Annotated in this window: 97 protein-coding genes (2 of these 97 cut by a window edge); 48 read left to right on the top strand and 49 right to left on the bottom strand. The window is 39.9% G+C overall.

Going from position 1 to position 115343, the window contains the following annotated elements:
• Window positions 1-1197 carry the 3' portion of a putative porin gene (locus tag J1N10_RS08755; RefSeq protein WP_262326319.1) on the top strand. Its footprint begins 828 nt before the window's first position, so the window shows 1197 of its 2025 coding nt (coding positions 829-2025); its start codon lies off the left edge, out of view; the stop codon is at window positions 1195-1197.
• A 68-nt stretch (window positions 1198-1265) separates the two neighbouring features.
• The gene (locus J1N10_RS08760) at window positions 1266-2678 is read left to right on the top strand and encodes an MltF family protein (protein WP_262326320.1); all 1413 of its coding nucleotides are present in this window, start codon (window positions 1266-1268) and stop codon (window positions 2676-2678) included.
• Here J1N10_RS08760 and J1N10_RS08765 read toward each other — a convergent pair.
• The 3 genes from J1N10_RS08765 to J1N10_RS08775 form a co-directional block, all read right to left on the bottom strand.
• On the bottom strand, window positions 2626-3306 hold the full coding sequence (locus tag J1N10_RS08765) for an NUDIX hydrolase (RefSeq protein WP_262326321.1): 681 nt from the start codon (window positions 3304-3306) through the stop codon (window positions 2626-2628). The genes J1N10_RS08760 and J1N10_RS08765 overlap by 53 nt on opposite strands.
• A gap of 379 nt (window positions 3307-3685) precedes the next feature.
• A complete protein-coding gene (locus tag J1N10_RS08770; protein ID WP_262326322.1) occupies window positions 3686-4930 on the bottom strand; it encodes an ABC transporter permease in 1245 nt (414 codons plus the stop codon).
• A gap of 131 nt (window positions 4931-5061) precedes the next feature.
• Window positions 5062-6261, bottom strand: coding sequence for a pyridoxal phosphate-dependent aminotransferase (locus J1N10_RS08775; RefSeq protein WP_262326323.1), 1200 nt, complete (start codon window positions 6259-6261; stop codon window positions 5062-5064).
• 173 nt (window positions 6262-6434) lie between these two features.
• Between J1N10_RS08775 and J1N10_RS08780 the strand changes: the two genes are divergently transcribed.
• The 5 genes from J1N10_RS08780 (at window position 6435) to J1N10_RS08800 (ending at window position 13673) form a co-directional block, all read left to right on the top strand.
• Window positions 6435-7196 carry a DUF481 domain-containing protein gene (locus tag J1N10_RS08780; RefSeq protein ID WP_262326324.1) on the top strand — a complete coding sequence of 254 codons (762 nt, stop codon included), beginning with the start codon at window positions 6435-6437 and terminating at the stop codon, window positions 7194-7196.
• 173 nt (window positions 7197-7369) lie between these two features.
• Entirely contained in the window at window positions 7370-10015 is a 2646-nt protein-coding gene (locus tag J1N10_RS08785) for a DUF5686 and carboxypeptidase regulatory-like domain-containing protein (protein ID WP_262326325.1), read from the top strand.
• 561 nt (window positions 10016-10576) lie between these two features.
• A complete protein-coding gene (gene zwf, locus J1N10_RS08790) occupies window positions 10577-12106 on the top strand; it encodes a glucose-6-phosphate dehydrogenase (protein WP_262326326.1) in 1530 nt (509 codons plus the stop codon).
• A 24-nt stretch (window positions 12107-12130) separates the two neighbouring features.
• Window positions 12131-12841: a 6-phosphogluconolactonase gene (pgl, locus tag J1N10_RS08795; RefSeq protein ID WP_262326327.1), complete on the top strand. Its 711-nt coding sequence runs from the start codon at window positions 12131-12133 to the stop codon at window positions 12839-12841.
• A gap of 1 nt (window position 12842) precedes the next feature.
• Window positions 12843-13673: an alpha/beta hydrolase gene (locus J1N10_RS08800; RefSeq protein ID WP_262326328.1), complete on the top strand. Its 831-nt coding sequence runs from the start codon at window positions 12843-12845 to the stop codon at window positions 13671-13673.
• Between the two features lie 13 nt (window positions 13674-13686).
• On the opposite strand, the gene J1N10_RS08805 is transcribed toward J1N10_RS08800, so the two are convergent.
• On the bottom strand, window positions 13687-14619 hold the full coding sequence (locus J1N10_RS08805; RefSeq protein ID WP_262326329.1) for a ketopantoate reductase family protein: 933 nt from the start codon (window positions 14617-14619) through the stop codon (window positions 13687-13689).
• A gap of 61 nt (window positions 14620-14680) precedes the next feature.
• Window positions 14681-15865, bottom strand: a complete 1185-nt coding sequence (locus J1N10_RS08810) for a DcaP family trimeric outer membrane transporter (RefSeq protein WP_262326330.1) — start codon at window positions 15863-15865, stop codon at window positions 14681-14683.
• Window positions 15866-16133: 268 nt separating this feature from the next.
• Between J1N10_RS08810 and J1N10_RS08815 the strand changes: the two genes are divergently transcribed.
• From J1N10_RS08815 to rsxA, 9 genes are all read left to right on the top strand, one after another.
• On the top strand, window positions 16134-17531 hold the full coding sequence (locus J1N10_RS08815; protein ID WP_262326331.1) for a PQQ-dependent sugar dehydrogenase: 1398 nt from the start codon (window positions 16134-16136) through the stop codon (window positions 17529-17531).
• Window positions 17532-17538: 7 nt separating this feature from the next.
• Entirely contained in the window at window positions 17539-19572 is a 2034-nt protein-coding gene (locus tag J1N10_RS08820) for a TonB-dependent receptor (protein ID WP_262326332.1), read from the top strand.
• A 231-nt stretch (window positions 19573-19803) separates the two neighbouring features.
• The gene (locus J1N10_RS08825; protein WP_262326333.1) at window positions 19804-20229 is read left to right on the top strand and encodes a SoxR reducing system RseC family protein; all 426 of its coding nucleotides are present in this window, start codon (window positions 19804-19806) and stop codon (window positions 20227-20229) included.
• A gap of 2 nt (window positions 20230-20231) precedes the next feature.
• On the top strand, window positions 20232-21092 hold the full coding sequence (locus tag J1N10_RS08830; RefSeq protein ID WP_262326334.1) for a Fe-S cluster domain-containing protein: 861 nt from the start codon (window positions 20232-20234) through the stop codon (window positions 21090-21092).
• 86 nt (window positions 21093-21178) lie between these two features.
• Window positions 21179-22510, top strand: coding sequence for an electron transport complex subunit RsxC (rsxC, locus tag J1N10_RS08835; protein ID WP_262326335.1), 1332 nt, complete (start codon window positions 21179-21181; stop codon window positions 22508-22510).
• Window positions 22511-22577: 67 nt separating this feature from the next.
• Window positions 22578-23582, top strand: a complete 1005-nt coding sequence (locus J1N10_RS08840; protein WP_262326336.1) for an RnfABCDGE type electron transport complex subunit D — start codon at window positions 22578-22580, stop codon at window positions 23580-23582.
• Between the two features lie 19 nt (window positions 23583-23601).
• Window positions 23602-24234, top strand: a complete 633-nt coding sequence (locus J1N10_RS08845) for an RnfABCDGE type electron transport complex subunit G (protein WP_262326337.1) — start codon at window positions 23602-23604, stop codon at window positions 24232-24234.
• On the top strand, window positions 24231-24818 hold the full coding sequence (locus J1N10_RS08850; protein ID WP_262326338.1) for an RnfABCDGE type electron transport complex subunit E: 588 nt from the start codon (window positions 24231-24233) through the stop codon (window positions 24816-24818). The genes J1N10_RS08845 and J1N10_RS08850 overlap by 4 nt, the downstream gene beginning before the upstream one ends.
• Window positions 24819-24821: 3 nt before the next feature.
• Window positions 24822-25394 (top strand): electron transport complex subunit RsxA, encoded by a 573-nt coding sequence (gene rsxA / locus J1N10_RS08855; protein ID WP_262326339.1) that lies wholly within the window; start codon window positions 24822-24824, stop codon window positions 25392-25394.
• Window positions 25395-25447: 53 nt separating this feature from the next.
• On the opposite strand, the gene J1N10_RS08860 is transcribed toward rsxA, so the two are convergent.
• Window positions 25448-28075 (bottom strand): PocR ligand-binding domain-containing protein, encoded by a 2628-nt coding sequence (locus J1N10_RS08860; protein ID WP_262326340.1) that lies wholly within the window; start codon window positions 28073-28075, stop codon window positions 25448-25450.
• A 198-nt stretch (window positions 28076-28273) separates the two neighbouring features.
• On the opposite strand from J1N10_RS08860, the gene J1N10_RS08865 reads away from it, so the two are divergent.
• The 9 genes from J1N10_RS08865 to J1N10_RS08905 all read left to right on the top strand — a co-directional run bounded on the left by J1N10_RS08865 (window position 28274) and on the right by J1N10_RS08905 (window position 39505).
• On the top strand, window positions 28274-28648 hold the full coding sequence (locus tag J1N10_RS08865; protein WP_262326341.1) for a BlaI/MecI/CopY family transcriptional regulator: 375 nt from the start codon (window positions 28274-28276) through the stop codon (window positions 28646-28648).
• Window positions 28645-30126, top strand: coding sequence for a peptidoglycan DD-metalloendopeptidase family protein (locus J1N10_RS08870; RefSeq protein WP_262326342.1), 1482 nt, complete (start codon window positions 28645-28647; stop codon window positions 30124-30126). Before J1N10_RS08865 ends, J1N10_RS08870 begins: the two co-directional genes overlap by 4 nt.
• Before the next feature lie 199 nt (window positions 30127-30325).
• A complete protein-coding gene (locus J1N10_RS08875; RefSeq protein ID WP_262326343.1) occupies window positions 30326-31297 on the top strand; it encodes a lytic transglycosylase domain-containing protein in 972 nt (323 codons plus the stop codon).
• Between the two features lie 218 nt (window positions 31298-31515).
• A complete protein-coding gene (uvrA, locus tag J1N10_RS08880) occupies window positions 31516-34374 on the top strand; it encodes an excinuclease ABC subunit UvrA (protein ID WP_262326344.1) in 2859 nt (952 codons plus the stop codon).
• Window positions 34375-34554: 180 nt separating this feature from the next.
• Complete coding sequence (locus J1N10_RS08885; RefSeq protein ID WP_262326345.1) at window positions 34555-35136, top strand: TetR/AcrR family transcriptional regulator; 582 nt, start codon at window positions 34555-34557, stop codon at window positions 35134-35136.
• Between the two features lie 178 nt (window positions 35137-35314).
• Window positions 35315-36667, top strand: a complete 1353-nt coding sequence (locus J1N10_RS08890) for a DUF1254 domain-containing protein (RefSeq protein WP_262326346.1) — start codon at window positions 35315-35317, stop codon at window positions 36665-36667.
• 16 nt (window positions 36668-36683) lie between these two features.
• Complete coding sequence (locus J1N10_RS08895; protein WP_262326347.1) at window positions 36684-38243, top strand: DUF1254 domain-containing protein; 1560 nt, start codon at window positions 36684-36686, stop codon at window positions 38241-38243.
• Window positions 38244-38278: 35 nt separating this feature from the next.
• Entirely contained in the window at window positions 38279-38968 is a 690-nt protein-coding gene (locus J1N10_RS08900) for a hypothetical protein (protein ID WP_262326348.1), read from the top strand.
• Window positions 38969-39040: 72 nt separating this feature from the next.
• On the top strand, window positions 39041-39505 hold the full coding sequence (locus J1N10_RS08905; protein ID WP_262326349.1) for a hypothetical protein: 465 nt from the start codon (window positions 39041-39043) through the stop codon (window positions 39503-39505).
• Window positions 39506-39619: 114 nt separating this feature from the next.
• On the opposite strand, the gene J1N10_RS08910 is transcribed toward J1N10_RS08905, so the two are convergent.
• A complete protein-coding gene (locus J1N10_RS08910; RefSeq protein WP_262326350.1) occupies window positions 39620-41812 on the bottom strand; it encodes a S9 family peptidase in 2193 nt (730 codons plus the stop codon).
• 195 nt (window positions 41813-42007) lie between these two features.
• Here J1N10_RS08910 and thrS point away from each other — a divergent pair, with 195 nt between their 5' ends.
• The 5 genes from thrS (at window position 42008) to cdd (ending at window position 45834) form a co-directional block, all read left to right on the top strand.
• On the top strand, window positions 42008-43954 hold the full coding sequence (gene thrS / locus J1N10_RS08915) for a threonine--tRNA ligase (RefSeq protein ID WP_262326351.1): 1947 nt from the start codon (window positions 42008-42010) through the stop codon (window positions 43952-43954).
• 53 nt (window positions 43955-44007) lie between these two features.
• A complete protein-coding gene (gene infC, locus J1N10_RS08920) occupies window positions 44008-44547 on the top strand; it encodes a translation initiation factor IF-3 (protein WP_262326352.1) in 540 nt (179 codons plus the stop codon).
• Between the two features lie 40 nt (window positions 44548-44587).
• A complete protein-coding gene (gene rpmI, locus J1N10_RS08925) occupies window positions 44588-44776 on the top strand; it encodes a 50S ribosomal protein L35 (RefSeq protein WP_425305778.1) in 189 nt (62 codons plus the stop codon).
• A gap of 101 nt (window positions 44777-44877) precedes the next feature.
• Window positions 44878-45228, top strand: a complete 351-nt coding sequence (gene rplT, locus J1N10_RS08930) for a 50S ribosomal protein L20 (RefSeq protein ID WP_200464278.1) — start codon at window positions 44878-44880, stop codon at window positions 45226-45228.
• Window positions 45229-45336: 108 nt separating this feature from the next.
• Complete coding sequence (gene cdd, locus J1N10_RS08935) at window positions 45337-45834, top strand: cytidine deaminase (RefSeq protein ID WP_262326353.1); 498 nt, start codon at window positions 45337-45339, stop codon at window positions 45832-45834.
• A 17-nt stretch (window positions 45835-45851) separates the two neighbouring features.
• On the opposite strand, the gene J1N10_RS08940 is transcribed toward cdd, so the two are convergent.
• Window positions 45852-46541 carry an RluA family pseudouridine synthase gene (locus J1N10_RS08940; protein ID WP_262326354.1) on the bottom strand — a complete coding sequence of 230 codons (690 nt, stop codon included), beginning with the start codon at window positions 46539-46541 and terminating at the stop codon, window positions 45852-45854.
• Window positions 46542-46667: 126 nt separating this feature from the next.
• The gene (gene panB / locus J1N10_RS08945; protein WP_262326355.1) at window positions 46668-47486 is read right to left on the bottom strand and encodes a 3-methyl-2-oxobutanoate hydroxymethyltransferase; all 819 of its coding nucleotides are present in this window, start codon (window positions 47484-47486) and stop codon (window positions 46668-46670) included.
• Window positions 47487-47852: 366 nt separating this feature from the next.
• On the opposite strand from panB, the gene J1N10_RS21435 reads away from it, so the two are divergent.
• The gene (locus J1N10_RS21435) at window positions 47853-50135 is read left to right on the top strand and encodes an NADP-dependent malic enzyme (RefSeq protein WP_316044923.1); all 2283 of its coding nucleotides are present in this window, start codon (window positions 47853-47855) and stop codon (window positions 50133-50135) included.
• 145 nt (window positions 50136-50280) lie between these two features.
• Here the strand turns inward: J1N10_RS21435 and J1N10_RS08960 are convergent, their stop codons facing one another.
• Window positions 50281-51450, bottom strand: coding sequence for an adenylate kinase (locus J1N10_RS08960; protein WP_262326356.1), 1170 nt, complete (start codon window positions 51448-51450; stop codon window positions 50281-50283).
• A gap of 231 nt (window positions 51451-51681) precedes the next feature.
• A complete protein-coding gene (locus J1N10_RS08965; protein WP_262326357.1) occupies window positions 51682-52305 on the bottom strand; it encodes a hypothetical protein in 624 nt (207 codons plus the stop codon).
• Window positions 52306-52590: 285 nt separating this feature from the next.
• On the opposite strand from J1N10_RS08965, the gene J1N10_RS08970 reads away from it, so the two are divergent.
• Complete coding sequence (locus J1N10_RS08970; protein WP_262326358.1) at window positions 52591-54087, top strand: glutamine synthetase family protein; 1497 nt, start codon at window positions 52591-52593, stop codon at window positions 54085-54087.
• Window positions 54088-54407: 320 nt separating this feature from the next.
• Window positions 54408-54881 (top strand): YhcH/YjgK/YiaL family protein, encoded by a 474-nt coding sequence (locus J1N10_RS08975; RefSeq protein WP_262326359.1) that lies wholly within the window; start codon window positions 54408-54410, stop codon window positions 54879-54881.
• A gap of 63 nt (window positions 54882-54944) precedes the next feature.
• Here J1N10_RS08975 and J1N10_RS08980 read toward each other — a convergent pair whose 3' ends face one another.
• From J1N10_RS08980 to J1N10_RS09000, 5 genes are all read right to left on the bottom strand, one after another.
• Window positions 54945-56264 (bottom strand): DUF3570 domain-containing protein, encoded by a 1320-nt coding sequence (locus J1N10_RS08980; protein ID WP_262326360.1) that lies wholly within the window; start codon window positions 56262-56264, stop codon window positions 54945-54947.
• A gap of 21 nt (window positions 56265-56285) precedes the next feature.
• The gene (locus J1N10_RS08985) at window positions 56286-56504 is read right to left on the bottom strand and encodes a DUF4266 domain-containing protein (RefSeq protein WP_262326361.1); all 219 of its coding nucleotides are present in this window, start codon (window positions 56502-56504) and stop codon (window positions 56286-56288) included.
• 16 nt (window positions 56505-56520) lie between these two features.
• Entirely contained in the window at window positions 56521-57426 is a 906-nt protein-coding gene (locus J1N10_RS08990; protein ID WP_262326362.1) for an FAD:protein FMN transferase, read from the bottom strand.
• Window positions 57427-57509: 83 nt separating this feature from the next.
• On the bottom strand, window positions 57510-57947 hold the full coding sequence (locus J1N10_RS08995; protein ID WP_262326363.1) for a thioredoxin family protein: 438 nt from the start codon (window positions 57945-57947) through the stop codon (window positions 57510-57512).
• Window positions 57948-58419: 472 nt separating this feature from the next.
• On the bottom strand, window positions 58420-59055 hold the full coding sequence (locus J1N10_RS09000) for a flavodoxin family protein (RefSeq protein ID WP_262326364.1): 636 nt from the start codon (window positions 59053-59055) through the stop codon (window positions 58420-58422).
• 136 nt (window positions 59056-59191) lie between these two features.
• Here J1N10_RS09000 and J1N10_RS09005 point away from each other — a divergent pair, with 136 nt between their 5' ends.
• From J1N10_RS09005 to J1N10_RS09065, 13 genes are all read left to right on the top strand, one after another.
• Window positions 59192-59587, top strand: coding sequence for a DUF2391 family protein (locus J1N10_RS09005; protein ID WP_262326365.1), 396 nt, complete (start codon window positions 59192-59194; stop codon window positions 59585-59587).
• Between the two features lie 24 nt (window positions 59588-59611).
• A complete protein-coding gene (locus tag J1N10_RS09010; protein WP_262326366.1) occupies window positions 59612-60115 on the top strand; it encodes a MarR family winged helix-turn-helix transcriptional regulator in 504 nt (167 codons plus the stop codon).
• A 112-nt stretch (window positions 60116-60227) separates the two neighbouring features.
• Window positions 60228-61541 (top strand): lysine 2,3-aminomutase, encoded by a 1314-nt coding sequence (gene kamA / locus J1N10_RS09015; RefSeq protein WP_262326367.1) that lies wholly within the window; start codon window positions 60228-60230, stop codon window positions 61539-61541.
• A complete protein-coding gene (gene ablB, locus J1N10_RS09020; RefSeq protein WP_262326368.1) occupies window positions 61507-62364 on the top strand; it encodes a putative beta-lysine N-acetyltransferase in 858 nt (285 codons plus the stop codon). The genes kamA and ablB overlap by 35 nt, the downstream gene beginning before the upstream one ends.
• A gap of 193 nt (window positions 62365-62557) precedes the next feature.
• Window positions 62558-62785, top strand: coding sequence for a hypothetical protein (locus tag J1N10_RS09025; RefSeq protein WP_262326369.1), 228 nt, complete (start codon window positions 62558-62560; stop codon window positions 62783-62785).
• A 250-nt stretch (window positions 62786-63035) separates the two neighbouring features.
• A complete protein-coding gene (locus tag J1N10_RS09030; protein WP_262326370.1) occupies window positions 63036-64463 on the top strand; it encodes a sodium:solute symporter family protein in 1428 nt (475 codons plus the stop codon).
• Window positions 64464-64492: 29 nt separating this feature from the next.
• Complete coding sequence (locus J1N10_RS09035; RefSeq protein ID WP_262326371.1) at window positions 64493-65041, top strand: GNAT family N-acetyltransferase; 549 nt, start codon at window positions 64493-64495, stop codon at window positions 65039-65041.
• Between the two features lie 8 nt (window positions 65042-65049).
• Window positions 65050-66123 carry an alanine/ornithine racemase family PLP-dependent enzyme gene (locus J1N10_RS09040; protein ID WP_262326372.1) on the top strand — a complete coding sequence of 358 codons (1074 nt, stop codon included), beginning with the start codon at window positions 65050-65052 and terminating at the stop codon, window positions 66121-66123.
• Window positions 66124-66128: 5 nt separating this feature from the next.
• Entirely contained in the window at window positions 66129-66740 is a 612-nt protein-coding gene (locus J1N10_RS09045; RefSeq protein WP_262326373.1) for a MarC family protein, read from the top strand.
• A gap of 189 nt (window positions 66741-66929) precedes the next feature.
• Window positions 66930-68063 (top strand): hypothetical protein, encoded by a 1134-nt coding sequence (locus tag J1N10_RS09050; protein WP_262326374.1) that lies wholly within the window; start codon window positions 66930-66932, stop codon window positions 68061-68063.
• Window positions 68064-68072: 9 nt separating this feature from the next.
• A complete protein-coding gene (locus J1N10_RS09055) occupies window positions 68073-69629 on the top strand; it encodes a BCCT family transporter (RefSeq protein WP_262326375.1) in 1557 nt (518 codons plus the stop codon).
• A gap of 550 nt (window positions 69630-70179) precedes the next feature.
• Window positions 70180-70701, top strand: coding sequence for a DUF4833 domain-containing protein (locus J1N10_RS09060; RefSeq protein ID WP_262326376.1), 522 nt, complete (start codon window positions 70180-70182; stop codon window positions 70699-70701).
• 534 nt (window positions 70702-71235) lie between these two features.
• Complete coding sequence (locus J1N10_RS09065; RefSeq protein ID WP_262326377.1) at window positions 71236-71706, top strand: hypothetical protein; 471 nt, start codon at window positions 71236-71238, stop codon at window positions 71704-71706.
• A gap of 732 nt (window positions 71707-72438) precedes the next feature.
• Here J1N10_RS09065 and J1N10_RS09070 read toward each other — a convergent pair.
• From J1N10_RS09070 to J1N10_RS09090, 5 genes are all read right to left on the bottom strand, one after another.
• Complete coding sequence (locus J1N10_RS09070) at window positions 72439-73611, bottom strand: TolC family protein (RefSeq protein ID WP_262326378.1); 1173 nt, start codon at window positions 73609-73611, stop codon at window positions 72439-72441.
• Window positions 73611-76694 (bottom strand): efflux RND transporter permease subunit, encoded by a 3084-nt coding sequence (locus J1N10_RS09075; RefSeq protein WP_262326379.1) that lies wholly within the window; start codon window positions 76692-76694, stop codon window positions 73611-73613. Before J1N10_RS09075 ends, J1N10_RS09070 begins: the two co-directional genes overlap by 1 nt.
• Window positions 76695-76805: 111 nt before the next feature.
• Window positions 76806-78326 carry an efflux RND transporter periplasmic adaptor subunit gene (locus tag J1N10_RS09080; RefSeq protein WP_262326380.1) on the bottom strand — a complete coding sequence of 507 codons (1521 nt, stop codon included), beginning with the start codon at window positions 78324-78326 and terminating at the stop codon, window positions 76806-76808.
• A gap of 68 nt (window positions 78327-78394) precedes the next feature.
• Window positions 78395-78661 carry a hypothetical protein gene (locus J1N10_RS09085; protein WP_262326381.1) on the bottom strand — a complete coding sequence of 89 codons (267 nt, stop codon included), beginning with the start codon at window positions 78659-78661 and terminating at the stop codon, window positions 78395-78397.
• A gap of 75 nt (window positions 78662-78736) precedes the next feature.
• Window positions 78737-79120 (bottom strand): hypothetical protein, encoded by a 384-nt coding sequence (locus J1N10_RS09090; RefSeq protein ID WP_262326382.1) that lies wholly within the window; start codon window positions 79118-79120, stop codon window positions 78737-78739.
• 360 nt (window positions 79121-79480) lie between these two features.
• On the opposite strand from J1N10_RS09090, the gene J1N10_RS09095 reads away from it, so the two are divergent.
• Window positions 79481-79996 (top strand): tetratricopeptide repeat protein, encoded by a 516-nt coding sequence (locus J1N10_RS09095; protein ID WP_262326383.1) that lies wholly within the window; start codon window positions 79481-79483, stop codon window positions 79994-79996.
• A 147-nt stretch (window positions 79997-80143) separates the two neighbouring features.
• Here the strand turns inward: J1N10_RS09095 and J1N10_RS09100 are convergent, their stop codons facing one another.
• The 25 genes from J1N10_RS09100 to J1N10_RS09220 form a co-directional block, all read right to left on the bottom strand.
• Window positions 80144-81226, bottom strand: coding sequence for a nuclear transport factor 2 family protein (locus tag J1N10_RS09100; protein WP_262326384.1), 1083 nt, complete (start codon window positions 81224-81226; stop codon window positions 80144-80146).
• A 272-nt stretch (window positions 81227-81498) separates the two neighbouring features.
• Window positions 81499-82314: a glycerophosphodiester phosphodiesterase gene (locus J1N10_RS09105; protein ID WP_262326385.1), complete on the bottom strand. Its 816-nt coding sequence runs from the start codon at window positions 82312-82314 to the stop codon at window positions 81499-81501.
• A gap of 6 nt (window positions 82315-82320) precedes the next feature.
• Window positions 82321-85875: a toll/interleukin-1 receptor domain-containing protein gene (locus J1N10_RS09110; RefSeq protein ID WP_262326386.1), complete on the bottom strand. Its 3555-nt coding sequence runs from the start codon at window positions 85873-85875 to the stop codon at window positions 82321-82323.
• A gap of 23 nt (window positions 85876-85898) precedes the next feature.
• Window positions 85899-88559: a SiaC family regulatory phosphoprotein gene (locus J1N10_RS09115; protein WP_262326387.1), complete on the bottom strand. Its 2661-nt coding sequence runs from the start codon at window positions 88557-88559 to the stop codon at window positions 85899-85901.
• A gap of 117 nt (window positions 88560-88676) precedes the next feature.
• Window positions 88677-88919 carry a RyR domain-containing protein gene (locus tag J1N10_RS09120; RefSeq protein WP_262326388.1) on the bottom strand — a complete coding sequence of 81 codons (243 nt, stop codon included), beginning with the start codon at window positions 88917-88919 and terminating at the stop codon, window positions 88677-88679.
• Between the two features lie 14 nt (window positions 88920-88933).
• Window positions 88934-90613, bottom strand: coding sequence for a RyR domain-containing protein (locus tag J1N10_RS09125; RefSeq protein ID WP_262326389.1), 1680 nt, complete (start codon window positions 90611-90613; stop codon window positions 88934-88936).
• Window positions 90614-90789: 176 nt separating this feature from the next.
• Window positions 90790-92994, bottom strand: coding sequence for a KamA family radical SAM protein (locus tag J1N10_RS09130; protein ID WP_262326390.1), 2205 nt, complete (start codon window positions 92992-92994; stop codon window positions 90790-90792).
• Window positions 92995-93165: 171 nt separating this feature from the next.
• On the bottom strand, window positions 93166-93963 hold the full coding sequence (locus J1N10_RS09135) for a 4Fe-4S binding protein (protein ID WP_262326391.1): 798 nt from the start codon (window positions 93961-93963) through the stop codon (window positions 93166-93168).
• A 239-nt stretch (window positions 93964-94202) separates the two neighbouring features.
• A complete protein-coding gene (locus J1N10_RS09140) occupies window positions 94203-94592 on the bottom strand; it encodes an SRPBCC domain-containing protein (RefSeq protein ID WP_262326392.1) in 390 nt (129 codons plus the stop codon).
• A gap of 374 nt (window positions 94593-94966) precedes the next feature.
• Window positions 94967-95338 (bottom strand): hypothetical protein, encoded by a 372-nt coding sequence (locus J1N10_RS09145; RefSeq protein WP_262326393.1) that lies wholly within the window; start codon window positions 95336-95338, stop codon window positions 94967-94969.
• Window positions 95339-95502: 164 nt separating this feature from the next.
• The gene (gene bioD, locus J1N10_RS09150) at window positions 95503-96186 is read right to left on the bottom strand and encodes a dethiobiotin synthase (protein ID WP_262326394.1); all 684 of its coding nucleotides are present in this window, start codon (window positions 96184-96186) and stop codon (window positions 95503-95505) included.
• A complete protein-coding gene (bioC, locus tag J1N10_RS09155; RefSeq protein WP_262326395.1) occupies window positions 96186-96974 on the bottom strand; it encodes a malonyl-ACP O-methyltransferase BioC in 789 nt (262 codons plus the stop codon). The genes bioD and bioC overlap by 1 nt, the downstream gene beginning before the upstream one ends.
• Window positions 96975-96979: 5 nt before the next feature.
• Entirely contained in the window at window positions 96980-97648 is a 669-nt protein-coding gene (locus J1N10_RS09160) for a DUF452 family protein (protein ID WP_262326396.1), read from the bottom strand.
• Window positions 97638-98810 carry an aminotransferase class I/II-fold pyridoxal phosphate-dependent enzyme gene (locus tag J1N10_RS09165; RefSeq protein ID WP_262326397.1) on the bottom strand — a complete coding sequence of 391 codons (1173 nt, stop codon included), beginning with the start codon at window positions 98808-98810 and terminating at the stop codon, window positions 97638-97640. Before J1N10_RS09165 ends, J1N10_RS09160 begins: the two co-directional genes overlap by 11 nt.
• Window positions 98807-100096 carry an adenosylmethionine--8-amino-7-oxononanoate transaminase gene (gene bioA / locus J1N10_RS09170; protein ID WP_262326398.1) on the bottom strand — a complete coding sequence of 430 codons (1290 nt, stop codon included), beginning with the start codon at window positions 100094-100096 and terminating at the stop codon, window positions 98807-98809. The genes J1N10_RS09165 and bioA overlap by 4 nt, the downstream gene beginning before the upstream one ends.
• Before the next feature lie 4 nt (window positions 100097-100100).
• Window positions 100101-101066: a biotin synthase BioB gene (gene bioB, locus J1N10_RS09175; protein ID WP_262326399.1), complete on the bottom strand. Its 966-nt coding sequence runs from the start codon at window positions 101064-101066 to the stop codon at window positions 100101-100103.
• A 54-nt stretch (window positions 101067-101120) separates the two neighbouring features.
• Window positions 101121-101417, bottom strand: a complete 297-nt coding sequence (locus J1N10_RS09180) for a hypothetical protein (protein ID WP_262326400.1) — start codon at window positions 101415-101417, stop codon at window positions 101121-101123.
• Between the two features lie 447 nt (window positions 101418-101864).
• Window positions 101865-102419 (bottom strand): 2-oxoacid:acceptor oxidoreductase family protein, encoded by a 555-nt coding sequence (locus J1N10_RS09185; protein ID WP_262326401.1) that lies wholly within the window; start codon window positions 102417-102419, stop codon window positions 101865-101867.
• Between the two features lie 30 nt (window positions 102420-102449).
• On the bottom strand, window positions 102450-103214 hold the full coding sequence (locus J1N10_RS09190; protein ID WP_262326402.1) for a thiamine pyrophosphate-dependent enzyme: 765 nt from the start codon (window positions 103212-103214) through the stop codon (window positions 102450-102452).
• A gap of 3 nt (window positions 103215-103217) precedes the next feature.
• A complete protein-coding gene (locus J1N10_RS09195; protein WP_262326403.1) occupies window positions 103218-104300 on the bottom strand; it encodes a 3-methyl-2-oxobutanoate dehydrogenase subunit VorB in 1083 nt (360 codons plus the stop codon).
• A gap of 31 nt (window positions 104301-104331) precedes the next feature.
• Window positions 104332-104568 carry a 4Fe-4S dicluster domain-containing protein gene (locus J1N10_RS09200; RefSeq protein WP_262326404.1) on the bottom strand — a complete coding sequence of 79 codons (237 nt, stop codon included), beginning with the start codon at window positions 104566-104568 and terminating at the stop codon, window positions 104332-104334.
• A gap of 127 nt (window positions 104569-104695) precedes the next feature.
• On the bottom strand, window positions 104696-106015 hold the full coding sequence (locus J1N10_RS09205; protein WP_262326405.1) for a pyridoxal phosphate-dependent aminotransferase: 1320 nt from the start codon (window positions 106013-106015) through the stop codon (window positions 104696-104698).
• Between the two features lie 89 nt (window positions 106016-106104).
• Window positions 106105-106629 (bottom strand): flavodoxin, encoded by a 525-nt coding sequence (locus J1N10_RS09210; protein WP_262326406.1) that lies wholly within the window; start codon window positions 106627-106629, stop codon window positions 106105-106107.
• Window positions 106630-106705: 76 nt separating this feature from the next.
• A complete protein-coding gene (locus tag J1N10_RS09215) occupies window positions 106706-107404 on the bottom strand; it encodes a hypothetical protein (RefSeq protein ID WP_262326407.1) in 699 nt (232 codons plus the stop codon).
• Window positions 107405-107754: 350 nt separating this feature from the next.
• The gene (locus tag J1N10_RS09220) at window positions 107755-109815 is read right to left on the bottom strand and encodes an acetate--CoA ligase family protein (RefSeq protein WP_262326408.1); all 2061 of its coding nucleotides are present in this window, start codon (window positions 109813-109815) and stop codon (window positions 107755-107757) included.
• Window positions 109816-110062: 247 nt separating this feature from the next.
• Between J1N10_RS09220 and hydE the strand changes: the two genes are divergently transcribed.
• The gene (gene hydE, locus J1N10_RS09225; protein ID WP_262326409.1) at window positions 110063-111157 is read left to right on the top strand and encodes a [FeFe] hydrogenase H-cluster radical SAM maturase HydE; all 1095 of its coding nucleotides are present in this window, start codon (window positions 110063-110065) and stop codon (window positions 111155-111157) included.
• Between the two features lie 220 nt (window positions 111158-111377).
• Here hydE and J1N10_RS09230 read toward each other — a convergent pair whose 3' ends face one another.
• The 3 genes in view from J1N10_RS09230 to J1N10_RS09240 are tightly spaced (at most 25 nt apart) and all read right to left on the bottom strand, a layout consistent with a single transcriptional unit that may run on beyond the window.
• Window positions 111378-112463 carry an SGNH/GDSL hydrolase family protein gene (locus J1N10_RS09230; protein ID WP_262326410.1) on the bottom strand — a complete coding sequence of 362 codons (1086 nt, stop codon included), beginning with the start codon at window positions 112461-112463 and terminating at the stop codon, window positions 111378-111380.
• A gap of 25 nt (window positions 112464-112488) precedes the next feature.
• Window positions 112489-114348 (bottom strand): outer membrane protein assembly factor BamB family protein, encoded by a 1860-nt coding sequence (locus J1N10_RS09235; RefSeq protein ID WP_262326411.1) that lies wholly within the window; start codon window positions 114346-114348, stop codon window positions 112489-112491.
• A 13-nt stretch (window positions 114349-114361) separates the two neighbouring features.
• Window positions 114362-115343, bottom strand: the 3' portion of a protein-coding gene (locus tag J1N10_RS09240; protein ID WP_262326412.1) for a mandelate racemase/muconate lactonizing enzyme family protein. 125 nt of this gene lie beyond the right edge of the window; only the last 982 of its 1107 coding nucleotides appear in the window; the start codon falls outside the window, past its right edge — the gene reads right to left on this strand; the stop codon is at window positions 114362-114364.

Here is a 115343-nt window from a genome sequence, read left to right on the forward strand (position 1 = left end):
GTTCAAGACAAAGACTCGACGATTAACGAATTACCGGTCAGCACCATATTCCACACGCTAAAATTTGATCAAGGAAAACGCGAGTACCAAATTGATGATTTAGAATCATACTACATCACTGATTCTCCCTATTATCCAAATATTTACCGCGACTCACTACAAACACGAGATAGTACTCTTTACAACAACCTGGTTAATACATTCCAGATTAAATTTAACGAAGAAGCTAACTCTCTTTTACGTTTTGGACTTAGAGCCTATATTACAAACGACATCATGTACTATAAATTTCCCGGGCAGACGACCTACGGATTGGATGATGAGAATAAAGGCATTATTAATTACCAAACACGAGACACAACGCTGGTTAACTCTGCAATTGGCGGTCAGATATTTAAAAACCTGGGTAAGAACTTCTGGTGGAATGCCGGTCTTAAGTTTTATTTTCAGGGCTATCGGGCTGGAGATTCTGAAATTACTGGTAATTTAAATTCTCAATTCCGCATCCATAAAGACACGGCTGGGTTCTTTGCCAATGGAGGCATCTACTTGCGTCAACCTGAGTTATTTGAAAACCAATACTTCTCCAACCACTTACAATGGAAAGAAGATTTTAACCAGGTGAAAAGTGTGCGTATCCGAGGTGGAATTCGAATCCCAACCCGACGTATTGAAATAAGCGGTGGTGCTAACATAGTCACTGAACACATCTACTGGAATGCATCGGGCTTACCTATTCAAACAAGCACTGTGGTTCAGGTTCTGAGCGCACGTTTAAAAAAGCATTTTAAATTGGGTCGTATTCATAGTGTGAATGATATTATCGCCCAATATACCAGCCATGATGAATATATACCTGTTCCTAAATTGGCGTTATACAACTCTACGTATTATCAAAATACACTATTCAAGGTATTACATTTCCAGATTGGTTTTGATGCCAGATACAATAGTAAGTACTATGCTCCAATGTATATGCCGGCAACAGGACAGTTTGTGAATCAACGCACTGAAAAAGTGGGCGACTATCCTTTTATTGATGTATTTGCCAACTTTCAGCTGAAACGAGCCCGCATCTACGTTAAATTCGACCATGTTAATGAAGGTTATCCAAACGAACCATATTACACCTCGTATCAATATCCCGGCAATCCACGCAGCCTTAAATTTGGCGTATCGTGGAATTTTTATGACTAACGAAGTAACCTAAATAACTTTTTATGGGTACAAGTCATTAACTTTGTACCTGTTTTTAAGAAGTTGTTATGATGAAATTTATCGCCTTATTAACTGTCGTTTTATTCGCTGCCAGTTGTCAATTAAAAAATGAGCAAGTAGCAGAGAAACAGCCTATCGAGTCATCGACGATAGACTTGGACGACATTGTGAAGCGTGGTAAAATACGGGTAGTTACCGACTATAACTCTACTAACTATTTCGTTTACAAAGGGCGTCCGCTGGGTTACCAGCTTGAGCTTCTACAGGCACTTAGCAACACTCTGGGATTAAAATTAGAAATCGTTGTATCAAACAATGTTGAAAAGAACTTTGACAGCCTATTAAAAGGTGATGTGGACCTAATTGCCACCAACCTGACCATAACGCGAGACAGAACACAACAGGTAACATTTACCGAACCTCACTGTGTTACTCACCAGGTATTGGTACAACAAAAACCATCAGATGAAAAATCAAATACTGCCAATTCTATTATTCGAAATCAGCTCGAACTGGCAGGTAAAACAATTTACGTCCAGGAAAACTCAGCCTATGTCGCTCGCTTAAAAAATCTGGCGAATGAAATAGGTGATAGCATTCATATTGTTGAAATACCTGATTACGAAGTGGAACAACTGATTGCTTTGGTTGCCAATGGTGAAATTCCCTATACCGTGTGTGACGACAACCTGGCTCGTATCAACCTCAACTTTTATGATAATATTGACATTGCAACAGCCGTTAGTTTTCCACAGAAAATTGCCTGGGCAGTGCGCCCCACATCTTCTGACTTAAAAGACGTGGTGGATAACTGGCTGATTAACTTCAAAAAAACCAATCAATATAAACGTATTTACAGAAAGTACTTCATCAATAAACGTTCAACCCACCTGGTTAACTCGAGCTTCCACTCTATCAAAGGAGGCCGTGTGTCGGCTTATGACGCCATTATTAAAGAAGAGAGCTTAAAACATAACTTAGACTGGCGATTGGTAGCCGCATTAATCTACCAGGAATCACGCTTTTTACCTGAAGTAGAAAGCTGGGCTGGTGCGATTGGTCTAATGCAATTGATGCCAAAAACTGCTGAAACATTTGGCGTTGAAAAAATTACGTCACCACAAGATAATATTCAAGGGGGATTGAAATTCTTAATCTGGCTAGATAAACGTTTTCAGGATATCATTACGGATCCTGATGAACGACTGAAGTTTGTTTTAGCCTCGTACAATGTAGGCCCAGGCCATGTTGAAGATGCCATGCGATTGGCAGAGAAGAATAATAAAAATCCACATATTTGGGATGATAATGTAGACTACTATCTGCTTAATAAATCGAAACCATCATTTTATAACGATCCGGTTGTTAAATTTGGTTATTGTCGTGGCGAAGAACCATACCACTATGTTAACGACATTCTGGAGCGTTACACGCATTATAAGAATGTGATAAACGATTAGTAAAAACTTCCGATAGCTTAATTTGTTGCAAAAATTCGCTGAGCATCATGGCTGTTGCTCCCCAAATTACGTAATCGTCAATTTTGTAAAAAGGAGCATCAACACGAACACCATTAATATTGCGTGTAAAACGGTGAACAGTTTCAGGCATTAGCAGCTGACGAACCGGCGCTTCAATGACTTCTTCCACCTCTCGTAGGTCCGGAATAAAAACCGGCTCTATTTCTGTAATGCAAACTTGCGGATAAACAATAAAATTGGAATTGGGGATGTACAAAGAACTTAATTCTGTGATAAAACTAACCTCATCGCGATTAATGCCTATCTCTTCTTCAGCCTCGCGCAAAGCAGTGTCCAAATACGAACAATCACCCTGTTCAAATTTCCCTCCAGGAAAACTGACTTGTCCACTGTGCGCTCCATCATACGTAGGTCGTTGAATCAATGGAATCATCCACTCATTATCCTTTTTATATAGCAAGATTAAAACACTACTTACTCTTGCTGTTTCTGGATTGTATTTAATATTCCCGGTAAATCGAACCGAGGGCGACATTAGCTTCTGTGCATCTTTTCCGGGCAGCGGTCTGGTAAGATCCCGGACAAGCAACTTAATCTCCTTCTTCATACACTTTTCTTTACAATGTAACTTAGAAATCCAACAGTTTGTTCTCTTTTAAGTTAACAAATTGTCATGATTATTCCTAGTTTACCAGACGCTAAAATTAAGGCATAAAAAAAGCCGGGCGTTCCCGGCTATTTGTCCCATTTATTAACTTAAACCTTAATTAAGTATTTGTTCATCTCAAATCAACAACCGTACCAATAATTGTAAAACCTGATTTTTTTTGAAAAATAATTGCAATAAAAATACAAGATGCTGAATAACAAATATTTACAATTCATACGCCAAATCACAAAAAAATTCTATGTGAATTTTTTCTCTAAACATCTTTTTAATACTGCACGATATCGCACACCAGATGTCAGTTAACGGACAATTATTTTTAGTTAAAACGAATGGCCTTCACAGGAAGAATTCTTGACACAAGATAAGTAGGTCCCAACATCATGGTCATGGTCACCACTAGCACACCAAGATTTAGCAAAACCAATTCCAACGGAGAAATATGTATTGGCACTGTAGAAAGATAGTAGTTAGCCGGATCTAGTTTGATGACCTTCGTGTATTTTTGAATGACACAGATAGCAATTCCAATGACATTACCCCAAATCATTCCCCGACCAATAATAAATCCTGATAAATACACGAAAACCTTTCTCAAATTCCAATCTTCAGCACCTAGTGCTTTTAAGATGCCAATCATATTCGTTCGCTCGAGTATAAGGATGAGCAAGCCCGATATCATATTAAAACTGGCAACCAAAATAATCAGGAGCAAAATAACATAGACGTTGGTATCAAGAATATCCAGCCAGCCAAATATTTGCGGTTGCAACTGTTTAATTGTTCGGTTACGGAGCATCGTACCATCGGCCTCTACTTTAGCACTGGTCAGGTAATAAATTTCCTCATTCACCTGCTCCATCTTATTAAATGATGATACACCAATTTCGTAACCCGATATTTGTGTTTCGTCCCAGTCATTTAGCTTTTGTACATGCCTTAAATCAACAAAAGCAAAACGCTTATCGTACTCAGGAAAATGCGAATTATAAATGCCAACAATATCAAAACGTCGTGCCAACGCCCTGTCTTGAATAAAGTACATGCGTATTTTATCGCCTACTTTAAAATCGAGCATTCGAGCAATATCTTCTGAAACTAAAATCTCATTGGATCGAACAGAATCATTAAAAGACGGTAATCTTCCTTCTACTAAAATAGACTTTATAAAGTCCCAGTTGTAAGATTGATCAACCCCCTTGAGTACAACCCCCTGAATTGCCTCATCGGCTTTGATAATACCCGGCTTAGTAGCAAAACGCTGAATATAACTAACACCTTCAACAGCCATTACTTCAGCTTCTAAACCTTTATCGATGGATATGGGATTAGTTTCAGGCGAATAGTTATAGTCGTAACTCATGATTTGAATGTGAGATGCAAAGCCACTTATTTTCTCACGAATCTCGCCTTTAAACCCAAAGCCAACTGCTATTGAAACAATCATCACTATAACACCTAAGATAATACCCAATGTGGCCACCTTAATAACTGGACCGGCCAGTTTCTTTCCAACTAAGCCTCCTGAGGCAATTTTACGCGCTATAAAAAGTTCAATATTCAATGTGCTCGGTTTTGTACAAAGTTAGAAAAAGCGATGATAATTTAGGTTCTTTGCAAAACAAAGCCGGAGTGTGACTATCAAATTAATCAATAGTCGCACCCCGGCTATATTTTTTTTTAAACGTCAGCTTCTTAAAGCGTACGTCCAGGATAGGCTTTCAATGCCGCTTCTAATGTCTCAAGCGCATTGCCTAAATCTTCTTTATTCAACACATAAGCAATTCGCACTTCGTCTTTCCCTGCACCTGGCGTGCTGTAGAAACCTGAAGCCGGTGCCATCATCACAGTTTGTCCTTTGTACTCAAATTCACTTAAAATCCACTGGCAAAATTTATCAGAATCATCAATAGGTAATTTAGCAACCGTATAGAACGCTCCTTTGGGTGTTGGCGTATAAACTCCTTCAATCTTATTCAAACCTTCAACTAAGAAATTGCGACGAGCAATATATTCAGCATATACTTCGTCGAAGTATTCTTTAGGCGTATCCAGAGATGCCTCAGCTGCAATCTGACCAAAACCAGGAGGGCTCAAACGCGCCTGACCAAATTTAAGCGCCGTTTCTAAAATAGATTTATTTTTAGTTACCAATGCGCCAATACGCACCCCACACTCACTGTAACGCTTCGATACCGAATCAAACATCACCACATTGTTTTCAATACCTTTTAGGTGCATGGCTGAAATGTGCTGCTCACCATCGTAACAGAACTCACGATATACCTCATCTGAAAATAGATACAAATCGTGCTTCAACACAATTTGCTTCAACTGATCCATTTCCTCTTGCGAGTATAAATAACCTGTTGGGTTGTTGGGATTACAGATGACAATGGCCTTTGTATTTGGCGTAATCATTTTCTCAAACTCTTCAATAGCCGGCAATGCAAAACCATCTTCAATGCTTGAACGAATTGGCTTTACTTCAACACCTGCTGATACAGCAAATCCATTGTAGTTAGCATAGAACGGCTCGGGAATAATAACCTCATCACCAGGATTCAAACATGTTAAAAACGCAAAGGTGATAGCTTCAGAACCTCCGGCAGTGACTAAAATCTCATTCTCATCAACATTAATATCAATGCTTTGATACATTTTAGCCAACTTCTGACGATAACTTACAATACCTGCCGAATGGCTGTATTCAACCACCTTCAGGTCAATGTTACGAATAGCGTCAAGCGCTACTTCCGGCGTTTTAATATCGGGCTGTCCAATATTCAAATGGAATACTTTTGTTCCCTTTGCTTTTGCCGCCTCGGCAAATGGCACCAGCTTACGAATTGGAGATGCCGGCATCTGTTGTCCTCTATCAGAAATATTAGGCATTGTATTACTTTTTAAAGCGTTTCAACATGTTATAATATCATCGCAAATTTAGATTATAAATCGATATAAAAATCATGCTTTTTAACAGTTTTTTTGCCTGATTTTTCTCATCTTTTCAGCTATTTTTTCACAACTCGGCAGAATGTTTATTTTTGTCACAAAACAATTTGACTATGCACAGAGGGATAACAACAATCATATTGCTGACTGCCATTAGCATTTCTACTATTGCTCAAATTGTTAGCATTGACAAACGACGAACTAAAGACCCCAATAAAGGATTTCAGGGCAATGTAAATCTGGGGCTAAACCTTGTGCATACCACAACTGACATGACCCAAATTATGTCAAGACTTAAATTACAGTATAACGATAACGATAATACTTACCTTTTTTCATCTGATATTGGTTTCAGTAAAGTTGACGATGAGCGAAATGTCAACAACGGTGGTATTATGTTTAAGTACAACCACTGGGTCCCTGATAAAATTATTATTGCAGAGGCATTCTACCAGTACCAATATAACCGTGTGAAGCAATTGAAACACCGCCATGTAGTTGGTGGAGGCCCTCGTTTTAACATTGCCGACAAAGAAAAATTCTCGTTATTTCTGGTTGCTTATACTATTTACCTCAATGAGTTGTTTGAAACAGATACTTACGAACGTCGTAAAAGCCTGGTTAAATTCAGTTCCATGTTAGCAACTGACTGGCAAATGTCGGATAATGCATCGCTTTCGCACAGTACTTATTACGAACCAGACTACTCCGATCCTGCTGATTTTCGTATCTGGAGTGAAACACGCTTTAATGTAAAAATAACCAAGAAGTTTACCTTTGCACTTTACCTTCGCTTTGACTACGATAACCTTGTGCCACCTGATGTTGATAGTTTATTTTACACTATCAACAATTCATTTAGTTTAAAATTTTAGAAATCCCCCACCCTGTAACCTTTATTGATGCCTGTTCGCCTTACATTGAAATTATTGTCAATTTGGTGAGCTCGTGCTAATTTATATAATAAAATATATACATTAGCATCTGTTTTTGATTGTGCTTAAAACATTCAACCCAACGACTTAAACCATAATCTAACACTAAACCTATGCACAAAATTTGTTTTCTACTCTTATTATTTCTGCTTCCCAAAGTAGCTCTTTCACAAGGAGTAAAAGGAACCGTAACCGACGAATCAGGCAATACCATCCCGTTTGCCACCATCTATTTGAAAGAAACTACCTCCGGAACCACCACCAACGATCTAGGCGAATATGAAATTCAATTGCCTGCCGGAAAGTATACCATAGTCTTTCAAGGCCTTGGTTTTCAAAAGACAGAAGTAACGGTTAATATCAACGATACATACATCACCAACAACATTGTTCTCAAAAAACAAGAATATCGAATCAAAGAAGTTCGGGTCTATTCTGGTGGTGAAGATCCTGCATACCCTATTATGCGAAAAGCAATTAGTCTGGCCCCCTATTACCAACGCCAAACTGAACAATACAATGCCGAAGTATACCTGAAAGGCAGCTTGCTTATGAAGAAAATTCCAAAGCTGATTCAGAAAATGATGAAAGCTGAGGTAGATGATAACGAACTCATTATTGAAGAAGGCAAGACCTACACCATGGAATCGATAAATGAGATTGCGTTTGCCGCACCTGACAACTACGACCACACTGTTCTTTCTTCTCGTTCCACATTTCCTGGTTCTGAAGAAGACAATGTGATGGGTTACATCACCTACAGCTTTTACGAACCTCATCAGGACATGGCTATTTCGCCTTTGGCTCCCAATGCATTTTCTCATTATAAGTATGTATATGAAGGCTTTTTTTACGAGGGCGATGTGGCGGTGAACAAAATTAAAATAGTGCCTAAACGAAAAAGCCAGCAAACCTATAGTGGTTACATCTATATTGTTGATAATTTGTGGAACATCCATTCAATTGATGTAACTAACAATGCCTTTTTTGGCACCATTAATATTAAACAAGTCTATGCGCCGGTCAAAGAGCGTTCATGGTTACCAATCAGTCACCGCTTTAAAGTGGAAGCCTCAATAATGGGCGTTAAGGCCGATTTTCGATATGCTGGATCGGTCAAATACTCCGATATAAAGCTGAATGCTGACTTACCGGTTCCGGCTACTCTTATGAAGCAATATGCTGCTGAAGAAGCGGCTAAACAAGCAGCCGAACAACAAGCGAAGAAAGAAGAAGAGATGACTCGACAGCAGAAAAAAATGGAAGAACTGCTGGCTAAAGAAGAGCTATCGAACCGGGATATGATCAAACTTTCGCGTCTGATTGAAAAAGAATCGCGAAAAGAAGAAGAATTAAAAGAGGAATCGCTGGAAATTAAAAACACTTACAAGATAACACATAAGAAGGATACCACCAGGCGCGACTCAAGCTACTGGGAAAGCATGCGCCCAATCCCACTCACCAGTGATGAATTGCGTAGCTTTGAAATAAAAGACTCGATTAAACTGGCAAAAATTGAAGCTGATACGGTTAAAACAGAGAAAAAGAAAAAATCGATGTTCAATAAAATATCGGGTGGTTTCCTTGGCGGACATACATTTTATGCCAACGACTCAGCCACCCGCATAACCTATCATGGCTTAATTGGTTTGAAGCAAGTTGATTTTAATGCCGTTGACGGCTGGAGTTATGAACAAGGCTTTACACTGCGACATAAAGTGGACTCTCTTCGTTCCTTCGGACTTTCGCCAACAGTGTCGTATGCCTTTGCCCGTGAAAAAGTATTGTGGGATGCCAATGCCTGGTATAGCTTTGGTAAGAAAAGCCGCGCTAATATTACACTTTCGGGCGGACAGCAAAGCATGGATTTCAATAGCAAGTATGGGATTGATCGTACTTTAAACATGTTCTCGTCTTTATTTTTTAAAGATCATTACATGAAATTGTACCAGAAAGATTATGCAGCCATCAATGGTTCTTTTGAGCCACTACATGGTATGCGCGTTCGTCTGGCAGCTTCCTATAGCTCCTACAAGCAACTTGCAAACAACACCAATTGGTCGATAATTGATAAAGATGAAGAGTATGCGCCTAATATTCCACCTAACGATCAGCTGACTCCCGAGCACCTGATGGATCAGTCAGACATGTTTACCTCTGTTGAAATCACGTACACGCCGCGCATGCATTATCGTGTGTACAAAGGGCGGAAATACAATGTTGGCTCAAGGTATCCGACATTTAAGTTTAATTATCAACGAGGCCTGAACAACATATTTGACAGTGAAGCTGATTATGAGCAATTTAGCGGGGAAATTTCTCAAAAAAAGGAATGGGGTATCTTTAACGCCTTCAACTGGCAAGTAGGTGCCGGCTATTTTTCGCGTAACGACCATATGCATTTTTCACGTTTCCAGCACTTTAACACATCCGAAATACCGGTTAATTTCAAATCGTGGGAAAATGCGTTTATGCTACTCGACGATTACCGCTACAGCACCAATGAATGGTATGCAAAAGCACACGTATCATACACAACTCCATACCTATTGCTTAAGTTTTTACCCGTGCTAAGCAACCGCCTATGGACTGAAAACTTATACGCCAATTACCTGACACAGCCTAATTACAAAAACTATGTTGAGGTAGGCTATAGTATGAACCAAATCTTCCTGATTGGAAGTGCCGGCGTATTTGCAGGCTTTGAAGATGGCAGCTATGCACGCTGGGGATTCAGAGTAGGCATCAACATTGATTAAGCTATTACCCCATCTGGCAGCTAGAAGCAAAAATCACCTGATGAGTTGTTTTATTGCTAGTTTGTTAATCGACTTATTTATTATTTGAAGAGTACATTAAAAAACATTTTCAGTTTGAACTAATAACCTGAGTTCGATTTATATTTCAGAATTCATATTATCATAAAGAGCTGATATACAAGGTAAATTTTGCAGGGCTAGCGAGCTAGCTCGAAAAATTTAAAGCAGTAGATTAGTTTTTTATGATAAATCATAGATGTTTCACTTATAAACAGCAATTTTCCTCCCGAAATTTAATCAAAATAGCCCGCTATTCTTTCATAATTTTCGATTGAAACTGACTTTTTATAAGCGATCTGAATCAGAAATTTTACGTCGAACTCAGGTTAATAATAGCACCTCATTGGAAATACCAATAAAGGATCATGTCATTCCATTCTTGAACAGATGAATAACATGATCCTTTTCATTTGCGCAAACAATACTACTTCCGGACTTGTTAAAATGATTGCCGGTTCGCTATCTTGCGAGCTATTTCTATCGATAACAATAGTGTAAAATATGATTCAACCTAAAAACCACATACTTGTCATTTTCGGTGCCTCTGGCGATTTAACCTATCGAAAATTGGTGCCCGCTGTTTTTGATTTATTCGACCAGGGCTTGCTGCCCGAAAAATTTGCCATCCTTGGATTGGGCAGGACCGATTTAAGCAATACTGATTTTCGTCAAAAGATGAAAAAAGGCATTGAACAATTTGCACTTAACACACCTGAAAGTGAAGAAAAGCTGAACAGCTACCTTGAAAAACTTCACTACTTTTCGTTTGACACTAAAGAGCCCGATGAATACTGCCTTTTAAAAGGTAAGTTGCGCGAACTGGATGAGGAGTGTGAAACCGACAACAACTTTATCTACTATCTGGCCACACCGCCAAACATGTACGAAATAATCCCTGAGCAACTTTCACTGCAAGGGCTAAGCGATGAAACTAGTGGTTTTAAACGTCTCATTGTTGAAAAACCTTTTGGTTACGACCTTCAAACAGCCCAAAAGCTCAACAATGAATTGCTGAAATTCTTTAAAGAAGAGCAGATATATCGCATCGACCATTACCTGGGTAAAGAAACCGTGCAAAACCTGTTGGTCACGCGTTTCTCTAACGGGATTTTCGAACCATTGTGGAATCGCAATTACATTCATCATGTAGAGATTACAGGTGCCGAAAACATTGGTGTTGGTAATCGTGGTGGCTATTACGAAGGCTCGGGTGCCATGCGCGATATGATTCAAAACCATTTGCTACTGCTCGCTGGCTTAGTAGCCATGGAACCACCCACCTTAATCGATTCCAACAATATCCGTAATGAAATTGCCAAAGTCTTTCATTCTCTGCGCCCCATAAAGGAGGAAGAGGTTGCCCAATATGCCATACGTGGACAATATATAGCATCTACAATTAAAGGGGAGCAAGTAAAAGGTTACCGCGACGAAGAAGGTGTTGCCCCCGATTCGCGCACCGAAACATTTGCTGCGATTAAATTATTTATTGACAATTGGCGATGGGCTGATGTGCCGTTTTACATTCGAAGTGGTAAAATGATGCCGACGCGTGTAACTGAGATAGTTATTCATTTTAAAGCAACACCCCATCACCTTTTTGCCGATGACGAATCAATTACCAAAAACCACAACCAACTGGTTATACGCATCCAGCCAGACGAAGGTGTGTTGATGAAGTTTGGAATGAAAGTTCCAGGAGCCGGTTTTAAGGTGCAAAACGTGAATATGGATTTTCATTATAGCGACTTATCAGACACCTATTTACCAAGTGCTTACGAGCGACTATTGCTCGATTGTATGTTGGGCGACAGCACCCTCTATCACCGAGGTGATGCAGTTGAAGCTGCCTGGAAGTTTGTTGACCCGATATTGAATGCCTGGAAAAATGATGACAGCATTCCAGTGCATGGTTATCCCGCCGGCACCTGGGGGCCTGACATATCAGATGAATTAATTGAAGAACAAGATATTACATGGCGCTATCCTTGTAAGAACCTAGCCAATGATGGTAATTATTGCGAATTGTAGGTCTAATCTCCTTAATTAAAAACCATGAAGAAGATATTTAACAGCAAAGAAGAATTGGCGTATTACTTTGGCGACTTACTTTTAAAAGCAAGTCAGGAAAAACCTGAACTTTATATTGCACTATCTGGAGGAAGTACTCCTAAGGCTATCTTTGAAGTTTTGGCCAAAGACTATGCTAAATCAATAGATTGGACGAAGATTCGCTTTTTTTGGGGTGATGAACGCTGCGTTGCTCCAGATGATACAGAAAGTAACTTCGGGATGACGCGCGAGTATTTGTTCGATCATGTAAAAACCCGTGGCGTTAATATTTTCAGAGTAAAAGGAGAGCTCGAACCAAAGAAAGCTTTAGAGGACTATATTGAACAAGTTGATGATAATGTGCCCAAAGCTAATGGGTTGCCACAATTCGATATTATGCTGCTGGGCATGGGCGATGACGGACATACGGCTTCTATCTTTCCACACCAAATTAAGCTGTGGAACAGTTCGGCAACTTGCGAGTTGGCCCAACATCCCGTAAGTGGACAAAACAGAGTAACCCTAACAGGAAGCGTCATCAACAACAGCCAGCGTATCTTCTTTTTGGTAACTGGCAGTAGCAAAGCTGAGAAAGTAGATAAAATCATCAATCAAAAAGGTAATTACACCCAATATCCGGCAGCGTTGGTTGACACCAACAAAACAGTTTGGTTATTGGATAATGATGCTGCCCGTGAATTATCAAACAAGTAAGATGATTCGGGACACTTTTACCATTTCATCTGTATCAGGCAAAACCTTATTTGGACAAAGCTGGTTTTGTTCAGAGAAGCCCCGGGCTGTGATTGTTTTAATTCACGGTTTTGGTGAGCACTGTTCGCGCTACACGCCCTACATCAAGCTTTTTAAAGCTGAAAACATCGCGTTTATCAGTATGGATCAGATTGGCCATGGCCGTTCTGAAGGCAAGCGTGGTGTCATTCAATCTTTTCAACAACTATTGGATGACATTGACCTGCTAATTGAAAAGACTGAATCTATTTTTCCGGATATTCCAAAATTTCTTTATGGCCATAGCATGGGAGGGAATATTGCATTAAACTACCTACTGCAGCGCAATTACCCATTTAAGGGCGCTATTATTTCGTCTCCCTGGTTAAAACTAAGTCATGATTTGTCGGGTTTTACAAAAATACTTGTCCGGCTATTCAGTATCATCATACCCAATGTTACAACTAAAAGTAGATTAAACACTGATTACATAAGCAGCAAACAACAAGAAGTACACGCTTATAACATAGATGAGCTAAACCATAGACGGATTTCGTTTCGCTTATTATACAACGTTACCAGGCAAGGTTTGTGGGCTATGAACAACATCCATTTGTTAAAAGTGCCAACCTTGCTTTTACATGGCAATAAAGACCAAATTACGTCTCATTGGGCCAGTCGGGAAATGGCCCTGAAACACCCTGAACTGATTCAATATAGAGAGTTTGAAAACATGTATCATGAAGTGCATAATGATAGACAACGGGAGTTTATCGCCAAACAATGCATCGAATGGGTTAATAACTTGCTTTAGAAATACATTTTTTTTATCCCCCAAACTTCCCTCTCGCCTTCAACTCCATTGGCAAAATACAATTACAGATAAATCGATTAACTGGCACATCAACACCGTATTGTTCGGCTAATTTCACAACAGTTCCATTCTGATAATCAATTTCCGATGGCTTGCCTTCCCACACATCACGGGTTAGAGACGAAGTAGAATCATAGGCTACAGAATCTATAACTTCGATAGTTTTATCAATAAAATTTGGCTTTATATTCACACCTTTCTTCTGCGAAACAGCATAAATCTCATTCAGCAAAGCAATCATCATCTGGCGTGTTTCGTTGAGCTCGCGCAGTTCGCCATAAGTTGTTTTGGTAACCGCCAACAAAGCACTGGTGCAGATAAAGATAAATTTCTTCCACACATCGGCTTCAATATCTCGTGATGCCTTATGAGCAACGCCTGCGTGTTCAAATAATTGGGTCAGTTTGCCCATCCGTGTTGAAAGAGAGCCGTTACGTTCGCCAAAAACGATCTCCGGCTTAAAACCAACATGATTTACCACTCCAGGCGCTTCAATCAGGCTAAAAATACGACACAAGCCTCCCATGATATGCTTGGCTGGTATCACCTCAGCTAACTCATCAGCAGCCAATACTCCATTTTGTAGAGGCAATACGATACTGTTACTGTGTAAAATATGATTTATTTCCTCTCTAATTTCTTTTATCTGCCATGCTTTAACAGCTACTAAAACCAAATCAGCCTTGTTAATATCCGTGATTTTATCCGTGGCATTGACATTAGTGATGTGCATATCACCATAAACACTTTTAACCAACAATCCATTTTCTCTTATGGCTTCCAGATGTGCACCCCTGGCGATGAATGTCACCTCATTATCCGCCTGTGCCAGTTTTGCGCCAAAATACCCGCCTACTCCACCTGTTCCAATAACTGCTATCTTCATTGAATTTTGTTTTATCAACACTATAAAGTGCAAATATAATGACTGGATCTGGAATTTCTGTTTACAACATTTTATTAAACGTATAACGTAAAGAAAACTGGATTTTAGTAGCTGAGGCATCCCAACCATCTCTGAAGTTATCACGTCGAATCCATAGCAACTCTATCCCCCCCATTATTCGAGGTGCTGGATGATATAACAAGTTGGCACTTGCGTACTGTCCTTTTCGAAACGCATCATCTCTTTGACCATCAGTATTATCGATGAAAATAGCCGAATATCCAACTGCACTGGTGAATTTCTTATTCCAAACATGGTTCAGATACAAAGTAAATGATTTCAATGGAATCACCACCCCATCTACCGGATGGTTCGGGTCATCGTAACTTCGCTCCAACCCTATATCAGTTGGAGCATCATTCATATAGTTTTGTATACCTTCACCAACAATACCTTGCGCAATAAGCATATTGTTTTCATTCAGCTTAATATTGGAGCTCAAATGCACCCCCCAGCCAATAGCTTTACCGCTCACATCATAGGGCTGCTCTCCGATATCAATCCATTTAATTTGCCTTACCAATCCAGACAATTCCGCATAGCCCCAATTACGTGTCATTCTAAACTCAGCCGATAAATCGGGTAAATCAAATTTTGCTTTGGCATCATCCAGTTCAATACGTCCATCATACACACCTTCATCAGCTGTCCCACCAGGGCGTTCAAGCGCAACAGCTAATTGATTACGCCCTTGAATAGGGATATATCGAAATTGGACATTCTTGCACAATGACAAGCCTACTGGCCCCCAATATTCTATCATATTGGGAAAACACCCAATATCGCAAAATAAGCTCCAGTTATGGCCCACACCAATCTTTCCCAATTCAGCATAGGCATATAAAATATGAAAAGCCGTTTGCCCGGTATTACTCCCAACGCCAAATAAATCCATAACAAATAAGATATTTAAATCGCCTAATGGAGTTGGCGTAACACTCTCCATTCCTAACATGGATTGGCGAACGCTGTAAAATACATTTCCATCACTTCCATATTGGTTTTTGTAAGCAGGCAGTTGTGTCGGACGCATCACATCCGAAAAATCAGGATTGACCTGATCAAAATTATAACCTGCATCTGTCATCACATGACCAAATATTTCGAAAGTTCCTGTAGGCTCATCTTGTGCCCATGCACAGGTCATAATGGTCAACATCGTTGCAGATAAGAAGAATTGTTTCATGGTTTAGGTTCCTTGGGAGATATTTAATGACTATTTAACGCCTTATTAAGTAAAGATTTGAATTCTTATTCTTAAAAATAGACTATTAAAATTATTTGTTCAACAAAAACACTTTTTAGATGAGTTCGAAATAAGAACTTTAATGGAAAATGTTTGACCCCTTCCATTTTCCAAGCTAGACGATGATGAAGGCGCTATTTGAAAACTGATTCCCAAAACAATACCTGAGTCTCATTGTTATAACACCGACTCACCCAATATCGCTATTATGAAAAGGTTATTATTTCTGGCAATTTTCAGCAGCGGCCTACTACTTATTAGTGGCTGTAACTCAAAGAAAACAGTTCAAACGTCCAAGGACGCAGAAAAGCTTTATAATGATTATTGCATTGGTTGTCACAATCAGAATAAATCGCCATTTACAAATCGGCAATGGTTATTTGGAAATAGCAAAGATGAGATTATCAACAGTATAAAATTGGGGCGTATATCCTTTGGAATGCCCTCTTTTGAGAAAGGATTAACGGATAATGAAATTGAACAGCTAGCCGAATATATTTTAGCCCTAGCACAGCAAAAACAAACCGAAAAAACTTCATCTAGCAAGAGAACAGGAATCCACGAAAGTGAAGTTCAAAACTTCAGGGTAGACACAATAGTGAGTGGTTTAGATGTTCCCTGGGGGTTAGAGTTTCTGCCTGATAGTTCCTTGCTGATTTCTGAACGAAGTGGTACATTATTGCTTTATACTAGTGATGAAGAGCTAATACTTGTCGCCAATTCACCTGAAGTATTTGAAAAAGGGCAAGGAGGATTGCTTGATTTGGAACTTCACCCTCAATATGAGCAAAATGGTTGGATTTATATCGCTTATTCATCGCCTAATAAAAGTGACAATACCATAGCCAATACAGCTATTATGAGAGCCCGATTACAAGGCCATCAACTGGTTGATAAGCAAGTTATTTTTAAAGCAGCACCAGAAACCGACCGACGCCACCATTTTGGTTGTAAGCTTGAATTTGACAAAGAAGGTTACCTGTACTTTTCGGTTGGCGACCGCGGGAACCGTGACCGCAACCCACAATCACTGGATAACGATTGTGGAAAAATACACCGGATATATGATGATGGCCGTATTCCTGAAGATAACCCTTTCGTGGATGTAAAAGATGCACGGGCAAGTATATTCTCTTATGGTCATCGTAATCCGCAAGGCGTATGTATGCATCCTGAAACGGGGTATATCTGGACCGATGAGCATGGTCCCAAAGGCGGCGACGAAATCAATATTATCAAACCTGGCAAAAACTATGGCTGGCCGCTTATCTCATTTGGCATTAATTACAACGGCACTACCTTCACTAACGATACAGCCAAAGCAGGCATGGAACAACCTTTGCATTATTGGACGCCCAGCATTGCTCCGTGCGGTATGACCTTTGTAAAAGGAGACCGTTACCCCAATTGGAAGAACAATATTCTGACCGGTTCGCTTCGTTTTGAATACCTGCAACGGGTTGTCGTAAGTGACGAAAAAGTTATACACGAAGAAAAATTACTGGAAGGCATAGGTCGAGTTCGAAATGTTGAGATGAGTCCGGATGGATATATTTATGTCGCCATTGAGAAACCTGGAAAGATCTTAAAGCTTATACCATTGTAAACAACTCATGCGCATATCAGCATTAACCAACTGTCTGTGTTTTTTACTTAGCTGTTTTTGGCAACCAACTACTGCCCAAATAGACACAACCAACCTTAAACAACGGCAACTTAATGAGGTGACGGTTAGTGCACCGGTCACAATTCTATCGGTAAAACAATGGCCGGGTAGTTTGGTTAGTATTGATTCATTGACTATTCAATCGGGTAATTCATACTTGTTATCACAACAGCTAAATAACTTGCCAGGTGTACTAATGCAACAAGGTACACTTAGCACCAGCCGTATAACCATTCGTGGCATTGGTTCGCGTACACCATACAACAGTAACCGCATTAAAGCTTATTGGGGCGACATCCCCTTGACCGATGGCGATGGTGTTAGCTCCATTGAAGACATAGGCTTTAATGACATCAATAATATTCAAATACTGAAAGGTCCGTCCTCTGCCCTATATGGTGCTGGACTTGGTGGTGTTGTACTGATAAATCCATGGTATCCAGCCTCCAAAACAAGCATAGCAGCAGGCTTTGAAGCTGGCAGTTACGGCACATACTCCAGTCAGTTGTCAGCCGTATTAAAACAGGAAAAAGGCACTACCTGGTTAACGGCCAATCAACTTATCTCTGATGGCTACCGGAATAACAGTGAATACAAGCGTTATAACATTACACTGAAAGGCAAATACAAGCTAGGCACCCATCTATTACATTATTTATACAACCACCGCCATTTAAATGCTCACATTCCAAGTTCACTTGACAGCGTTGACTTTTATAATCAACCGGAAAAAGCCGCTGACTCATGGGCCGCCATTGAAGGCTACGAAAAATCAAATCGTCAAATTATATCAATTGGATTAAGCTCTGGTTTGAATAACCTCCTTTCCAACTCTCTCCATCTTTTTGGCATCATCTCTACATTAGATGAACTCAGGCCCTTTAACCAACTTGATGAATCTAAACTGACAATTGGCATTCGAAATAAATTGAGCTATCGGAAACAATCCATTCGGTTAGCGCTAGGCTTTGAGGCCATAAATGAAATGAATACCGTCAAGTTATATGGTGTTAGACCCAACAATTTAGGGCAACTCCTTAACAAAAATGATATTGAACGAAGCTATATTAATATTTTTGGCTTGCTCGATATTGATATATCTGATAAACTCATTATGCAAGCGGGCTTAAACTACAACATCACTAGTTATAAGAATAAGGATAAAGTCAATGGAATAAAGTCAGACCATCAATATCCAGCAACGCTTTCTCCACGATTAGGCATAAATTATCAACTCACGAATTCTTCCAACCTTTTTGCGGCTGCCGGACATGGTTTTTCAACACCTTCAGTTGAAGAGGCTCAAATGCCCGATGGCAGCTTTAATGCCTCCATTAAACCCGAAGAAGGTTATCATGTAGATATTGGTTACCACTATCAATCAGTCAATAACAAAACAAATGCTGATTTTACTCTTTATTGGATAAAGTTGAATAACCTATTAGTTACTAAACGAGAAAGCGAAGAACTTTTCTATGGTATCAATGCCGGAGAAACAAGCCATAAGGGAGTCGAATTATCTGTTCAACACCAGTTGGATTTCAATAATCTCAGTCACATTAAGTTATCGGGAACTTTCTCTCATTCAATTAATAAGTTTGAACGGTTTACAGATGAAGGCATTGACTACAGTCACAAACACTTGCCAGGAATACCGGAGTATACAGCACATCTGTCAGCTACCTACATATTAAGAAAAACTCAACTGTATATTAATAACCAGTTCTTCGGCCAGCAATATTTAACCGACAGCAACAGTAAGCGATATGATGATTTCAGTGTGCTAAACTGTAAATTAAGTCATAATACCACGATTGGTAAAATAGCCACTACTTTTTATTTGGGCATAAATAACATCAACGACAAGCAATATGCCTCTATGTTATTAATTAATGCTCCTTCCTTTGGCAACAATCTTCCCAGATATTATTACCCGGCACTACCTCGAAACTGGTATGGTGGTATTATCATTAGGATATAGTGTGATATAACAGCCTGCTTAAAATCGCGATAATTTTCTTTAATATATTACGGATTTTTTTCTTTATAAATCTTTTACAACCAATAATTTACAGCCCATCATGAGCAATACTACTAAATCATAGCTAATTAACTGTAAGAATACACTCTTATTTTTATTAATTCTAAATACAAATACCCAATGTAGTTTACAACAATTCCATTACTTCGTTACATTTGTGACCCTACGTATATGGCAGACATAGATTACATAGAACACGAAGGCTTTGTAGCAGAGGTGAATCCACAGCATATTAAAGTGAGAATTGTTAATGAATCGGCATGTGCTTCATGCCATGCAAAAGGTTCATGTACTGCTGCTGATTTACAGGATAAACTGGTTGATGTCTATCAAAATGAAAGCAGTTTTGAGATAGGTCAAAAAGTAATGTTACTAGGCAAGAAGTCACTGGCACCCAAGGCTGTATTATTAGCCTACATTTATCCAATTATCCTGATGCTGGCTGCATTAATTGTTTCTTTCTACCTTACTAATAATGAATTATTAGCAGGCGGTTTAGCACTAGCTATTCTTGTTCCTTATTACACTATCATATACGCAAATAAAAATAAGCTTAAAAGAACTTTTTCATTTACTATAAAACATCAAATCAACTAAATATGAATGTTGTTCTGATAACTATAATTTCGTTAGGTGTGTTAGGGGCTTTAGCCGCTATCATACTTTATTTTGTAGCACAGAAATTCAAAGTTTTTGAAGATCCTCGAATTGATCAGGTCGAAGAAGCACTGCCTGCAGCTAATTGCGGTGGATGTGGATTTCCGGGATGTCGAGCTTTTGCTGAGGCCATGGTTAAATCTGATGATATTTCAGGTTTAAACTGCCCCGTTGGAGGTGCTGAAACAATGAGTGCAGCAGCAGCTATTCTAGGTAAAGAAGTAGCCGCAGCAGCTCCAATGGTCGCCGTTGTCCGTTGTAACGGAACGTGCGAAAATCGTCCTCGAATAACCGAATATGACGGTGCCACTTCATGTTCAATCGCCTCATCGTTGTATGGCGGCGACACTGGTTGTTCGAATGGTTGCCTCGGATTAGGCGAATGTGTTGACGCTTGTGCCTTCGACGCCATGTACATGGATGAAAAAACAGGTCTTCCGATAATTAAAGAAGATAACTGTGTATCGTGCGGTGCTTGTGTGGATGCGTGTCCTAAAAACATTATCGAGCTGCGCAAGAAAGGACCTAAAAACCGTCGTATTTTTGTATCGTGTATTAATACCGACAAAGGAGCAGCTGCTAAAAAAGCTTGCTCGGCTGCATGTATTGGCTGTAAAAAGTGTCAGAAAATCTGTCCTTTCGATGCCATCACAGTTGAAAACAATTTGGCCTACATCGACTACGACAAATGTAAGTTGTGTCGTAAGTGTGTAGCCGAATGTCCAACCAATGCGATTCATATGGTCAACTTCCCTCCTCCAAAACCAAAGGTGGAAAAACCAGTTGAAGAGAAAGCAGAGTAAAAAAAAGCTATCAGCTGTTAGCCACCAGCTATCAGCCCTGAGTGAATTAAAATAAGTAAAAACATTATAAAATAGGAGGACCAATCGTGTTAAAAACATTCTCACTAGGAGGGGTTCACCCGGCAGAAAACAAATTCTCAGCCGGCCAAAAGATTGAGGTCTTGCCCGTTCCCGAGCAAGTTTCGGTTCCTATTGCCCAACATATTGGAGCACCTTCAGAGCCTGTTGTTGCAAAAGGCGACGAAGTAAAAGTGGGTCAATTAATTGCCAAATCAACCGGTTTTGTATCGGCCAATATCCATTCACCTGTTTCAGGTAAAGTCTTTAAAATAGACGATGTATTGGATGCCAGCGGCTACAAACGCAAAGCCATCATCATTAAAGTTGAAGGCGACGAATGGGACGAAAGCATCGACCGTTCAGAAGATTTAGTTAAAGACATTACAGCCTCACCAGAAGATATTATTAAGAAAGTAGGCGAAGCTGGTATTGTAGGACTTGGTGGTGCTACGTTCCCGGCACATGTTAAGCTTTCTGTTCCTCCCGGAAAAACCTGTGATGTTCTGATATTGAACGGTGTTGAGTGTGAACCTTATTTGACTGCCGACCATCAGTTAATGATGGAAAAAGGCGATGAAATAATGGTTGGCACACAGATATTAATGAAAGCCCTTAAAGTTGACAAGGCCATCATTGGTATTGAAAACAACAAGCCGGATGCCATTAAGCACATGAGCGAATTGGCAAAAAAATATCCTGGTATCACCATTCAATCCTTAAAAGTACAATATCCGCAAGGAGGTGAAAAACAGCTTATCGACGCCTGTATTGGCCGTCAGATTCCATCGGGAAAATTACCAATTGAGGTAGGAGCTGTTGTTCAAAATGTTGGTACCACATTGGCTGTTTATGAAGCTGTTCAAAAGAACAAACCTCTTTTTGAGCGCGTGGTAACAGTAACCGGTAAATCCGTTACAAAACCATCTAACTTCTTAACGCGCGTTGGTACGCCACTTAACCAGCTGATTGATGCCGCCGGTGGCCTACCTGAAGATACCGGTAAAGTTATTGGCGGTGGCCCCATGATGGGTAAAGCTTTATCTTCTATTGAAGTGCCAATTACAAAAGGAAGCTCTGGTGTATTGATTATGCCAAATGAGATTGCGAAACGACCTAAATTGGAAGCCTGCATTCGCTGCTCAAAGTGTGTATCTGTTTGTCCAATGGGCTTGTCTCCATATTTATTAAGCACTGTATCCGACAAAGCCATCTGGGACAGAGCCGAAGAGGAAAAAATCATGGACTGTATCGAATGTGGTTCATGCAGCTATACGTGCCCTGCAGGGCGTCCATTGCTTGACTACATCCGTTTGGGGAAAGGCAAGGTTGGACAAATCATGCGAAGCAGAACGAAATAGCCAGTAGCTGACGGCCATTAGCTATCAGCTTTTTGTAACAAGAAGTAAAAAAAGAAAATTATTAAATATGAATAGGTTAACCGTATCACCATCCCCGCATGTGCACAGTGGCGACTCTGTGAAAAAGAACATGTATGGGGTGATTATAGCCCTTGTTCCGGCACTGGCAGCCTCTTTGTACTATTTTGGTCTGGGTGCTGCAATAGTTACAATCACAGCTGTATTGTCGTGCGTATTTTTTGAGTGGGCCATCCAAAAGTTCCTGTTAAAAAATGAATCAACCATTATGGATGGTTCAGCCGCTTTAACCGGACTGCTATTAGCTTTTAACATGCCAACCAATCTGCCTCTCTGGATAATTATTATTGGTAGCTTGGTGGCCATCGGTATCGGAAAAATGTCATTCGGAGGATTGGGTAACAACCCGTTTAACCCGGCATTGGTAGGACGTGTATTCTTGCTTATCTCCTTCCCGGTTCAGATGACTTTATGGCCAAAACCAATCGAATCACAGGCAAGTTATCTGGATGCCAGCACCGGCGCCACTCCCCTTTCTATTATGAAAGAAGGTTTAGCCAATGGTGAATCAGTAAGTGCACTGATGGCTAAAATACCTTCATACACTGAATTGTTTTTTGGTAACTCGGGAGGTTCTGGTGGCGAGGTTGCCGCGATTGCTTTATTAGTGGGTTTATTGTTTATGTTGATTCGCAAAATCATCACCTGGCACATTCCTGTTGCAGTCATCGGCTCAGTTGCAGTCTTTACAGGTATTTTGCATTTAGTGAACCCCGAAGCATATGCCGGTCCATTATTCCACTTGTTAACAGGTGGTGTGATGTTAGGCGCTATTTTTATGGCAACGGACTATGTAAGTTCTCCTATGGCGAATAAAGGAATGATAATTTATGGTATTGGCATTGGTGTCATCACGGTAGTAATTCGCGTATTCGGTGCTTATCCGGAAGGCGTATCGTTTGCTATCTTAATCATGAATGGCTTTGTTCCTCTAATTGACAAATATGTGAAACCTAAACGCTTTGGCGAAGTTGTAAAACCAGCTAAAGCTTAATGCAGGAAAAATAAAAATCATGGCAAAAACAGAATCGACGCTTAAAAATATGGTTTTAACCCTGCTGGTAATCACATGTGTGGCAGGAGCTTCATTGGGCGGCATGTACGAGCTCACAAAAGAACCTATTGCGGCTGCTAAAGCTGCCAAGCAGCAAGCAGCAATTAAAGAAGTTGTGCCTGGATTTAATAATAATCCGGGTGATGAAATGTATGAATTAAAGTCTAAAGAAGGATTTGACCTAAAGTTGTTTCCGGCGAAGAAAGATGGCAACCTGATTGGTGTAGCCATTGAAAGTATGACCAATACAGGCTTTGGTGGAAATATTAAAATCATGGTTGGTTTGAAACCTGATGGCTCCATCATTAATTACCAGGTTTTGGAACATAAGGAGACACCAGGGTTAGGTACTAAAATGGACGTTTGGTTTAAAACCGACAAAGGCAACCAGAGCATATTAGGTAAAAACCCTAAAAACAACAACCTGACCGTTAGTAAAGATGGTGGTGAAGTAGATGCTATAACAGCCGCTACAATTAGTTCACGTGCCTTTTTACATGCCATACAGGTTGCTTATGAAACTTATACAACAAACCAAGGCGACCAGCCGGTTGCTTCAAATACCTCATCTGAGGAAGGAGGTGCAGAATGAATCAGTGGAATAATTTTTCAAAAGGATTTTTTAAGGAGAATGCCGTTTTCACGCTTCTTCTGGGAATGTGTCCTACTTTAGGTGTTACGTCGTCGGCTATTGATGGCTTGGGCATGGGCTTAGCTACTACTTTTGTATTGGTGATGTCAAACCTTGTTGTGGCGTTAATTAAAAATCTAATTCCGGATAAAGTGCGTATTCCGGCCTTTATCGTAGTAATCGCCACTTTTGTAACCATAGTGGAAATGACCATGCAAGCCTACGTACCAGCTTTATTTGATTCGCTAGGATTATTTATTCCGCTTATCGTTGTAAACTGCTTGGTATTAGGACGTGCAGAAGCGTTCGCTTCTAAAAACAATATTGGCTCATCCATTATTGACGGATTAGGAATGGGACTTGGTTTTGCCATGGCGCTAACCATTTTAGGTTCTATCCGTGAGTTATTAGGAAGCGGTAAACTATTTGGTTCTGTTATCTTCCCTGAAGATTATGGTATGTTAGTATTCGTTTTGGCACCAGGTGCATTTATCGCCTTAGGATACTTAATTGCATTTATTAACCAGGTTAAAAAGGAGGCTTAAGCTATGGAATATGTATTAATTGTAATATCGGCCATCTTTGTTAACAACATTGTATTAAGCCAGTTCTTAGGTATTTGTCCGTTTTTAGGTGTTTCTAAAAAGATTTCGACAGGTATTGGGATGACTGGTGCCGTTACTTTCGTTATGGTCATTGCTACCATCGTAACGTTCTTTCTTCAAAAAACAGTTCTGGAACCATTTGGAGTAGGTTATCTTCAGACCATCTCATTTATTCTGGTTATTGCATCATTAGTGCAGCTGGTAGAGATTATTTTAAAGAAAGTTAGCCCGCCATTATATCAGGCATTAGGTGTATTCTTACCATTGATTACCACCAACTGTGCAATTTTAGGTGTGGCCATTATGACGATTCAGAAAGATTTTAACATTGTTGAGTCGGTTGTATTTGCCATTGCTAATGCCATTGGTTTTGGATTAGCATTAATCACTTTTGCTGGTATTCGTGAGCAACTGGATTTAATGGATATTCCGAAAGGCATGAAAGGCACTCCAATTGCCTTAGTTGTTGCAGGTCTTTTAGCTTTGGCTTTTATGGGATTTGCAGGTATTGTGTAAAGAAAATTTACAAACCATATAGAAAGAGAAGTTCATAACGTGCTTCTCTTTTTTTATTTGAGTTCTTTGGGAATCACAAAACTAAAACGTGTTCCAACATCGCGCTGTGACTCCACATTAATATGCCCGCCAAGCAGCTCAACATACGCTTTGGTAATGGCTAAGCCCAATCCGGTCCCTCCTTTTTTAACGTCCGAATCTTTGGCCTGCCAAAATCGATCGAAGATAAACTCCACGTCATTAGTATCAATGCCAATACCCGAATCCTGAACAAAGAGCTCAATCTCGGAACTCTTCAATACTTCATAGCCAAAAACAACGTGTCCATTGGCTGTAAATTTTATCGCATTTGAAATTAGGTTAGTCAAAACCTGCCGTAATTTCACTTCATCTGAATATATTTCAAATTCACTTAATTCGTTTGACTCAAATTTTAATTCAATACCTTTATCTGCGGCCAGATCATCGAAGAAAGCCTGCAGATCAGCGCCTAAGCTAACCAAATCGAGATACCCTGCATGCACATCTATTTGACCGGATTCAATCTTGGAAATATCGATAATGTCGTTGATAATATTTAATAACTGACTGGAGCTTTGATGAATCAATCGCACGTATTCCCGACGATCATCAGGTGTTAACCCATCGTATTGCAGGAGTTCTGAAAACCCAACAATACCATTCATTGGCGTTCGAATCTCGTGAGATAGGTTGGCCAAAAAAGCTGATTTAAGTCGGTCACTTTCTTCTGCTTCTTGCTTCGATTGTCGCAACTCCTTTTCCATGTCTAGATGCTCGCTAACCGCTTTGGCCAACTTCAGGTTTTTATAACCTAAAGCCGACAACTCAATCGTAAGCACATTCAATAGATTTAGTATTTTTTTAAAATTATCGGGTGCTACCTGCACCATCTCTTTAAAATCATCAATAATACCTTCATCATCCAGGTTTAAACTGCGCGTATATTCAAGCAAATGTTTTACATCCAAATCGTTTGGTCGCACTTGTCCAATTAACCAATTCCCAATATGTTTGCCATCCACAATTATTGGCGATGCAGCATCTATAAAACCACACGATTGGCATGGGCTAGAAACGGGTCGTAACACTTTTTTGGCTCGCTCACCTAGCTCCCTTCCACTTTTCATACACATCTGTTGCCCTGTTTCTGTTGAACGTACTTTTTCACAAATACGATTTGAAAAGGACATCTGGGTAATCGGCTCTCCATTGATATCGGTTATCAGAGATGAGATTCCTGTAGCGAAAGAGAAAGCATCCTGCATTTTTTGCAATTGCTCCACATCAAAAACATCGAGCAAAGTTATTTCATTGGCATCTACCAGTGGATGTACAATATTGTCAATCTCTTTTCGCAACAAACGTTGATTATCAATCAAATTACTAACTGTGCGTTTGTGCTCACTGACATCTCTGAAAATAACGATTACCAACACATTATCACCTTGCTGAAAACTATTTAAGCCCAACTCGGCCTCAAACTCGGTTGTATCAAATCGCTTAATGCGCCACTCTACATTCTGAGGACTTCCTCTTTCGGCTTCTGTTAGGTAAACATTCGCATATGCTGGTGACTTTTCGTTTGCCTGACTAGTGGCCGACAACTCAACAAGACTTTTGCCAAGCAGTTGTTTTAATGAGCAATGCAACTCATCCAAAGCTTTGTTATTGGCATCAATACACACATTATTTTTAAAAATCAGAATTCCTTCATTAGCTGCTTCAAATAGGGTCTGATACATATTTTTATTGTCTACAATCTGCCGTTCGTTACGAACACGAACCAATAAATTAGCAAAAGTACGTGCTAATAACTTCAAATTAGACACCTCACTTTCAGACCATTGCTTCTGCATGTGCACATAATCCAATCCAATAAAACCAATTGGTTTTTCTCCTTCACTAAAGGGAATCAGTAAAATCGATTGAATACCTTCTTTGGCAAACTCTTCTCGCTCTTCAATAGCTTCTTCGGGCAAAGCATTGATTTCATCAACACAAACCAATTCCATTTTCAGCAGCTTTTTTTTCAGATAAGGAAATGAGTTAATAGGAATATTCTGTAAATCTTCAATGTATGGCTCAATGCCCGGCGCACACCATTCATTAATATTGCTTTTAAACTTTAAGTCTTCGCTGTATTCGAACACATAACTTCTGTCGCACAAAAAATAATTGCCGACCATTTTTAACGACTGGTCGATAATTGCCGGTATTTCTTCAACATTAACATTAGTATTATAGGCCAGAAGTTGATCAAGCATTTCCCGATATACTACCATATTATCGAGCTTTAGCAAACTCTCTTTCGCTAAAGTGTTATTGCGAAAAACAACCACTACATAATCATTCCCACTGCTTTGAATCAATTCAATATAGGCAGATAACCACCGTACCTTACCTAAACGCACCGGCCAATCAATCAATATTGAATCATTATACTTGAGGTCATTAAAAACAGCTGTAGCAGCTTTCATATTAAATAAATCGGCACGAGTGCAAAAATGACGTAAAGTATACCCCGCATCCTCTGACAAACTAAAAAACTCTATCGCTTTATCGTTTATCAGAACCGCATCATAGCCTTGATTTTCAAACACAACAGTAGGTTCAATTGCAGCTTTGACAATTAATTCGATATCGTACTGATGATTGGTCATTGATTGATTATTAAGAGGCATTAATGTATTAAATATATTAACGATTAACAAATAGAAGCACCAACATAGGATATCAACACATAAAGGCTTATTTATAATGCTATTATGTTTTATGACTATAAATATAGTAATAAAACTAGTAAAATAATTTGGTGACTACTTTTATAGTTATATATTTGCAGCAAACATTTTGGGAAAATGATAGAATTAACGAAAGCAGAAGAACAGGTAATGCAGTACCTGTGGCATATTGAAAAAGGGTTTTTAAAAGATATTGTTGAACAATATCCGGAGCCGCGCCCAGCTTACACAACCGTATCAACTGTTGTACGGGTATTGGTTAAGAAAAAAGCCATTGGTTTTAACACATACGGAAAAGTAAATGAGTACTATCCACTTATTAAGAAAACGGATTACTCAAAGAAGTATATGAAAAACCTGGTTCAAAACTTTTTTAATAATTCGCAGCAGCAATTTGCCTCTTTCTTTACTAAAGAAAGCGACCTATCTGTTTCTGAACTGGAAGAGCTAAAAGCTCTGATTGATCAACAAATAACTGAAAAGAAAAAATGATGGAAACACTTGTTTTATACCTGCTAAAAAGCACTGTAGCTTCAGGCATTTTCTATCTGCTGTTCTTGTGGCTATTTCGCAAAGAATCGTTCTTTACGTTTAACCGTTTCTATTTGTTAATTAGCCTTCTGTTTAGTTATCTCTTCCCACTAATAAAGATAAATATCAACACCAATGGCAGTGAGCAAGCCACCATTTTTACAACTGTACAATCAACCGTCAATCAGTTTATTTTTACCGAAGAGTCAGCAATTATTCCACTGATTGAAAGCACTAAAAACTCTTTGATGGATTACTGGTGGTTGTTACCTGCAGCTGTTTCATTGATTGTTCTGTTCAGATTTATAAAGCATATTACACAACTTTGGAAAACCATTGATGCCAATGAAAAAATAACACATCAAAATTTTACGCTGGTGCTTTTTAACCAGCACTATACCTTTTCTTTCTTTCGTTATATCTTCATTTCCCAAGCTGTTTGGCGTTCGCCCAATGGCAACAGTATTGTTAACCACGAATTAAGTCACCTGAAGCACAAACATTCGCTCGATCGGCTTTTGATGGAACTAATGCTTATTGTCTTTTGGATGAACCCGTTTATTTATTTGTATCGAAAGGCATTAGAAGAGGTTCATGAATTTCAGGCAGATAATGATGCAACAAAAAACATCTCGGTAAAAGATTATTTTAACTTAGTAATTCAACAATCTGCCTCCCAACACTTTTCGCCTCTGATGAGTCCTTTCTCATATCAACTCATCAAAAAACGAATAAAAATGGCAAATTATAAATCAAATCCGATTAAACGCTTATTAGTAACTCTACCATTTGTAGTGGCCTTATTAATTGTATTTGCTTCAGCTACAATAAGCCAAACAACTACAACATTTTCTGAAGAAGAAATACATAATTGGCCAAATGACGACAGGGTCTACAATCCTGTAACAGTTGACGCCTTTAAAACTCCTGATGCCAAAGCATCAACAACAATAAAGGAACTTGAAAATGCTTATCCCCGTCAAATAATTATCGCACCTTCAAAAGGTATCAATATTTCTAAAGATGAGGAGATATCGTTTTCTTCTCCGATTAAAAAAGATCAACTGACCAAAATATCATCTGGCTTTGGCATGCGTAAACATCCGATTACAAAAAAGATGAAGCAGCACAACGGCGTTGATTATGTCGCCCCATTTAATACAAACATTTTGGCCATTGGCGATGGTACCGTTCGGACTGTCAAGCTCGATTTTGTGGAAGGCAAAGGCTATGGACGCTATGTTATTATCGACCATGAAGACGGCTACTCGTCGCTTTACTCACAATTAAATGCCTACAAAGTAAAAGAAGGCCAGAAAGTGAAAGAAGGAGACATAATTGGTTTACTAGGCAGCAGCGGTATCTCAACTGGTCCACATCTCCATCTTGAAATAAAAAAAGACGGTCAATTTATTGACCCTGAATCAGTAATCAACTAAAACACAAGAAGAGAGTCGTTGAGGCTCTCTTTTTTTTGCTTTTTAAGCAAACATTTTTAGGTCGCCGGCGTACTACTTATAACCTACCACCATTAAGAAAAATTCATAGTGTTAATAACTAATGCGGCACGCTTTTTGGTTTGTTTAACCGAAAAATTATTTTTGGTGTCCATTGACAATTTTGAGAACGAGAGAGGTTATGAAAGCGAATTTTTTCACAAAAGTATTATCTGTTTCCACAGCAATTATTGCTATAGTTTTAGTATCTCAACTGTTTATTCACTCATCAGAGCCGACAGTAAAAGTTGAGACCGAAGCCAACATAAACAGCTATGCCATTTCATCGCTTGACATACCTGCCGCCGTCAATTTTGCCGGGGAAGAAGTACCTATCCAACGCTACGATGTAAAAGAAAGTTTCGACCGTGAATTACTTGTTAACACTTACTGGCAATCGCAAACCATCTTATTTATCAAGCGTGCCAATCGGTATTTCCCAATTATTGAACCTATTTTAAAAGAACAGGGCGTTCCTGATGACTTTAAATACCTTTCACTAATAGAAAGCAGCTTTATGCCGCGCGCCAAATCACCGGCCGGAGCTGTTGGTCTCTGGCAATTTATGCGTGCCACAGCACGTGAATATGGACTGGAAGTTACCAAAGAAGTTGACGAACGCTATCATATTGAAAAGTCGACACAAGCAGCCTGCAAGTACTTAAAGAAAATGCATGACCACTATGGCAGCTGGACACTGGCTGCTGCCGCCTATAATGCTGGTCGTTCAGGCATTAATCGCCAGTTAGAGCGCCAAAAAACAAAAAGTTACTACGACTTACTTTTAGGCGAGGAAACAGGCCGTTACGTCTATCGCATATTAGCCATCAAAGAAATCCTTAACAATGCTGAGCAATACGGTTTCCATGTCAAGCATGAGGATTTATATTCAGAAATTCAAATAACTAATTTTGAAATAAAAACAGGTGTTAAAAACTTTGCTGATTTTGCCATTGAACACGGCACTACCTACAAAGAACTAAAGGATTTAAACCCCTGGTTGCGTGAAGCTTATCTGACCAATTCGAGCAAAAAAACATATAGCATTGCTTTGCCTCTAAGCTCAAAGCAGTTTATGGAGCAAAAAGCTATTGCAAAAAAAGACAGCATATAAAAATTTTATATCACCAATTGAAAAGCAATCTAAATCCAGGTTGCTTTTTTTTTGCAAGTCTCTAATCCGCTAAGCGCTTTAAAGGCGCATTTTGATTAGTAAACAGTATTATTCCGCAAGTATTACTCCGAATAAACCCTTTCGCCCCATCAGAACTATTCATTATCTTTGGATGTTTTTTCTGAAAAAACCTTGAACCATTTTCAATAATCTGGCGGATGAAGGAAGAAGTAACACAAGCGATTGAGCAAGTTGATGAAACCGAGCAAATTGATGTATTAGGCGCACGCGTGCACAATCTTCAAAATATTGATGTATCTATTCCGCGCAACAAACTCGTTGTTGTAACCGGCTTGAGTGGTAGCGGAAAATCATCCCTCGCATTTGATACTATTTATGCCGAAGGCCAACGCCGCTATATCGAAACATTCTCGGCCTATGCCCGTCAGTTTCTGGGGAACATGGAGCGCCCCGATGTGGACAAAATTACCGGATTGAGTCCTGTTATCTCCATTGAGCAAAAAACAACCGGTAAGAATCCTCGCTCAACAGTAGGTACCATCACCGAGATTTATGATTTCCTTCGATTATTTTATGCCCGAGCCGGGGAAGCCTTCTCATACAATACAGGTGAAAAAATGGTCAAATACACCGACGACCAGATTCTACATTTGATTCTTGAGCAATTTAAAGGCCGAAAGGTATACATTGCTGCGCCATTGGTAAAAGGCCGAAAGGGACATTACAAAGAGCTGTTTGAACAAATCCGCAAAAAAGGCTTTATTCATGTGCGCATCGATGGTGAAATACAAGAAGTGGTGCACGGCATGAAAGTGGATCGATATAAAACTCATTTTATAGAGATGGTGGTCGATCGCGTGGCTGTTTCCGATAAAGACACTAAACGATTGAAAGAAAGCATCAAACTGGCTATGCAACACGGTAAAGGCATTATGATGCTGATTGATAAGGACACCGATGAGCAACGCTTTTTCAGTCGGCAGTTGATGTGCCCCACATCTGGCATTTCATACAACGAACCGGCTCCTCACTCCTTCTCATTTAACTCGCCACAAGGGGCCTGCCCCAAGTGCAAAGGTCTTGGCACGGTTGACGAAGTAGATTTTGATAAGATTGTACCCGATGCGAATTCAACCATCAAAAAAGGCGGCATTGCACCATTAGGCAAATACAAAAACAACCTGATATTCTGGCAAATTGAAGCCATCGGTGAAAAATACGGTTTTACACTAAACACGGCGATCAAAAACATCCCGGAAGAGGCAATGGATACCATTTTGCATGGCTCAAGCGAACCATTGACCTTGAAAAATACACCATTAGGTTCCTCATCGAATTATTATTTGAGCTTTGAGGGCGTTATCAAGTACATCCTCGAACAACAGGATAACGACACATCGATGAAAGCCCGCAAATGGGCCAACCAATTCATCAAGAACAATACTTGTACCGAATGCGGAGGACAACGCCTGAACAAAGAAGCTCTTCATTTTAAAATTGACAATAAGAACATTGCCGAATTAGCCGAAATGGATTTGGGCTTGCTGCATGAATGGTTTCAGGGACTGGAAGACCGCATGAGCGATAAACAAAAAACCATCGGCTTTGAAGTTCTAAAAGAAATACGCAATCGCCTGGGCTTTCTGATTAATGTAGGATTAGAGTACCTGTCGCTCAACCGCAGCGCCATGACGCTTTCGGGAGGCGAAAGTCAGCGAATAAGGCTGGCCACACAGATTGGCTCTCAATTACTTAATGTATTATACATACTCGACGAGCCAAGCATTGGACTGCATCAGCGTGACAATCATCGCCTCATCGATTCGCTTTGTCAACTGCGCGACACAGGCAACAGTGTGTTAGTAGTTGAACACGACCACGACATGATGATGGCAGCCGACTACGTAGTTGATATGGGGCCGCATGCCGGGCGCCATGGCGGTGAAGTTGTGGCACATGGTACACCCATGCAAATATTGCAAAGCAACTCGCTAACGGCCGATTACCTCACGGGTAAGAAAAAAATTGAAACGCCTAAGCAACGACGGGAAGGAAATGGTAAATCAATTATAATAAAAGGAGCTACAGGTCATAACCTGCAAGGTATTAATGTTGAATTCCCACTGGGAAAACTTATATGTGTTACAGGCGTTTCGGGTAGTGGAAAATCAACTTTGATTAACGAAACACTCTACCCTATTCTCAACCAACATTTTTACAATTCGGTGAAAGACCCGCTTCCTTACAAGTCGGTTGAAGGACTGGAGCACCTGGATAAGGTGGTTGATGTTGACCAAAAACCTTTGGGACGCACGCCTCGCTCCAACCCGGCGACCTATACCAAGATATTTGATGAAATAAGAAAACTGTTTGCCGAACTGCCGGAATCAAAGATACGCGCTTACAAACCAGGTCGATTCTCGTTTAACGTAGCTGGCGGACGCTGCGAAACCTGTAAAGGTGGCGGTGTGCAAGTGATTGAAATGAACTTTTTACCCGATGTGATGGTCGAATGCCCCGATTGCGGAGGCCGACGTTACAACCGCGAGACCTGCGAAGTTAGGTATAAAGGCAAGTCCATCAGCGATGTGCTGGACATGACAATCAACCAGGCTGTTGAATTCTTCCAGCATATTCCCAAGCTTTCGAAAATATTAAAAACATTGCAGGATGTAGGCCTGGGCTACATCACCTTGGGACAGCCTTCTACAACACTTTCAGGTGGCGAAAGTCAACGTGTAAAACTGGCCGCCGAACTGGCCAAACGTGATACGGGTAAAACCATCTATATACTGGATGAGCCAACCACCGGCTTGCATTTTGAAGATATCCGCGTATTATTGGACGTATTGCAGCGCCTGGTAGCCAAAGGCAACACAGTATTGGTTATTGAGCACAACCTGGATGTTATAAAGGTAGCCGACCACATTATCGACATAGGCCCTGATGGCGGTCGTTTTGGTGGTCAATTAATGGCAGCCGGGACACCAGAAGAGGTAGCACACAAGAAAAAGAGCTATACAGCTAAATATTTGAAAGAAGAGCTGAAGAAGTAGTAAAAGTCCAGAATGCAAAATCTGAAATCCATGTCGGAGGTGCAAGGAGATGCACTCATAAACATGACCAGATATATAAATAAACATCAGCGTTTCTTTCTTCATCTCAACTAAAGTTATTGGAATAACAGCTTTTTTATGGTAATTCTGTTTATATTAGGCTTAACCAACAGAACCATAATGAAAAGTAGAGATACATACAACAAGTGGCTTGAAGCAGCCTATATCGAATTCGCTCACAGCGGACCCGATTTTAGCCTGAAGGCACTGGCTGAAAAAGCACAGTTCCCCCGCGCCACTTTCTATTACCACTTTGACGACAAAGACTATCTCGTTTCTGAACTCTTAAAATTCCATCAACATAAGTGCCAACAATGCCAATGCGATCTGCAAAAGACTGTTAAAACGCTGATTCCAGATCTTTACACCGTTTTATTCAAATACAAAAACAACGTACTTTTTCACCAACAGTTATTTCTACATGGCGATGTGGAGCCGTTTTACAAATTATACCGGGAAAGCAATGAAGCCACCATACGCCTGCTCTTGCCTTTTATAAAAGCGCATTTTAAAACCAATAAGTCTGATCAGGAAATTATTCAATTCTACCACATCTTAACAGATACCTGGTACATCCGGTTAAACACCCATCAACTCACTGAAGATTCCATGATTAACCTGGCCATTGAAATAATGGAAAACACGCTGGGCCTGTGCAGCGCCTCACTTACGCTTGAATCAACCCTGGCCATTAAAAAATAAGGCGATACCACGCTTTTATCACCCTATCGTGCCAAAACCTGACACCCCTGTCTAAGTTTCTCTTGTGCCCGTTGGGTATATTTGTTAATACGAAGTGATTCATAACTTTTTAATTAACAAATAACCCCATTAATGTCCTATGAAAAAGCTCTTATTATTTAGTGCCGGCATTCTAATCGTGATCGCCGGATGTAACTCAAAACAAGCAAACCTTAGCCCGGAACAAGTCCAACAAATAGCCAAAGAAGCCTATACCTATGCCAACCCGATGGTGGATCACTATCGCGGCCTTTACAATTACTTCATCGATGAAAGCAGCCCGGACTACAAAGGTCCCTGGAATAAAGTGATCAATATGGCCAGGGTATATACCCATGAAGACCGTACGATACAGACTGCAAATTCTGATACGCCGTATAGCTTTGCTGCCTTGGATCTGCGTTCAGAACCCATGGTTCTTACCCTTCCTGAAATTGAAGAAGGACGCTATTTCAGTGTGCAGCTTATTGATATGTACACCCATAATTTTGACTTTATCGGTACGCGAACCGTGGGTAATGGTGGTGGACATTTTCTAATTGCCGGCCCGGAATGGATAGGCGAAATACCCGATGGTATCGAAAAGCTGATTCCTGCCGAAACCGAATGGGTGTTGGCAGTGTACAGAACTCAACTTTTCAATCCGAATGATCTTGAGAATGTGAAGCAAATTCAATCGGGGTATAAACTTCAACCACTGTCTTCTTTTCTTGATATACCCGCACCACAAGCAGCTCCGGATATTCAATTCATTAAACCGTTGACGCAGGATGAAATAAAAGCGTCTCCAAAGGTATTTGAGCAATTGAACTATCTCCTGCAATTCTGTCCTACCCATCCTTCAGAAAAAGAATTAATGAAACGCTTTGCCAAGCTTGGTATCGGCGCCGGTCAGGAATTCAACTGGGATGATTTTTCACCAGAGATCCAAAAAGCCATCAAACAAGGGATTGCAGATGCCTGGGCAGACTTTGCAGTAATAAAATCTCAAGGAGAAGCTGGAGAAATAGGATCGGCAGAAATATTTGGCACCAGACAACATCTTAACAACAACTACAGCTACAGGATGGCAGCTGCTGTGATGGGAATATGGGGAGCGAGTGCCCAGGAAGCGATTTACCCGGGCTATTATGTCGATTCGGAAAATGCCCCCCTTAACGGTACCAACAAGTACACCCTTCGTTTTGAACCGGGGCAATTGCCCCCTGTAAATGCTTTTTGGTCATTAACCATGTATGAGCTTCCGGCGAGCCTTCTCGTGGAGAACCCGCTTAACCGTTACCTGCTCAATTCACCTATGATGGACGATTTCGTTTTTGACGAAGACGGAGGACTTACCCTTTATTTTCAAAGTGAATCACCGGGCAAAGAAAAAGAACCCAATTGGCTACCTGCACCCAAAGGACCATTTTCAGTTATAATGCGATTGTATTTGCCGAAACCTGAGACCTTATCAGGAGATTGGGTAAAACCACAAATGATTAAAAAGTAAATAAAAAATCATAGCTATGTATAAAAAGATTTTAGCCATAACACTTGTTGGTTCTATTATTCTTTGGTCGTGTACCGAGAAACAGGCAACACAGCAAGATATCCCAACCTATCAGCAAACTACAGATATCCCTGAGGGGATAACCACTCCGGATCATGTATCAACCTCTATCGGTGAATTAAAGTTTTTGGATGGGGCACCACTACCTGAAACAGCCGAACTGGTGTATGACAATCTGGATCGAATGAGAGGCGTGGATGTGTTTTTAAAAGGAATTCCTGCAGCATCGGTTCACCAACTTATGGTAGGACCTGAAGCGTTAGGCGTGAATGCCATTAATAAAGTCATCATGACAGAAAATTTAATGGATTCAAAACCCTTATTTCTGACGGCTAATACTTCAACACTCTACGTAACGCCTTATCTCAATCTAAAAGAGACAGGACCAGTCGTACTGGAGATTCCACCCGGCATGCTTGGGGCTTTTAACGATGCTTGGTTCAGGTATTTATGCGACATCGGCCCGATGGGTCCTGATAAAGGCCGGGGAGGCCAGTATTTAATGGTACCTCCGGATTATGAAGGAGAGCTGCCTGACGATTATTTCATTGTAAATTCTCCATCATACAGAGTGTGGACATTTATGAGAGCTTCCATTGCCAATGGCCTTGACGTAGCAGTAAAAAATATCAAGGATAATATGAAGGTTTATCCTTTGAGTCAGAAAGACAATCCCCCCGCCATGGAGTTTATTAATGGGAGTGGAAAAACATTCAACACCATTCACGACAATGATTTTAATTTCTATGTTCACTTAAATGATGTTATTCAGGAAGAGCCTTTAGATCTAATTGATGCAGAGACCCGTGGTTTACTGGCTTCAATTGGAATTGAAAAAGGAAAACCTTTTAATCCGGATGAAAGAATGAAGCGCATACTAACTGATGCAGTAGCTATCGGCAATGCAACAGCCAGAAGCATCGTTTGGTATCCAAGAACCAGTGGCAGCGTGGATAATATGAGTGGCATTAAAGTATTCCCAGATTCCAACAGCGCCTGGATAATGGGCTTTTTAGACAAGAACGTGTTCTTTAACGGCAAAGATGGTAAAACCATGAACTCCGATGCCCGGGTGATGTTCCATTACTCCTATACGGCGGTCACACCCGCTATGGCTGTAACAATTCCGGGTGTTGGTTCTGATTATGCCATCGCCTATGTTGATGAGAATAAGCTGCCGATGGACGGATCAAAAACTTATAAAATCCATATCCCTAAAAACCCGCCGGCAAAAGATTTTTGGGCATTAACCATCTATGATACACAAACCCGCTCAATGCTGCAAACCGATCAGGTGCTTCCTTCGGTAGGCAGCCAGGATGAAGGCCTGCTTCAAAATGAAGATGGCTCCTACGATATCTTTTTTGGACCAAAGGCTCCCGATGGCTACGACAACAACTGGCTACAAACCATACCCGGAAAAAGCTGGTTTGTTGCACTTCGTTTATATGGCCCGCTGAAACCCTGGATCGAGAAAACCTGGCGACCAAGTGAAATTTTAGAAGTTAAAGAATAACAAACACCTGCACCATATTCGTTAAACTTATAATTATGAAAAAACTATTTTATGGCCTATTACTGCTTATTTCGGTAAGCATAACGGCCCAGGAAAATGAAGTGGATAGCAAACTGAAAGATTATGATTTATCCATTGAACAGCTTGCTAATAGTATTTTAGTATCTCATAGCCAATATGCATTTAATATTACAATCACTTCCGATTGGGATTCGGAAATCAATGTGGAGAAAGCCAGGTTTGATCCGACAATGAAAGTTCGCGAACGTTGGATTTTGCTAAAATATAATGGTAATGAACCATCGAAAAAAGAGCTTAGGGACTTTAATAAACGGTTCAATATAAAAGAGAAGGGTATTAATAAAACAATTGATAAATCGTCTTTGAATATCGAACTCGACGATAAGGATTATTTGGTTATTAGCTTTAAGTACATTAAATCTGGCTTACCCGAGCGATATGTTTTTTTGGCTAATTGTAAAGGCAAAGCCTTCATTAATAAATCGACCAAACAGCTTGAAAAAGCAGAATTTGTAAATGAAAAGCCATTAAAAGACTGGCCGCTAAAGGCTGAAAAATTTTCATTGCTTGTGAACTATACCTACAATGAGGCCGAGCAGATTTACCAATTGAAGAAGGAAACATTTAAAATGGATGTAAAAGGATTTGGTCAGATGGTTCCATTAAAGGATGTATACGAGTATTCTGATTACAAAAAGCTATAAGAAACGTTAGAGTACCGAAGATAAATGCCTTCTTAATTAAGTATCGTGTAAAACATCAATAAACGATAATCTATGAAAAACACCATAATAATGTTTGTGCTGCTGCTGTGTTTAAGCAGTGTATCGGCCCAGTCGGCCAAAGAGGAAATCGATTACTTTCAGTCAATTTTTGGTATGGAGAAAAAAGCCCTGATGGCCGAAGTGGTGCAACCCGATGAAACGACAAAAAGCGCCTTTTGGACGTTATACGACAGCTATGAAACCAAGCGAAAAGAATTAGGACAACAACGCTTAGCCGTACTGATGGATTATGGCGAAAAATATGACGATCTGACCAACGAACAAGCGGCTCAGTTTTTAAAGCAAACCATGACCATAAAAAAGCAACACGATAAGTTGCTTAATACCTTCGTTAAGAAAGTGAATAAAGTCAATGGTCCGGTAACAGCCATGCGCTTTCAGCAGGTTGAAATATACATTTTGAGCGAAATACGACTGGCTATTGCAGGCGGTCTGCCGTTTCCTGAGACACATTAATGTGTATTAAAACAAACGGGAAGAGAAAGTGTAAAAAAGGGCCGCATCTTTAAATGCAATACTGCAAATAAAGGTGCGGCCCTTTTCTTTATAATTTAAAAGCTATTACATCTTTTATAAATTTCTAAAAATATAATCCGCTTTCATGCGATACAAGTGATTGCGCACATTACCTCCATAAATACTGTGATTACGGTTAGGATAGGCAAACATATCGAACTGCTTACCAGCCTGCACCAAACGGTCAACATATTCCATCACATTCTGGAAATGCACATTATCATCGGCCGTGCCATGAATTAAAAACAAACGTCCACTTAAGTTATCTACATGGTTAATTGGGCTATTATCGTCGTAACCGTTGGCATTTTCCTGAGGCTTGCGCATATATCGCTCGGTATAAACCGAATCGTAGTAGCGCCAGTTCGTTACCGGAGCAACAGCGATACCAATTTTAAATACATCCGATTTGCTCAAACACAACGACGACATAAAACCACCGAAGCTCCAGCCCCATATACCAATTCGCTTGGCATCCACATAATCCAATGAACCTAAATATTTAGCCGCTTCAATCTGGTCATCCGACTCATATTTACCCAGTTTGCGATAGGTACACTTACGAAACTCTTCGCCTCTGGCACCAGTACCACGTGGATCGACACACGCCACCATATAACCTTCGGCTGCTAAATACTGCTCCCAGCCGATACGCCAGTTATCCAATACCTGCTGTGAATTTGGTCCACTATACTGCACCATCAACACAGGGTATTGCTTAGAAGCATCGAAGTTCAATGGTTTCACCATCCACCCGTTTAACTCAACACCTTCGCTTGTTTTAAACGTAAAGAATTCTTTCGGGCTTATCTCAAACTGGGCCACACGCTCTTTTAGGGCTTTATTATCTTCCAACACGCGAATCTGCTTGCCTTTACCATCGTGCAAAGTCACTAAAGTAGGCGTTGTAGTATTGGATAAATAGTTGATGTAATATTTAAAGCCTTTGCTAAATACGGCTTTGTTCGTTCCTTCAACCGTTGAGAACGCCATGCTCTTTTTTCCGTCATTGCGAACGGCATATACTTCGCGCTGCATTGGCGACTTTGCTGCTGCCTGGTAATAGAACATGCGTGTTTTTGAATCGTAACCCAGATAATCGGTTACATCCCACTCTCCTTTGGTTATCTGACGAACTTTACGTCCAGCCATGGTAAACAAATGAATATGGTTATAGCCATCTAACTCCCCTACATACACAAAGTGTTTTCTGTCTTCCAAAAACTGAAGGTTATCCAACACATCCTGCTCGATATAACGCTCGTTTCTATCAGTAAACACCGTATTACAAACCCCGGAGTTGGTGTTGGCAATCATCAGCTCCAAATAGTTTTGATGACGATTTAATTTGATGATACCCAATTTACCTTCTTCTTGCGTAAAGCGAACACGTGGAATATAAATATCGGTTTCTGTACCAATATCCATTGTTTTAGTAGTGCGATTTTTAATGTTAAAAACATGCACACTAACAATTGAATTATCTTCTCCTGCTTTAGGATATTTATATTGATACAAACCCGGATATAAGCTATTTTCTTCATTATCAGGATAAGAAGCCTGGTACACGGGAAATGCAAACTCCTTCACGTTAGACTCGTCAAATCGCACAAACGCAATCTCTTTGCTATCGGGCGACCATTCGTAAGCTTTGTTGTAACCAAACTCTTCTTCATACACCCAGTCAGGCATACCATTAATAATTTTATTGAACTCACCATCCTCGGTAATGGCACTTTCAGTTCCAAACTTTAGCTTGGCCAAAAACAAATCGTTATCGCGCACGTAGGCCACCATTTCGCCGTTTGGTGAAAAGGAAGCTATTTGCTGTTTACCGTCTTCCGACAAAGGCTTTATTTCATTATACTGAATATCGTATACATAGTAATTCGCTCTGAACGAATGACGGTAAATATGCTCACTATTGGTGTATATCAGAATTTTCGTTTCATTGCCATTGAACTCATACCCTTCGATGCGCTCAATATCAAATTCGCCTTTCATCTCTTTTTCAAGGTCAAAAACATCTGCTACCTTCTTACCGGTTGCATACTGATACTTCACAATGCGCTTGCCCTCTTCAAGAGTCGTGTAATGAATCCCATCTGCCATTGAGCGTACACCGCGCACCGAACGTGCGTTAAATGTACCTTTCGCAGTAATATCTTCCAGTGAAACGGTCGGCTTTTGCGCAAATACCATTCCCGACATCAATACCAATGTCAATAAAATGCTTAAGTACTTCATCTATAAATTATTTATTTTTAAACAGTTTCCAATGAACGAAGTTCAAATCTAACAAATTCAATGCCGATAAAACAATGGTATTTGACAGCATTTTAAAATTAGCCTTAATTATCGCGAAAAAAAGCGCTATCCAATCAATGCTTTCAGGCGTTTTACTTATCTTTGCATGTTTTTTAAAATCTAAGCAATAGGAGCATGATAAAAATTACCTTTCCAGACCAAAGTGTCAGAGAGTTTGAAGCAGGCGTAACGGGTTTAGAAATTGCGCAGAGTATTAGCCCCCGATTGGCTAAAGAAGTTTTATCAATTACGGTTAACGACACCTTAATGGATTTAACGCGCCCTATCACCACGGATGCAAGCATCAAATTGCACAAATGGGAAGATGAGGAAGGGAAGCATGCATTCTGGCATTCATCAGCTCACTTGATGGCTGAAGCCATAGAAGCGCTTTATCCGGGTACCAAATTTGGTATTGGTCCAACCATCGAAAATGGTTTTTACTACGATATAGATACTGGCGATACGGTTATTAAAGATTCTGACCTGCCTAAAATTGAAAAGAAATTCAAGGAGCTGGCCAGTCAGAAAAATGCCTACGTACGCAGTGAGGTATCAAAAGCGGAAGCTTTAGATTACTTTACTAAAAAGAACGATGAGTACAAGTTGGAATTGATCAATGAATTAGAAGACGGTACTATTTCGTTCTACGAACAAGGTAACTTTACCGATTTATGTCGCGGACCGCACTTACCATCAACTTCGCCAATTAAAGCGGTTAAGTTATTAAACGTGGCAGGTGCCTACTGGCGTGGTGATGAAACGCGCAAGCAGTTAACGCGTATCTATGCCATCTCTTTCCCTAAAGCTAAAATGCTTGAGGAATACCTGGTTATGTTGGAAGAAGCCCAAAAACGCGACCACCGTAAAATCGGTAAAGAGTTGGAGCTATTTGCCTTCTCACAAAAAGTTGGTCAGGGTTTACCATTATGGTTGCCTAAAGGAGCCAAACTACGTGAGCGCTTAGAAAATTTCTTAAAGCGCGTACAGGTAAAATATGGTTACGAACCTGTTATCACACCTCATATTGGAAACAAGGAATTATATGTGACATCTGGTCACTATGCCAAATATGGTAAGGACTCGTTCCAGCCGATTAACACACCGGCCGAAGGCGAAGAGTTTTTGCTAAAACCGATGAACTGCCCTCACCACTGTGAGATTTTCAAAACCAAGCCTCGTTCTTACAAAGATCTGCCGATTCGTTTTGCTGAATTCGGAACCGTTTATCGCTATGAGCAGAGCGGTGAGTTACATGGGTTAACAAGGGTACGTGGTTTCACTCAGGATGATGCTCACTTATTCTGCCGCCCGGATCAATTGAAGGACGAGTTTAAAAAGGTAATCGACATTATACTATACATCTTTAAGGCATTAGACTTTAAAGAGTTTATTACTCAAATTTCTTTGCGCGACCAGAACGATCACTCTAAGTACATTGGTAGTGAAGAAAACTGGAACAAAGCTGAACAAGCTATTATAGAAGCTTGTGAAGAAAGAGACATGAATGCGGTAGTTGAATATGGCGAAGCTGCTTTCTACGGTCCAAAGCTTGACTTTATGGTAAAAGATGCCTTAGGCCGTAAATGGCAGTTGGGAACCATTCAGGTGGACTACAACTTACCTGAGCGCTTCGAATTAGAATACATTGGTAGCGATAATCAGAAGCACCGACCAGTGATGATTCACCGCGCACCGTTTGGAAGTATGGAACGTTTCGTAGCGGTATTGATTGAGCACACAGCCGGTAAATTTCCATTATGGTTAACACCTGAGCAAGTGGTCATTTTGCCTATCAGCGAAAAATATAATGATTACGCAGAAAAAGTTTTAAATTTCCTAAATAATTCCGATATTCGTGCCGTTCTTGACGACCGTAATGAGAAAATCGGTAAGAAGATAAGGGACAATGAGTTAAAGCGAATTCCATACCTTCTGATCGTAGGAGAAAAGGAAGCAGCGGAAGGCAAAATTGCCGTTCGCAAGCAGGGAGAAGGAGATAAAGGAGCGATGACTCAACAAGATTTTGTTGATTTTATCAATCAGGAAGTAGAGAAAATGCTTTCTGAGATCGAACAATAAGTATTAATTAATCAAAGGAGGGTTTAACAATAGCTAGACCAAACAGAAGGCATGTGCGTCCGGTAAAACAGGAGCCTGCTCACAGAATTAACAGAAATATCAGGGTACCACAAGTACGATTGGTTGGAGATAACATCGAGAATCCAGGCGTATACCCTACAATGGAAGCCATTAAGATTGCTGACGAGTTGGACTTGGATTTGGTAGAAATTTCGCCAAATGCTGATCCACCTGTATGTAAGATAACGGATTACCAAAAATTCCTTTATCAACAAAAACGCAAGCAAAAAGAGCTGAAAGCAAAAGCTGTTAAAGTTGTTGTTAAGGAAATTCGTTTCGGTCCAAATACTGACGATCACGATTATCAGTTTAAGTTAAAACATGCTGAGAAATTCCTTGGCGAAGGTGCAAAAGTAAAAGCCTATGTATTCTTTAAAGGACGTTCAATTCTTTTTAAAGATAAAGGTGAGATTCTTTTATTACGTTTTGCACAGGATCTTGAGGAAATTGGCAAAGTGGAGCAATTGCCTAAGTTAGAAGGTAAACGTATGACGATGTTTATCTCGCCAAAGGTAAGCGCTAAGAAAAAATAGCTTATTTTTTATAACTAAATATATAGGAATAATGCCAAAAATGAAGACAAATTCCGGTGCTAAAAAGCGTTTTACGATTACCGGAAGCGGAAAAATCAAGAGGAAGCATGCTTTCAAAAGTCACATCTTAACTAAGAAGACAACGAAGCAGAAGAGAAATTTGACCTATGCTGGCACTGTTCACAAAGCTGATGAAACAAACATCAAGCTATTATTGAACATGAAGTAATTCGAATTTCAACGAGAAGAAGAAAAGATTTTTTTTAACCAGAGTGAATTAGCTAAGAAGATTCCCAAAGGGGGCGCTAACCATTCGAAAATGATTTTAAAATGCCAAGATCAGTAAATCATGTAGCGTCAAGAGAACGACGCAGAAAGCTTTTAAAGCAAACCAAAGGTTACTTTGGACGTAGAAAAAACGTATGGACAGTTGCTAAAAACGCATACGAAAAAGGTCTTTCATACGCTTACCGCGACAGAAAGAAGAAAAAGAGCACATTCCGTGCATTATGGATTCAGCGTATTAACGCAGCAGCTCGTTTGGAAGGTGTATCATACAGCAAATTAATGGGTATGTTGCACGCTCAAAACATCGAAATCAACCGTAAAGTTCTTGCTGACCTGGCAATGAACCACCCGGAAGCTTTCAAAGCTATTGTTAAGAAAGCTACAAACGCTTAATTTTTTTAAGCAAAGGATATTAAAGGAGACCAATTGGTCTCCTTTTTCATTATCTATACTTCGCTGTTCGCCCATAATCACTATATTGTGTGCCCATTTTCAAAACATATGAAGAAATTAAACTTAACCACCAGCATTGACGTATTTGAGTCGTCGGAAGAATTAAGCCAACAAGAGCAAATTTTACTTCAAAAGGCTGAAGAAGCTTGCAATAAAGCCTACGCGCCCTACTCCGAATTTTATGTTGGCGCTGCCGTTCTGCTCGAAAATGGAGAAATCATAACTGGTAGTAATCAAGAAAATGCCGCCTACCCATCGGGCTTATGTGCTGAGCGAACCGCTATTTTCTATGCTAATGCTCAATATCCTGACAGCCCGGTTGTTTCAATAGCCATCATCGCCAGAAACAAAAATGGAGTATTAGATAATCCCGTTGCACCCTGCGGTGCGTGTCGGCAAGTAATGCTGGAAACAGAATTGAGGTTTAAAAAAGCCTACGATATACTGCTGGTTGGGCATTCATCTATACAAAAAATAAAAAGCAGCAAAGATTTGCTGCCTTTATCCTTTGTAGGTGAAGGATTAATCAAGAAAGCTGACAGCTAATAGCCAGCAGCCTTTTCTTAGCCATTCACATTTCGAAATTCCTTCCACAAGTTCTCGGTATCAGGTGTAGAAGCTATAATTGTTATAGGCTCTTTCTTAACCGGATGTTCAAACTCAATTTTGCGGGCATGAAGCGAGATACTTCCATCTTTATTGGAGCGCGGGAAGCCATATTTTAAATCACCACGGATTGGGCAACCAATCTTTGCTAATTGACAACGAATCTGATGATGGCGGCCTGTTTCCAGGTCAACTTCTAACATGTAATAGTTCTTTAGCCCGGAAACTAATCGATAATTCAGAATAGCTTCTTTAGCTCCATTTCGTGGCTTCGGAAAAGCATATGATTTATTTTTCTCCGAATTCTTTAATATATAGTGCTTCAATCGACCACTATCTTCAGTTGGTAACTCAGCTACCAAAGCCCAATAAGTCTTTTTAATTGTCTTCTCCTGAAACATCTTATTCAGACGACTCAACGCTTTGCTGGTACGCGCAAACAACACCACTCCACTTACCGGCCTGTCCAATCGGTGAACAACGCCCAGAAAAACCTCTCCTGGCTTATCATATTTCTTTTTGATATAAGCCTTTACACGATCACTCAACGTTTCATCACCCGTTTTATCACCCTGCACAATATCCGACGCTGACTTATTAACCGCAATAATGTGGTTATCTTCGTATAGTATATCTAGTTTCTTCATTTTACTTGGCCTCTGACTGCTAGCCGCCAGCCTCCGATAACTATCGGGGTAGCGATTTACAGCTTTATTATTTTTTCTATTCTATTTTTTGTTCTCCAGTCTTCTATCTCCAGTCTTCCGTCTAACCTAGTACTGTTCACGCTCATTAGGAAAATCCACACTTTTAACATCTTCAATGTAGTTACCAACGGCACCACTAACCTCTGCAAATAAATTATGGTAACGACGTAAGAATCGCGGTGAAAACTCTTGGTTAATACCCAACATATCGTGCAACACTAAAACTTGCCCATCAACCTGGTTACCCGCTCCAATACCGATGATTGGAATCTTCACCTCTTTAGCCACCTGACCAGCTAATGCCGCTGGAATCTTCTCGAGCACAATACCAAAACAACCTGCTTCTTCTAACAAATGAGCATCTTCAATTAGCTTTCTGGCCTCTTCTTCTTGCTTGGCACGAACGGTATAAGTACCAAATTTGTGAATCGACTGGGGGGTCAATCCCAAATGCCCCATAACAGGAATACCGGCACACAATATACGCTCAACCGACTCAATAATCTCCTTACCACCTTCAAGCTTTACGGCATCAGCTGCCGTTTCCTTCATAATTCGAATAGCCGATGTTAAGGCTTCTTTCGAGTTGCCCTGATAGGTTCCGAATGGCATGTCAACCACCACCAACGAACGCTGCACAGCGCGCACCACTGAAGCACCATGATAAATCATTTGATCTAGTGTAATCGGTAAAGTTGTTTCCCATCCAGCCATTACATTAGAGGCCGAATCACCCACCAATATGACATCTACACCTGCACTGTCAACAATTTTAGCGAGTGAATAATCATATGCCGTCAACATGGCTATTTTTTCATTTCGCATTTTCATCTCACTCAATACATGAGTGGTGACTTTTTTACGTCTTTCCTGAGCAACTGACATACTTATATATTTTCGTTTCTAAACGATTAGATTTCGTAATTAACTTCAATGATTTACTTAAGGTCTGATTAAACTACAGCGTGCAAAGTTAATAATTTGCAATAAGCAACGCGAGTTATTTTTTATTCAATCACAGAAACTTTATTATTTACACCATCAGCATGTTAGATTTTTGATTACAAACAAAAGACTGACCTGCAATCCCCTTAAAAACAATACTTAATTGGATTTTACTATTTCCTTTAAGTAACTTTCTTTTATGGAAGAGTGATACAAAACATATAAATATCTGCATATTTATCAATGTTAACCTTAATCTTTTCAAATAATTTTGAGCTTTTAACACATTCATCAAAAAACTAGATCATGTCCACCAACAAACAAGATGCCCTTCAATACCATGAAAATGGCAGACCGGGGAAAATTGAAGTCGTACCAACCAAACCCTATAGCTCGCAACTTGATTTATCTCTTGCTTATTCACCTGGGGTTGCAGAACCTTGTAAAGAAATTGAATTAAACCCCGATGATGCCTATCGCTATACCGCCAAAGGCAACCTCGTTGGCGTTATATCCAACGGAACAGCCGTACTGGGTCTGGGTGATATTGGTGCCACAGCAGGCAAACCTGTTATGGAGGGCAAAGGATTACTTTTTAAAGTTTTTGCCGATGTAGATGTATTCGACATTGAAGTCGATGAAAAAGGAATTGATGACATGGTAAAAGTCGTTAAAGCCATTGCGCCAACATTTGGCGGCATCAACCTGGAAGACATTAAAGCACCAGAGTGCTTTGAAATAGAAACACGCCTGCAGAAAGAGCTGGACATTCCGGTTTTTCACGATGATCAACACGGAACTGCGATCATTTCTGCCGCCGGTTTATTAAATGCCATTGAAGTGGCAGGCAAAAAAATTGAGGACATTAAAGTGGTGGTTAACGGGGCAGGTGCATCTGCTATTATGTGTTCTCGACTCTACATCAGCCTGGGTGTTAAACGCAAAAATGTGTGGATGCTGGATAGCAAAGGTTTGATGACAACGCACCGTACCGACCTGAATAAGTATAAAGTTGACTTCGCACAAGATAGCAAATTGTCAAATTTAGAAGATGTTATTAAAGGAGCCGATATGTTCCTTGGTTTGTCTAAAGGCAATATCCTTTCGAAAGAAATGGTGCAAACAATGGCTGATAATCCGATTGTATTTGCTCTAGCTAATCCCATCCCTGAGATAAGTTACGAAGATGCCATCGCAGCGCGTCCTGATGTAATTGTGGCGACTGGCCGCTCCGATTATCCTAACCAGGTCAATAATGTACTGGGCTTTCCCTTTATTTTCAGAGGAGCTTTAGATGTGAGAGCCAGGGCCATTAATGAAGAGATGAAAAAAGCGGCTGTTTATGCCTTGGCCGAATTAGCTAAAAAAGAAGTGCCCGACCAGGTAAATGCTGCTTACAAAAGTCAAAACCTCATCTTTGGCAAAGAATACATTATCCCCAAACCTCTTGATCCAAGATTGATTACCGAGGTGGCACCAGCCGTAGCTAAAGCAGCCATGGAAACAGGTGTAGCGCGGCTCGATATTATTGATTGGGATCAATATAAGATTGATCTGATGAAGCGAATGGGCATTTACAATAAACTGGTACGCGATATCAGAACCCGTGCTAAATCGGACAAGAAACGCATTGTTTTTTCTGATGCCGATTCTTTTAAAGTCTTAAAAGCCATTGAAGTTGTGCGCTCTCAAAATATTGCCGAGCCAATTTTACTGGGTGATAAACAAAAAATTGAAGAAATAGCCAATAAAAACAACCTCAATGTGTTGGATCTGCAAATCATCGACAACAAATCTAAGAAAGCCGCTAAAAAACGCGCTGAATATGCAGAAATATTATATCAAAAACGACAACGCAAAGGATTAAATAAAGAAGAAGCACTCTATCAGATGTTAGACCAAAATTACTTTGGAGTAATGATGGTGGAAACAGGCGAGGCTGATGGTTTTCTAGGTGGATTTTCTAACAAATATGCTGACACCATTCGTCCGGCTTTGCAGATATCCGGCACCAATAACACACTGAATCACATAGCAGGCATGTACATTGTGATGACCAAAAAAGGGCCCTTCTTCTTTGCTGATACAACAGTTAATTATGAGCCATCGTTCCGCACATTAGCTGATACTACACTTCTGACTGTTAATGAGGTGAAGAAGTTCAACATCGATCCCGTGGTTGCGATGGTGTCCTACTCCAACTTTGGATCCACACGCGATGGTAGTCCAAAGCGAGTGCGTGAAGCTGTAAAATATCTACACGACAATTATCCAAGCTTGCTGGTCGATGGAGAAATGCAGGCCAATTATGCTTTTAATGCCGAACTACGCTCCAAACGCTTCCCCTTCTCAAAATTGGGTGACAAAGATGTTAATACCATTATTTTCCCAAGTTTGAGTTCGGGTAATATTGCCTACAAAATGATGCATGAGTTAGGCCAGGTAGAAATTATCGGCCCTATTTTATTGGGTATCCGAAAACCAATTCATGTACTGCAACAGCAGAGCTCGGTCCGCGAAATTGTAGATATGGCAGCTATTACAGTTGTTGATGCACAGACTAAAAAGGATCAGATTATTGAATTATAATAGAGCAGACTAATAACCCGAGTTCGATTTTAATTTTACGACAAACTCAGGTTAATCAACAAAAGAGCGCAAAGCATGGATGGAATTCCAACAGCTTTGCGCTTTTTTATTATCCCTTTCAAGCTAACAAATACTTAACTGTGCATTAGTCGAGAGATTTAAAACTACTCTCTATTTCTTTTGACACCCGCTCCATCACTTCATCGAACGAAGCAGTGCCATCAATCTCAGCCACATGATGTATTTCCCTGTATTTATCAATCACTGGCATAGTCTTGTCCTGATGCTCCTGCAGCCGCTTAACTATTTTCTCTGTGCTCGTATCGTAAGGCATGCAGGCATCTGTTTTACTACGGTTATCCAGTCGTCGAATTAATTCCAGCGTATCCACTTTTAATTCCATAATTTTATTGATAATGGAATCATGCTTCTGCAGAATCCCATCCAGAATATAAGACTGCACCAACGTACGTGGATAGCCTTTGAAAATAAAGCCCTTTGCTTTCTTCGATTGCTCAATCTTCTTTTCAATCAATTGAATAACCATTTCATCAGGCACCAACTGCCCATTCTCATACAACTCCTTCACTTTCACGCCCAGCGGTGTTCCGTTCTTTATTTCTTCGTCAATCATATCGCCGGTTGACACAAACTCCAGCTTGTATTTTTCAGCAATGGCTTTCCCTAGCGAACCTCGTCCCGACCCCGGCGAGCCGAACAACACAATGTTCACCTGTTTTTTAGCAAGTACTTTATTAACTACCTTCCGGATATCTGATGTTACTTTTTTAATCTTCTGTACACCATTAACAGCTACGTAATTACCTTGCTCTTTATAAAAGTCGAGCACAGGCTTAGTTTTCTCATCGTATTCTCGTAAACGGTTCCGTATTACCTCTTCATTGTCATCTAATCGCCCTGAAGTCTCCCCTCTTAACAATAAGCGCTGAACGGATTCTTCCTCGGGTACTTCAACACTTATCAACAAATCCAGCTTAGTGCGCAACTTAATCATCAATCCTTCAAGAATATAGGCTTGAACATACGTACGTGGAAAACCATCAAACAGGAAACCATTTGCATCAGGATTGTTTTTAATGGTTTTTTCAATAATCTGCACAATAATCTCATCCGATACCAGACCTCCTTGCGCTATAATACTCTTGGCCTGTAATCCCAGTTTCGTTTCTTCAGCCAACTCTTTACGCAAAATATCGCCGGTTGAAATATAAAACAGGTTGTATTTTTTAAGTAGAAATTCTGATTGAGTGCCTTTACCAGCACCCGGTGGGCCAAAAAGAGCAATATTTAGCATAGCACAGATTTTAGGATGTACGTGATTAAATTTGAGTCAGTTGAATATATCAATTTAATTCGAAAAGGACAAACGCGTGTGCTTTAAGAGTTGGACATTTACAGGTGGATTAAGGATTAAATCGTAAAAGATTCGATTAATATCTATAGAACTATCAAATCAGTTTACCAATTCAAAAAATAAACAACTCAACAGTTTGTCAATTCGGTAGTTCGACGATTTGTCAAAACCTTAGAAGCGGTTATATGGATTACGCGGGTGCATCAATGGCGTGAAACCAGGTGATGGATTATAGAAAGTCGGATATTTACTCACTCCAAAAGAGACTTCTGCACTAAAGTTATCGGAGAATTTATAGCCGACATAAGTTGATGCTCCATAATTACTCAGACCCTTAAATTGAGAGTTCTCATTTTCAGGCATTGTTGTATCCAGAAAAACAGCCGCGCCTGCATACCACTTGTCATTTATTAAGTAAGTGCCTTGGGCATAAACGCCAAACTGCAACATTGATTCGTCCAGCGTTAGCTTGGTAGCATCAACTACTCCCCACACAGGCACGTTATAGTAATTAGTGCGACTCACATAAGGCAACACATCTACCTGAAACTTTTTTAATGGCATTAAGGACCATTGCGGTGCCAGGTAAGTATTAAAACCATACATATTCCCAAAATCGGAAAAAGCACTCACTCCAACATTCATACTAAAGTCAGCTATTGGTAAGGTATCTGAAATAGATGAGAGGTCACTTTTCAACATATCAGCATTTAAGCCACCAAACTCACTTGTCTCTTGTCCAATTGTGTGAATATTCAAGCCCAATAAAAGCAGTATCACTAACCTTAGTCGCATATTCTGTTTTTTTGCCCGATAAACATACAAAAATCACACCATAGCTCCGTACTTTTTCAACAAACAGACTTATAAAATCGATAATAAACCAAACCACACATTACTACTATTACTCACGCTACCCCATTCATTTTATTTTTTTAAGGTCTTTTTTTCACTTTTCTATACCAAAACCCCATCCTCATGCTTTAAAACATATCCATTTTTCGAATTTAATGACTTTCATCATCCATTTACTATTTTTCTCTATGCATCTTGCAATTGTCAAAAATTTAAGAAACAACCATGAACTTATCTGTTACTTTAAATCCCAATCCATTGGTGAAATATTTGCAGAAACCAGCATCTGATTTCACAAAAGAGGATATCATTAAATATATGGAAGCCAACGAAATCAGAATGCTTAATTTCAGATACGTTGCTGAAGATGGCCGCTTAAAAAGCCTAAACTTTGTTGCTTCCAGCCTTGAACATTTAGATGCTATTTTATCAGCAGGCGAACGTGTTGATGGCTCCAGCTTGTTTTCTTTTATGGAAGCAGGAAGCAGCGATTTGTATGTTGTCCCTCGCTACAGAACAGCATTCTTAAATCCTTTCTCGGAAGTGCCTTCTTTGGAAATCCTTTGCTCCTTCTACGATCACAAAGGGCAGGCATTGGAATCGGCTCCTGAAAACATCTTACGAAAAGCACACAAGCACTTTATGTCATCAACAGGCAAGAGTATGAAGTTTTTAGGTGAATTGGAGTACTATGTTAATAGCGAGCGCTCAAGTAATTTCCCGGCATCTGACCAAAAAGGTTACCACGAATCAGAGCCCTTTGCCAAATTTGAAGCCATGCGCAAAGAAGCACTAAAGTTAATTGCGCAGTGCGGTGGTCAAATAAAATACGGTCACGCTGAAGTTGGCACTTTTACAGCCGGTAACGAAGCTTACGAGCAGCACGAGATAGAATTTTTACCAACCGACCCAGAGTTTGCTGCTGATCAAATGCTAATTGCCAAATGGGTATTGCGCATGTTAGCAGAAAAGCTGAATGTTGAAATCAGTTTTGCTCCTAAAATCACTGTTGGAAAAGCTGGTAGTGGTCTTCACTTCCACATGTTAGTCGAGAAAGATGGCAAAAATATAATGCTGGGCGATAATGGACTAAGCGACACTGCTAAGAAAGTGGTTGCCGGCATACTAGATATGGCAGATGCCTTAACTGCCTTTGGAAATACCATTCCTACTTCATACCTACGCCTTGTACCTCATCAGGAAGCTCCGACCAATATTTGCTGGGGCGACCGCAACCGTTCGGCTTTGGTTCGCGTACCTCTTGGCTGGACTGGTGGTGTTGAAAACATGATTTTTGATGCTAACCCTGGCATTAACATTACGCCTGCACCAACCGACAGCAAGCAGACTGTTGAGTTCCGCGCTCCAGATGGTTCTGCCAATATTCATTTAACCATTGCCGGATTAATAACAGCAGCTGAGCATGGTATTAACATGCCTGATGCATTAGATAGAGCTGAAAAGCTATATGTAAATGGCAATATCTTTCATCAAATGCCGGAAGGTGGACTAGAGCAATTACCAACATCTTGCTACGAATCGGCTGAGCGACTAGAGAGCAAACGTGAACTATTCGAAAACAATGGCATTTTCCCTGAGCGTGTTATCAACCATACCATTGAAAAACTAAAAGGTTTTGAAGATAAAAACCTCAGCGAACGCCTGTATGGCAAAAATGATGAAATTAGGGAATTGGTATTAAAATACATTCATTGTCAATAAACCAAAATCTGTATACTTTCCACATTGCTTCGCAATGTTATTACTTAGTATTTGCACAACTAAACCTGTTGAGGGCTGGGATATAATTGTCCAGCCCTTTGCATTTAATAGTTAACTGAATAATTCCTAATATTACCCCTCCCCTTTCCTGCTTCAAGGTACTCCCCCTTGAAAAAGGCGAAGAAGAATTCACAGCTTGTAAAATATACTTTGCCTTTAAAACACGGAAATCTATAGTTTACTCCTTCATCCAAATACAACAAACTCTTAAACTAATTCGAAAATACACTATCTTTGGTAACAACCTTAAAATAATTATAATGGCAATAACTGGCACATTAGCAACTCTATACAAACAGAGCTCTGAGCATTTTCAAAAAGCACTTAACTACCTTAACAACACCAATCTTGAGGAAATTTTTAAAGAAGTAAGCATCAATAAACCTCTTGAGGTAGAAATTGATGGCCGACAGGTTTTTGCTATCTTCCAAACCTATGAAACCAAGGCTATCTCAGAAGCTAAGATGGAAGGCCACAAGAAGTACATTGACATTCAATACATCCACAAAGGCGTTGAGCAAATATTGGTGGCTCCTACAAGCAGAATGGTGAAAGAAGGTGACTATGACTCAGACAAAGACCTGCATTTTTCAAAAGTAGCCGACTACTCCAATTTTCGATTAACTGCAGGAATGGGTTGTATTTTATACCCCGAAGACCTTCATGCTCCTTGCATCAGCATTGATGCACCATCGGTTGTTGAGAAGATTGTGATTAAAGTAGCTGTATTGTAAAACAAATCCGGCAGTCACAATTGTACCGCCGGATGAATTCTATTTGTAACATACCGTTTCATTTTACTTATCGATAACGATACTTAATCCTCCCGTTATTATCAAGGCATCCAGTCCGGTGCTCCTATCATATTTATTACAGGTTAAATCAATACTTTTAACGTGCCAACTACCAATGTGCATCTTCGTAAAAACATCGGTATAAGTAACACCAAATCCATATTGATCGGCAGTATAATTAGACATATCGTAATCGGAAGTATAGTACCTATCCGTTGATAAATGCTGGTTATATGGAGCAAAATAATCAATAGCCGATTGATCGTAATAGCGATACATTGGGTATAAAGTGAACTTGGGACTTACCTTTATCGGCAACTCTACATTAAAAGTATTCGAATTAACACCCCAGTCGTCATAATAGTAACGATAAAAAGTACGCAACACAAAAACTTCATTGATGTAGTAATTTAGTCGTCCACCAATGGCCAGCTTCAAACGCGTGTCTGGCAAGCGCTCAATATCATCAGCCAGGTGAAAGTTATCGATATACGACGCATCAAAATCACTAAAATAAACCCGTTGAAACGGTGTTGACAGCAGACCACTCTGCTGTACCAAATCTATTGCAATGGAGCCTTGCAGTCGCTTACTTAGTATTTGTGAAAAATTTAAGCCCACAGCATAAGAGTTACGAGCCGTTTCATCCAACTCGTTAAACTGAGGTGAATAGTTCTCATTACCTGTTATCTCGTTTTCGGTAAATAAAGGATCTTCCAAGCCCAAACCACCATCTTTAAACGGACGTAATTCCGATGGATACAACTCATCCCATTTATCAAGAAAAACATTCCCTTTTACGGTTAATTCTGTATTTTTCTCATTAAACAACATTGTATAACTGGCTCCAAAGCCAAAAGAAAAATAATCGTACTCTGAGGCCAAAGACAGGTTCGCTGTCCAAATACGGTTTCGGTCATCGGAACTATGAGAATATGTCGTTCCTATCCCCTTCCAAACATCACTTCCCGAAGCACCAGAAGCCTGCACAAATGGGTCGGCCGGACGACTTGAAAAAGGATCGATATTTCCTGAAGATGCTGACGTATAAGCCGAGATGCCCGCATTAATAGTTAAAACATCGTCTTCATTGAGAGGTATAGCAATCACAACGGTTGCTGTTTCATTTATCAACTCCTCCGTTCCCCTGCCTCCTGTTACTGCAGCATTATCACCATCCTGAGTATAATAACTTCCTACAAAATCAATTTCCGTCTGTTCCAACACCCTTTTCTTATAAACCTTAGTTGAATCAGTTTGCTGGGCAATCGACATTCCAGCAATAGAAAAACACAATAAAATTAATACGATATATCTAATCATTTCTTCCTTCTTACTTTACTATTAATTACATCCGCAACCACCACCAGTCTTGCCTCCATTGGCTCCGGCTGCAGCTTCCCTGTAGGCATGGAAGGTTTTAATGTTTTGACGCGCTTTCTTATCAGCCAAAGCCATGTCAGGATCATTAAGGTTAACTTGCTCATAACCTTTTACAGCCACACAAGAACCAAGCGAAGCTATGGTTATTATGCCAATACACATCACTATTATTTTCTTCATCTCTATCACTATTAGATTACTGCTTATTCATATTTTCAATTAAGATATTATCTGATTGATGCACCAATCCTTTATCATCAACAATAATACAATCTACTTTCGGCAACTGGTTAATCATATCAATACCAGCCTCTATACCCATCACAAAAAGTGATGTAGCTAAAGCATCGGCCAGCTCGGCGGATGGCGCAAAAACCGTAGCGCTAACAATACCTTTGGAAGGGTAGCCTGTTCGTGGATCAATAATATGAGAGTAGCGTTCGCCACCAAACTCAACATACTTTTCATAATCGCCCGAGGTAACAACGGCTCCGTCTTTTATGGGCAACAGGGCAAATGTTTTATGCTTATCCATTGGATTAACAATCGCCACCTTCCATTCCTGCCCATCAGGTTGTTGGCCCCAACTATTCATATCGCCCGAAGCATTAATTATACCTGCCTGAACACCCTTTGACATGAGGAGTGCCTTTGCCTTATCGGCGGCATAACCTTTCCCTATAGCTCCAAAACCTATCTTCATTCCCTTCTTTGCCAGATAGACAGTATGCTTTTGTGCATCCAACACAATATTTTGAAACCCAACTTTTGCAACCGAGGCTTTTACATCAGCATCAGATGGCATGTTTGTCATGCTTCCATCAAACTTCCAGATACGATCCATGGATGCATAGGATATATCAAATGCCCCATCAGTCAGAGCTGATAAACGGACTGCACGCTGAATTAACTCAAACAACTCAGCTTCAACAATAACCGCTTCAACACCTGCCTTTTCATTAATCAGTGACGTTTGCGAATGCTCATCCCACGATGATATCAGTCCTTCGATACGTTTAATTTCATCGATGGCCAACTGTATATAAGCACTTCCCTCTTCTTCGGTATTGGCAACCACGGTAATGTCAAATCGACTACCCATCAAAAGCAGGGTTCGCTTATAAGGCTTTTGGGCCAAAGCTCCAATTGACAGGAAGCTTAAAAAAATAAATAACAGTTGTTTGTTCACTTTATAATACCCTCAATCTTTTTAATATAATTGGCTACGCTTACATTTTCATAACCTAACTTACCTAACACTTTTCCGGTGCTATCCATAACAACTACTAAGGGGAAATAGCCCTCGGTATTATATTTTTCAGCCAGCTTTCGATTATGAGCTTCTTGTTCATTACTAAGTTTATTCTTTTTGCGTCGCGGAAAGTCAGCCTTTAGCATTACCAAATGTTTTTGTGCATAAGTCTTGAATTCATCTGTATCAAAGATTTCTCTTTCAAGCTTCATACAAGGTGCACACCAGTCCGAGCCTTGAAATACCAAAACAATTGCTTGTTGCTTTTCTCCAGCCAGCTGCTGTGCCGTAGCAAAGTCTGTTTGCCAATTTTGCGATGCCAGATGCTGTACAAGCATCAACATGCCTAATAATGGAATTATCTTTTTCATTTATACAAAAATCATTAACATCAATACTACAGTTTTTATAACTTCTAATAGTCAACAACAATATACCCCCATTAAATACAGTTGAGAAAGTTATTGTTTATAACAGCTATATTCTTTAAAAGTTGTCCCACTTTTCATTCTTTAGAAAACGATTATATTAATCTAAATAGTACCAATTGATTATTTAAGAAAATAAAACATCATTAACCACACATAAAACAAGCAAAAGAGGGAATGAATGAAATACGATAATTGGCTTATTTTCCAACCTAAGCATCGAATGAACAATACAAAAAAACCCGAAAGCAGCAGATAAAGCTTCCGGGTCAATATTATCAGTCGTAAGTATGATTAGCGATAATCGTCCTACTTATTAATGCAAACCGATAGTCTTTCAAGGGGTTATAACTACAAAGAAACCACTACCATTCACGACAACAAATAACTTTCATCACTGCTGACTAGTCCGGATTTACCTCACAAAATTAGTATACACCTTCTCTTCCTGCGCAGGAGCTTCCACGCTACCTATCCCTGCTTCAATAAGTTGAAGAAGATAGGCCATATTTCTGCCCAATACACGCATAATCTGCACTCCTTCTTCATCTTGCATCACCTCGCCGGGTGCCGCACCATGTATCACATTCCAATAATTAGAGGTTGGGATAAACATTTCAGCGTAGTTCAAAAAGTTATTCATCTCATTGAAGGTAGGCAAACCACCCGAACGGCGCACCGCAGCTATACTAGCCCCAACCTTATGGCGGAACAGGTTACCATTGGAGCCAGACACATAAAAAGCCCGGTCGAGAAATGCCTTGATATTAGCACTTAAAGCCGCATAATGCACCGGCGAACCAAAGATCACACCATCAGCTTTTTTCATCAACTGAATCCAGTCATTAACACCATCCGTTTTAATAATGCATCGCTCATCTTTGTTCTCACGGCATTTTCCGCAAGCGAGGCAACCTTTAATGCCCTTATTGCCCAAGTGAACAATCTCCACTTCAATACCTTGTTTCTCCAACTGCTCACATACGATTTTCAAGGCATGGTAAGTATTGCCTTCCTTTTTAGGACTTCCGTTAAACGCAACTACTTTCATAGGTCGATGATTTTATATTTGGTCAGAGCACATGCTCATTACAAAAATAAAAATATTAAGCCAACGAGTGTTAACTACTTTTCCCTGACCTGGTATCTGATGTTTGATTAATAGCTTAATTCAGTACATTTGTTAAATGATTAAAAAACTTGACCTGGAAGATTTAAGCCAACTAATCATTGGCTCATCAGTTCTATCTGTCCCAATTGCTTTTACCGAAGAAGCATGGAATATGAGCAGAACCTTACCAGCTATTAACTTAGTTGTCGTCATCATTTTAAGCCTAAGTTTTATTAGCATATATGCTTTTCGCGGCATCTACCAGGGTAAAGTAAAAAACCGAATACGAACCTATATCTTTAGGGTTTTATTTGATTATTTCGTTACTTTTTGTGTTGTCATAATTGTATTATTTGCACTCAATAAATTTCCGATACTTTCAGATATGTACATTGCTCTAAAAAGAGTAATAATCATCTCATTCCCGGCATCCATGGGTGCGATTGTTGTAGATAGCTTTGATAAAGAATAATAGCGCATTAATAAAGATTAACTAATGGATACACAAGAAATATTAATCAAAATCAGAAAGATCGTTCGATCAATAGACATAGAATCTAAGAAAATCCAAAAAGAATATGGTGTTAGCATACCTCAGGTACTTTGCCTTAGCTATCTGCGAGAATCACCAAACTATCAAGCTACGCAAGGAGAAATACGCAAATATGTCAATCTCAACTCCAGCACCGTTAGCGGCATTATTAACCGCCTGGAGAAAAAAGGATATCTGGCCCGATTGCCAAAGGCCGGGGATAAACGTGTTGCAAATATTGTTTTAACTTCAGCTGGTGATGAATTACTAAAAACCATTCCACCATTGCTACACGAACAATTATCAGAACGTTTAGATAAATTAGACAGCACTGAATTATCAAAATTAGAAAATGGCCTGGAGTCTTTGGTGGCTCTATTGGACATCGAACAAGTAGACGCCTCTCCAATCATCATGTTAAAGATTGATAATGAACAACAAGGAGACTTAGATTCGGAAGTTGAATAAGTAATCCAGACCTTATTTTCATAGGAACAATCATGACACACAAGATGCCGTGATTAGGATATTTATTGTATTTTATCTAATTTTGTTCGCATAGAAACAATTTAACGATTAGATGATTTATAATGAGATTCAGCAAGAGATCGAAAACAAAATTGAAAACACCTGCGAAGCGTCCAGATGGAAAAACTGGAAGTGGCAACTCAAAAACACCATTCGCAATCTAGAAACCTTCGAACACCTGACAGGCATACAATTCGAAAGAAAGGAACGCGAAGCACTAAAAAAAACCTTTCAAAAATTCCCCCTGTCTATTACCCCCTATTACCTTTCATTAATTGACCAAAATAATTACCATAACGACCCTGTTTTCAAGCAGGCCTTTGGTGGTACTGATGAATTATCTGTATTAAAATCAGAAATGTCCGATCCGCTTTCGGAGGATAAAGACAGCCCCATCGAAGGCATCACCCATCGCTACCCCGACAGAGTTCTGTTTCATGTGAGCAATATGTGCGCTATGTATTGCCGCCATTGCACACGCAAACGTAAGGTCGGAGATACTGATTTCGTGCCCTCTAAAGAACAATTACTAAAAGGCATTGAATACATCAGGCAAAATCCGCAAGTGCGGGATGTTTTATTATCCGGTGGCGATCCATTAATGCTGCCCGATGAAAAGATAGACTGGCTACTTACAGAACTCCGGAGCATTAAACACATCGAAATTATTCGTATAGGAACAAGAATTCCGGTTGTGTTACCATATCGCATCACCGATAACCTAGTATCGCTATTAAAAAAACACCAGCCGCTGTGGATCAATACCCATTTTAACCACCCTAATGAAATCACCAGTTCAGCCAAAGAAGCACTGGCAAAGCTGGCCGATGGCGGTTTCCCATTGGGTAATCAATCGGTGTTATTAGCAGGCGTGAATGATTGTCCCAGAATCATGAAAAAACTATTGCACAAATTGGTACAAAACCGGGTACGCCCCTACTATTTGTATCAATGCGATTTATCTGAAGGACTATCTCATTTCAGAACACCTATCGGCAAAGGCATTGAGATAATGGAGAGCCTTATAGGTCACACCAGTGGCTTTGCCCGCCCAACATACGTGATTGATGCGCCAGGTGGGGGTGGAAAAATACCTGTGATGCCTAACTATATAATCTCCTGGTCTACGAATAAAGTTGTCCTTCGTAATTATGAAGGCGTTATAACAACCTATAAAGAACCCGACAACTACGAGCATAAATTGTGCGACCACCAATGCGATGATTGCACCCTGGAACTGAACATCAGTGAACGGGATGAATCAAAAGCCATTGGAATTGAAAAGCTTTTATCTGATTCGTCAGATGTAATTTCTTTAATACCTGAAAATAATGAACGTTTACAAAGAAGAGACGATAGTAAGTGATGTAGTAGAAAGTATTGGAAACGGTTCTTTGATACAACATGGCAAACACAACGATCGTGTTTATTTAATGAAGCTAAATAAACGCGACGCTACAACAATGCCTGTTGAGTTAACAAAAATGGCTCGGGCAGAAGGCTATACAAAGATTTTTTGCAAAGTGCCTAAATGGGCAGCCCCATTGTTTTATGCCAATGGTTTTATCCTCGAGGCAGCCATCCCACAGTTCTATAACGATGAGGAAGATGTATTTTTCATCTCTAAATTTTTAAGCTCTGACAGGTTGCTAAACATCGAAAAGGATAAACTGAATGGGCTTGGCCAACTGCTTTATCAGCAGAAAGAGGCCAAGACATTAACCAGCTCCTCCTATAACATCAGGCCACTGGGCATTCACGATATCAATCAGATTGCCCATATATACGATGAAATATTTGAAACCTACCCCTTCCCAATTCACGACCCGGCATTTTTAAAGGAATCGATGGAGAACGACATCCATTACTTTGGCGCTGAAAAGAATGGAAAGATTGTAGCTGTGGCAGCTGCCGAAGTTGATCGCAAAGGTGGCAATGCCGAAATGACTGACTTTGCCACCCTTAAAGCCCATCAAGGCAACCGACTGGCAACCTATATTTTACAAACAATGGAGACAGAAATGCTAAAGCAAAACATTACCTCTCTATATACCATTGCCCGACTCAACTCTCTTCCGATGAATAAAACATTCTTACGAGCTAACTACCAGTATGCCGGAACTTTAATTAAAAACACCAACATAGCCGGTAGCATCGAAAGCATGAACATTCTTTATAAACACCTATAGAAAAAACCTTCACTTATGCCCCCAAAAAAATGCCCTTACACAAAAAACTGCGAATTATATAACGGTAAAAAAACCATTGAAAAACCACCCTTGCTCATCTATAAAAACGTGTTTTGCCATAGAGGAGTAAAAGGTTGGAACAATTGCAAACACTACAATGAAATAAATAATAATCAGTTAGAAAAATGTTAGTATGAAAGAAGTAAAATCTATCAAACTCACATCACTCAACAATGAAATAGAAAAGGAAATTCTTTTACTATTAAAAGAAGAAGGTCAATGCATTTACGGAGAAATCATTAAGCAATCGAACCTCTCTTATAACAAAGGGAAAGAGACAATCTACTCACTGATAAACAAAGGCTATATACGATATGCCGGGCGTAGCACAAAATTAGAGCTCGCCATTGACCTGATTTAATTCTAAATGGGGCAAACGACAGCTTGCTTACATGGGAAGAAGCCAATCGTTCCTTCTAATAGCAGACAGGACGTTCTTTTATGTATTCACTATCCGTCTTCCTGCTGATGCATATGACGAGTAACAGATTGTAATTTCACTCAAACCAAAACGACAGTCAAACGTGGCTACCAACTACAATCCAGAGCTTTTACCTGCCCTTTGCCCCATTTCTTTTTCGACTGACCATAACAACTTAATTAAAGACTTCATGCACTTTATTGATATACTTATTTTTGTCATCTACCTGATTGCCATGCTAGGTGTGGGCTTCTTCTTTATGATGCGCAATAAAACACCCGATGATTATTATGTTGGAGGACGAACACTAAAAGCCGGCCACATTGGCCTTTCAGTTGTAGCAACCGATGTAGGAGGCGGCTTTTCTATCGGACTGGGAGGACTGGGCTTTATCATGGGACTATCCGGTAGCTGGTTACTCTTCACAGGCTTGATTGGCGCCTGGCTGAGCGCCGTCTTCTTAATCCCGAAAGTATCCAAAATAGGAAAAGCCCAAAAACTCTTAACATTCCCCCAATTTCTGGGTGGCGTTTACGGTAAACGCGTGGCCTTATTTGCCGGTATCATCTCAGCGATTGGTTACATCGGCTTTACCTCTTCGCAAATACTGGCCGGTGCTAAGCTGGCAGCTTCTACTTTTCCTGAACTATCAATTGAAATAGCGCTAATCGTTATGGGAACCATTGCAGTTGTCTATACAGTACTGGGCGGACTTAAGGCGGTCATCTACACCGATACCATTCAGTGGATTATCTTAATGGGCGGCTTATTATTCGTTGCCTTACCTTTTGCCTATTTCAAGGTGGGTGGCATAGAAACGATTCAGAAAACCTTAAAGCCCGATTTCCTAAGCCTGACAGCTGTCTCCTGGTCACAAATCGTTAACTGGATGTTTACGATTGTCCCCATCTGGTTTATTGGCATGACCTTGTATCAGCGCATTTATGCCGCTAAAGATACCAAAACAGCTCAACGAGGCTGGTTAATCGCTGGTTTGTTTGAATATCCATTAATGGCTTTCCTTGGAGTAAGCCTGGGAATGTTTGCTCGCGTGGCCCTGGAGAATGGACTTCTGACGGATTATACTTTATCCACTCTGGATGCTGAAATGGGCTTGCCCGTTTTACTGCGAACCATATTACCGGTTGGCTTTATGGGCATCGTCCTTTCGGCCTACTTTTCGGCCATCATGTCAACAGCCGACAGCTGCCTCATGGCCGCTTCTGGTAATGTATTGACCGATGTATTTAAACTACACAAGTCAAAGTACAACTTACGATACTCGCAACTCATTACATTAATAATAGGCGTTTTAGCCTTATTTATCGCCCTAAAAGTAACCAGTGTGCTTGAGCTTATGCTCCACTCTTATTCCTTTATGGTATCCGGTATGATCATACCTGTATTAGCAGCCCTATTTCTTAAAAAACCCAACCCCAATGCGGCGCTTATCGCTATGATTTCAGGTGGTTTTACAACACTATGTCTCATCTTATTAGACGTTTCAATAATATGGGGACTTGATGCTAACATTGTTGGCATAAGTGTTTCGGCAGTGACCTACGCCATCGAGCACCTCATTTCTAATTGGCAAAAGACGGATTTGACCTATTATTAAGGTTAATTATCACGCAAATCAATCACATTATGAACGATGTACATAACCTGACAAGGTGGCACAATTTAACTGCAAAGCAGAAGAACAAAAACAAAGAACAAGAACAGCATAAATTTAAATCGATGATGTTAGAAATTAAAAAATTCAATAGTGACAAAGATTTTATTGAAGTCAGCAGAAATGAATATGTTGATTTTCTTTTTACTCACCTGGGCGAATATGGCGACCCTAAAGAAGACATAAACAAATGCCTCAACTATGCCTTCTCATCAGAAAAAAGTGAAGGCGGATTTGCGCTGGCGGCTTTTTTCAATAACGAACTTGTTGGTGCACTAGTCATTAACCACACGGGCATGAGCGGTTATATACCCGACCACATTTTAGTGTACGTTGCTGTTGATAAAACATACAGAGGACGAGGTTTTGGTCAGCAAATAATAGAAGAAGCCTTTGCCCATTGCCATGGCGATGTCAAATTACACGTCGAATATGACAATCCTGCAAAAAAATTATATGAACGCATTGGCTTTAAAACGAAGTATGCAGAAATGCGTTACTCCAATAATGTAAATAAATAATAGCAGCGATGGCATTTATCACATTAAACAAAGAAAAGTTAAAGAGTAACTTTAATTACCTTAACAAAATCTTTAAAAGCAACGACATTCAGTGGTCGGTTGTTTCAAAACTACTTTGCGGTAACAAAGATTACCTGAAAGTACTAATGGATCTTGGCATCACCGATTTCTGTGATTCCCGCATCTCCAACCTAAAAACAATCAAACAGCTCAATCCCAAAGTTAAAACCACTTACATAAAGCCACCTGCCAAAAGATCGATACCCAGTATTGTAAAGTATGCCGACGTTAGTCTCAACACCGAAATTAATACGATTCAGCTATTATCTGAAGAAGCTATTAAACAAAATAAGGTTCACCAGGTGATTATAATGATTGAACTTGGCGAATTACGAGAAGGAGTGATGGGCGATAAGTTTATGCAGTTTTACAAGCAGGTTTTTAGATTAAAAAACATTGAAGTAGTAGGCATTGGCACCAACCTCTCTTGTTTATACGGCGTACTTCCTAACCACGATAAACTCATTCAATTATGCTTATACGAACAATTAATTGAGGCTCGATTCAACAAACAAATTGAGTTTGTTTCGGGTGGTTCATCAGTTACCATTCCTTTGATTTTTCAGAGTCTACTGCCGAAAGGAATTAACCACTTCCGGGTGGGTGAAACGCTATTTCTTGGCACCGATGTATACAATAACACAACCTACAAAAACATGAAGCCAGATGTGTTTCGACTATACTCTGAAATCATTGAGTTAAGTGAAAAACCATTGGTCCCAATGGGTGAGATGGGCGTAAATGTAGAAGGTGAAGAGAAGGAATTTGACAATAAACAAGTCGGACAAACATCCATTAGAGGCATACTCGATTTAGGGCTATTAGATGTGGATGAAAAACACATTACACCTGTTGATCAAGCCATCAGCTTTGTAGGCGCAAGCTCAGACATGCTTGTTGTTGACCTCAAAAACAACCCAAATAACTATAAAGTTGGCGATTTGATAGAATTTAAGATGGATTACATGGGAGTCTTGCGCATTATCAACTCAAAATACATTGAAAAACGCGTGAAAAATTAATATGTATGTCAGATTTCATTCGTTCTATTACACTTTTACTTATTCTACTTAACCCTTTTTTATTAATTGTTTACCTCATCGACATTGTTAAAAGCAAATCGATGTACGTGTTCATTAAAATACTCATCCGAGCTGGGTTAATAAGTTTCGTAACCTTTTCGTGCTTTGCTATTTTAGGTGATAGCATATTTAATAGTGTTTTTAATGCCCGCTTAGCCTCCTTTCAGATTTTTGGTGGAATTATTTTTCTACTAACAGGTATTCAATTTGTATTTAAAGGCAATTCGTCCATCGAATCGCTCCGAGGCGAATCAAAACATGTGGCAGGTGCCATTGCCATGCCCATCTTTATAGGCCCTGGCACCATTAGCTACAGCGTACTAATAGGCGAACAATTGAACAACTATCTGGCACTGGCTGCAATTGGCTGTGCTGTTTTATTGTGTATTTCTATAATTGCATTGCTTAAAATAATACACGACAGAATACAAACTAAAAAAGAAGAACTCATAGAGCAATACATTGATATTGCCGGCCGAGTTATAGCCATGCTATTAGGAACTGTATCGATTGAACTAATTATGACCGGTGCCGACTATTGGCTAGATATACTCTAGAATAAAGGCAATTAAAGATAGTTCGCATAGAACAAATTTGTTATTTCACACCATAAAATATACCTTTGCGACCTCGAAAAAATCTACACATCCATTATTGAGGTTATCTGGTTTCAAGCTGTTTTTGAAACCTTTCAGCTAGGAATAACATCCAAGAGGGAGTAACAATTTGAACAAAGAATTAATAGTATGCGAATCAAAAAATGGATCTTTATTGCTTCATTTCTAACAAGTAGTCACCTTGTAGCTCTTTCTCAGTCCGACGAAAAACCTAAAGTGAATATAGGCGGAGCTTTACGTTTTAACTACAACCTCTCCGATTGGAAAGATGAACAGACAAAAAGAGGAGGTGATTTTGGCTATGATGTATTCCGAATCAATGCTACCGGTAGTTATAAAAAGATAGGTTTCAATGCCGAATATCGTTTCTATTCGAATAGTTTTGGAGGCGGCATGTTAAAACAAGGCTGGATAGAATACAACACCGATAATAACAGTACCTGGCAGCTTGGACTCAACCAGGTGCCGTTTGGTTTACAGCCTTACAATTCTAACAGTTGGTTCTTTAATCTGCCATATTACGTTGGACTGGAGGACGACCACGACATGGGTATAAAATGGATGAAGACGTATACACGCCTGCAGTTACAAGTTGCATTCTACAAAAATGCTGAAGAATTAAACTTTGGCAATACCTCTGCTATTTCAGCCAATCGCTATTCATACGACGTTTCGGGGCGAAACAAAGAGGTAAATCAGGCTAATGTTAAACTGGCCTATAACTTTGGGTCCAACAATTCATCCAGTATAATTTTATCGGCCATGTATGGCGGTTTATACAATATTGTGACAAACAAAATTGGCGATCACTCGGCTTTTGCAATCGGGTATCGCTACAGTGGAAAGAAGTTAGGGCTCAAGCTTCAGGCACTAACTTTTAATAAAAATCCAAACGATTCAACGCAATACAAAGATGTTATTGAAATGGCAGCCTATGGTGCGCCATACCAAGTTGCGGCTAAAGGGCAAATAGTAAGTGCCGGAGCTTCGTATACGCTACCATGCAAGCATGAAGCAATTGATTACCTCATGCTTTACAACGATTTCTCATGGTTTAATAAGTCGAATAATAATTTTCACGACTCGTATATGAATGTTCTAGGTTGCCTGATCGCAGCTGGACCAATCTACACTTATATAGATGCTGCATGGGGTAAAAATCATGCCTGGCTAGGACCTGAATGGACCAATGCATTTGCAGAAGGAACAGCAAATGCAGATTGGCACCTGCGTTTTAACGTTAACATCGGTTATTATTTTTAGTAAGATATTATGGAACAGAAATACAAAAGAAGCGACAAGCGAACTTTTTTAGGTATTAAAGCAAATGGACCGGTTTTTATAACCTCCTTATTAGTTATTTCAATACTGGTAATTACAACCCTTATTGTTGGAAAACCTATGGAAAAGTATTTTTCGCAAATACAATCAACTGTTTCCAACAAAACAGGATGGTTTTTCATCCTGATGGTTAATGTAATGCTGCTATTTGCACTGTTTTTAGGTTTCAGCAAATTTGGTAAGATTCGCTTAGGCGGTAAAGATGCAAGACCTGAATTCTCGAAAAAAGGTTGGTTTGCCATGCTTTTTAGTGCCGGAATGGGAATTGGCTTATTATTTTGGAGTGTGGCCGAACCTATTTTTCACTATAATAGTAATCCTTTAACCGACAATACTGACAAGATAGAAGCAGCCAAATCCGCAATGGGCATTACTTTTCTGCATTGGGGCGTTCACGCTTGGGCAGTTTATGCAATTGTTGGATTAGCCCTGGCCTTTTTCACATTTAACCGAAAGCTTCCATTGACCATTCGCTCTATTTTCCATCCTTTATTGGGTGATAAAATATATGGTCCTATTGGCGACGCCATTGATATTATATCAGTTATAGCCACTATTTTTGGTTTGGCTACCTCTCTTGGCTTTGGCGTGCAACAAGTTAATGCAGGCTTAAGCTACCTATTTAATTTCGAGCTCAACACAACAGTTCAAATTATACTGATAATTGTGATAACAGGCATAGCAACCTTATCATTGATACTTGGCCTTGATAAAGGCATACGCCGCCTCAGCGAGTGGAACATGCGTTTTGCCCTGATTTTATTGATATTTCTATTATTAGTTGGCCCCACTGTATTCTTAGCTAAATCGTTTGTTCAAAACTTAGGCCATTACCTCAATGAATTTTTTGAACTCAGCTTCTGGACCGAGTCATACAAAGGTGTTAATGAAACCAAGCACTGGCAAAACTCATGGACTGTATTTTATTGGGCCTGGTGGATTTCATGGTCTCCATTTGTTGGTATCTTTATTGCTCGCATCTCCAGAGGACGAACAATAAAAGAATTCATTCTTGGTGTATTACTGGTTCCCACACTATTAACTTTTATCTGGATGTCGGTATTTGGAGGCAGTGCACTATACCAGGAATTAATAGGCAACACAGCCATTACCAACGCCGTTAATGACAATGTTGCAACAGCCATTTATAAGCTACTCGAACAATATCCTCTTGCCTTTTTATCGTCGCTTTTAGCCGTGATATTGGTGGCTAGTTTCTTTGTAACATCATCTGATTCGGGCTCTATGGTAGTAGATACACTAACATCGGGAGGCCGACACGACGCTCCTGTTGGTCAGAAGATATTCTGGGCTTCAATGGAAGGCCTGGTAGCTGGCATTTTATTAATTGGCGGAGGTTTAACAGCCTTACAAACAGCTTCAATATTAACCGGTTTACCATTTGCACTATTATTGATTGTGCTTTGTTACAGCTTCTACAAATCATTAAGCAACTATTATGATGATAACATTAAAAAAGGTCAGTAGATAATTGTAATTAGCTTAAACAATCGGTCATAATATAATCAATGCCCACAAGAGGCTGTACAAAAACACCTAAAGAAGCCGCTCACTGAGCGGAGTCGAATTGATGATTAACTGATAATTAACTTCAATTACATTTCATCTCGACTCCGCTCGATGAGCAAATGTTAATTTTGGACATCCCCTTTTATACGAATACTACCACCCCCAATCCGGAGAAACTACTAAGGTTGAAATATCCAGAAGTAGGCACTTCTTTTTATCTCCCAAGTCTATACAAAGATAAATAAGGAACTGACTGGTATAAACAGGTTCTGTGACACCGGTGTTTTTTAGATGGATATCAACGTTATACCTTTATATACTATTTGCAATTGATTGTGTGATATATTAAATTGGCGTGCATTACATAAGGTGGAGCATAAAGAAACGGCATCCAATTTCCCTCACAAGAGGATAGCCCGCTCCGGAATTGGTTTGGAGGACAGTTTTTCTTAAGAGTTGCCCCCGTGCATCGGGCAGGCATCCAACGATTGAAAATGAATTTATATAGATGAAAATACTTTTCATTCAATTATTACTAATCCTGAATTTCAAAGCTGTTACAAGCTACCCGATTCCAGAAAAGAAACCTGAGCTGCTTTTTTATATTCAGCGCTCAACAAACACCAATACAGTAATATACGAAGCCAATTTTAACGAAAAGGGATGGTTAGATCCTAAAAAACCAGTAAACATCTATTGGCTTATGTACGAAGAAGGTAAGAAAACAGAAGACCTGTCCTTCTTTGAAAAGCACTATGCCTTTGGTGTAAAAACAAAACCCTGCGAAAATGATTCAAACACTTATTGGCTGAGGCTTGTCTCACAAAAGCAACTTCCCGTAAAGCTTGTGCAAACCGAACCATTTAAAGTAAGCGCACTGATACAAAAAAACGATAACACCTACCTCTTTGATCATATTTTTATCACATCAGATGAGTCTGGCTTGTGGCCCGAAGTAGAATCAATTGAACTATTTATGCACTCTTTAGACAGATCAACAACAATAAGCGAATTTATTAAGCTTGATTAAGCAACAAGACTTAGAAACAACTTCTTTAAATAGCGATGCTATTGTTCATGTGTAACTGTTTTAATGGGTATTCACGAACTTGTGTTTCGCATCGGTTTTGCTTCATATGAGAGCATAATTCATTCAAAATAACTCACAAAAACAAAATTTAAACAGTTTCTTAAAATAATATACATATTCCACTATTAACAACAAACTTCACAGAGACCTGGGCGTGGATAATACTTTTAAAAGAGGTTTTGCTTTTTCGAATTTTAGTTAAATAAATTCTACACTCCCAATCAACACCCACATCCTCCAACTTGTTTGATTAACAACCCCAACACCCATCCCAGATATACTATTTTTGTTAGTCAGTAATATTTTCATCTTTATCAAAATAAAACGGGCGTTAATCAAGGAAAATCTGTTTCGAAAGTAATTTTATTGTTAATTTATTATTAATTAAAAAGCACGAATCACAGCTGTCCGTCGGTCTGCAAACTTTGGGGCAGCGTGGTTCGCGCTCATTGTAACATTTCAAATATATGAAAAATGAAGAATAATCATTCGGAAAGCATCCCAAAGGATGTGATTGAAGCAGCCATAACTAAATTAACTGAGGTTAAAAGTGCATTGGCTCCTTATTCAACCACTTTAACCAAAGATGAAAGAAGAGCCTTACCCAAGATGGGTGAAAAGACATTGGCTTTCGTTACAAATTCGCATGACTACAGCACACAATATCCTGAGCTTATGCCCTCATTTGCCAAACAGGAAGATTTTGATATTGATGTAGCCGATGCCACAGGCTTATTGCCGGTTGAAGGTTTATTAAACGAACTGGCAAGTCAGATAAACGATACAGCTATGCTGGCAGGCAGTGAAGCCTATAACACTGCATTATTGTTTTATAACAATGTGAAGTTAGCAGCCAAGAATAACGTTCCAGGTGCAAAAGAAGTATACGACGACCTGAAAACTCGTTTCCCAAGTACACGACGCAAGGTTAACATAGAAGAGTAAATCAGAGAAATCCGGACGCAGACCTCCGGATTTTTTTACGACCTATAGCATTTAACCGCTTAGCGCCCGGATGGTTTTAGTGAGTGCTACAAAAGTCCAACTTTTGCAGTGCCTTTCTCAGCACTTCATAATAAATGCTCCGTCCAATCAGTTATTTTCTTCGCCTTCAATTTTAAAAGCTCCGGCTTCTGTTTGTATTTCTAATGCTACCACCTGAAAAGCTCAACTCACGCTTCTTTTTGCTCTGCCCTTCCCTTATTTTTCTCAAGTCCTGATTCTTTTTTCTCTGATGGTTTCATTTTTTTTCAGCGAGGCCCATTCATTGGTCTCCGAAAGACCTGTTGCTACACTCCGAAACCGAAGCTAATTTCTTCGGCGTTGGAGAAAATTTGTCAAACACCGGAGTGCTAAAAGCCGGCGTTTGAAGCAAAATAAGTCGTGCCCGGGGAAAATATAACCGCCACCATAGAAAAGATGACTGGCTTCGCTGAAAATAAGATGGAGGCTGAAGAAGACCGGATAGACAATTGAGTATTTATTGAAAGAACTGCAGATAAAAAACTATTTGAAGCAGTTATACCAATCATATTTTAAAATGATCTGTATGTGTATAGTAAAAACTACAATCGTATGGAGGAGAATGTCCAAAAACATTACTATTTCCCGCCAAATGCGATAGCTATCGCACTTAGCTTAAAACTTTATCTTTGGACACCCTCCTCCATATTAATATTACTCCATCATTTTAAGCTGGCTTAAACACTTAAAATAATCATGTTCATAACTCAGGTATTGACTCTGGCTATCCCATATCAAATCTGCATCAACCAGGTATTCTGAAAACGAAATCTGCCCGGATTTCAGTAACTCCAGATTGCTCTCTGAAAGCTGTTGCTCATCCATGATGACTTTCATCTCTTCATAACTGTTTTTCAATGTCACAACTTCAGAATACAGAGTAGAAGCCTTCGTTTTATATTCACTTTCCTGTTGGTTTAAATTCACCATCGACCATTCAGTTTGCAACTTAGCATACTTCACGGCGTTTTTATTTTGCCATAAAGGAATGGATAATCCGGCATGAATACCCTGCAACTTTTGATTCAAAATAGTTTCTGATTTATATCCCAGTTCAAAGCTGGGCCAGCTTTCCATTCTGGAATTCTTAATATTGGTTTCTGCTTCGTGTAATTTCAGTTGTGCCATTACTAAGTCAGGGTTTGTGTCTGCCAGATTTAAAAGCAAGGAGTCCAGTTGAGGCAATGCCCAGTCGACAGGATATTTATACTCTTGGTTATCTATGCCTAAGCCGCCATTTTGCTGTTTCAACTGCTCAGTATAAATACTGAGCTCAGACATGGTTTGTTGCCATTGGTTTTTAACCCTAATGGCATAAATCCGGGCCTTATCGTAAGCAGGTTTCGACACTTCACCACCGTCAAGCCCTTCCTTCATTAGAGTAACAAGAGTTGCAGCTTCAGAATTTCGTTTTTCGAGAAACTCCACTCTTTTTTGAAGCCAAACCAAATTAAAATAAAGTGTTCTGGCAGCATGCATGATATCCCGTTTCTCTTTTTCGGCCAGGGCTTGCTTTTGCTGAAAACCTAATTTCTGCAAATCGGCCTTTGAAGTATAATAACCCGGCAGTTGAAAGGATTGAATAATTTCAAATTCCTTTTGATCACCAATATTATCAGGATTACCAAATAAATAGTTATAACTAACTGTTGGATTGTTAGGATACACACCTGTTTTTGAATACACTTCTTCTGCTTCCAGCCACTTTTGAAGGGTCTGCAACCTGGGATTGTTTTGCTCGATGCTCTGCATTAAATCGTCAAAAGACTGGCTGAACAGAGCTGATGAAACAGTTAAAAGCAAAAAGATATAAACTAATTTCTTCATTATTTCGCCTCCTTTTTCTTAATTAAATAATACACCGCAGGAACAATAAACACGTTGAGCAATGTGGAGCTGAATAAGCCACCAAGGATGACAACTGCCATTGGGCTTTGTATTTCATTTCCGGGCTGATCTCCGGCAAACGCCAGCGGTATTAAGGCCAGTGCCGCAGTTAATGCCGTCATAAGTATAGGATTTAAGCGATCCATCGAACCATGTATAATGGCTTTATAAAGCGGTTCTCCTTCGTCCTGCAAGGCATTATAACGCGAAACCAATAATATTCCGTTACGCGTAGCTATGCCAAATAAGGTAATAAAACCAATAATAGCCGGAATACTTAACATGCCTGAGGTTAACCAGATGCTAACAACTCCGCCAATCAATGCCAGAGGAAGATTAAGCAGAATAATACCTGATACAGTGAGGTTTCTGAACTCCATATACAGTAGAAGAAAGATAATGAGAATGGCCAAAAGCGAAGTATAGAAAAGCAGGCTCGATGCCTTTTCTTCACTTTCAAACTGTCCGCCATATTCGATGTAATAGTTTTCAGGCAGATTAATGTTCTCTTTTATATTATCCTGTACATCGGTAACAACACTTCTTAAATCGCGCCCCGAAACATTGGCAGAAACAACCACTTTACGCTGCACGTTTTCCCTGCTAATGGTATTGGGGCCTGAAGCAGAAATGATGTCGGCGACTTCCTTTAAAGCCACTTTATGACCATCGTGCGTATCAATCAAAGTATTTTTAACAGCTTCGATGGAGTGGCGATACCTGTCGTTGTATCGTAAAATCAGGTCAAAGCTCATATTGCCCTCATATACTTCCGACACTTTTTCCCCTGCAAAAGCCACATCAATAAACTCCGCAAATTCGTTAATCGGGATGCCATATTGCTTAAGCATTTCACGTTTGGGTTTGATTTGCAATTGTGGAATTTCCACCTGCTGCTCTACGTTCACATCCACCAAACCATCTATTCCGGAGATATTCGATTTTATTTGTGTTGCCAATGAGAACATTTTATGCAAATCGGTGCCAAACACTTTGATGGCAATGTTAGCTCTTGTTCCGGAAAGCATGTGGTCAATGCGGTGCGACAGTGGCTGGCCAACCGTAATGTTGATGCCTCGTATCGTTCCCAGCCGACTTCGCAATTCTTCCAGAAAATCGTCTTTAGAGCGACCGTTCAAGTCAAAAGGTACATCAACCTCTGATGAGAAAACACCTTGTGCATGTTCGTCCAGTTCGGCACGCCCGGTGCGTCGCACAATGGTATTGATTTCCTTCATTTCAAGCATTTCCTTTTCAAGCAGCAGGTTCATTTTATTGCTCTCTTCCAGTGAAATACCCGGAAGACTAACTGTACTCAATGTGAGCATTCCTTCATTAAATTCAGGCAGGAAACTTCTGCCCAGATTAAAGAATACAAACATGGAGACAATGAATAATACACCTGCTGACCCGATCATCGATTTCTTGAAATGCAATGAGCGCTCCAGTGCCAGTCCGTATTTCTTATTCAGCCATCGCACCCATCTGCTACCCGTCTCGTGAGCCTGTAATTGCTTATCATTGGTCAGTAAAAAGCTACACATAACTGGAGTAAGCGTAATGGCCACCACTAAGGATGCAAACAAAGACACAATGAATGAAATGCCCAATGGCTGTAACATGCGCCCTTCCATGCCTGAAAGAAAAAATAAAGGAACGAATGCCACAATAATGATCAATGTGGCATTTAAAATAGATGCCCGTATCTCCTTTGAAGCATTATAGATCACCTTCAATTTCAATTCCTGCTTTTCTTTTGGCAGCCGTGCATTTTCTTTTAAGCGTTTGAGCACATTATCCACATCAATGATGGCATCATCCACCAATGAACCAATGGCAATGGCCATTCCTCCCAATGACATGGTATTAATGGTTAACCCCATCCACCTGAGTGTAATGACTGCCACCAGCAACGAAAGAGGGATAGCAACAAGCGAAATAACAGTGGTTCTGAAATTCAACAGAAATAAGAAGAGAATGATCATGACAAATAATCCGCCTTCGAGCAGTGCTCTGGTAACATTATCAACTGCTCTGATAATGAAATCAGACTGCCTGAAAACATCTGTTCTTATTTTCACATGCGATGGCAATGTTTCCTGCAAACCGGCTATGGCTTCATCAATCTTTTCGGTTAGCACCAAAGTATTGGTATTGGGTTGTTTTAAAACCGTCATCACAACAGCCGGCTGGCTGTTTAAATAACCGGCGCCAATTTTAGGAGCCGCACCTGTTTTGACTACGGCCACATCATTAACGGAAACAGGATGTCCGTTCACAACCTTGATGACCGAGTTTCCAATATCACTTAGATTACTGGTTCTGATAACACCACGTATCACATACTCATTTCCAAAGTCGTTCAAAAAACTACCTGTGGCATTTTGGTTCAGGTGATCACAAGCTTCAAACAGCTCCATAAAGCTAACGCCATAATAGTCCATCTTCTCAGGATCAGCTTCAACAATATACTGTTTGAAATCACCTCCCATAACAACCACCTGTGACACACCGCCAATTGACAATAAGCGGTTGCGCACCTGCCAGTCGGCTATGGTTCTTAAATCCATTGGCGGTAAAGAATCAGAAGAAACAGTTATCACCATTATCTCACCAATAATAGATGACTGGGGTGCCAGTGTTGGATTACCTGCATTTTCAGGTAAACGTTCGGCAACAGTTGCTAATTTTTCACTAACAATCTGCCGGGCTTTAAAAATATCGGTATCCCATTCAAAATCCACCCATACAATAGATATGCCTGTCGCCGATGATGAACGGACCCGTCGCACGTTGGTGGCTCCGTTTACGGCTGTTTCTATTGGAAATGTGACCAGCCTTTCCACTTCCTCGGTGGCCATACCATGTGCCTCTGTCAGCACCACTACCGATGGAGCGGTCAGGTCGGGAAACACATCAACTTCCATCTGGGTGGCCACATAACTTCCTCCCAGCAAAAGGATGAAAGCCATAAACAGCACGAGAAGCCTGTTCTTTAAAGAAAAGTCAATTATCTTATTCATATGTATATTCTTTCTTTTCTATTGCCATCTGAAACACCCGCTGAATTTTAGTCATTCTCAAAGCAATTGAGTATGCTAAAATCCATGTTCGTTTCAACATAGCTTCCTGATTTAATGCGTATGACCATGTAGCGGTAAATCACCCGCCATGGCCGCCAGCTTTATCTGGTAGGCACCCTGAGTAACAATCCTTTCACCAACGGATAAACCTGAGCTAACTTCAGTAAGAATACCATCATTATTAGCTATTTCAACCTGACGTTTTACAAAGGATTCTCCTCCGGTTTGAACAAAAACGTAATACATTCCCTGCTCTTCAATGATGGCTGATAAAGGAATAACCAAAGCATTCTCTTTCTTACCTGTTTTTAGAAAAGCTTCCACATACATGCCGGGCATTAATTGCCCATTATTAAAAGCCGTAAAATTGACTGGTATTCTGGTGATGCCCTCTGTGATAAAAGCATTGCTGGAAGCAACTTCCCCATCAAGCTGCTTCAGCGTTATTGATTCTTTTTTGTCACCATAAGTAAAGTTGGCATCAAATATCCCATTTACTTTTTCAAAGTCCGATTGATTAACAAAGGCTTCAATAAGTAGTTTGTTTCTGTTACTCACCTTCAACACTACAGAACCATTATTAACGAATTGTCCGTTTGTAACATGAACCCCATCTACAAACCCATCAATTGGCGATGTGATTTTTAAGCCATCCTGCGAAACCTGACTGGCCAACTGATAATATTTTATGGAATCCTGTTTATATTGAGATTCTATTTGCAGGTAGTCCTTTTGAGAAACCACTTGTTTAGCTACCAGCGGCTTAGCACGATCATAGTCAGCCTTACTCTTCTCATAAGCAATTTTGCTTTCGCTCATTTTGATGTCGATATTGTTTTCAATACCCGATGCGGTAACAACTGCCAGCAGTTCACCTTTCTTTACCGATTGTCCGGCTATGGCAAAAAGGTTAACCTGACCATTAGCCTGAGCATTGACTGCGACGGATGATTGTGGTTGCCCGCCAACCTTTGCTGAAGTGTGAATAACAGAATAGAAGGCTTGCAAAATGACCTCCTGAGTTGCGAAATCTGTTTTCCAGGCTTGCTCCTTCAGAAAACTGATTTCGTCACCCTCTGCTTCTTCCTCAATAGCATGAGCGGCTTCATCTGCACTGGCATACACCTGCACTTGCGGTATTTCAAAGGTCACCTTTCCGGTGGAGCTAACTAACTCAAAAAGCATTTTGTAAGTACCGGCTTCTTTGGGTTGTAGTGATGGACGGAAAATACCTGGCGACGCAGGTGCATCTACACTGTGACGAATGCCTTTATCGCCTTTAACGATACTTACCGTCAGCTTACCGTCAGAAACAGGTTTATAAGTACTTAAGTCGGTAAAATGAGCCGCAAACGAACTGGTTTGTCCAACTGATAAGGCAGGGAACTCAACAAATAGCTCAAAATTATTTGCAAACAGGGTATAGCTTAAGGCTCCTGCTTCATGCGCATGGTCATCATGAGCTGCATGGCCTCCAATAACATCATGTGAGTGACCGTGTGAGTTTTGATTGTTGAGGCAGGATGTCAATAATCCTAATGCTGCAACAATACTTATATATATTTTATTCATTTTTTTAATGTTTGTTTGATTATTCCGTCCCGTATCCCGCTTGTTATCGGGACGGGACGGAATATTGATTAATGTTGATGATCATGATCATGGTCGTGGTCGTGGTCGTGATCATGGTCATGGTCGTGGTGTTCTTCTTCAGAGGTTTTTGTTGTGTCTTTCGATACAACAAACTCTTCCTGCTCTGTGTGGTCGTGATGGTCGTGGTCATGATCGTGTGTTTCAGTACCATGCTCATGTCCGTGGTCAGAGGTCTTTTCAGACTTTAAACCACAAGAAACAGCCATAAATGACATATAAACAGAGAACACCAATAAATACATGAATCGCTTCATAATTGATTGATTTTTATTCCGCATGATTGCGGAAGATTAATAAAAAATAAAAATGAGATAGTATTAACCTAGAGTTTAGGCCATACAAGGTGGTGCCCGTAAGCCAATGGCTCCGGGTTGAAATAATGATTTTATCAGAAATGGTATATCTGAATACCTTCTTTCCTTTTTATTAAGAAGTTGATCGTTTATAGATTCTGTAGTATTTAGAAGGAGAACAACAAAAGAGCTTACTTTTAAGGTTGTTCCTGAATCTATTATCAATCTTGCAAAACTGTAATCTTCAGATGTTAATGAATGGTCATGTGGCGGAAACGAATGACTGTGTGCATTACCCGTATCTTTATCTTCATGATGGTGATGATGCCCATAATCACCATCATGGGCATGAGCTTCAGCTTGTGTTTGAAAATTTGAAAAGCTATCCAAAGCACTATCATGATGATGATGTGGTATCATTTGATGGCTTAATATTGCCAGGAATGATACTAATAATGATATGGAATAGATTTTTAATTTCACACCTACAAAAGTAGTTAATTAATAGTTATTTCAAATCCCTACTTTTAGGTATTATTAGTCTTGTTATTTTAGTATCCATTCATTGAATATTGTCTCATAAAACGCAATCTTAATCCATACTGAATAGGATTCTATCAATATTCAGGTGCCTGAACAACGATTTGCCATTGCAAAAAAACAATGTAGTTTACTGCATCACAACACAATAAAACAATTAAAGAAAATGATTGCTCTCAAACCCTTGTTTTATTGCTCAAATTGTATTGTTTTGTGGCATAAAATAAAAAACGTTTAATCATGATTGGAAAATTCATACGACTAATAATTGCCATCCTTATAACTATTTCATCAGTTTTTCTTTTTATCAATGGCTTTGTTGGCTGGGGTGTGCTAGCTGTGTTTATTGCTTTACTGTTTGTTTTGTTTCAGTTTAGAAATGAAAAGAACCTGCTGGCCTTTTACTTTATCCGAAGAAACAAGTTTGCTTCAGCAGAAAGTATGCTTTTAAAAGTGAAACACCCGGAGAATATGATACAAAGCCAGGAAGCCTATTATTACTACATTCTGGGATTAACGCAAGCGCAAACCCATCAACCGGCATTGGCTGAGAAAAGTTTTAAAAAAGCACTATCAACCGGACTTCGTCTGAAAAGCGATCAGGCCATGGCTAAGCTGAATCTGGCAGGTTTCTATCTCTCGAAGAGGAATAAAAAACTGGCTAAAATTCATTTGATGGATGCCAAAAAACTGGATAAGCAAAAAATGTTGACAGCCCAGATTAAAGAGGTTGAAAACATGATGAAGCGCATTTAAAGATTAACAGAAAGCCTGTTAACCTGGAAGAATTTTTCCAGCAGAACCAAAGCTCTATCAATTAAGTATTAAAGCAATAGGCACTATATAAAATAGCCTGGAAGTATACTTCCAGGCTATTTTTATACTTTTTATGTTACCTCAACTTTATTGTGGCAACTGACAATCGTGCTTTGGATCGACTGCACAAAGGTAGTATTCGCGAAAACCATAAACGGCTTCACGAAGCTGGTCAATACCAAGCATAATATCACCCTCAGAGTAATAATCACGTGAGTATACAACCTTTTTAGTTCCTTTTTTAAACTTCACAATAGACATGCCCGGCGCTTCTATCACAGCCCCGTTCACCATACCTGTCATGGTCCATGTGGCCATATAAATATCATCTACAAGGGTTTCGTCTTCTACAACAGTATATAAATCTTCTGAGCCGTCAAACAAGCGAGCCAGGAATTCAGCCATCGTAGTGGGCGTGTAGATATCAACAATAGGATCGTGGTATTCATAATTATCAGCCAGATAAGGAATAACGGTTGGCCAATTATTGGCATCAAGCTGAACCAGCAGACGAGCGACGCTAAGCTGTTTATTAAACAGCGTTTTTCCTTTCAAACCTTGTGGAACATTTGTTGGAGAAGGTGGCGGAAGTGAACAAGGATAGCCTGGAACAACAGAGCACTTATACTGCTCTCTGAAGAACCACATTAATTGGTCCAGGCCAGGCACATTTGGATCTGGACTGCTTAAAGTAGCCATAATATCGCCCTCAGAATAATAATCACGCTGGTAATACACTTTTAAAGAATAAGGCTTAAACTTGAAAATTGAAATCCCTTTGGCTTCATAATAAATCCCGTTAAAAGTACCTTTCATCAACCATGTAGCTGAATAAACATCATCAATAATCGTTTCTTCCTCAACAATTGTCTCCAAATCGGGTGATGAGTTTTCGATGAGCTGATAAAGGAAACCGGTCATGTGTTCTTTTCCAAAAATATCAACGATTGGATCATGATATTCGATATCGTCTGCGTAATAAGGAAGAATTTCATCTATTCCCCCTCCTGTCACTTCGAGTAAAGCACGACCAACCTTCATACGCTCCTGATTTAGCTTATCACTCAAGGCTTTAGAACCGCCAATAGAATCGAGATATTCACAGGATTGGATACACAAAATAGCGCCAATGCCAATAAGCATAGCAAATGCTTTAATAGTTTTTCTCATGTTCTTAAATTTTTAGGCTAATAATAAAATTCTGAAACACGAATTGCTTAAAGACTGTAGGTTAATGAATTATCAAATTTACTTTGAATTTTATTAAAAGTAAACAAGTCCCATTAAAATATATTAAGCCATTTCAGATGCAAATTTGAAATCGCCTAACGATAGATGTTCACCAATGGTGCTTCAAAAAGAGGCTTATTGATGAACATCTTTCATTACTTTTATCCACAAGTAGTATTAGCCTATGTATGAAACTTAGCAGTCGATATCACTTACTGTTCAAGCAAAGTGGGATTATCCGTTATAACCCCATCTACGCCTTTTTTCTTACTTTGCTTCACCGCTCCTGCACTATTAACCGTCCATACATGAACTTTCTTATTAAGTTGATGCACTTTTTCAACAAAGCGCTTGCTTGTAAGCCAATAAAAGGAATTAAATGCTTCAACATGAGGGTAGGCATCCAGGGCTTTACGCTTTATCCCTAAACCGAAAATATTACCGTAAAAAAGTTTGTGCAGACGCAAATCAGGATTCAAATCATGTACTTTCAGAAGAATATCATCATTAAAAGACTGGACTACACACCAGGCTTCTGCTTTTTTGTCTGCAATTAGTTTTACTATTTCATCTTCGATACCCGGATAAACCTCACTCCCTTGTTTAATTTCAATTAACAACTGAGTTTGACCATTTATCAGCTCCATCACTTCGGTAAGAGTTGGGATAATTTGGTCTGATTCTTTCCCATTAGCATCGAGCAATTGTTTCGAACGAATCTCCTTAAATGTCATCTCACCAACTACGCCCTCTCCATTACTGGTGCGATCAATTGATTCATCGTGCAACACAATAATGACATTATCTTTTGTTCGTTGCACATCAATCTCAATTAGATCGACCTGAAGCTCTATGGCTTTATTAATGGCGGCCAACGAATTTTCAGGTGCTAAAGCTCCAGCGCCCCGATGGCCAACTACTGCTATTTCTCTATCTATCATTTCTGAATTAATGAAAAAGTTATTAACTGTAAAACTCACCAAAATAAGAGCAACAACAGCTACCAACACTATTTTAAGGATTTTCATACTGCATTAGATTTTAACCTTTAACAAATCATTAAAAGCATATTGAATACTTTTAAAAGCCCAATCTTTTCCATTCTTTACATTTTCGGAGCATGTCAGAACTTTGATAAAGAAAGAACGTACATCCTGGTCATTGAGCCCCCAAACGAAGAAATTTCCAAAACGACTAGTGAGTAATGAACCTAAAGTCTCCTCTGTAACAGTAATCACCTTTGTTTTGCTCAAGATGGCAGCAGCTAAAGGATTACCTTGGAATTTGTGTAAAATTAATTTATCCGCTTCGTATCGCAAAGTCTGATTAGGAAAAAATGACCGAATGGTATTCAGAATACTAATCATGTACTCATCTAACTTTTTATCCTTGTATTCTTCTGTCTCTTTAGGCAAATTAAATTCATCAAGAAGCCTTTCGGTATTGACCTTTGAAAGGATATAATCATAAAGTGCCAGGGCACTGTATATTTTACCCAGGTTAGTTGCTGTAAGTGATATATTTTCAATAATATAAAAAAGCAAATCCCTATCTTTTTCTTTTGAACTCACCAATTCGTCAATCAGTTCTTTTAACATTGGCATATGGTCAATACCATATTTATCGCCACCAGCTTTTTTACAAGCTGCAATAATATACCAGTTAATTACAAATTGCTTATAATAACCATAACTGGTCTTTACATTATCGATGTAGGGCGTTTTAAATCGCCCATAAGTAGTCTTTGACCATTGGAGTGCTGTTTTTTCTAATAATTTAAAAGCCACCTCTTCTATGTCATCACGCCACTCATTAACCAGCGACTTGTCAATAATGTGAAACAACACATAACAATAAGACATCTGAATATACGGCACATAGTCACTATCTGCTTGATTTAAACTGAGTGCCTTTTCAATAATCTCCCGCACAGGTTGCCAATCATGCATACCACGAATAATGAGTAAGCGCTCAATCATCATAAAACTTAGTACATCGCCTGTTTTGATGCCTTCAACAATGAGTTTTGATTTGCTTTGATCCAAAGGAATGTTAGAATCAAACAACTCCGTTATCTCACTAAATGCTCTTTTTGACCACTCGCCATTACTTGATTTAGCAGGAAGGTTTTTCCAGAAGTTTTCGTACTCTTTAAGGTTATTTGTATAATCCGACTGTATATTAAAATATTTTAGCATGGCTAATTTAATACCCATCTTCAACAAGGTATTTCTTAAGAAACCCGGTATTAAACTGATATACTTTGAAGCTTTTTCATGATCAGGATGGTAGACTTTACAACCTGAATCGAATACTTTCTCAAATATTTTATTCCAATATAAGAGTACATTATCATTTATAGCTGCCTTGCATTGTTGAATATTTTCTTTCTCATTCACCAACTTATCAATCGATACAACAAATGACAACAAGCCCAGTTGCATCATAAAATTCATATTAATGGTATTCCCCTTTAGAATACCAACATACAGCTCATTCAGTATTTGATCGGCCAGGTGGCTATTTTGCAAGATGATATTGTAAATAAACACCCCGGCTTTATTTAAAACTTCATGGTTATTACTGTTGTTAAACAAGTTAATAAAGTAGTTTGTAGGTGATTTTTGCGTATTAGCAATGACCTTAAACTCATCGGCTGTTTTATATTGATGGTAAAAAATACTAATCGTCTTCAGTGCCGAATCCAATATTTCAGAGTCACTTGAATACAGCATCATTTTCACCATCTCACGAGCTGTTGATTCATAACCTATGGCACTTAGCTTAGACAACAACAGTGCTCCCAATACCTGTATCCGGTGCCTGGAGTTTAATACCGTGGTCTTCAAACACTCGTCATCCTTTGTTACCAGATAGTTATTAACCAATGCATTACACAAATATGAATAACTTACAATATCGTATTCGAGCTTTTGCTCTAAGATAATCTCTTCGTAAACTTTTGCCGGGATAATACCACGTTCGTATTGGTTTTCATATTCATTAAAAAAGGAAATCTCAAATAAGGCTTCCTGCACTTTTTCATATGTAAAACGAATGCTTCCATTGGAATACTTTAGATACCCGTCTTTAAACAAAATACTACTCACTTCTGACAGTTTGCCATCAGCCCCAATAAAAGCTTCTTTTAGAGAAATCAGCTCCTTATCGTTAGAGCCCAAAATCTTGGCAATATTCAGGTTATCGATATGCTTCTTTCGAAAGACTTGTGTTAATCGAAGCAACAACTCATAAGCACTAAAATTACTTTCAAATAAGTTTTTGCTTAATAAGTTTTTAACTATCACCACAAAGTCATATTGCTCAATATGATTTGGTAATTCTTTGTTTTCATAACTCTGAACAACGAGTTTAAACAACAGAGGTGATGACAGGCTATCTCGTATTTTAGCAAATTCAAGCGAAATAAATTGTTCCCGACTCGTTTGGATACCATATTGCACGCAGTACTTATCAAAAACAGCAATTAACTCATTGTTACTAAAACGTTCGAGCGAGAAAATAGGCACATTGGCCATGTCCATATATAGCTCCGTAGCAATTCTGTTTTTCAGATGCTCGAAAGGAGTATTACGACACGACACAACCAGCGTAAATTGAGAATATTTTTCATCCAGCAACAGATTCACTACATCCTTAAGCAACTGCACATAAGGATAAGCAGCGAAACGCTCTTCTTCAACAGGATAAGAACTGGCCTCATTGATGGCATCAAAGAAAAAATAATGCCTGACACCACTTTCTTTAGCTTCCTGATTGATCTTCTCAAGAATATGTTCGAGGCTCAATCTTCTGCTATCAGTATATACTGCATGTAACACTCTATTAAACCCTTCATCTAGCAACTGACTATTGAAAGCAAGGCACGATGTTTCATCTTTATCAGAAAGCTGCTGAATTAAGTTACACATCTCATTGGTCTTCCCCATACCAGCTTCCCCAAGAACAAACATAAGCGGCTTAGTCTTGTTCTCTTTAAAAAAGGCCTGGAACGACTCGCGTTCAACATATGACTCCGGGTTGTACTTATGAGCATTACTGGCCAGAAACCGTTTATTATTCTTAGAAGTAACCTCTCCTAACCAATTCAAGGTTTCTTCATTTGATTGCTTCAAAAAAACATCCACCTCCTTAGCCAAAGCCGGAGTATTACTTGTGTCGATATCAGATGCTAACTGAGTTTTTACAAATGACGTCAATTCGCGGAGTACCAGGCTAAGCTTTAAATTGATAGCATCTAACCAATGAACCGATGAAATAAGGTATTGCCACTCAGAATCCAGTGGAATATCCTCAAAACGAAGGTTAATGATTATTTTATTGTGACTACAAGCCCGCTCAATCTCCCGTCGACAAGGTGCAGAACTATATGAATTCTCGGTGAATACCAACAGAACAATACTGGTATTCTCAATTCCTCTTACAATTTCAGCCCCATAAGGATTTCCAGGTATTAAATCTCTGGGTGCTATCCATGCTTTAATATCTTTCTTTTCCAGTTCATCGCAAATTGTCATTGCGAGTTTACTATCCTTGGAAGAGTGCGAAATAAATATATCATGTTTCATAGGTATTGAGTTTGGTTTAATTTTTAATATCCTATTTTATTACGTTTTATATTATTGGGTCTGGATAAAGAAGCCATGGCTAATTTTTCCACATCTGCTTTTGTAAACTGATTAATATCGTTGTGTTCCTGATTATGATCATAAATAATACGCGCAGCTTGTATCAGCTTTAATTTTTCATAATGGTTTCTGCATTCGCGGGCATTACCGAAATTATGGTCTTTATTCACCACCAGATGAGCAATTATCTCTTTCAGAACAGGCATGGCTTCGTCATCAAGTTTGTAACCTCCTGAATGAATAAGCTGATTGAAGATAGTTAACAGCTCCTCAACCGTATAGTCCTCAAAATGGATGGTATTTGGAAAACGACTTCGCAAACCTGGATTGGAATCAAGAAAGTGCATCATCTTATCGGGGTAACCAGCTAAAACAACGCATGATGTATTTCGCATTAGTTCCAGTTCGCTTACCAGCGTATCAATAGCTTCATGACCATAATCACGGTCATTGTCAGATTTATACAAAGCATAGGCTTCATCAATAAACAGAATGCCTCCATAAGACTGATCGATGAGTTTCTTCATCTGTCGAGCTGTTTCTCCAATATACTGACCAACAATATCATGACGCTTCGCCGTTACAACATGTCCTTTGGGTAATACACCTATGCTTTTAAAAATCTGCCCGTAACTTTCGGCAACAGTGGTTTTTCCGGTACCTGGATTACCTAGAAACAAAGAATTTAATGACACCGTAGCATCACTTTCTTTCCGCAATTGCTCCATCTTAACCAAAGCTGACAGCTCTTTTACCTGGTTCTTAACCTTCGATAGTCCAACCAGCTTATCTAAATCTTCAGAAACCTCACGGAGCGATAGTTTATGGGTCGACTGATATTCATCCTTTATTGAATTTTCAACATCGCCACGCTGCACACATACCAAATGATTGTACTCAACAGGTTTTCGTAAAATAGCATTAAGCTTTGATTCACGAGCCAGCATTTTTGATAACATCGGACGATAATGAGATGGTGGAACATTCTGCTTCATATACGCAAAGTATTCGAGCACCAAATCACGGGCTTCGTAATGAAGTTCGCCTCCAATTTTTTCTAATTCTTTTTGGTAATAATGTAACATGTTTTCAGCCGTATACTCGCTAAACTCAAACACATGCTGAAAACAAATTTTTAAACATTGGTATTGCGCCGACAAAGCCTCCCAACTTTTGCGACTCATCCCTAACACATATAAATTACATTTATCCTTCTCAATGTGGTCACACAGGAAGTTCATTAAATCTTCGCGACTCACATCAAGTGTTAGGTTTCGCTCTGCATTCAGCTCCTTTTCAAGGTTTGCGATGACAATGATTTTATCTGAAAACGAACTTAGCTTTGATGCCAGTTCGCTTTGCGAGCTAATGGTACGAAAGTTAAAACTATCTACATTGACGCTAAAGTTCTTTAGTGCAATATTTGAATAATACTTGGCCAGTTTTGTTATTTCGATATTACCGTGAGTTAAAAACACCATGTTGGGTGACAATTGAAAAATGGTATTCTTCTCTGAGTAATTATCAAATGCTACTCTGGATTTGTCAACAAACTCAATAAAGCGATTACTGGCAATATTTCTCACTTTACTGGATGCAATAACAGGTTCTGGTGGAGTTACCACCTTATCTATTGGCTCTGAACAGTTATCTTCTACGCTTTTTTTCTCTTCTTCGATCAAAAACTTTCCTAAAGCCATCGTAAAATCCCGATAATCATCAGACACCTCGTCGAGCTCATTGGAATTAAAGAGGTCTTGCAAATCAAATGTTTCGAGATTAGCATATAAGATCAATCCTTCTTCAATCTGAAACAAATTATGGTTTATAAAACAATCTTTACTATCTCTTGCCAAAACAAGTGCTTTCACAAAAAGATCATAGTCATCATCCAAAACCATTTCTATCATTTCCTTCACTTCGGCCAACCGTTTTATTACAGCCTCGTAACGGGAGTTACAAACAACCTGGCTTTGTGAACTTTCGAAAAAATAAGTTAGATACACCCCATAACTAAACTCGTCATCAGACAAATCTTTTTCAGTCGTTAATAACAAGTCGTATTCTTTCCCAACAAAAACTGGTAGCACATTGGAATGAATAATGTTGTTCGCAAGCTTATAAACAAAAGCCTGTTTCCATTTTTCATTATGATACTCCACATATTGATTGAAAAACTTGAAGCTTTGTGCTAATATCCCTTGTTCAACGGCATTATTGGCTTTGCGAATGAGCTCTAAAGCCGATGCTTTATTGCCTGTAATTTCTTTTTTGAATACAAACCCTTTTTCAAAAAGCTTTTCAAGCTCCTTCCCTAGTTCATAAGTTTTCTGTTCTAAATCAGAATAATACCAATAGATAATAATCGATTCTGCATTAGCGAAAGCATTACATTTCCTGAGTATTGAGCTAAGGAATGCTTTCGCTGAAGGTTCTATGTCATCAGCGATATGAAAACACAGCTCTGTCTTGCTATGAGGTGAAACCAAATAATTGTCCAACCAGCCATCAAATTCATCTAGTATTTCTTCTTCACACGAAAAAATACCTGTTATCTCGATTACCCCCTTTGAAATGTCAGTTACAATACTATCAGTAGGATTGCTGTATATGTAGTTTTGCATTAAGAAGTGTTCTTTTATTGAGTAATAATTATGGACCGATGCTCATTAGTCATTTGCAATGACAACAGTAACTATAGAGATAAAACACCTTTGTCCACCTAAAAAACCAGCTTAGCTTTATCGCTTCACAACATTATAGCCCAATTCAATTATGCTTTCGAGGGTTTGTCGTGCCGTTGACCGATCATAGTCTTTTTCTAATTCCGAAAGTTCATCGTATGGCACCATGCAAGGCGTTTGTTTACGTTCATCGTTGCGTTCAGGCCCGTATGACCAGCCTTCGGCTTTACGTTTTTCCATCCAGCGAATATGTACTTGTTCAGCCAGTTTCTCAATTAATTGTCGGGGTAGTTTGTTCATTATTCTTAAGCTCATTAGTTCTTCATCAACTTCGGAATAGCAGTAATTATATCTCTGTCATATTTCTTGGTTGCTTCATCAAGATCGGCATACGGTATCAGGTATTCGTTGGTCTTATCTTCTACACTGGATACAGGGCCATATTGATAACCACTCAGTACCTTGTGTGCATACCAACGTTTGTGTTCCATCTCAGCTAATAATTCCATTACCTCAGGCTGTGACTCTTCTAAAGTAGGAATTTGCTCTATAGCTCTATCTACGTCCCTATTTAAAGCCCTTAACTTCACATAGATATGATCAGCCGGTTCCCGATTAGCATCCTGCCCAACACTATCCAGATTATACCATAATTGTTGAGCCTCTCTAGCATCTTCAATACCATGATAACCTGCATTTATTTTTAATGCTATCATATCCAGTTCTTCCGACAACAAAGCTTCGTGGGTAAAAGACTCTTCGATAACGTTAAACTTATGAATATTTAGCTTATTTAATTCTTTGACATTATACCACTTACTCAAAACACCTTCAGGGTTGTTTAACGTTAATACTGTATCAAGCTGATCTTTGCTTTTGATACGTGACAGGCGATTTAACACACTAATGGCTGTTTCATCGTTTTCGCACATTAAATAGGCAACCGAAAAAGCCTGTTGATGATGTATTTTTTCAAAGTTCTCTTCATTAAACAACACTAAATCTTCACAAAACACATCTTCAATATCAATCAGTTGCTTTAGCGAACGAATACCTTGATATAGGCGAGCACTTCTCTTTTCATTATCATGAAAAATAGTCACCTTCACTTTTTTCAAATTAGCATAATGACCTATGCGTGCCAGACGAATAACCATACTTTGAGCCAGCTTACCTGAACCAATGATAGCCACATGCACTTGTTCTGAATCTACATTAACAGGTTTAAATACATCAGGAGAATACTTGTTAAAGATCATGCGCGATGCCCGTTCATTGCTGGCAATAAATCGAAAATTATAATTTCCCTTACCAACATCTTTAATTTGCTTCAGAAACTGTAATTCGTTTAATTCATTCAGCTTAATCCCGTCTGCAACGTGTGTATATAAAGTTTGATTATCAACCTTACTTTTATCCACTAAAAAGTGAGATATTGACATTGCTTTTGATATATTATCATCATCATTCTCATCCAAAAAAACAAAAGCCTTGGCTTTATGAGCGGCAATCTGTTTTAGAAAAGTTTTAGAATTAATATCTCCTTCAACAATTGCAGCGCCCAGCTTTTCAACAGGATCATAGCGATGAGGATCTTCTACATCTGAGATGATTACAACCTTTTCTCCTTGTTTCAGTAAATCTTTTATCAAATAGCGAGAACGTTCATTGAGGGAGGCTATAATGATATGGCCTTTCTTTCGAAAAAGGAAAAAATCGCGAAACTCTCGTCTTATAAAATGCAGAATAGTAATTGTTGCCGCTGCAATAAGCGTTAGCGGAGCCATCCAACGAGCAATATCAAGTAGAATGGGTAGTTTAAAATCATCATTTGATTCCATGGCGAATAGCTTCATTGCCGTAAAAAACAAATCACTACCATGATAATCAATATTATTCTGATAATATAAAGCTCGCAATCCCCATACGCCCATGACAAAAGAGGCAAAACCCAGGAAACCAATAATCCACCAGGTTAGATTTTTTTTCTTCATTATTTTGAGTTGGTCTGATAAAACGGAAACTAAAATACCAAATTATTACCACCACGAATAAAAAAACTCAAAAATTGTCATCAAAAATCTAACTAAAATCATAAAATATCACTTCTCATCGGTTATCAGCACCTCTATAAGATAACCTCTATATATCAAGTCAACTCAGCCTCTTTTTACTTATCCACCTCCTCTTTAAGGTTCGTAAACTTCTGCGTCAACTGATAAGAATAGCCCGGATAATCATAAATAGGAATACGCTGCTCGGTTTCGCCAATAGAATAGCCCCAGATGCTTCTGTAATCTTCGAAATCTTCTCCCAAATCTTCTATCTGACGCTGATATTCACTAATCGATTTCGATTCTATAATTATCACCTTGTCCATTTGTTTCATGGCAGGGCTATGGTTTCGGGTATGATCCAGTTCAAACTCGAGGATGCGTCGCCCATAGCGGGTAATCCCTATAGTGCGAAACGTCAAGCTCTTACCTACACCTGGCAGGTTGAGCACATTTCGGTCGGTACCTAAAAATGGCAACCCACTCTCTTGCATCAACTTTGCCATCTCCTCTTCTATGGCACTGGCATTATTAGGAAACTCCTTGATAGCAGAATAATACTTCGTTGGAATTTTACCAATCACCTTTTCTTCCATCTGTTCCTGCACAGCTCGCTCATTGGTGGCAAAATTGAAGCTATTTTCCATATAGCCTTTAACGCTGAAAGTGTAGTAATTGATAACACCAATCCCATTCAGTACCTTTCGTAGCTTGGCGGCATGACCACGACGCGATGCTGCAGTTGTAAAAACATGCTGGTTGGTCACTGTCCAGCCTGCTTCATTCAACTGTTTAATAGCTCTGCGCGCTTCTGGTGTGACTTCCATAGGTGATTCAAAATGGGTTTGCATAAAAAATTGCTGAATCCCAATTTTGGAAGCTTTGGTTTTGAAATCACCTAATATCCTCACTAAATCAGATGTAATGCGCTGTGGCATATACACCGGCAAACGGCTACCCAGTCGAACGCGTACTATTTGTGCATACTTTTCACCTTCAGGGCGGCTTTTGTTGGCTTCAAGCTTATTGGCAGCCATCTGGTAAACCCTGTCCAGTATCTTTTGCAAGGAATGATCAGAACTCATCAAAGCATCTCCGCCAGTTATCAATATATCGCGCAACTGCGCATCTTTTTCAAAATATTCTAATAGATTATCTAGTTTCTCATCCCAGGTCTGCTTGGGCTTCAATTTGTCCAGGTTAAAATTCAGGTTCCCTCTCTGAAAATCGTACATGCGCTGGCACGAAGCACACAAACCACCACATGCGCGTCCCATGGTATCGGGAATCAGAATGGCTACTTCGGGATAACGCCGATGAATATTGTGCTCGCTTGGCAAATACCAGCCAGCGGCATTGGGTTCGCCCGGTTTCACGATATCCTCTTTTTCCCAGGCCACAATGTTACCATATTCATCAATCAATTTCTGGCTGTAAATAACATAATGACGGATAGCCAAATCGGCACCTACAGCAAAATAAGGCACCCGCACATGTAATAAAGACAAATAATAAGGATTAACAAAAAACGGGATACCTTTAGCCTCAGCTTCATATAAAACCTTCATGGTATCAGGGTCGAGCGAATTGTCGAGCATTTCGTTTAACAAATCTGGCGAACGCACTGCAAAGCGTAAATGAAAGCGATGGTCTTCCCACCAGTCCAATGCCTGCAGGTATTTTTGCTCTTTTGATAAGCCCTCAGGGAAAACAAAGCGACTATTACTCATCTCACCGGAATCAATCAAACGGATGATAATTTTTAAAATGCGCTCCTTGTTTTCCTCACGCAGCTTAACAATTCTTGGGTCAAGGCCAGAGCTCCATCGTTCCATCCATTGCTCCACTTGTTCTTTGGATGGAATCGTTCGCTTGTATTCACCTCTGAATTGCTTGAAGAGCATCAGCATATCTTTAAAGAAAAAGGGCTTGGCTCCTCCAGTTCCGTTAGTTACAGCCAGCCAAATCAGGTGAATAGGATTGCTGATGGCCTTTTCACCCCGCAGATTCAAATCTTCAAACTCCCGGCCTGCATTATCGATATAATCCAATATGCGGATGGCTGCAAAATCTTTCCAGCTCAGTTTCTCAAAGGCTTCTCTTCCGTGTACTTCTCGTTTATAAAAACGATAAGCATCCGGATTCTTTTTGATTTCATCCAACACCCAATTGCGCACGCCCACTAATACTTCAGTTTCATTTCTGGCATTTCGCATTATCTCTTCCAGAATAGGATTTTCATGCAATAGCTGACGAAGCAACATATGTGATTTAACAGTAATAGCGATGTGATCGAGTTGATGATTAGCTGATAATAGCATAGCACAGAGGATTTACAGAATTAACCATAATTAAAGATACGGGATTTATGGGTCATCCTAAAGTAAATTACTGGAAATGAACTTCAGAGCATATCTCCTACTGGAATACTATTGGCAAAAAAGCTTACAAGAGAACCTGCCAGCTATAGAATGTAGATTATTCCCGGACTTTTACAATGGAATATTAACCTCTATCTCCTTGCGCTCTTTATTCTTATCTACAAAGCGTTTTTTGGTAATCATATACATCAAGCCACTGAATTGGCGCGCTCCGTATGGACATACATCAATACAGCGTGTACAAGAGATGCACGCTTCTCTATCGGTTTTTTTAGGGTTGCTGGCATCAATTGCACCAACCGGGCAAGCCTGCACACAGCGTCCACAGAAATTGCAATCAGCATTGGCTTTGACTACTGGTGGAACAACGCCCTGTGCCCTGCTTGATATACTGCTATCTAATTTAAATACACCACCATTCATCAGGCGCGAGTGCATCACACTCTTTTTGCCAAACTGCTGGGCATTCTCCAAATCTCTGGCATCGGGTCGCCCTTTGCCCAACTCGGGAAATAAGGAGTGACGCGACACAAAGGCACCTGAACTAATTGGAACAAACCCAGCTTTAACACAAATGTTACTTAACTCGCTCAGCGTATTTTCGTAATGACAGTTACCATAAGCACAAGCCACAATTGCACGAGCCCCATTACCTTTAATCTGAGAGATATATTGAGCGGCTAATTCAGGAACACGACCAGAGAAGGCTGGCACACCAACTACTACAATATCTGATGAAGTCAATTCTATTGGGTGGTGCAAGCCCTGGGTAATATCATGGACCATGAACTCACCTGATATACCGCTGGCAATTGCTTCAACAATTTTCTTGGTGGATCGGGCCGGGCTAAAATAGATAGCATGAACTTTTTTGTTAGCCAATTCTACGGTTTCTATACGCTGTAACATGGGTCTTGTCTATCAGCTGCTAAACAGCTGTGATATTTGACAGCAAAATTATTGGATAATAGCCCCTTAGAAATTGATGAAAGTCATGCTTTTATTATGTTGCGCAACAGATTCAGTTAAAAGTGTTTAAAAGATGGATTTTTGTGTGGAGTTGGTGAATGGGTTAACTGTAGAACTGATAAATTGAAACAGGAGAAACATCTTACTATAAATAGAGATCCCTTACATCATATATCTCTTTACTCTACCTCTAAAAAGGTTTTGATCGCCCCAAGGTAATAGTCGTTCCAGCCTTCCACGATATCTTCATAAGCTTCATCAGGAATATTCGTATGCAATAAATCAATTTGCACTTTAGAGCCTCCCTGCGAAAAAAACTTTAAGGTAACGATAGATGGCTCATCCTGTTCGCCAAAATACCACTCTTGTACAATCTTTTTCTCTTCCTCTACTTCCAAAACACGGCCGGCAATATCACCTTCCCAAAGTGAGAACTCAGAATTAGGTTCCTTGCTCATCACTGCCGGATAACCACTCCACAATTCAATGGTGAATGGATTGATAAAGGCAGCAAAAGCATCCTCCATCTCAGCTTTTACTTTGATGCGCGTTTTAAAGTCTTTGTACATGGCTTATTCTTTTCAGCAAAGAAAGGGAAAAATGACGAATTGTTAAACTGAAAAATCGTCGAATCGGTGAACTGATAAACTGAATTTATACTGGATACTTTTTCGGATTTCGAACTTACTACTTTGGACTTATAAAATTGTTGAAAAGATTATGAGTTGAGAAGTTGGACAAGAAACCCAAAACAAGATTAACTGGGAAACTGTAAAATTGAAGAATTGTTAAGCTGTAAAACCGAGAAACTGTTAATTTGTTGATGTGTTAATTGGCTGAACTGGGAACCGAAAACTGGGAACTCGAAACACTTCAATCAAAAAAGAACCTGCAACAAACTGCTGCAAGCTCCTATGTCCAAACCCGACCTGATTGTAATATTTTAAATGCCCAATGCCTTTGTTAAATCGGTCACCCGATTAAAATGAACTTTAGAGATGTCTTCCATCTTGGCTCTTAACTCTTCATGATCTCGATAATACTGATGTTTTTGAGTAATGGGAAAATCCTTGTTATAGAACTGTAATTCGTTCTCTTGCACCTTTATTCGGTTCGCCAATTTATTAAGCTGTTCAGTATGCTCATCCAGCACCATCAATTCAACCGTGTTCAGCTCAACAATGTTTTGCTCATGCTTCACTTCATTATTTCTATCCTTCAATATATCAATCTCTTTCACAAATAGCGCCAGGCGATTTTTCCAAAGCTTATATTCAAAATCAAGATCGATTAAGTTGATATTACCCCCTTTCATAGTGTTCGGTTTTAATCATTAGCATTAAAAAGTTAAGGAAAAAGAAAGAGAAATGCACGATTGAACACTGAAATTCGAGAAATTCTGTTTTAAAAGGGAGTTCAGGTTATTAGAGTACAGATGTCATCGCTTCAAGCGATAACATCTGTGGAGCTCTCTCTGTTTTATTCGATAAACCAGCCTTTCAACTGCAGTTTAACAGCTGTAGTATTAGCTTCTACGATTGGCACTTCGCCCCATAAAGCATTCGGAAAGTAACTATTCAGGCAGCGCTTCAGAACCCCGGCCGAATCTTCTGTTATTTCTGGAGCAGTAATCGGATAATGATTGTAAATGACTCCGTACAAAGGAATGTTTCTGTTCTTCATGACTTCTAATGTAAGCAGCGTGTGATTAATAGAGCCCAGTCGTCCGGATGTCACTAAAATAACCGGAAAGTTATGCTTCTGGATATAATCCACCAGCATCAACTCATAATTTATCGGGACCATTAAACCTCCAACACCTTCAAGTAAAACTGTTTCATACTGCTGTTCAATGGTGACAATCGCTTTATCTAATTGCTCTTTCTCAATCTGAGTCCCTTCCATTTCGGCTGCCAAATGCGGACTGGCAGGGAATTGAAATACATAAGGACAAGTTAGTCCTTGCTTATCTTCAGGCAACAAATCCAACCCCATCAAACGGCGGTGCACTTCAATATCTTCTGAAACGGTATCACAGCCCGTTTGCGATAGCTTCATTGTTATAACTTCTTGTTGCTGATCCTTTAAATATTTAGCCAACAATCCGGTAACAAAGGTTTTGCCGGCGTCAGTATCAATTGCTGTAATAAAATAAGTCGCCATTATTTCTTTTTAAAAATCATTAAATAAGGATGGTAAGTAAGTGGATAGCCCTCAAGTTGAGCATACTTTTCGTAAGCTACTTCAAAAGCCTGCATTTTACCTTTGTTCCACTGACAGTTCGTAACACCGTTAACACCCGTGTAACGCATATGCTTTAATATATCCATCGGCTTTTCAAACCACAACTGTTCTTGCCACTGCTCAAATTTCAAGAGCTCAAAATCACCTGCAGCCTCAATTATCTCTTCTATCGACTGATAAACAATTCCATTACCTGTAATATTCTTTACCTCTCGATAATTACCTGGGCCAAAGGACGATATCACCAAGTAACCATCCGGTTTTAAAATAGACGAAAGTTTGGAGAAAAACACCTGAAGCTGCAATACCCACTGGATGGTTGCCCCCGACCAGATACTATCCATCTGTTTAGGAAACTTTAAGTGCTCGGCATCCCCTGCTAAAAAAGTGTATTTAGAAACCTTGTTGTTTACGATAGCCTCAATCGTGCTACTCACCCCATCCACCAGATCGTTACCTATATAAGTATCAGGTGCGAATTCATTCATCATTTCGCGAGTGAGCAATCCTGTGCCACAGCCAATTTCAAGACTATTTTGCTGATACTTCGGCAATACATCCTTAGCCATTTCCACCAGCCGAACTGCCATCTGCACTTGCACTTTGGCGTGAGCATCGTAGGTGGAAACAGCTGATCCAAAGCGTTTTTTCAATAAAGCCTTATCAACCGTCTTTAATTCTCTTACTGTCTCTGTTGCTACTTGCATAATTTTTAAGATAAGTTGATAATGTCATACCAATTACTGAAATCATAAAAACAAAAATGGCCGCCTGACACTTTAACTACATCAGCTTTACCTTCCCAATAGCTAAGCTGGTTGGATGCCGAAAAAATCAAATCACTACGACCTATAACAGCAGTATTATAGAAATCGTCTTTTAACTTCTGAACCTTAAAATGCTGAAGTAATAAAAACAACTCGTTCTTTACCTCATCGAAACCGCGTTGAGGCTTATTATCAACAAACTGTTTCCAATGGCTTTTATCCGAAAACATACGACGCTGAAACTTTTCTAAATTTTTATCATTTAAACCGGATAGCGTTCCCAGGGCAATTGGCGCCGGAATACCAAATTCTTTATCAACAGGTTGTAAAGTGCCGTTTATCGCGATGGTATGCCGCAACGTTTCTTTTAATGGATACAATGCTACCTGCGCCACCCAAACACCAAAAGACCAGGCTACAACCGATATTTTCTGATAAACTTCCATAAACTCGAACACCTCCTCCGGCATGGTTAAGTCACGATAATCATTCAACATCAACACATCACATTCTCCACTCTTCAAAGGAGAAAAAGGATACTCATCACAACTCCATCCATTAAAAAAGAGGATGAGATGGTGCGAATTCTTCTTATGCAACCAACTATATTTCATTGTTTTGATTTTTACACTCAGGAATAAACTGCATTAATTTTTCTAAAGCACTGATGGACATATCAGCCGTTAACGAGATTCGTAGACGCGTAGTATTAACCGGCACGGTAGGCGGGCGAATCGGAAACACCAGAAATCCTTCTTTGTACATATGCTCCGACAACTGCACTGCCACCTTGTTATCTCCCACCATCACTGGCACAATATGGCTTTTATGAACATTGTAGCCTTTTGCCGACAGGGCTTTATGCATATAAGTGGATAATATATTCAGTTGCTGTCGTTGCGGCTTTAACGCCGGCATGCGTTCAATGATAAATTTGGTCCATGCCATATTAACCGGCGGCAAGGCAGTTGTATAAATTAATGTTCGGGCTTTGTTGACCAGCAACCTCTTCAACGTAGAATTCATAATGGCAAAAGCACCAACAGATGCATAAGCTTTACCCATGGTGCCAACAACAATATCGATTCGCTCTGCTACTTTTTGTTGCTCGCACAAACCTAAACCAGTATCACCAACAGCACCAACAGCATGTGCTTCATCCACATATAACAGGCAATCATATTGTTCTTTGAGTGCGACCAATTGCGCTAGATCAGCCGCATCACCATCCATGCTATATACCGACTCAACAACAATAAACACACGCTTATAGAGATGTCGCTTTTTCTCCAGTAAAGTGTTCAATTGCCCATAATCCAGATGGCGAAAACGCACATGATCCGCCTGGCTTAAACGAATACCATCAATGATACTGGCATGACACAGCTTATCCGACAAAATTAAGTCACCCTTCTCCGTTAAAGCCGGCAAAATACCCATGTTGGCATGGTAGCCACTGTTAAAAAACAGGGCGGCATCTGCCTTGTAATACTGACAAAGCAACTCCTCCACCTCCTCGTATAGTGCAGTGTTACCAGTTAACAATCGTGATGACGAAGCGCCAAAGCTCATCCATGCATCACCCTTCCAGGCCTGATGAATAAAGGCTTGCTTCAAAGCCATATCATTCGCCAGCCCCAGGTAATCGTTTGAAGCCAGGTTAATCAAGTCTTGCCCCCGATAGTTACAAGTAGCACCTCCCTTTGCTTCAACAGCCCTCAATTCCCGCATCAGGCCAGCATCACGTATTTTTAACAACTGCTCATCGTAGTTCATTTATTTCCCTCCTCTTTTATAACCTGGCAAACAGCTTTGCATAACTTTTTTATCTCCTCATCACTAATAATAAAAGGCGGCATCAGATATACATTCCGACCAAAAGGACGCACCCACACACCCAACTCCACAAAACGTTTTTGTACAACGGCCATATCTACTGCCTTCTCCAGTTCTACAACCCCAATAGCACCCAAACAACGTACATCTTCGACATTGGATAATTCGGAACATTCACACAGTCCTGCTTCTAATTGCGACTCAATGTGCTTTACCTTCAATGGCCAATCTGATTGTAAAAGCAAATCAATACTGGCGTTGGCCACGGCACACGCCAATGGGTTACCCATAAAAGTAGGCCCATGCATAAACACTCCCGGTTCACCCTTGCTAATGGTCTCTGCCACTTCATCACTTGCTAAAGTAGCGGCAAAACTCATGTAACCGCCTGTGATGGCTTTTCCCAGGCACATGATATCCGGCTCAATACCTGAATGCTCACAAGCAAACATCTTTCCGGTACGGCCAAAACCAGTGGCAATTTCATCGGCAATTAACAGCACATTATAACGCTCACACATGGCTTTCAACTCCTTCAGGTAACTGGCAGAATAAAACCACATACCACCTGCCCCCTGCACTATCGGCTCCAAAATAACTGCTGCAATCTCGGTATGATGGACATCCAGAATCTGGTGCATCGAATCCAGATCTGCCTGCACATCACTATCACCAAATCGACAGCGTAGTTGTTCTGCGAAAAAATGAACCGGTAAAGCCTTATTAAAGATATGATGCATGCCTGTTTCCGGGTCACAAACTGACATGGCATTCCAGGTATCACCATGATAACCGGAACGAATGGTAGCAAATTTTGCTTTCTCGCTCTTCTCTTGTGCAATCCAGAACTGCAACGCCATCTTCATCGCCACTTCCACAGCAACCGAACCCGAATCAGAATAAAACACTTTCTGCAATGACGGAGGGGTTAGCTCAATCAGCTTTTGCGTTAATTCAACTGCCGGTTCGTGCGTTAAACCACCAAACATGATGTGCGACATGCTTTTTAATTGCTTCTCAAGGGCTGCATTTAAAACCGGATGATTGTATCCGTGGATGGCTGCCCACCACGATGACATACCGTCTGTCAGCTCTCTTCCATCTTTCAGATAAATGGTACACGCTTCGGCACGTTCAACCGGATAAACCGGTAAGGGGTCAAGCATTGAAGCATAGGGGTGCCAGATATGACGGCGATCGATATTTATTAGTTGCTGTGTATCCATACTATTATCTCCCAACACTCAATGAAAAGCCGGCATTCTTAAATATTTCTTTATCCTGTGCAATGTTTGTTCCGACTGTTGTCAGGTAGTCACCAACCAAAGCTGCGCTAACACCCGCTTTTAAAACACGCTCTTGTATATGCGCGATCAACTGTCGCCCTCCTGCCAGTCGAATATTAGCCTGAGGGTTTATCATTCGAAACAGAGCAAACGAGGTCAGTACTTCTTCATCACTCAGTGGAGCCACATCACCTATTTTAGTGCCTTCCACCTTCATCAAAATATTAATTGGTATCGAGCGGATATTTAATTCACACAGGGTAAAAGCCATCTCAATACGTTGCTCCATGGTTTCTCCCATGCCAATGATACCGCCAGAACAAACACCCATGCCCAGTTCTTGCGCCATTTTAATGGTTTTAATCTTCTCTTCCATCGTATGGGTAGTACAAAGGTACTTAAAGAATGAAGGAGCCGTCTCGATGTTACAATGGTAGTGCTTCACACCTGCCTCAACCAGTTTTTCCAGCTGCTCTTTTTTAAGCAATCCCATTGAAGCACACAGCTGTATATTCGATTGCTTACCAATCTTTTTATACACACCACACAACTCACCCAGGTTTTTATTGGAAAGAGCACGTCCGCTAGTCACCAGCGAAAACTTATTCACCCCTTGGTTGGCATTTTCCATCGCTTGCTGCTCGGCTACTTTCATATCAACCAGCTCGTATTCGTCTACTTTGGTTTTATGAAAAGCCGATTGGGCGCACCACTTACAGTCCTCTGAACAGCGTCCCGACCGCGCATTTAAGATGGAACAGGTATCCATTTTATCGCCCATAAAATACTGTCGTATTTCATTGGCAACTGCATACAACTCCTCCTTATTTTCCATCGACACTAATGCCAATGCTTCTTTCAGTTCAATAGCACCACCGCTTAATACTCGTTCTTTAATTTCCTGAATCATACCGTATAAAATAAAAAACCGCCAACAGGACAAGCCCATTGACGGTTCGAAATATTATCTTCGTTTCTTATATGCACCAATAACTACATCAGCGTTACTTACTAATGTGATTAATTCAAGCTCAACCAACTCCTGTTCATTACCTTCCTCCTCTTCCAAAGACTTTAATGCCAGTTGAAGCTCTGTTTCAATATGCAATATCAATTGCCCGATACACTGCAACAGTACCACTGATAAACGCCCGATATGCACCACAAACCCCAGCGAACCAAAGATGGCATAGCCCTTACGACTCCACCTTTTAAATACACCTGCTGAACGATGTTTGTTGTTTGCTATCGGATAATTCATGGCCACAAAACTAATGCTAAGTTTTTACTTCTGGAAAATAATACCCTGAATTCGACGTAAAATTTCTGATTCAGATCGCTTATAAATAGTGAGTTTCAATCGAAAATTATGAAAGAATAGCGGGCTATTTTGAATAATTTTCGGGAAGAAAATTGCTGTTTATAAGTGAAACATCTATGCTTTATCATAAAAAACTAATCTACTGCAAAATTTGCCTTGTATATCAACCCTTTATGACAATCTGAATTCTGAAATTTAAATCGAACTCAGGTTAATACAAATTGCTTTGCAACATATCTTCCTAAAATTGGTTAAAACATTTTAGTCATCAACTACCCTAAGGCAGTATAATACTGCAACTTTGCGTTCTAAAGGTTTCACTAACGTAACTATACTAAAAGAGCGCATCAAACGATGCGCTCTTTTAACTTTATGAACAAGTGGAATCTATTCCACCAACGAAACTTCTTTTATGATTTCACCACCTCGAGAAATCGCTTTCTCGTTCATCGGAATCAAGTGATGGTGACGCTCTGGTAATGACTTCTTCAAACCAGCGATTACATTTTCCATTTTAACAATAGGCTTCACCTGAAGGTAACCACCTAACACAATCATGTTAAATGTTTTAACAGCATGCATGCGTGCTGCTTCTTCAGTGGCATCCACACGGTAAATGTTGATATCTGTACGTTCAGGATGACGAGTGATACCGTTTCCGTCATAAATTAAGGTACCACCTGGCTTCACATCCTTTTCAAACTTATCCATCGACTGCTGGTTAAGAATGATGGCCGTATCATATTCATGTAAAATTGGTGAGCTGATGCGGTCGTCACTTAAAATAACGGTTACGTTAGCTGTACCACCACGCATCTCTGGTCCGTAAGCTGGCATCCACGATACTTCCATATCTTGCATTACGCCTGAATAAGCTAAAATCTTACCCATTGAAAGTACACCCTGTCCACCAAATCCGGCTATTACTATTTCTTCTTTCATTTGTTTACAATTTTAAAAGATTAAACCGAACTACTCGTTTTTAATATCACCAAGCGGATAGTATGGGAACATGTTTTCTTCCATCCATTCATTCGCTTTAACAGGTGTCATTTTCCAACCAGAGCTACAAGTTGAGACCACCTCTACCAACGACGTACCTTTGTTGGCCTGTTGGTTTTCGAAAGCCTTCTTCAAAGCCTTTTTAGTCTTACGCACATTGGCGGCTGTATGAACCGACTGACGAGTCACATAACAAGTTCCTGGTAACTGTGCTAACAATTCAGAAATCTTGATAGGTGCACCATCGTGGCTGACGTCGCGACCAGCCGGACAAGTAGACGCCGGCATACCTGGTAAAGTTGTTGGTGCCATCTGACCACCCGTCATACCATAAATACCATTGTTAATGAAAACCATCACAATGTTCTCGCCACGGTTACAAGCGTGAATGGTTTCGGCTGTACCAATAGCAGCCATATCACCATCTCCCTGGTACGAGAAAACGTTTTTCTCTGGCATTAAACGCTTCACGGCAGTAGCCAATGCTGGTGCACGACCGTGAGCAGCTTCCTGCCAGTCAATTTCCAAGTAGTTATAGGCTAACACAGAACAACCTACCGGAGCAATACCAATTGTTGTATCCTGCATACCCATTTCTTCGATTACCTCAGCAATCAATTTGTGCACTGTACCGTGGCTACATCCAGGACAATAGTGCAATTCGTTTTCTGAAAGAACATCAGTCTTTTTATAGATGATGTTTTCAGGCTTTATAATTGTATTAATATCTGACATTGCTTATCCTCCGATTAATTTTTGCTCCAATGCTTCAACAACTTCACCTGGTGAGTGTACTGAACCACCAAAGCGACCAAAGTGCTCAACAGGCACTTTACATTCTACAGCTAGCTTCACATCTTCAACCATCTGACCGGCACTCATCTCAACAGATAAAATACCTTTCATCTGCTTCGATCTTTCCATAAGCCGCTTACTTGGGAACGGATATAAAGTAATAGGACGAAGCATCCCTACTTTGATGCCTTTCTCGCGAGCTATCTCAACAGACTTCTGACAAATACGAGCACTTGAACCGTAAGCTACGATTAAGTATTCGGCATCGTCGCACATTACTTCTTCAAACAATACTTCATTCTCTTCTACCTGTTGGTATTTATTCTGTAGCTTGTGGTTGAAAGCCTCTTGAACAGATGCTTCTAACTGTACTGAAGTAATAATATTTTTATCGCGGTTAGCTTTCTTACCTGTTGTCGCCCAAGGATGATTTTCCTCGATGTATTCATTGGTCCAACGTGGTTGGAATTCCTTCAACTCCACTTTTTCCATCATCTGACCAATCACACCATCCGATAAAATCATAACCGGGTTGCGATATTTGAAAGCTAAATCAAAAGCTGTCTCAACAAAATCAGCCATTTCCTGTACCGAAGCCGGTGCTAATGTAATTAGTTTATAATCACCGTGACCACCACCTTTTACGGTCTGGAAGTAATCGGACTGCGCAGGCTGGATGGTTCCTAAACCAGGTCCTCCCCTAACAACGTTAACCACCACACAAGGCAACTCAGCTCCTGCCAGGTAGGTTAAACCTTCCTGCATCAAACTCACGCCCGGACTTGAAGAAGAAGTCATTACACGTTTACCACATCCGGCACCACCATATACCATGTTAATAGATGCGATTTCACTTTCGGCCTGCAACACAACCATCCCGGTTGTCTCCCAAGGCTTTTCAAGCATGAGGGTTTCCATTACTTCCGACTGAGGAGTAATAGGATAACCAAAGTAACCATCCACACCAGCGCGGATAGCAGCCTCAGCAATCGCCTCATTACCTTTCATTAATTTTAATTCTCTCATGTGTGACTAAATTTCCTTTATGAGTTTTACATTAAGCAGTAGCGCCTGCCTTAGCACGATAAACAGTAATACAAGTATCGGGACAAATAATCCCACAGTTGGAACAACCGATACAGCTATCAGGATTTGCCATGTAGGCATAATGATACCCCTTGCCGTTAACTTCGGCAGCCAATTCAATTACCTTTGTAGGGCAAGCTGTTGTACAAACGCCGCAGCCTTTGCATCTCGCTGTATCCACTACAATTGCACCTTTTGCTTTTGCCATATTATAGAGTCTTTAATAGATGTTACAAATTTAAACTAATGCACAACATTTCAACATGACGACCATCAGTATATCCTTGTTTATAAAGAATATAAACAAGCTTACAATTCATTAGCACTCACCTAATTTATGCATGATCAGCACTAAAGGCTTCCAGGCGCACCCGAAGGTCATCGAAACGCTCACTTCCTGTTTGAGAAACACAAGCACGCAAACTCTCTTGCTTACTACCTGTTTTGCCTAATGTGATAGCACTAATTCCATAATACAACAGCTTTTCGAGCAACTGCCCGCCTGTCATATCTTTATACGAAACTGTGAAATAGAAACCATCTGCCAATGGCTGATCAATATCTTTATCGTAAGTCAGGTTAAAACCATTGGCTAAAAACAAATCTTTCATCACCTTACCACGTTCTTTGTAATCCTTTACCTCCTCCAGAAAGTTAAACTCTCCATCGTTAGCAGCTTTCAACATAGCAGCTAATGCATATTGAGCAGAATGACAAGTACCTGACGAAAGCGAATACAATACACGTGTCACCAACACCTGTCCATACTTAGCCACTCCAAAGCGCTCTTCCAAATCGTCATACTGACGATGATACAGGGTATTGGACATACATGTTAAACTCATCCGCTGCCCGGCATAACTAAAAGCTTTTGAGCTGGAGATGAGCAACACATAATTGTCGGTATAATGCCCCACCGAAACCTGATAAGGAGCTTCAAAAGGCTTAGACAAATCGTTGCGGAAATCCATGGCAAAATAAGCCAGATCCTCAATAACAACCACATCATATTTAGTTGCCAGCTCACCAATAATCTTTAACTCCGACTCGGTGAAACATACCCAGGTTGGGTTATTAGGGTTGGAATAAACAACAGCGTTAATCTTTCCTGTCTTAAAGTACGATTCTAACTTTTCGCGCAATGCTTCGCCACGATAGTTATACACGTCGAAAGATTCGTATTTATAACCCAACACATCCAGCTGCTGCTTTTGCACCGGAAAGCCCGGATCGATAAACAACAAGGTGTCACGCTCTTTATAAATCTGACCACAAACCAGGAAATTAGCATATGAGCCCTGCATAGAGCCAACGGTTGGTACGCAACATTCAGGCGCAATATCTAAATTCAGGAACGCCTTAACAAAACGACTGGCCTCTTCCTTCAATGGCTTAATACCCTCCAGCATGGGATATTTGGATGCCACGCCATTTTTCAAAGCCTCAATTTCTGCATTAGTAGCAATTTCAGATGGCATCAAACCCGGAACACCCATTTCCATGCGGATAAATTTCTCGCCGCTCTTCTCTTCAATATCATTAACAATGGAAACAATCTCGCGAATAGTTGCATTGTTCAAATCCCCAATCTGATATTTAGCCAAAACCTCATCTACGATTTTAGCATCGATTGGTGTATTAATGTGTGATTGCATGTGATTTGTATTCAAGAGGAATATTTGATATCCCAATAAGGTTAGAAACAAAAAGGGTGGTACATAGCACCACCCCATCAGTTATATTATTAAAAGCCACACTCGTTAATGAGTCGGTTAATCCAATTCTCTACGCGACTATCTGTTTTATCAGACTCGTTATCCTCATCAACCGGCAATCCTAAAAACAAACCATCTTTGATACCCTCTGATTCTTCATAAGTATAACCATCTGTTGAGCAGAAACCCACTAGTTCAGCTGCTGTATTTTCCAAGCGCTCATACATCCAACCCAAAGCATCTACAAAATGCTGAGGATATTGAACATGATCTCCCAATCCGTACATGGCTATTTTTTTGCCACTCCAGTTTACCTTATCAAAATTGCTTACAAACTCATCCCAGTCAGTATCTTTATGTTCAGAATCCCAGTTTGTCTTACCTATTGTAGACATACCAAAAATTAACTTATCGAATTGCTGAAGAGCCGTTTCGTTTGCATTTTTAACCGCCACTAACTCAACTTTATCAGCCCCAAATTTACTTTCGATAACACGAGCAACTTTCTCAACGCTACCCAATTCAGGACCATAAAAAATACCAATCTTAGACATAGTTATTGATTTTTACAGAAGTGTTTATATTTATTCAAATATGCTTTTTTTAACCGAGATATGCAACCTGCAGAAGTCACGAAGCTTTCTTGTTTGCAGCTATTGCCAACAGTACTCCTAATACAATTCCCAATAGCGCAGCGAATAAGACCCGATATTCGGCGGGCATTAAAAATGTGATTGTATGTGCCGGAATCCAGAAGAACGGTATGGTCTTTTTAAAGACAAAATTCCATTGCATGCCCCAATCCATCTCGCTCATTATTTTACCAAAAGGGATTGGCTTAAACATACAAGCCATTTTACCTCCATTGGCAACAATATGTGTATCTGTAATACGATGTAAAGTCATCATTACAGGTGCATAAATCAGGTTCATAGCAGCACTGATACTGAAGGCTACTAATAATTTAGAAGATGAGAACGGTTGTTTCATCACCTCCAACGCATTAGCCAAACCCATTTTCTCAAGAAAAACAGGAACTCCGGATGCAAAAATAACAAATGCCATTTTAATAGTTAATCCCAAAAGTCCCCATATGAGAGCACGTGGCACTATTCCAAATCCATTTGCTGTATATTGACCAGTTTTAATTCGCAACCCGATAACCTCTCCTAAAGTAGCCAATATAGCGAACTTCAGGAAACTCATTACCATTGGATGTTGCAGGTTAAAATTTGTGTACCAGCCAAACACTGTATCACACAAAAAGAATGGTATAAAAAACACCACAATAGCCAATACAAACAGTATATCTTTAACAACTTTATTCATTGCTTTCTTATTTATTTCCACCCTCAATTAAAATCTGTCATCAACATCTAATTAATCAAGCAACAATTCACTGTTTAATACTTAATTAACAAACCATTCAGAACATTTCAAATTGTAAGGCTCCACAAAAATAAAAGGATTTTAGATTATTGCATGATTAGGAATAATGATTTAAATCAAGTTTAACGCTAAATTTCTTTAAACACAGTCGCAATGCACTCCTCAGGCTTCAAAAAAATTTCAATACAATCCATATTAAAGAATTTATTCCTTAATGAAGAAAAGGGCAATAAAAAAGCCGGCCTTCCATTGAAGCACCGACTTTTTCATCATTATCAATACACAAACAGTTACTTCTCAATCCGTATGCGGGCATCTACGGCAACAATTTTATCGCCCTCGCCCAGCAAAGGATTTATATCCATTTCTTTAATTTCAGGAGCATGACACAACATATTCGACAAGCGCGCTACAATCTCCGCATACTTATTCTCGTCAATACCTTTTTGCCCTCTCACTCCTTCTATAATTTTATAACTCTTTAAACCACGAATCATTCCAAGTGCTTCTTCCTGATTCAACGGTGCCAAACCAGAGCTGACATCTTTCAATACCTCAATAAAGATACCGCCCATACCACACAATACCATGTGACCAAAACCAGGCTCATAAGTTGCCCCTACAAACAATTCCTTACCGCTTAGCATTGGCTGCAACATCACCCCTGTCGCATCCTGTATCTTCATCATACGTTCAAACTCTGCCTTCAATTGCTCGTCTGAATCAACGCCCAACACAACTCCGCCGACATCTGACTTATGAACCGGGCCAACAACTTTCATTACTACAGGGTACCCCACCTCAGCAATAGCAGCCTGCAAATCTTCTACTTTATCACCTACAAACTCTTTTACCCGCGGCACGCCTGCTGCATCCAGCAACTCCTGAACTATCTCTGGCGCCACATAGCCATCTTTCTGTCCGTCAATAATGCGACGCACCTCTGCAACATCAACACCATCGTTATTCACCTCTGCCATCACAGGTTTTGGCGTATTGTATATCTTAGTAAGCGCGTTTCCAAATAACACCTCATCCGGGAAGTTAACATTACCCATATTGATGAACATCTCAATATCGTCTTTCACATTCACCACAGAAGGTAAAATTGGATAAATTGGCTTTTTACACGCTCTAATCTTCTCGTGCAACACTTTGTACACCCCGGCATTGGAAAACAAACCAGGACTACCAAATACAACTGCCATGGCATCGATGTGCTCGAAATCATTTTCGCAGGCATCGATAATATCCCCCAACTGCTCTGCTGTTCCGGTAGCTAAGAAATCGATTGGATTGGCCACACTTGAACCGGGATACAACTTCTCTAGCAAAGCTTCTGCTTTCTCCCCTTCAATGGCAGGCACTTCCAAACCTCCGTTTGATAAAGCATCGGTTAACATCACCGCAGGACCACCTGCATGCGTAATGATAGCGACATTCTTACCTTTCAGCTCTTCTACCATAAACACAGCTGCCACATTAGCCAACTCCTCGCGACCGTAACAACGTACAATTCCAGCCTTTTTAAACAAGGCATCAACAGCCAAATCACTGCTTGCCAATGCACCGGTATGACTCGATGCCGCGCGACTACCGGCATCTGAACTACCTGCTTTAACAGCTGCAATCTTACATCCTTTCGTAATCAAGGAAGATGCATGCTTCAACAGCTTCTGCGGATTATTAACACTTTCTAAGTACAGCAACTTAATCTTCGAACTCTTGCCTTCAACATAGGTATTATCCAGGTATTCCAACACCTCTTCAACACCTGTCTGCGCACTGTTACCCACCGAATAAACACTATTAAACTTAAGTCCTTTGGCCATTCCAGCCTCGATGATAAACACTGCCGTTGCTCCAGAACCTGAGATAAAATCAGCTCCCATCGACTCCAATGCAGGAATTGGCGTAGTAAACACACTACTATGATTCGTTGTTAAAACACCCACACAATTCGGACCAATTAAACAACCACCCACCTCATTGATAGTATCAACAATCTGATGTTCCAAAGCAGCTCCCTCTTCATTTTCTTCACTAAAACCAGCTGAGATAATAATAAAAGCTTTCGTTCCTTTCTGCTTCGCCAACACCTCAACAGTCTGCGGACAAAACTTAGCAGCAATAGCTAAAACTGCTAAATCGATATTCTCAGGCAAATCAACTACATCACGATAGGATTTGATACCCTGCACCTCATCACTCTTAAGATTAGTTACATATAAATCGCCTTTATAATTACCGTCAACAATATTTTTAAGAATCTTACCACCAGGTTTCATCACATCGTCAGAGGCTCCTACCACAACAATGCTTTTCGGATTAAGTAGTTGTTCATTTATCATCTGTGTACTATTTTGTCTGTCGTCATTCAAAAAAAAATGAGTTTTTAAAGAAAGTCATGTTTAAATATGATTAAAATCATAAGCTTATAAAAAGCCTATAAATAAAGATACTAACACAAGACCACCAATAACTCAAATAACTTTTGGTAACAAATTGTTACCTGCGCAAAAATACACGAATGATTCAACTTTCAAACCATTAGCTATTGTTTTTTTGTTATTTTTACGCAATCTAAAAAAGGGAAAGATGAGCATTGAAAGAATTCAGAAAGTCATTAATAACAAGGAGCTTAACAAAGAAAACCTAAGCTTTCTGATAGGTCTGGAAGGTGAAGAAAGAGATTTTTATTTAAAGGCAGTTGGTGAAAATTACGTTAAAACCCTGGGGAAAAAAGTGTTTTTTAGAGGCCTTGTCGAATTCTCAAATTATTGTACCAAAGACTGTTATTATTGTGGCATTCGAAAAAGCAACAGCCACTCTGAGCGTTACGACATAGACGACAAAGCCATTATCGATGCTGCCATCTTTGCCCACGAACACAAATACGGCTCACTGGTTTTACAATCGGGTGAAAGAAGTGACAAAGCTTTTACCGAGCGCATTACAAGCCTACTTAAAAAAATTAAAGAAGTCACCAAAGGCGAGTTGGGCATCACTATTTCTTTGGGAGAACAAAGCGAGGAAACCTACCAGGAATGGTTTGATGCAGGTGCCCATCGCTACCTCTTACGAATTGAAAGTTCAAACAGAAATCTTTACTATAAAATTCATCCAGAGGACAAAAAGCATAATTTTGAAGCACGCGTTAATTGCCTTCACTCACTCCAAAAGATTGGCTACCAAACAGGAACTGGCGTGATGATTGGCTTGCCATTCCAAACATACGACGACCTGGCTGATGACTTACTATTCTTTAAAGAACTCAATGTTGATATGGTGGGCATGGGGCCATTTATCGAACATACCGAAACACCTTTATACAAGTATAAGGATGACTTATGGCCTATACAACGACGATTTGAGGTGGCACTTAATATGATTGCTACACTTCGCTTGCTGATGCCAGATATTAACATTGCCGCTGCTACAGCCCTGCAAGCCATTGACCCAATGGGACGCGAAAAAGCACTGCGCTACGGTGCCAATGTGATTATGCCCAACATCACCCCAACAGCTAATCGTAAAGACTATACACTATACGAAAACAAGCCTTGCACCGATGAAGGTGCAGACGACTGCTCCAACTGCCTGAGTATACGCGTTGAAATGGCAGGCCGCGAAATTGGCTACAGCGAATGGGGCGATTCGAAGCACTTTTTTAAAAGAACCGGGAAAGAATAAACAAATTTTAGATTAAAGACAAAAGACATTACGCAAAAGCTCTTTGCGCTGCGTCAATTAAACCTTCATTTAAATTTTCCTTAGGTGCTTATCATCTCAGATAGGGAACTCCTTCGTTCCACCTACGGGACACCATCGGATCAACCACGCTCCCAGCGAGGTTAATCCCGAACAAGCCCCTTATTTGTCCACTAGTTGACAATTGTCAGGCATATCTGAATTATTTACATTCCTCCATGCTATAATCCCAATCCAGCACATTGGCAATGGTGGGAATAATGTGATTGGCCATTTTTAATTGTCCCTTATAAGAAGGGTGCCAGTCGGAACCATAATCGGTATTACGATTAAGTAATGCTGGTGGTATCGCGATAAAATAAAGATGATGATCGTTGTAAATAACCCGTGCCTCTTCAACCGCCTGCTTGACATTAGAAAACAAAGGCTCGTCACGTATAGGGCCAACAATGCAAAAAACAGGCACATCACCATAGTAAGATCTTATTTCCTGAAGAAAACGTTTATAACGGTCGATAAACAGGGCTTTGCTAGGCGCTCCATTGGCCGAATAATCATTAGAACCCAGGTTAATAACAACAGCATGCGGTTGCCAATCATTAAAATTCCAAATTAGCGATGTATCCATATCAAAGGTCTGGCGATAACGATCGGTCAAGGTTGCCATGGGCTTACCGGCATAATTACGCACCACTCCCAAACCAGAATGAGCCGTCACATAACACTCCGCATTAAAAGCCCGGGCTGTAATAAAAGCATAGGACTTATCCACATTTTCCGTTGCAGGCAGAAATTTCTCATCGCCCGATTGGCCTTCCGTTCCATAACCAGCTGTTAACGAATTACCAATAAATTCAATGCGCCTTGCAGGAAGCTTCTCACACGATTTAACCTCTGCTTTAGCCGCCAGCCGAACACCCTTAAACGTTACCGTCCCCTGCTCACCTTCGGTGCGTTTCTGCAAACAACAGGTATGCCAGCCCCGCCCTTTGATACCTTTTATGTTGTAAACCGAATCAGCAGGCGCCATCAATACTTCATGTAACCTGCCATCGATAAACACATTGAAATAATTGGTAGCGCCGCCATCCATTACAAAAGCCAACTGATTACCTGTAAATTGAAAGCAAACAGATACACCGGGCCAATCATAACGAACTGCATCTGGATTCCTTTTATCTATTCGTCCCGAATAGGTAAACACCGCATCACTGGCTTTAACAGGCTTCATCTGACCCAATGCACTTAAACACATACACACCATTAATAGACTTAAACTATATTTCATCTTCTTTCTTTTGAATTATTAGGCTTTACTTACTAAAAACAACAATTTTACCATCCATTGAATTAACCAAAAGTTGTTGGTTATCCATAAACTGCAATTTATTAATCGATGAGTTACTTATTTTGTAGCGCCACAAAAGCTTTTTAGATTCAACACCTACAGCAAATACTTCTCCATTCTTTGTTCCGCCATAAACTATACCATCCGCTTCGAGCAAGGGCACCGGGTTATGCTCATAACCAAAACCTACATTAACTGACCAGTCCTTTTCCAAATTATAGTCAACTGTAGGATAAACCACAATTGAATCATTCATTAACTTGGCAAAGAAATAACGACCATCAGTCGATATCCCGGATGACTCACGTACCTTGTGCTTGTTAGTTCTGAACAACTGTTCTCCATTCTCCAGATTTATGACTGTCATACGTCTGTCGGGAGCAACAATAAACACTTTATCATTACTCACCACCGGCGTCACATTGCCCGGTGAATACAGCTTTGCCCGATGTCCATTGGTCCACTTCCACACCTGTTGCCCTGAATTTTTATCCACGCAATGCAGGAAGGTATCCCAGGCACCAAATATTACTTTATCGTCCGTAATACATGGTGTCACCTGAACAAAACCATTAACCTCATTATATTGCCACAGCACCTCACCCGTAGAAGCGTTGAGCCTAAGCATACCGCCCTTTCCACAGGCAACATAAAGATCATCGCCATCTATCTTCCCTTCACTGAATACAGGATAATGCACATCGGTCTCCCAAACCAATTTTCCAGAACGCTTATCAAAAGCTTTTACCTGTCCCTGTGAAGTTCCTACAATCGTTAGATGCTTATAAACAACCGGCGTTGAATATTGAGGTTTGCAAAGATTTTGCGCCCATTTTATTTCACTTGTAGCAAGGTCAAAGCAATTAAACGCTCCATCCGAAGCCAACCAATATAAACACTCATCCTCCTGAGCGACTCCTCCCATAATTGAGGCAGGCGATTCGAACAATATTTCCGGTTGGTGATTCCTAAATTGCTTATTTATTAAATAATCAACCGGATGAGGAAATTCCAGAGAATCAATCTGATTTGTTCGATGAATGTCCCAACTAAATGCGAGCTGCAGCTCACATCCTAATTGCTTACTTTTAACCCAAACAGAATCACCTTCCAGTTCAATAATATTATAACCCTTATCGTCTTTATCACGCCCTATCAGGGCACGCCCCATCACACCTGGTATACCATTAAAATTGAGCAGTTGTAATTTATGACCATGACCACAGAAAGCCATTTTAACATCGTATTTTTTTAATTGAGCCGTAATTTCGGGCCAATTATCCAGACCATCCATCAAAGGGTAATGCGCCAGCGATATCAGGTGCTTATTACTATCACTCAGATTCAGTCTGTCTTTAAGCCACTTAACATCCTCTTTTTTGACATGTCCGTCGCCCATCTTCATATATGGACCGGTATTAAACCCAACAAACTGATAAGCTTCTGTTGTAAAGAAAAAGCGGTCGTCGCCAAACAACTTCTGATAGGTTGCTCCACCCGTTTCTGACCAGTTTGTTTCGTGATTGCCCGGCAATACATAATAAGGCACCTCTATGTTATCGAGAATTGCTTTGACTGCTTTTAATTCTTCATCCGACCCCATATTGGATAAATCACCTGTTATTACCACAAAATCAAACTCCCCAGCATTGACTTCCTCAATCGCCTTCTGAAATACTTCTTCATGTTGATTTCCTGGTACAACATGAATATCAGTGAAGAATGCTATCGATAGTCTTTCAGGCCGATTACAGGCCCAAAGAACATTCATTATTAACAAAACAAACACATACCTGTGCAATATCGAATTGAATAGTTTCCTCATATTCATCTTCCTATTAAACTACCATCCATTCCGATCCCCTCAGATAATCCTCATCAAACTCAGCACCAATACCAGGCTCTTCACTTATGGTCCACAAGCCCTTTCCTTCATAATTGATTCCACCAACAACAGGATCCTCAGCCAGCATCAACGAAGAATCAATATCGTAATGCACCACATTGGGGCTAGCCAAGACAAAATGCATTAGAGCTGTCAGTGCATAACGCGACTCAGACATACACCCTACTTGACACTTGATGCCCGCTGCTTCGGCAATGGCATTAATTTTAATGGCTGTATTGATGCCTCCCGATTTGGAAAACTTGATGTTAAAATAATCACAAGCGCCAATTTTAGCCAGTTTCATGGCATCATGATGCGTAAATACGGACTCATCTGCCATAATCGGTATTGGACTATTCTGTCGTACTTTAGGCATCTCCATATAATTCCAGGATGCAATTGGTTCTTCGCAATGCTCGATATTGTATTGATTGAGTTCCTGAAGTGTTTTGATGGCCGTTATCACATCCCAGCCCTGATTAGCATCAATGCGAATGGGATAATGATCACCAACAGCCTCACGAATGGCTCTAACTCGCGCCACATCGTCTTTAGTTGTAGTTCCCAATTTTACTTTTATGGCCGGAAATCCTTCCTCCTGAAACCTCAAAGCATCAGCCGCCACCTTCTCGGGCGCACCAATACTAATGGTCATATCCGTATATATGTCGCGATTATTTGAACCACCCAGGTACTGATACAAGGGCAAACCAGCGCGTTTAGCAGCCAAATCATACAAGGCCATATCAAAAGCACTTTTCATGGTATAATTGGCATAAACTGCTTTATCAATCTCCGCCAACCGCTCATTCAGCTCATACGGATCCTTCCCCTTCAGTAGTCCGGCCAGCTGCTTTGACAACTCAAAAACAGTTTCCTGCGTTTCGCCAACAATAAACACAAAAGGGGCACACTCTCCTGTCCCAACGAAT

The organism is Carboxylicivirga litoralis (genome assembly GCF_025499605.1).
In the GTDB taxonomy this organism is placed as follows: domain Bacteria; phylum Bacteroidota; class Bacteroidia; order Bacteroidales; family Marinilabiliaceae; genus Carboxylicivirga; species Carboxylicivirga litoralis.

Bases quoted from the DNA above. Each gene is read 5' to 3' on its own strand.
- J1N10_RS08760 (WP_262326320.1), top strand. From the start codon at position 1,266: ATGATGAAATTTATCGCCTTATTAACTGTCGTTTTATTCGCTGCCAGT.
- J1N10_RS08765 (WP_262326321.1), bottom strand. From the start codon at position 3,306: ATGAAGAAGGAGATTAAGTTGCTTGTCCGGGATCTTACCAGACCGCTG.
- J1N10_RS08775 (WP_262326323.1), bottom strand. From the start codon at position 6,261: ATGCCTAATATTTCTGATAGAGGACAACAGATGCCGGCATCTCCAATT.
- J1N10_RS08780 (WP_262326324.1), top strand. From the start codon at position 6,435: ATGCACAGAGGGATAACAACAATCATATTGCTGACTGCCATTAGCATT.
- J1N10_RS08785 (WP_262326325.1), top strand. From the start codon at position 7,370: ATGCACAAAATTTGTTTTCTACTCTTATTATTTCTGCTTCCCAAAGTA.
- zwf (WP_262326326.1), top strand. From the start codon at position 10,577: ATGATTCAACCTAAAAACCACATACTTGTCATTTTCGGTGCCTCTGGC.
- pgl (WP_262326327.1), top strand. From the start codon at position 12,131: ATGAAGAAGATATTTAACAGCAAAGAAGAATTGGCGTATTACTTTGGC.
- J1N10_RS08800 (WP_262326328.1), top strand. From the start codon at position 12,843: ATGATTCGGGACACTTTTACCATTTCATCTGTATCAGGCAAAACCTTA.
- J1N10_RS08805 (WP_262326329.1), bottom strand. From the start codon at position 14,619: ATGAAGATAGCAGTTATTGGAACAGGTGGAGTAGGCGGGTATTTTGGC.
- J1N10_RS08810 (WP_262326330.1), bottom strand. From the start codon at position 15,865: ATGAAACAATTCTTCTTATCTGCAACGATGTTGACCATTATGACCTGT.
- J1N10_RS08815 (WP_262326331.1), top strand. From the start codon at position 16,134: ATGAAAAGGTTATTATTTCTGGCAATTTTCAGCAGCGGCCTACTACTT.
- J1N10_RS08820 (WP_262326332.1), top strand. From the start codon at position 17,539: ATGCGCATATCAGCATTAACCAACTGTCTGTGTTTTTTACTTAGCTGT.
- J1N10_RS08825 (WP_262326333.1), top strand. From the start codon at position 19,804: ATGGCAGACATAGATTACATAGAACACGAAGGCTTTGTAGCAGAGGTG.
- J1N10_RS08830 (WP_262326334.1), top strand. From the start codon at position 20,232: ATGAATGTTGTTCTGATAACTATAATTTCGTTAGGTGTGTTAGGGGCT.
- J1N10_RS08840 (WP_262326336.1), top strand. From the start codon at position 22,578: ATGAATAGGTTAACCGTATCACCATCCCCGCATGTGCACAGTGGCGAC.
- J1N10_RS08845 (WP_262326337.1), top strand. From the start codon at position 23,602: ATGGCAAAAACAGAATCGACGCTTAAAAATATGGTTTTAACCCTGCTG.
- J1N10_RS08850 (WP_262326338.1), top strand. From the start codon at position 24,231: ATGAATCAGTGGAATAATTTTTCAAAAGGATTTTTTAAGGAGAATGCC.
- rsxA (WP_262326339.1), top strand. From the start codon at position 24,822: ATGGAATATGTATTAATTGTAATATCGGCCATCTTTGTTAACAACATT.
- J1N10_RS08860 (WP_262326340.1), bottom strand. From the start codon at position 28,075: ATGACCAATCATCAGTACGATATCGAATTAATTGTCAAAGCTGCAATT.
- J1N10_RS08865 (WP_262326341.1), top strand. From the start codon at position 28,274: ATGATAGAATTAACGAAAGCAGAAGAACAGGTAATGCAGTACCTGTGG.
- J1N10_RS08870 (WP_262326342.1), top strand. From the start codon at position 28,645: ATGATGGAAACACTTGTTTTATACCTGCTAAAAAGCACTGTAGCTTCA.
- J1N10_RS08875 (WP_262326343.1), top strand. From the start codon at position 30,326: ATGAAAGCGAATTTTTTCACAAAAGTATTATCTGTTTCCACAGCAATT.
- uvrA (WP_262326344.1), top strand. From the start codon at position 31,516: ATGAAGGAAGAAGTAACACAAGCGATTGAGCAAGTTGATGAAACCGAG.
- J1N10_RS08885 (WP_262326345.1), top strand. From the start codon at position 34,555: ATGAAAAGTAGAGATACATACAACAAGTGGCTTGAAGCAGCCTATATC.
- J1N10_RS08895 (WP_262326347.1), top strand. From the start codon at position 36,684: ATGTATAAAAAGATTTTAGCCATAACACTTGTTGGTTCTATTATTCTT.
- J1N10_RS08900 (WP_262326348.1), top strand. From the start codon at position 38,279: ATGAAAAAACTATTTTATGGCCTATTACTGCTTATTTCGGTAAGCATA.
- J1N10_RS08905 (WP_262326349.1), top strand. From the start codon at position 39,041: ATGAAAAACACCATAATAATGTTTGTGCTGCTGCTGTGTTTAAGCAGT.
- J1N10_RS08910 (WP_262326350.1), bottom strand. From the start codon at position 41,812: ATGAAGTACTTAAGCATTTTATTGACATTGGTATTGATGTCGGGAATG.
- thrS (WP_262326351.1), top strand. From the start codon at position 42,008: ATGATAAAAATTACCTTTCCAGACCAAAGTGTCAGAGAGTTTGAAGCA.
- rpmI (WP_425305778.1), top strand. From the start codon at position 44,588: ATGAAGACAAATTCCGGTGCTAAAAAGCGTTTTACGATTACCGGAAGC.
- rplT (WP_200464278.1), top strand. From the start codon at position 44,878: ATGCCAAGATCAGTAAATCATGTAGCGTCAAGAGAACGACGCAGAAAG.
- cdd (WP_262326353.1), top strand. From the start codon at position 45,337: ATGAAGAAATTAAACTTAACCACCAGCATTGACGTATTTGAGTCGTCG.
- J1N10_RS08940 (WP_262326354.1), bottom strand. From the start codon at position 46,541: ATGAAGAAACTAGATATACTATACGAAGATAACCACATTATTGCGGTT.
- panB (WP_262326355.1), bottom strand. From the start codon at position 47,486: ATGTCAGTTGCTCAGGAAAGACGTAAAAAAGTCACCACTCATGTATTG.
- J1N10_RS21435 (WP_316044923.1), top strand. From the start codon at position 47,853: ATGTCCACCAACAAACAAGATGCCCTTCAATACCATGAAAATGGCAGA.
- J1N10_RS08960 (WP_262326356.1), bottom strand. From the start codon at position 51,450: ATGCTAAATATTGCTCTTTTTGGCCCACCGGGTGCTGGTAAAGGCACT.
- J1N10_RS08965 (WP_262326357.1), bottom strand. From the start codon at position 52,305: ATGCGACTAAGGTTAGTGATACTGCTTTTATTGGGCTTGAATATTCAC.
- J1N10_RS08970 (WP_262326358.1), top strand. From the start codon at position 52,591: ATGAACTTATCTGTTACTTTAAATCCCAATCCATTGGTGAAATATTTG.
- J1N10_RS08975 (WP_262326359.1), top strand. From the start codon at position 54,408: ATGGCAATAACTGGCACATTAGCAACTCTATACAAACAGAGCTCTGAG.
- J1N10_RS08980 (WP_262326360.1), bottom strand. From the start codon at position 56,264: ATGATTAGATATATCGTATTAATTTTATTGTGTTTTTCTATTGCTGGA.
- J1N10_RS08985 (WP_262326361.1), bottom strand. From the start codon at position 56,504: ATGAAGAAAATAATAGTGATGTGTATTGGCATAATAACCATAGCTTCG.
- J1N10_RS08990 (WP_262326362.1), bottom strand. From the start codon at position 57,426: ATGGGTAGTCGATTTGACATTACCGTGGTTGCCAATACCGAAGAAGAG.
- J1N10_RS08995 (WP_262326363.1), bottom strand. From the start codon at position 57,947: ATGAAAAAGATAATTCCATTATTAGGCATGTTGATGCTTGTACAGCAT.
- J1N10_RS09000 (WP_262326364.1), bottom strand. From the start codon at position 59,055: ATGAAAGTAGTTGCGTTTAACGGAAGTCCTAAAAAGGAAGGCAATACT.
- J1N10_RS09005 (WP_262326365.1), top strand. From the start codon at position 59,192: ATGATTAAAAAACTTGACCTGGAAGATTTAAGCCAACTAATCATTGGC.
- J1N10_RS09010 (WP_262326366.1), top strand. From the start codon at position 59,612: ATGGATACACAAGAAATATTAATCAAAATCAGAAAGATCGTTCGATCA.
- kamA (WP_262326367.1), top strand. From the start codon at position 60,228: ATGATTTATAATGAGATTCAGCAAGAGATCGAAAACAAAATTGAAAAC.
- ablB (WP_262326368.1), top strand. From the start codon at position 61,507: ATGAACGTTTACAAAGAAGAGACGATAGTAAGTGATGTAGTAGAAAGT.
- J1N10_RS09025 (WP_262326369.1), top strand. From the start codon at position 62,558: ATGAAAGAAGTAAAATCTATCAAACTCACATCACTCAACAATGAAATA.
- J1N10_RS09030 (WP_262326370.1), top strand. From the start codon at position 63,036: ATGCACTTTATTGATATACTTATTTTTGTCATCTACCTGATTGCCATG.
- J1N10_RS09035 (WP_262326371.1), top strand. From the start codon at position 64,493: ATGAACGATGTACATAACCTGACAAGGTGGCACAATTTAACTGCAAAG.
- J1N10_RS09040 (WP_262326372.1), top strand. From the start codon at position 65,050: ATGGCATTTATCACATTAAACAAAGAAAAGTTAAAGAGTAACTTTAAT.
- J1N10_RS09045 (WP_262326373.1), top strand. From the start codon at position 66,129: ATGTCAGATTTCATTCGTTCTATTACACTTTTACTTATTCTACTTAAC.
- J1N10_RS09050 (WP_262326374.1), top strand. From the start codon at position 66,930: ATGCGAATCAAAAAATGGATCTTTATTGCTTCATTTCTAACAAGTAGT.
- J1N10_RS09055 (WP_262326375.1), top strand. From the start codon at position 68,073: ATGGAACAGAAATACAAAAGAAGCGACAAGCGAACTTTTTTAGGTATT.
- J1N10_RS09060 (WP_262326376.1), top strand. From the start codon at position 70,180: ATGAAAATACTTTTCATTCAATTATTACTAATCCTGAATTTCAAAGCT.
- J1N10_RS09065 (WP_262326377.1), top strand. From the start codon at position 71,236: ATGAAGAATAATCATTCGGAAAGCATCCCAAAGGATGTGATTGAAGCA.
- J1N10_RS09070 (WP_262326378.1), bottom strand. From the start codon at position 73,611: ATGAAGAAATTAGTTTATATCTTTTTGCTTTTAACTGTTTCATCAGCT.
- J1N10_RS09075 (WP_262326379.1), bottom strand. From the start codon at position 76,694: ATGAATAAGATAATTGACTTTTCTTTAAAGAACAGGCTTCTCGTGCTG.
- J1N10_RS09080 (WP_262326380.1), bottom strand. From the start codon at position 78,326: ATGAATAAAATATATATAAGTATTGTTGCAGCATTAGGATTATTGACA.
- J1N10_RS09085 (WP_262326381.1), bottom strand. From the start codon at position 78,661: ATGAAGCGATTCATGTATTTATTGGTGTTCTCTGTTTATATGTCATTT.
- J1N10_RS09090 (WP_262326382.1), bottom strand. From the start codon at position 79,120: ATGATACCACATCATCATCATGATAGTGCTTTGGATAGCTTTTCAAAT.
- J1N10_RS09095 (WP_262326383.1), top strand. From the start codon at position 79,481: ATGATTGGAAAATTCATACGACTAATAATTGCCATCCTTATAACTATT.
- J1N10_RS09100 (WP_262326384.1), bottom strand. From the start codon at position 81,226: ATGAGAAAAACTATTAAAGCATTTGCTATGCTTATTGGCATTGGCGCT.
- J1N10_RS09105 (WP_262326385.1), bottom strand. From the start codon at position 82,314: ATGAAAATCCTTAAAATAGTGTTGGTAGCTGTTGTTGCTCTTATTTTG.
- J1N10_RS09110 (WP_262326386.1), bottom strand. From the start codon at position 85,875: ATGAAACATGATATATTTATTTCGCACTCTTCCAAGGATAGTAAACTC.
- J1N10_RS09115 (WP_262326387.1), bottom strand. From the start codon at position 88,559: ATGCAAAACTACATATACAGCAATCCTACTGATAGTATTGTAACTGAC.
- J1N10_RS09120 (WP_262326388.1), bottom strand. From the start codon at position 88,919: ATGAACAAACTACCCCGACAATTAATTGAGAAACTGGCTGAACAAGTA.
- J1N10_RS09125 (WP_262326389.1), bottom strand. From the start codon at position 90,613: ATGAAGAAAAAAAATCTAACCTGGTGGATTATTGGTTTCCTGGGTTTT.
- J1N10_RS09130 (WP_262326390.1), bottom strand. From the start codon at position 92,994: ATGCTATTATCAGCTAATCATCAACTCGATCACATCGCTATTACTGTT.
- J1N10_RS09135 (WP_262326391.1), bottom strand. From the start codon at position 93,963: ATGTTACAGCGTATAGAAACCGTAGAATTGGCTAACAAAAAAGTTCAT.
- J1N10_RS09140 (WP_262326392.1), bottom strand. From the start codon at position 94,592: ATGTACAAAGACTTTAAAACGCGCATCAAAGTAAAAGCTGAGATGGAG.
- J1N10_RS09145 (WP_262326393.1), bottom strand. From the start codon at position 95,338: ATGAAAGGGGGTAATATCAACTTAATCGATCTTGATTTTGAATATAAG.
- bioD (WP_262326394.1), bottom strand. From the start codon at position 96,186: ATGGCGACTTATTTTATTACAGCAATTGATACTGACGCCGGCAAAACC.
- bioC (WP_262326395.1), bottom strand. From the start codon at position 96,974: ATGCAAGTAGCAACAGAGACAGTAAGAGAATTAAAGACGGTTGATAAG.
- J1N10_RS09160 (WP_262326396.1), bottom strand. From the start codon at position 97,648: ATGAAATATAGTTGGTTGCATAAGAAGAATTCGCACCATCTCATCCTC.
- J1N10_RS09165 (WP_262326397.1), bottom strand. From the start codon at position 98,810: ATGAACTACGATGAGCAGTTGTTAAAAATACGTGATGCTGGCCTGATG.
- bioA (WP_262326398.1), bottom strand. From the start codon at position 100,096: ATGGATACACAGCAACTAATAAATATCGATCGCCGTCATATCTGGCAC.
- bioB (WP_262326399.1), bottom strand. From the start codon at position 101,066: ATGATTCAGGAAATTAAAGAACGAGTATTAAGCGGTGGTGCTATTGAA.
- J1N10_RS09180 (WP_262326400.1), bottom strand. From the start codon at position 101,417: ATGAATTATCCGATAGCAAACAACAAACATCGTTCAGCAGGTGTATTT.
- J1N10_RS09185 (WP_262326401.1), bottom strand. From the start codon at position 102,419: ATGAAAGAAGAAATAGTAATAGCCGGATTTGGTGGACAGGGTGTACTT.
- J1N10_RS09190 (WP_262326402.1), bottom strand. From the start codon at position 103,214: ATGTCAGATATTAATACAATTATAAAGCCTGAAAACATCATCTATAAA.
- J1N10_RS09195 (WP_262326403.1), bottom strand. From the start codon at position 104,300: ATGAGAGAATTAAAATTAATGAAAGGTAATGAGGCGATTGCTGAGGCT.
- J1N10_RS09200 (WP_262326404.1), bottom strand. From the start codon at position 104,568: ATGGCAAAAGCAAAAGGTGCAATTGTAGTGGATACAGCGAGATGCAAA.
- J1N10_RS09205 (WP_262326405.1), bottom strand. From the start codon at position 106,015: ATGCAATCACACATTAATACACCAATCGATGCTAAAATCGTAGATGAG.
- J1N10_RS09210 (WP_262326406.1), bottom strand. From the start codon at position 106,629: ATGTCTAAGATTGGTATTTTTTATGGTCCTGAATTGGGTAGCGTTGAG.
- J1N10_RS09215 (WP_262326407.1), bottom strand. From the start codon at position 107,404: ATGAATAAAGTTGTTAAAGATATACTGTTTGTATTGGCTATTGTGGTG.
- J1N10_RS09220 (WP_262326408.1), bottom strand. From the start codon at position 109,815: ATGATAAATGAACAACTACTTAATCCGAAAAGCATTGTTGTGGTAGGA.
- hydE (WP_262326409.1), top strand. From the start codon at position 110,063: ATGAGCATTGAAAGAATTCAGAAAGTCATTAATAACAAGGAGCTTAAC.
- J1N10_RS09230 (WP_262326410.1), bottom strand. From the start codon at position 112,463: ATGAAATATAGTTTAAGTCTATTAATGGTGTGTATGTGTTTAAGTGCA.
- J1N10_RS09235 (WP_262326411.1), bottom strand. From the start codon at position 114,348: ATGAGGAAACTATTCAATTCGATATTGCACAGGTATGTGTTTGTTTTG.